This is a genomic window from Streptomyces sp. NPDC090445 (genome assembly GCF_044769385.1).
Classification (GTDB): Bacteria; Actinomycetota; Actinomycetes; order Streptomycetales; family Streptomycetaceae; genus Streptomyces.
Genome location: NZ_JBIVXV010000012.1, coordinates 56181 through 169650 on the forward strand (window position 1 = coordinate 56181; position 113470 = coordinate 169650).

General features: G+C 73.2%; 97 protein-coding genes and 1 pseudogene (1 of these 98 running past the window's edge). 68 read left to right on the forward strand and 30 right to left on the reverse strand.

Annotation, left to right across the window (positions count from 1 at the left end; genetic code table 11):
- Positions 1 to 140 precede the first annotated feature (140 nt).
- Positions 141 to 779 carry a hypothetical protein gene (locus ACIQUT_RS22815; protein WP_403565125.1) on the reverse strand — a complete coding sequence of 213 codons (639 nt, stop codon included), beginning with the start codon at positions 777 to 779 and terminating at the stop codon, positions 141 to 143.
- 365 nt (positions 780 to 1144) lie between these two features.
- On the opposite strand from ACIQUT_RS22815, the gene ACIQUT_RS22820 reads away from it, so the two are divergent.
- Positions 1145 to 2029, forward strand: coding sequence for an RICIN domain-containing protein (locus tag ACIQUT_RS22820; protein ID WP_403565127.1), 885 nt, complete (start codon positions 1145 to 1147; stop codon positions 2027 to 2029).
- 16 nt (positions 2030 to 2045) lie between these two features.
- On the opposite strand, the gene ACIQUT_RS22825 is transcribed toward ACIQUT_RS22820, so the two are convergent.
- A complete protein-coding gene (locus ACIQUT_RS22825; protein WP_403565129.1) occupies positions 2046 to 3053 on the reverse strand; it encodes a glycoside hydrolase family 43 protein in 1008 nt (335 codons plus the stop codon).
- A 558-nt stretch (positions 3054 to 3611) separates the two neighbouring features.
- Here ACIQUT_RS22825 and ACIQUT_RS22830 point away from each other — a divergent pair.
- The gene (locus tag ACIQUT_RS22830) at positions 3612 to 4385 is read left to right on the forward strand and encodes a CAP domain-containing protein (RefSeq protein ID WP_403565130.1); all 774 of its coding nucleotides are present in this window, start codon (positions 3612 to 3614) and stop codon (positions 4383 to 4385) included.
- A 93-nt stretch (positions 4386 to 4478) separates the two neighbouring features.
- Here the strand turns inward: ACIQUT_RS22830 and ACIQUT_RS22835 are convergent, their stop codons facing one another.
- Positions 4479 to 5546, reverse strand: coding sequence for a M12 family metallopeptidase (locus tag ACIQUT_RS22835; protein WP_403565132.1), 1068 nt, complete (start codon positions 5544 to 5546; stop codon positions 4479 to 4481).
- Positions 5547 to 5966: 420 nt separating this feature from the next.
- Here ACIQUT_RS22835 and ACIQUT_RS22840 point away from each other — a divergent pair, with 420 nt between their 5' ends.
- Positions 5967 to 6809, forward strand: coding sequence for an NAD(P)H-binding protein (locus ACIQUT_RS22840; protein ID WP_403565133.1), 843 nt, complete (start codon positions 5967 to 5969; stop codon positions 6807 to 6809).
- Positions 6810 to 6817: 8 nt separating this feature from the next.
- On the opposite strand, the gene ACIQUT_RS22845 is transcribed toward ACIQUT_RS22840, so the two are convergent.
- On the reverse strand, positions 6818 to 9238 hold the full coding sequence (locus ACIQUT_RS22845) for a phosphoketolase (protein ID WP_403565135.1): 2421 nt from the start codon (positions 9236 to 9238) through the stop codon (positions 6818 to 6820).
- 559 nt (positions 9239 to 9797) lie between these two features.
- Here ACIQUT_RS22845 and ACIQUT_RS22850 point away from each other — a divergent pair.
- The 12 genes from ACIQUT_RS22850 to ACIQUT_RS22905 all read left to right on the forward strand — a co-directional run bounded on the left by ACIQUT_RS22850 (position 9798) and on the right by ACIQUT_RS22905 (position 27862).
- The gene (locus tag ACIQUT_RS22850; protein ID WP_403565136.1) at positions 9798 to 10157 is read left to right on the forward strand and encodes a peptidoglycan-binding protein; all 360 of its coding nucleotides are present in this window, start codon (positions 9798 to 9800) and stop codon (positions 10155 to 10157) included.
- Positions 10158 to 10542: 385 nt separating this feature from the next.
- Positions 10543 to 11601, forward strand: coding sequence for a sugar ABC transporter substrate-binding protein (locus tag ACIQUT_RS22855; RefSeq protein WP_403565352.1), 1059 nt, complete (start codon positions 10543 to 10545; stop codon positions 11599 to 11601).
- 230 nt (positions 11602 to 11831) lie between these two features.
- Positions 11832 to 12161: a hypothetical protein gene (locus ACIQUT_RS22860; protein ID WP_403565138.1), complete on the forward strand. Its 330-nt coding sequence runs from the start codon at positions 11832 to 11834 to the stop codon at positions 12159 to 12161.
- A gap of 1394 nt (positions 12162 to 13555) precedes the next feature.
- Positions 13556 to 14476, forward strand: a complete 921-nt coding sequence (locus ACIQUT_RS22865) for an NUDIX domain-containing protein (protein ID WP_403565139.1) — start codon at positions 13556 to 13558, stop codon at positions 14474 to 14476.
- A gap of 60 nt (positions 14477 to 14536) precedes the next feature.
- Complete coding sequence (locus ACIQUT_RS22870) at positions 14537 to 15721, forward strand: phosphotransferase (protein ID WP_403565140.1); 1185 nt, start codon at positions 14537 to 14539, stop codon at positions 15719 to 15721.
- A gap of 88 nt (positions 15722 to 15809) precedes the next feature.
- Positions 15810 to 17261 carry a site-specific integrase gene (locus ACIQUT_RS22875; protein WP_403565141.1) on the forward strand — a complete coding sequence of 484 codons (1452 nt, stop codon included), beginning with the start codon at positions 15810 to 15812 and terminating at the stop codon, positions 17259 to 17261.
- Positions 17261 to 19000, forward strand: coding sequence for a hypothetical protein (locus tag ACIQUT_RS22880; RefSeq protein ID WP_403565143.1), 1740 nt, complete (start codon positions 17261 to 17263; stop codon positions 18998 to 19000). The genes ACIQUT_RS22875 and ACIQUT_RS22880 overlap by 1 nt, the downstream gene beginning before the upstream one ends.
- Positions 18997 to 21192, forward strand: a complete 2196-nt coding sequence (locus ACIQUT_RS22885) for a site-specific integrase (protein WP_403565144.1) — start codon at positions 18997 to 18999, stop codon at positions 21190 to 21192. Before ACIQUT_RS22880 ends, ACIQUT_RS22885 begins: the two co-directional genes overlap by 4 nt.
- Entirely contained in the window at positions 21192 to 21689 is a 498-nt protein-coding gene (locus tag ACIQUT_RS22890; RefSeq protein WP_403565146.1) for a hypothetical protein, read from the forward strand. Before ACIQUT_RS22885 ends, ACIQUT_RS22890 begins: the two co-directional genes overlap by 1 nt.
- Before the next feature lie 1081 nt (positions 21690 to 22770).
- Complete coding sequence (locus ACIQUT_RS22895; RefSeq protein ID WP_403565148.1) at positions 22771 to 26235, forward strand: NB-ARC domain-containing protein; 3465 nt, start codon at positions 22771 to 22773, stop codon at positions 26233 to 26235.
- 334 nt (positions 26236 to 26569) lie between these two features.
- Complete coding sequence (locus tag ACIQUT_RS22900; RefSeq protein ID WP_403565150.1) at positions 26570 to 26914, forward strand: hypothetical protein; 345 nt, start codon at positions 26570 to 26572, stop codon at positions 26912 to 26914.
- 156 nt (positions 26915 to 27070) lie between these two features.
- A complete protein-coding gene (locus ACIQUT_RS22905; protein ID WP_403565152.1) occupies positions 27071 to 27862 on the forward strand; it encodes a PIG-L deacetylase family protein in 792 nt (263 codons plus the stop codon).
- A gap of 35 nt (positions 27863 to 27897) precedes the next feature.
- On the opposite strand, the gene ACIQUT_RS22910 is transcribed toward ACIQUT_RS22905, so the two are convergent.
- Complete coding sequence (locus ACIQUT_RS22910; RefSeq protein ID WP_403565154.1) at positions 27898 to 28281, reverse strand: winged helix-turn-helix transcriptional regulator; 384 nt, start codon at positions 28279 to 28281, stop codon at positions 27898 to 27900.
- Positions 28282 to 28424: 143 nt separating this feature from the next.
- Between ACIQUT_RS22910 and ACIQUT_RS22915 the strand changes: the two genes are divergently transcribed.
- Entirely contained in the window at positions 28425 to 28832 is a 408-nt protein-coding gene (locus tag ACIQUT_RS22915) for a RidA family protein (protein WP_403565156.1), read from the forward strand.
- A gap of 137 nt (positions 28833 to 28969) precedes the next feature.
- Here ACIQUT_RS22915 and ACIQUT_RS22920 read toward each other — a convergent pair whose 3' ends face one another.
- The gene (locus ACIQUT_RS22920; RefSeq protein WP_403565158.1) at positions 28970 to 29704 is read right to left on the reverse strand and encodes an SDR family oxidoreductase; all 735 of its coding nucleotides are present in this window, start codon (positions 29702 to 29704) and stop codon (positions 28970 to 28972) included.
- 151 nt (positions 29705 to 29855) lie between these two features.
- On the opposite strand from ACIQUT_RS22920, the gene ACIQUT_RS22925 reads away from it, so the two are divergent.
- Both ACIQUT_RS22925 and ACIQUT_RS22930 read left to right on the forward strand, forming a co-directional pair.
- A complete protein-coding gene (locus ACIQUT_RS22925; protein WP_403565160.1) occupies positions 29856 to 30662 on the forward strand; it encodes a helix-turn-helix transcriptional regulator in 807 nt (268 codons plus the stop codon).
- Positions 30663 to 30840: 178 nt separating this feature from the next.
- Entirely contained in the window at positions 30841 to 31611 is a 771-nt protein-coding gene (locus ACIQUT_RS22930) for an SDR family oxidoreductase (RefSeq protein ID WP_403565162.1), read from the forward strand.
- A 90-nt stretch (positions 31612 to 31701) separates the two neighbouring features.
- Here the strand turns inward: ACIQUT_RS22930 and ACIQUT_RS22935 are convergent, their stop codons facing one another.
- On the reverse strand, positions 31702 to 32382 hold the full coding sequence (locus ACIQUT_RS22935) for an esterase/lipase family protein (protein WP_403565164.1): 681 nt from the start codon (positions 32380 to 32382) through the stop codon (positions 31702 to 31704).
- Positions 32383 to 32539: 157 nt separating this feature from the next.
- Positions 32540 to 32986: a PPOX class F420-dependent oxidoreductase gene (locus tag ACIQUT_RS22940; RefSeq protein WP_403565165.1), complete on the reverse strand. Its 447-nt coding sequence runs from the start codon at positions 32984 to 32986 to the stop codon at positions 32540 to 32542.
- A gap of 194 nt (positions 32987 to 33180) precedes the next feature.
- On the opposite strand from ACIQUT_RS22940, the gene ACIQUT_RS22945 reads away from it, so the two are divergent.
- The 7 genes from ACIQUT_RS22945 to ACIQUT_RS22975 all read left to right on the forward strand — a co-directional run bounded on the left by ACIQUT_RS22945 (position 33181) and on the right by ACIQUT_RS22975 (position 39975).
- The gene (locus ACIQUT_RS22945) at positions 33181 to 33381 is read left to right on the forward strand and encodes a hypothetical protein (RefSeq protein WP_179176650.1); all 201 of its coding nucleotides are present in this window, start codon (positions 33181 to 33183) and stop codon (positions 33379 to 33381) included.
- Positions 33382 to 33533: 152 nt separating this feature from the next.
- The gene (locus tag ACIQUT_RS22950) at positions 33534 to 34061 is read left to right on the forward strand and encodes a (2Fe-2S)-binding protein (RefSeq protein ID WP_403565167.1); all 528 of its coding nucleotides are present in this window, start codon (positions 33534 to 33536) and stop codon (positions 34059 to 34061) included.
- Positions 34058 to 35050 (forward strand): FAD binding domain-containing protein, encoded by a 993-nt coding sequence (locus ACIQUT_RS22955; RefSeq protein WP_403565169.1) that lies wholly within the window; start codon positions 34058 to 34060, stop codon positions 35048 to 35050. Before ACIQUT_RS22950 ends, ACIQUT_RS22955 begins: the two co-directional genes overlap by 4 nt.
- A 78-nt stretch (positions 35051 to 35128) precedes the next feature.
- On the forward strand, positions 35129 to 37234 hold the full coding sequence (locus ACIQUT_RS22960; RefSeq protein ID WP_403565171.1) for a xanthine dehydrogenase family protein molybdopterin-binding subunit: 2106 nt from the start codon (positions 35129 to 35131) through the stop codon (positions 37232 to 37234).
- A gap of 104 nt (positions 37235 to 37338) precedes the next feature.
- A complete protein-coding gene (locus tag ACIQUT_RS22965; protein WP_403565173.1) occupies positions 37339 to 37881 on the forward strand; it encodes an EF-hand domain-containing protein in 543 nt (180 codons plus the stop codon).
- A 158-nt stretch (positions 37882 to 38039) separates the two neighbouring features.
- Entirely contained in the window at positions 38040 to 38957 is a 918-nt protein-coding gene (gene bla / locus ACIQUT_RS22970) for a class A beta-lactamase (RefSeq protein ID WP_403565175.1), read from the forward strand.
- A gap of 94 nt (positions 38958 to 39051) precedes the next feature.
- A complete protein-coding gene (locus ACIQUT_RS22975) occupies positions 39052 to 39975 on the forward strand; it encodes a DUF6891 domain-containing protein (protein WP_403565177.1) in 924 nt (307 codons plus the stop codon).
- A 62-nt stretch (positions 39976 to 40037) separates the two neighbouring features.
- Here ACIQUT_RS22975 and ACIQUT_RS22980 read toward each other — a convergent pair whose 3' ends face one another.
- From ACIQUT_RS22980 to ACIQUT_RS22990, 3 genes are all read right to left on the reverse strand, one after another.
- Positions 40038 to 41762: an acyl-CoA dehydrogenase family protein gene (locus ACIQUT_RS22980; RefSeq protein WP_403565179.1), complete on the reverse strand. Its 1725-nt coding sequence runs from the start codon at positions 41760 to 41762 to the stop codon at positions 40038 to 40040.
- Between the two features lie 136 nt (positions 41763 to 41898).
- Positions 41899 to 42471 (reverse strand): PadR family transcriptional regulator, encoded by a 573-nt coding sequence (locus tag ACIQUT_RS22985; protein WP_403565181.1) that lies wholly within the window; start codon positions 42469 to 42471, stop codon positions 41899 to 41901.
- Positions 42472 to 42569: 98 nt separating this feature from the next.
- Positions 42570 to 42842 (reverse strand): hypothetical protein, encoded by a 273-nt coding sequence (locus tag ACIQUT_RS22990; protein ID WP_403565183.1) that lies wholly within the window; start codon positions 42840 to 42842, stop codon positions 42570 to 42572.
- Positions 42843 to 42956: 114 nt separating this feature from the next.
- Between ACIQUT_RS22990 and ACIQUT_RS22995 the strand changes: the two genes are divergently transcribed.
- From ACIQUT_RS22995 to ACIQUT_RS23010, 4 genes are all read left to right on the forward strand, one after another.
- Positions 42957 to 43844 (forward strand): alpha/beta fold hydrolase, encoded by an 888-nt coding sequence (locus ACIQUT_RS22995; protein ID WP_403565185.1) that lies wholly within the window; start codon positions 42957 to 42959, stop codon positions 43842 to 43844.
- Between the two features lie 145 nt (positions 43845 to 43989).
- Positions 43990 to 44367 (forward strand): VOC family protein, encoded by a 378-nt coding sequence (locus ACIQUT_RS23000; RefSeq protein WP_403565187.1) that lies wholly within the window; start codon positions 43990 to 43992, stop codon positions 44365 to 44367.
- Positions 44368 to 44508: 141 nt separating this feature from the next.
- Positions 44509 to 44664: a DUF6131 family protein gene (locus ACIQUT_RS23005; RefSeq protein WP_385668517.1), complete on the forward strand. Its 156-nt coding sequence runs from the start codon at positions 44509 to 44511 to the stop codon at positions 44662 to 44664.
- A gap of 293 nt (positions 44665 to 44957) precedes the next feature.
- Positions 44958 to 45311 (forward strand): hypothetical protein, encoded by a 354-nt coding sequence (locus ACIQUT_RS23010; protein WP_403565189.1) that lies wholly within the window; start codon positions 44958 to 44960, stop codon positions 45309 to 45311.
- Between the two features lie 52 nt (positions 45312 to 45363).
- Here ACIQUT_RS23010 and ACIQUT_RS23015 read toward each other — a convergent pair whose 3' ends face one another.
- The gene (locus ACIQUT_RS23015; protein ID WP_403565191.1) at positions 45364 to 45789 is read right to left on the reverse strand and encodes a subtilase-type protease inhibitor; all 426 of its coding nucleotides are present in this window, start codon (positions 45787 to 45789) and stop codon (positions 45364 to 45366) included.
- Between the two features lie 451 nt (positions 45790 to 46240).
- Between ACIQUT_RS23015 and ACIQUT_RS23020 the strand changes: the two genes are divergently transcribed.
- From ACIQUT_RS23020 to ACIQUT_RS23040, 5 genes are all read left to right on the forward strand, one after another.
- On the forward strand, positions 46241 to 46741 hold the full coding sequence (locus ACIQUT_RS23020) for a hypothetical protein (protein ID WP_403565193.1): 501 nt from the start codon (positions 46241 to 46243) through the stop codon (positions 46739 to 46741).
- A gap of 188 nt (positions 46742 to 46929) precedes the next feature.
- Complete coding sequence (locus tag ACIQUT_RS23025) at positions 46930 to 47598, forward strand: hypothetical protein (RefSeq protein WP_403565195.1); 669 nt, start codon at positions 46930 to 46932, stop codon at positions 47596 to 47598.
- A 72-nt stretch (positions 47599 to 47670) separates the two neighbouring features.
- Positions 47671 to 47877: a ferredoxin gene (locus tag ACIQUT_RS23030; RefSeq protein ID WP_219667234.1), complete on the forward strand. Its 207-nt coding sequence runs from the start codon at positions 47671 to 47673 to the stop codon at positions 47875 to 47877.
- The gene (locus ACIQUT_RS23035; RefSeq protein WP_403565197.1) at positions 47870 to 49261 is read left to right on the forward strand and encodes an NAD(P)/FAD-dependent oxidoreductase; all 1392 of its coding nucleotides are present in this window, start codon (positions 47870 to 47872) and stop codon (positions 49259 to 49261) included. Before ACIQUT_RS23030 ends, ACIQUT_RS23035 begins: the two co-directional genes overlap by 8 nt.
- A gap of 36 nt (positions 49262 to 49297) precedes the next feature.
- Complete coding sequence (locus tag ACIQUT_RS23040; RefSeq protein WP_403565199.1) at positions 49298 to 50560, forward strand: cytochrome P450; 1263 nt, start codon at positions 49298 to 49300, stop codon at positions 50558 to 50560.
- A 69-nt stretch (positions 50561 to 50629) separates the two neighbouring features.
- On the opposite strand, the gene ACIQUT_RS23045 is transcribed toward ACIQUT_RS23040, so the two are convergent.
- Positions 50630 to 51469, reverse strand: a complete 840-nt coding sequence (locus tag ACIQUT_RS23045) for an alpha/beta fold hydrolase (RefSeq protein ID WP_403565201.1) — start codon at positions 51467 to 51469, stop codon at positions 50630 to 50632.
- Between the two features lie 286 nt (positions 51470 to 51755).
- On the opposite strand from ACIQUT_RS23045, the gene ACIQUT_RS23050 reads away from it, so the two are divergent.
- Entirely contained in the window at positions 51756 to 52214 is a 459-nt protein-coding gene (locus tag ACIQUT_RS23050) for a GNAT family N-acetyltransferase (RefSeq protein WP_403565202.1), read from the forward strand.
- Positions 52215 to 52463: 249 nt separating this feature from the next.
- Positions 52464 to 53618, forward strand: coding sequence for an MFS transporter (locus ACIQUT_RS23055; RefSeq protein ID WP_403565354.1), 1155 nt, complete (start codon positions 52464 to 52466; stop codon positions 53616 to 53618).
- A 75-nt stretch (positions 53619 to 53693) separates the two neighbouring features.
- On the opposite strand, the gene ACIQUT_RS23060 is transcribed toward ACIQUT_RS23055, so the two are convergent.
- Positions 53694 to 54227 (reverse strand): DUF2165 domain-containing protein, encoded by a 534-nt coding sequence (locus tag ACIQUT_RS23060; RefSeq protein ID WP_403565355.1) that lies wholly within the window; start codon positions 54225 to 54227, stop codon positions 53694 to 53696.
- A gap of 186 nt (positions 54228 to 54413) precedes the next feature.
- Here ACIQUT_RS23060 and ACIQUT_RS23065 point away from each other — a divergent pair, with 186 nt between their 5' ends.
- Both ACIQUT_RS23065 and ACIQUT_RS23070 read left to right on the forward strand, forming a co-directional pair.
- Entirely contained in the window at positions 54414 to 54695 is a 282-nt protein-coding gene (locus ACIQUT_RS23065) for a DUF6400 family protein (protein ID WP_403565204.1), read from the forward strand.
- A complete protein-coding gene (locus ACIQUT_RS23070; protein WP_403565206.1) occupies positions 54682 to 54924 on the forward strand; it encodes a hypothetical protein in 243 nt (80 codons plus the stop codon). The genes ACIQUT_RS23065 and ACIQUT_RS23070 overlap by 14 nt, the downstream gene beginning before the upstream one ends.
- A 45-nt stretch (positions 54925 to 54969) precedes the next feature.
- Here ACIQUT_RS23070 and hemC read toward each other — a convergent pair whose 3' ends face one another.
- Positions 54970 to 55905: a hydroxymethylbilane synthase gene (gene hemC, locus ACIQUT_RS23075; RefSeq protein WP_403565208.1), complete on the reverse strand. Its 936-nt coding sequence runs from the start codon at positions 55903 to 55905 to the stop codon at positions 54970 to 54972.
- Positions 55906 to 56051: 146 nt separating this feature from the next.
- Here hemC and ACIQUT_RS23080 point away from each other — a divergent pair, with 146 nt between their 5' ends.
- From ACIQUT_RS23080 to ACIQUT_RS23105, 6 genes are all read left to right on the forward strand, one after another.
- Complete coding sequence (locus ACIQUT_RS23080) at positions 56052 to 57536, forward strand: hypothetical protein (RefSeq protein WP_403565210.1); 1485 nt, start codon at positions 56052 to 56054, stop codon at positions 57534 to 57536.
- 124 nt (positions 57537 to 57660) lie between these two features.
- Positions 57661 to 58923 (forward strand): AAA family ATPase, encoded by a 1263-nt coding sequence (locus ACIQUT_RS23085; protein WP_403565211.1) that lies wholly within the window; start codon positions 57661 to 57663, stop codon positions 58921 to 58923.
- Positions 58920 to 60263, forward strand: coding sequence for a VWA-like domain-containing protein (locus tag ACIQUT_RS23090; protein WP_403565213.1), 1344 nt, complete (start codon positions 58920 to 58922; stop codon positions 60261 to 60263). The genes ACIQUT_RS23085 and ACIQUT_RS23090 overlap by 4 nt, the downstream gene beginning before the upstream one ends.
- A 128-nt stretch (positions 60264 to 60391) precedes the next feature.
- Positions 60392 to 60805 carry a rodlin gene (locus tag ACIQUT_RS23095; protein ID WP_403565215.1) on the forward strand — a complete coding sequence of 138 codons (414 nt, stop codon included), beginning with the start codon at positions 60392 to 60394 and terminating at the stop codon, positions 60803 to 60805.
- Between the two features lie 198 nt (positions 60806 to 61003).
- On the forward strand, positions 61004 to 62725 hold the full coding sequence (locus tag ACIQUT_RS23100) for an FAD-dependent monooxygenase (RefSeq protein WP_403565216.1): 1722 nt from the start codon (positions 61004 to 61006) through the stop codon (positions 62723 to 62725).
- An 83-nt stretch (positions 62726 to 62808) separates the two neighbouring features.
- A complete protein-coding gene (locus ACIQUT_RS23105) occupies positions 62809 to 63546 on the forward strand; it encodes a glucose 1-dehydrogenase (protein WP_403565218.1) in 738 nt (245 codons plus the stop codon).
- On the opposite strand, the gene ACIQUT_RS23110 is transcribed toward ACIQUT_RS23105, so the two are convergent.
- Entirely contained in the window at positions 63506 to 64444 is a 939-nt protein-coding gene (locus tag ACIQUT_RS23110) for an aminoglycoside phosphotransferase family protein (RefSeq protein ID WP_403565356.1), read from the reverse strand. The genes ACIQUT_RS23105 and ACIQUT_RS23110 overlap by 41 nt on opposite strands.
- 144 nt (positions 64445 to 64588) lie before the next feature.
- Entirely contained in the window at positions 64589 to 64903 is a 315-nt protein-coding gene (locus ACIQUT_RS23115; RefSeq protein WP_403565219.1) for a hypothetical protein, read from the reverse strand.
- Positions 64904 to 65117: 214 nt separating this feature from the next.
- Between ACIQUT_RS23115 and ACIQUT_RS23120 the strand changes: the two genes are divergently transcribed.
- The 9 genes from ACIQUT_RS23120 (at position 65118) to ACIQUT_RS23160 (ending at position 74940) form a co-directional block, all read left to right on the forward strand.
- Complete coding sequence (locus ACIQUT_RS23120; RefSeq protein WP_403565220.1) at positions 65118 to 65741, forward strand: acyltransferase; 624 nt, start codon at positions 65118 to 65120, stop codon at positions 65739 to 65741.
- 539 nt (positions 65742 to 66280) lie between these two features.
- On the forward strand, positions 66281 to 67453 hold the full coding sequence (locus tag ACIQUT_RS23125; protein WP_403565222.1) for a hypothetical protein: 1173 nt from the start codon (positions 66281 to 66283) through the stop codon (positions 67451 to 67453).
- Positions 67450 to 68223, forward strand: coding sequence for a WecB/TagA/CpsF family glycosyltransferase (locus ACIQUT_RS23130; protein ID WP_403565224.1), 774 nt, complete (start codon positions 67450 to 67452; stop codon positions 68221 to 68223). The genes ACIQUT_RS23125 and ACIQUT_RS23130 overlap by 4 nt, the downstream gene beginning before the upstream one ends.
- Entirely contained in the window at positions 68223 to 69479 is a 1257-nt protein-coding gene (locus ACIQUT_RS23135; RefSeq protein WP_403565226.1) for a nucleotide sugar dehydrogenase, read from the forward strand. Before ACIQUT_RS23130 ends, ACIQUT_RS23135 begins: the two co-directional genes overlap by 1 nt.
- Before the next feature lie 4 nt (positions 69480 to 69483).
- A complete protein-coding gene (gene wecB, locus ACIQUT_RS23140; RefSeq protein WP_403565228.1) occupies positions 69484 to 70620 on the forward strand; it encodes a non-hydrolyzing UDP-N-acetylglucosamine 2-epimerase in 1137 nt (378 codons plus the stop codon).
- A 124-nt stretch (positions 70621 to 70744) separates the two neighbouring features.
- Complete coding sequence (locus tag ACIQUT_RS23145) at positions 70745 to 71500, forward strand: chain length determinant protein (protein WP_403565229.1); 756 nt, start codon at positions 70745 to 70747, stop codon at positions 71498 to 71500.
- Positions 71497 to 72990, forward strand: coding sequence for an oligosaccharide flippase family protein (locus ACIQUT_RS23150; RefSeq protein ID WP_403565231.1), 1494 nt, complete (start codon positions 71497 to 71499; stop codon positions 72988 to 72990). The genes ACIQUT_RS23145 and ACIQUT_RS23150 overlap by 4 nt, the downstream gene beginning before the upstream one ends.
- Complete coding sequence (locus ACIQUT_RS23155) at positions 72987 to 74090, forward strand: hypothetical protein (protein WP_403565232.1); 1104 nt, start codon at positions 72987 to 72989, stop codon at positions 74088 to 74090. The genes ACIQUT_RS23150 and ACIQUT_RS23155 overlap by 4 nt, the downstream gene beginning before the upstream one ends.
- A 16-nt stretch (positions 74091 to 74106) precedes the next feature.
- On the forward strand, positions 74107 to 74940 hold the full coding sequence (locus ACIQUT_RS23160) for a glycosyltransferase family 2 protein (protein WP_403565234.1): 834 nt from the start codon (positions 74107 to 74109) through the stop codon (positions 74938 to 74940).
- Between the two features lie 60 nt (positions 74941 to 75000).
- Here ACIQUT_RS23160 and ACIQUT_RS23165 read toward each other — a convergent pair whose 3' ends face one another.
- Both ACIQUT_RS23165 and ACIQUT_RS23170 read right to left on the reverse strand, forming a co-directional pair.
- Positions 75001 to 75954: a glycosyltransferase gene (locus ACIQUT_RS23165; RefSeq protein ID WP_403565236.1), complete on the reverse strand. Its 954-nt coding sequence runs from the start codon at positions 75952 to 75954 to the stop codon at positions 75001 to 75003.
- Positions 75915 to 77984 carry an O-antigen ligase family protein gene (locus ACIQUT_RS23170; RefSeq protein ID WP_403565238.1) on the reverse strand — a complete coding sequence of 690 codons (2070 nt, stop codon included), beginning with the start codon at positions 77982 to 77984 and terminating at the stop codon, positions 75915 to 75917. The genes ACIQUT_RS23165 and ACIQUT_RS23170 overlap by 40 nt, the downstream gene beginning before the upstream one ends.
- Before the next feature lie 80 nt (positions 77985 to 78064).
- Here ACIQUT_RS23170 and ACIQUT_RS23175 point away from each other — a divergent pair, with 80 nt between their 5' ends.
- Positions 78065 to 78820 carry a hypothetical protein gene (locus tag ACIQUT_RS23175; RefSeq protein ID WP_403565239.1) on the forward strand — a complete coding sequence of 252 codons (756 nt, stop codon included), beginning with the start codon at positions 78065 to 78067 and terminating at the stop codon, positions 78818 to 78820.
- Positions 78821 to 78948: 128 nt separating this feature from the next.
- On the opposite strand, the gene ACIQUT_RS23180 is transcribed toward ACIQUT_RS23175, so the two are convergent.
- The 7 genes from ACIQUT_RS23180 to ACIQUT_RS23210 all read right to left on the reverse strand — a co-directional run bounded on the left by ACIQUT_RS23180 (position 78949) and on the right by ACIQUT_RS23210 (position 88607).
- The gene (locus ACIQUT_RS23180; RefSeq protein ID WP_403565240.1) at positions 78949 to 79995 is read right to left on the reverse strand and encodes a glycosyltransferase family 2 protein; all 1047 of its coding nucleotides are present in this window, start codon (positions 79993 to 79995) and stop codon (positions 78949 to 78951) included.
- The gene (locus tag ACIQUT_RS23185) at positions 79992 to 83288 is read right to left on the reverse strand and encodes a DUF4082 domain-containing protein (RefSeq protein WP_403565242.1); all 3297 of its coding nucleotides are present in this window, start codon (positions 83286 to 83288) and stop codon (positions 79992 to 79994) included. The genes ACIQUT_RS23180 and ACIQUT_RS23185 overlap by 4 nt, the downstream gene beginning before the upstream one ends.
- 19 nt (positions 83289 to 83307) lie before the next feature.
- Positions 83308 to 84423, reverse strand: coding sequence for a DegT/DnrJ/EryC1/StrS family aminotransferase (locus ACIQUT_RS23190; RefSeq protein WP_403565244.1), 1116 nt, complete (start codon positions 84421 to 84423; stop codon positions 83308 to 83310).
- Entirely contained in the window at positions 84420 to 85232 is an 813-nt protein-coding gene (locus ACIQUT_RS23195) for an acetyltransferase (RefSeq protein WP_403565246.1), read from the reverse strand. The genes ACIQUT_RS23190 and ACIQUT_RS23195 overlap by 4 nt, the downstream gene beginning before the upstream one ends.
- Entirely contained in the window at positions 85229 to 86380 is a 1152-nt protein-coding gene (locus tag ACIQUT_RS23200; RefSeq protein ID WP_403565248.1) for a DegT/DnrJ/EryC1/StrS family aminotransferase, read from the reverse strand. Before ACIQUT_RS23200 ends, ACIQUT_RS23195 begins: the two co-directional genes overlap by 4 nt.
- A complete protein-coding gene (locus tag ACIQUT_RS23205; RefSeq protein ID WP_403565250.1) occupies positions 86377 to 87411 on the reverse strand; it encodes an NAD-dependent epimerase/dehydratase family protein in 1035 nt (344 codons plus the stop codon). Before ACIQUT_RS23205 ends, ACIQUT_RS23200 begins: the two co-directional genes overlap by 4 nt.
- Positions 87412 to 87506: 95 nt before the next feature.
- Complete coding sequence (locus ACIQUT_RS23210; RefSeq protein WP_403565252.1) at positions 87507 to 88607, reverse strand: Gfo/Idh/MocA family protein; 1101 nt, start codon at positions 88605 to 88607, stop codon at positions 87507 to 87509.
- 415 nt (positions 88608 to 89022) lie between these two features.
- Here ACIQUT_RS23210 and ACIQUT_RS23215 point away from each other — a divergent pair, with 415 nt between their 5' ends.
- The 3 genes from ACIQUT_RS23215 to ACIQUT_RS23225 all read left to right on the forward strand — a co-directional run bounded on the left by ACIQUT_RS23215 (position 89023) and on the right by ACIQUT_RS23225 (position 92466).
- Entirely contained in the window at positions 89023 to 89928 is a 906-nt protein-coding gene (locus ACIQUT_RS23215) for a glycosyltransferase (RefSeq protein WP_403565253.1), read from the forward strand.
- A gap of 151 nt (positions 89929 to 90079) precedes the next feature.
- Complete coding sequence (locus ACIQUT_RS23220) at positions 90080 to 91444, forward strand: MFS transporter (protein WP_403565358.1); 1365 nt, start codon at positions 90080 to 90082, stop codon at positions 91442 to 91444.
- Positions 91445 to 91452: 8 nt separating this feature from the next.
- On the forward strand, positions 91453 to 92466 hold the full coding sequence (locus ACIQUT_RS23225; RefSeq protein ID WP_403565255.1) for a TolB family protein: 1014 nt from the start codon (positions 91453 to 91455) through the stop codon (positions 92464 to 92466).
- Between the two features lie 73 nt (positions 92467 to 92539).
- On the opposite strand, the gene ACIQUT_RS23230 is transcribed toward ACIQUT_RS23225, so the two are convergent.
- From ACIQUT_RS23230 to ACIQUT_RS23245, 4 genes are all read right to left on the reverse strand, one after another.
- Positions 92540 to 97501, reverse strand: coding sequence for a DNA-binding protein (locus tag ACIQUT_RS23230; RefSeq protein WP_403565257.1), 4962 nt, complete (start codon positions 97499 to 97501; stop codon positions 92540 to 92542).
- A 242-nt stretch (positions 97502 to 97743) separates the two neighbouring features.
- A complete protein-coding gene (locus ACIQUT_RS23235) occupies positions 97744 to 99258 on the reverse strand; it encodes a hypothetical protein (RefSeq protein WP_403565258.1) in 1515 nt (504 codons plus the stop codon).
- Between the two features lie 336 nt (positions 99259 to 99594).
- Positions 99595 to 100224 (reverse strand): HAD family hydrolase, encoded by a 630-nt coding sequence (locus ACIQUT_RS23240; RefSeq protein WP_403565260.1) that lies wholly within the window; start codon positions 100222 to 100224, stop codon positions 99595 to 99597.
- A complete protein-coding gene (locus tag ACIQUT_RS23245; protein WP_403565262.1) occupies positions 100206 to 101495 on the reverse strand; it encodes an MFS transporter in 1290 nt (429 codons plus the stop codon). Before ACIQUT_RS23245 ends, ACIQUT_RS23240 begins: the two co-directional genes overlap by 19 nt.
- Before the next feature lie 147 nt (positions 101496 to 101642).
- Between ACIQUT_RS23245 and ACIQUT_RS23250 the strand changes: the two genes are divergently transcribed.
- The 11 genes and pseudogenes from ACIQUT_RS23250 to ACIQUT_RS23300 all read left to right on the forward strand — a co-directional run.
- Positions 101643 to 102470: a DeoR/GlpR family DNA-binding transcription regulator gene (locus ACIQUT_RS23250; protein ID WP_403565264.1), complete on the forward strand. Its 828-nt coding sequence runs from the start codon at positions 101643 to 101645 to the stop codon at positions 102468 to 102470.
- Positions 102467 to 103084: a GNAT family N-acetyltransferase gene (locus ACIQUT_RS23255; RefSeq protein ID WP_403565265.1), complete on the forward strand. Its 618-nt coding sequence runs from the start codon at positions 102467 to 102469 to the stop codon at positions 103082 to 103084. Before ACIQUT_RS23250 ends, ACIQUT_RS23255 begins: the two co-directional genes overlap by 4 nt.
- A gap of 191 nt (positions 103085 to 103275) precedes the next feature.
- Positions 103276 to 103986, forward strand: a complete 711-nt coding sequence (locus ACIQUT_RS23260) for a spermidine synthase (protein ID WP_403565267.1) — start codon at positions 103276 to 103278, stop codon at positions 103984 to 103986.
- Between the two features lie 33 nt (positions 103987 to 104019).
- Positions 104020 to 104531, forward strand: a pseudogene (locus ACIQUT_RS23265) (cupin domain-containing protein).
- 53 nt (positions 104532 to 104584) lie between these two features.
- Complete coding sequence (locus ACIQUT_RS23270; protein WP_403565268.1) at positions 104585 to 105166, forward strand: putative glycolipid-binding domain-containing protein; 582 nt, start codon at positions 104585 to 104587, stop codon at positions 105164 to 105166.
- Positions 105167 to 105335: 169 nt separating this feature from the next.
- On the forward strand, positions 105336 to 105893 hold the full coding sequence (locus ACIQUT_RS23275) for a DoxX family membrane protein (RefSeq protein ID WP_403565269.1): 558 nt from the start codon (positions 105336 to 105338) through the stop codon (positions 105891 to 105893).
- A gap of 301 nt (positions 105894 to 106194) precedes the next feature.
- Positions 106195 to 107517 (forward strand): phenylacetate--CoA ligase family protein, encoded by a 1323-nt coding sequence (locus tag ACIQUT_RS23280; protein WP_403565270.1) that lies wholly within the window; start codon positions 106195 to 106197, stop codon positions 107515 to 107517.
- On the forward strand, positions 107514 to 108935 hold the full coding sequence (locus ACIQUT_RS23285) for an MFS transporter (RefSeq protein ID WP_403565272.1): 1422 nt from the start codon (positions 107514 to 107516) through the stop codon (positions 108933 to 108935). Before ACIQUT_RS23280 ends, ACIQUT_RS23285 begins: the two co-directional genes overlap by 4 nt.
- Complete coding sequence (locus tag ACIQUT_RS23290) at positions 108932 to 110137, forward strand: GNAT family N-acetyltransferase (protein WP_403565274.1); 1206 nt, start codon at positions 108932 to 108934, stop codon at positions 110135 to 110137. The genes ACIQUT_RS23285 and ACIQUT_RS23290 overlap by 4 nt, the downstream gene beginning before the upstream one ends.
- Positions 110134 to 111303 (forward strand): acyl-protein synthase, encoded by a 1170-nt coding sequence (locus ACIQUT_RS23295; RefSeq protein WP_403565276.1) that lies wholly within the window; start codon positions 110134 to 110136, stop codon positions 111301 to 111303. The genes ACIQUT_RS23290 and ACIQUT_RS23295 overlap by 4 nt, the downstream gene beginning before the upstream one ends.
- 2 nt (positions 111304 to 111305) lie before the next feature.
- Positions 111306 to 113470, forward strand: the 5' portion of a protein-coding gene (locus ACIQUT_RS23300; protein WP_403565277.1) for an acyl-CoA reductase. 445 nt of this gene lie beyond the right edge of the window; only the first 2165 of its 2610 coding nucleotides appear in the window; its start codon is at positions 111306 to 111308; the stop codon falls past the right edge of the window.

Genomic DNA, 113470 nt, shown 5'->3' on the forward strand with positions numbered 1-113470 from the left:
GGGGGGGGGGTTGGGGGGGGGGGGGGGGGGGGGGGGGGGGGGGGGTGGGGGGGGGGGGGGGGGGGTGTTGGGGGGGGGGGGGGGGGGGGGGGGGGGGGGGGGGGGGCCCCCCCGCCCCCCGCGAAGGGGAGGCAGGCGGATCAGCCGACGATGTTGACGGGCCGGTAGGCGTGGTAGCCGTCGCGGCCGCTGACCCCGTAGGAGTGCTGCTTCCAGCGGGTGCCGACCCCGCCTGCCTGCTCGTAGGACTTGTAGGCGGTGTGGGCGCTGTTGGCCCAGCCGTCGAAGATCACGACGTGGCGGCGGTCGGCGTCGTTGCTGTTGGCCTTGATGACCAGGTCGCCGGGGGCGAGGTCCTTCATCGCGATCCGGCGCGTGAACCCGTCGTTCTTCAGGGAGACGGTGTTGGGTCCGGGCTTCGGCAGGCCGAGGGCCATGGAGACGTAGCCGGAGCAGTCCTGCCGGTACCCGTCCTTCCACCGCTTGGTCTGGCTGTAGGGCACGGGGCGCCCGTTGTTGGCGGTCAGCCAGGTCTTCGCCCGGGCCAGGACCTGCGCACGGGTGATCCGGGGAGCCGCCTGGGCCGCCCGGGCCGCTTCGTCCTGACCGGCGTGAGGCGCGAGGGCGCGGCCGGCGTCGTCTGCCGTCGGCCGGGCCGCCGCGGCTGCGGAGGTCCGGGGAGCCGCGGGTGCGGACTGCGCGGTCAGCGCGAGGGTTCCGGCGCACAGCATCGCCGTCAACGTCGCGGTGACCCAACGGCGGGTGGTCTTCTTGGACATGCGGATTCTCCTGCTTCTCGTGTTGTACCTGTTGCTTGTGTTGCTCGCGTTGCTTGTGTGACTGGTGTTGCCTGTTTGCTCGCGTGCGCCGTTCACGGCGGACGGAGGGAGGTGCGACGGTCCGCGCGATCAGGGCGCGGCCGTCGAGGGACCGGCCCCGTACGGGCCGGTGACGGTTGCTCGGCACCGGCTGCGGGGCGGGACGAGAAGGAGTCTGCGGGGGTCGGGACGGCCGCTGCAACGCTGTCCCGTTTGCTTCGGCGATGTCGGGATCCCTAAGGTGCTGACCTGCTGGGACACGACCATCCCGGGACACGGGGCGGCCTTCCGGGGCATCGGTGTGCGGCCGCCGGAAGGGGGCGGGCATGACGGGCCAGGGTGGGCAGCAGCCCCATGCGGGGCAGCAGTTGGGGAATGCGCTGCGGGCTCTGCAGCGGCGGTCCGGCCGTACGCTGCGCTCGCTGGAATCCGAGGTGATGATCAGCGACTCGTCGCTCTCCCGCTATCTGCGGGGCAGCACGGTCCCGCCGTGGACGACCGTCCGCGACCTGTGCCGGGCCCTGGGAGCCGATCCTGCGGAGTACAGGGCGCTGTGGGAGGCGGCGGACCGCTGCCAGCCGAAGCCGCCCGCGGAGCCGGTCGGCCCGGTCCCGGGGGCGGACACCCGGTGGCGCAGGTGGCGGCGTACGGCCGGGGCCTGGGCGCAGCGCCGCTGGGCGTGGGCCGTGGCCGGCGCGTGCGCCGGGCTGCTGTGCGGCGGTGCGCTGGCGTCGCTCGTCCTGTGGCCGTCGGGGCCGGCCCCCGCGCGCGGGGCAGCCGCTCCCCGGGAGCCGGAACCGGCGCGGGAGGCGGCCGCGGCCGCTGCCGGGCCGGGCGGATCAGGGCTCGCCGACCACAACCGCATCTTCGTCAACCGCGTCACGGGCGACTGTCTGGACCACAGTCTCGACAAAGGGCTTCGCTCGTTCGATCCCAACGGGCTGAGCTACCAGCGGTGGACGGTCCACCCGTATCCCGACGGCACCAGCGAGCTGCGCAACCACGCCACGGGCGCCTGCCTGGACAGCGGCGCCTCCGGGCTGCGGGGGGCGTCCTGCAGCAAGGCCGCCTCCCAGAAGTGGGCGGTGACGGCCTTGGCCGATGCATCGGTCGAGATCAAGAACCGGGCCGCCGGGACCTGTCTGGACGACGGCGAGCAGGGGCTGCGGGCCGTGCCCTGCGACGGCTCCGACCGCCAGAAGTGGGGCTGATGCCCGTGGCGCCCGTTCAGACGCGGGGTGTACCGTCCGCGAAGTCGAGGCCGGCCGCGTACAGCAGGCGGCGCTGGGAGCCGTCAGGGCTCCAGCCGTGGAAGAGGATCCGGTCCTTGCCGTCCGGGCCGGTCACGACGTCCTGCCCGCCGGGTCCGCGGACCGCGCCCCCGAGGGATTCGGTGGACATGAGCGGCTCCGGCGCCTTGACGTAGGGGCCCGTGAGCCGGTCGGCCACCGCGTATCCCGTCTTGTAGCGGTGGTCGGCGTAGGAGTCGGCCGAGTAGAAGAGGACGTAGCGGCCGTCGCGCCGCACCAGCGTCGGGGCCTCGACCAGCTGCCCCTCCCACGCGAGGTCCTGGCCGATCAGGGGGAGGGGGTCGCCCGTCGTCCGGGTGCCGTCCCAGGAGACGGGCTGCAGGTGGATCCGGGTGGGAAGCCCGCAGCAGTTGCCGTCGTTCTTCCACAGCAGGTACCGGCGGCCGCCCTCGGTGAAGCTCGCGGCGTCGATGGCGCCGCCCTGCTCGGCGGGACAGACCAGCGGCCCCTGGCCGGCGGGCCGGAACGGGCCGTCCGGGGAGGAGGAAAGGGCGACGCCGATGCACTGCTTCCCGCTCGCGCGGTCACGGGCGGTGTAGTGCATCGTGAATCCGCGGCCGTTCGCGAAGACCTCCGGCGCCCACACGAGCGAGCGCGCCGGCTCCGCCCAGTCCCCGAGGCGGGGCAGGGGGTCGGCGCCGGCCGGCGTCCAGTGGACCAGGTCCGTGGAGGTGGCGTGCTGGATGGTGGCGGCTCCGCTGTTGGTGGCGTAGGCGTGGTACGTACGGCCCACCTTCACGACGTCCGGGTCGGGGAAGTCCCGGTCCAGCACCAGGGCGGGCGCCGCGGCCGCCCGGGCGGGCACGGCGGCAAGGGCGGGCGCCGTGGCGAGAGCGGGCGCCGTGGCGAAGAGGCCTGCGACGAGTACGCCGGAGGCCGTGACGGCGACCGACCGCCCGAACCGGCGTACGACTGTGGGGAACACCTGTCGTCTCCTTGGGTACGAGGAGTTGTGTGCGGGGAGGCTGAGCCCTCCCTCTCGGCGGGCTAACGGCCGGGGGCGCCGGCGGGTCGCTGCCGCAGCCGGGGAGAACGGGGCGTACGGGTGCGCCGCCGGGTGTGCCGCCGCGGGCCACGCCTTCCCCTGACCGGATGCGGCCCGAGCCGGATCCGTGACATACGTCACGGCGCCCGGGTCGAAAACGGAATCTTCGGGGCCACATGAGCCCGCCGACATTTCGAGATTTGTCCGTTTTGGAATCGACATTCCCCTCTCCGGTGGAAACGGAATCCGGCGCACTCGTACCCGATCCGGTGTTTTCCCTGATCCCGGCGGCTTCTGGCCGACCATCAGGCCTTCCCCCGGCTGCCGCACTGCGGCGATGCATGATCCGCGGCCCGTTTCAAGCCGCGTTCCGGATCTCCCGTACGCATTAGTGGCCATAACTTGCCAGGCCCAAGTCGGGCTTTTAAGAATGGCGGCTCCTCCGGCGCCTTCCGGTTCGGTCGCCGGAAGATTCGCGATCACCGAATGAGGTCACGCATGCAGAAGCACCGGAAGAAGAAAAAGCACTACAGGAAAATAGCGATCTCCGTCGGCGCCCTGGCCATCGTGGGCGTGCCCACGGCCGCCATGGCCTGCCTGGGCGGGCAGGAGACCGACCGTACGCAGGCCGCCGCCCAGCGGCACGAGATGCGCCCCTGGCGCACCGCCCCCACCCTTTCGCTGAGCTCGCCCGCCCCCGAGGCGCCCGCAGCCCTTCCGACCCTCCCGGCCGAGAGCAGCCCCGCTGCCGCCGAGAGCAGCCCGGAAGCGCCCGCAAAGCCGGTCGTACAGGCCCCCCGACCCCCGCAGCAGCAGCCGACGCGCAAGCCGGTCACGAGCGTGAAGCCGCAGGTCCAGGCACCTGTGGTGCCGAAGACGTCCACCGCCCCGGCCTCCGGCGCGGTGGCCGAGGTCCTCTCGCTGGTCAACCGGGAGCGCGCCGCCGTCGGTTGTCCGGCGCTCACCCTCAACGCCAAGCTGACCGCGGCCGCCCAGAGCCACAGCCAGGACATGGCCGCGCACGCCAACATGTCCCACACGGGCTCCGACGGCTCCGACCCGGGCCAGCGCATCACCCGCGCCGGATACACCTGGAGCACGTACGGCGAGAATGTCGCGTACGGCTACAGCTCTCCCGCGGCGGTCATGGAGGGCTGGATGAACAGCCCCGGCCACAAGCGGAACATTCTCGATTGCTCCTTCAAGGAGATCGGCATCGGCTACGCGCAGCCGAACCATTACTGGACGCAGGATTTCGGCGCGGCACGCTGACCCGCCGCGACACGACAATCGGCATACAGTATGCGTGTGGGGCGGCCGGATTCCGGCCGCCCCACACGCATATGCGCAGCAGTTGACAGTGGTTCACCAGCACATGAGGGCCGCCTTGCCGGGGCCCCAGGTGGAATACAGCCGGGCGCGCACGATGTACGTACGCCCCTGGAAGAGCCTGACCTTCAGGCGGCCGTTGCGGTCCGTGCCGCTGTCGTCCGTGCCCGTGTGGTAGCGCAGTTCGCCGTTGACGTCCTCGAACAGGACGAGCACGAAGTCGTGGCTGCCGAACGCGCTGATCTCGTACGTCCGCGTCTCCGCGGGCGCGAGCGTGAAGTCGGCCTGCTCCCCCGGCGAGAGGCCCAGCTCGACCGACTGGAGCGGGTGGAGCTCCGGCGGCTTCGCGTCGATGGCCGGGTACCACCGGCGGACGTACTTCTTGTCCTGCTCGGAGATCCGGACGGGCCCGGGGATTCCGGCCCGGTACTGCTCCGGGCGGACGATCAGGCCGGCCGGGAACGGGTACTCCATGACGGAGGTCGGGTCCCACGTCGAGCCCTCGACCTCGCCGGTGGACAGCTTGCGCAGGATGTTGTGGAAGGTCTTGTCCCGCGACCAGAAGTTCGGCGGGCCGCCCAGCGAGGCGTAGACCTTGGCCTCGTCCCATTCGATGCCGGCGAACGGGTTCTGGTGCTCGTGGGCGAAGCCCAGGGTGTGCCCGATCTCGTGCCGCGCGGTCGCCTTGCCGTGCGGCGTGTCGGTCAGGCTCCAGCCGAACCTCATCGTGGGCTGCGGCGGCGGGATGCCCAGGACGTCCCGGCCGACGTACGACCACGAGCCGTCGCCCCGGCGGAGGCTGATGCGGACCTCGGCCTCGGAGAGCTGCGTCACCTCGCGGAACTCCAGCCCGATGCCCGCGTCCTTCCACTCCTGGAAGGCGCGTCGGATCTCGTCGAGCTGGGTCGCTTCGAGGGCGACGCCGGGCTCGTTGAGGAAGCAGTAGTGCAGTACGGTGCCGTTCACCCACTTCGCCCGGCCGACGAGTATGGCGCGCTGCCTGTCGGGGCTGAGGTCGGGCGGCAGAACGGGTTCGATGCGCGGTGGTTGTGAGCAGTACAGCGGGACGTCCGCCACGGACGCCTCGGCAAGGTTCTCTGCCATGACCGTTCACTCCTGAATGACTGTGGTGCGAGGTTCCGGTCGGCGGTGTCGGGGGCGCGTCAGGCGACGCCGGTGATCAGGCACCGGCCGCAGCTGGGTGCGCGGCCGTCGCTGTCGCGGGGGAACCGGGGCTCTCGGCCGAGGGCGTTGCCGTGGGTCAGCCGGTACGGGGGGGTAAGGCCGTCCACAACGGAGGGCGGACAGCAACCGACCTGGCTGCCTCAGAAATGAGGCTACTCCTCGATATCGAGGATCTCAATCAAAGGCGTTCACGGACATGTGGTTGCGCTTTCAAGGGGAAACACGTCGAACGGTTCAAGCGCACACCACCGTGCCCGGCTACTGCATCCTTGACCTGAAGTGCGGTTGGGTTTCTAGCGTTCGCTTCGGTCGATCATCTGATAACGGAAGGAGACACGCATGATTCTCGTGACGGGAGCCACCGGGACCATCGGCCGTGCCCTGGTGGAGGAGCTTCGCTCCCACGGTGCCGGGCCGGTCAGGGCGCTCACGCGTGATGCGGCCCGGGCTTCGTTCCCGGAGGGCGTCGAGACGGTCCGGGGCGACCTGGCCGACGCGGGCTCGGTGAAGCCCGCGCTGGAGGGCGTGCGCTCGCTGTTCTTCATACCGGGCCTGGGCGAGCCGGGTTCGGACGCCGAAGTCCTCGGTGCCGCCCGCGAGGCCGGTGTGGAGCACGTGGTGCTGGTGTCGTCCATCACCGTGCGGACCCATCCGCACCTGGGCCCCGCCGCTCGGCACGCGGCCGGCGAGCAGCTGCTCCAGGACAGCGGGATGGCGTGGACGGTCCTGCGCCCCACGCAGTTCGCCTCGAACGCCCTGTGGTGGGCGGCCTCCATCCGCGAGCGGAACCCGGTCCGGGTGGCGTACCCGGACGTCGGGCTGCCCACCATCCACCCCGCGGACATCGCGTCGGTGGCGCGGGCGGCGTTGACCGACACCCGCCACCGGGGCCGGACGTACGCCCTGACCGGCCCGGAGCGGGTGACGGCACGGCAGCAGGTGGCCGCCCTCTCGGCGGCGCTGGGGCGGGAGGTGGCCGTGGCCGGGATCGGCCGGGAGGAGGCCCAGCGTGAGATGGCCGCGTACCTGGGGGACGAGGTCGCGGACGCCGTCCTCGACGTGACGGGCGGGGACGTCAACGAGGAGCTGCTGAGGGTCCGCGACACCGTCGCACAGGTCACCGGCTCCCCGGCGAGGCCGTTCCACCGGTGGGCCGCCGAGAACGCAGCCGCCTTCCGCTGAGCCCGGCGTCAGCCGTCCCAGGACCAGTCGGCGACCTCGGGCAGGTCCGTGCCGTGCTCGCGGATCCAGTCGTGGTGGCGCTGCCGGGTCTCCTCCATGCGCTGGCGTACGGCCGCGGCGCGTACCGCGAGGCCTGGGACGCGGTCGACGACGTCCATGACCAGGCGGTAGCGGTCCAGGTCGTTGCGGACCACCATGTCGAACGGGGTGGTCGTCGTGCCGATCTCCTTGTAGCCGCGCACGTGCAGGTTGCGGTGGCCGGTGCGCCGGTAGGCCAGCCGGTGCACGAGCCACGGGTAGCCGTGGTAGGCGAAGATCACCGGCCGCTGCGTGGTGAAGAGCCCGTCGTACTCGGCGTCGCTCATGCCGTGCGGGTGCTCCCCGGCGGGCATGAGACGCGCGATGTCCACGACGTTGACCACCCGCACGGCCAGCTCCGGCAGGTGCCGGCGCAGCAGTTGGGCCGCGGCCATCACCTCCTGGGTGGGGACGTCCCCGGCGCAGGCGAGCACCACGTCCGGCTCCCGGGTGCCGTCCTCGGTGCCGGCCCACTCCCAGATGCCGGCGCCGCGCGCGCAGTGGAGCTTCGCCTGGTCCATCGACAGCCAGTCGAAGCAGGGCTGCTTGCCCGCGACGACGACGTTGACGTAGTCGCGGCTGCGCAGCACGTGGTCGGCCACGGACAGCAGGGTGTTGGCGTCCGGCGGCAGGTACACGCGGACCGCTTCGGGGCTCTTGTTGAGGACGTGGTCGACGAAGCCGGGGTCCTGGTGGGAGAAGCCGTTGTGGTCCTGCCGCCACACGTGCGAGGTGAGCAGGTAGTTGAGCGAGGAGATCGGGGCGCGCCACGGCAGGCGGCGGGTGGTGCGCAGCCATTTGACGTGCTGGTTGACCATCGAGTCGACGATGTGGACGAAGGCCTCGTAGCAGGAGAACAGTCCGTGCCGGCCGGTGAGCAGGTAGCCCTCCAGCCAGCCCTGGCAGGTGTGCTCGGACAGGATCTCCATCACCCGGCCGTGGCGTTCCAGGTGCTCGTCGACGTCGAGGACGTCGGCCTGCCAGGCCTTGCCGCTGGCCCCGTAGACGGCCTGGAGGCGGTTGGAGGCGGTCTCGTCGGGGCCGACGAGGCGGAAGTCGCGCCGGTCGGCGGTGGCCCGCATCACGTCCTGGAGCAGGTCGCCGAGGATCCGGGTGGGTTCGTGCTGCGTCACGCCGGGCTTGTCGACGTCCACGGCGTGGCGCTCCAGCGGCGGCAGGGGCAGCTCGCGCAGCAGGAGCCCGCCGTTGGCGTGCGGGGTCGCGCCGAGCCGGCGCGTGCCCTGCGGGATCCCGGCCAGCACCTCGGGGAACGGGGCTCCGTACGCGTCGAACAGCTCCTCGGGCCGGTAGGAGCGCATCCACTCCTCCAGCTGCCGCAGGTGCTCCGGGTTGTCCCGTACGGCGGCCAGCGGGACCTGGTGGGCGCGCCAGGTGCCCTCCACGGGCAGGCCGTCCACCACGGCGGGGCCGGTCCAGCCCTTCGGGGTGCGCAGCACGATCACGGGCCAGCGCGGCCGGTCGGTGCTGCCGCCGGTGCGGGCGGCGTCCTGCGCGGCGGCGATGCGATCCAGGGCCGTGTCCATGGCGAGGGCCATCGCGCGGTGTACGGCGGCCGGGTCGTCGCCGGACACGTGGATCGGGTCGTGGCCGTAGCCCTGCATGAGGGCGTCGAGTTCGGCGCGCGGCAGCCGGGACAGCACCGTCGGATTGGCGATCTTGTAGCCGTTGAGGTGCAGGATCGGCAGGACGGCGCCGTCGTGGACGGGGTCGAGGAACTTGTTGGAGTGCCAGGCGGCGGCCAGGGGCCCGGTTTCCGCCTCGCCGTCGCCGATCACGCAGGCGACCAGCAGGTCCGGGTTGTCGAGGGCGGCGCCGTAGGCGTGCGAGAGCGCGTAGCCGAGTTCGCCGCCCTCGTGGATGGAGCCCGGGGTCTCCGGGGCGACGTGGCTCGGCACGCCGCCGGGGAAGGAGAACTGCCTGAAGAGCCGGGCCATGCCGGCCGCGTCCCGCGTGACGTCCGGATAGACCTCGGTGTACGAGCCCTCCAGCCAGGAGTTGGCCAGGACGGCCGGACCGCCGTGGCCGGGGCCCCAGATGCACAGGGCGTTCAGGTCACGGGCCTTGATGACCCGGTTGAGGTGGGTATGGACCAGGTTGAGGCCGGGCGAGGTGCCCCAATGGCCGAGCAGGCGCGGTTTGACGTGCTCAGGGCGCAGCGGCTCGGTCAGCAGGGGGTTGGCCATGAGGTAGATCTGCCCGACGGCGAGGTAGTTCGCCGCACGCCAGTGGGCGTTCAGGGCGGCGAGCTCCTCCTCGGTGAGCTCGGCGGGCGCGGCGGACGCGGCGGATGCGGCGGATGCGGCGGGCTCCGGCTGTGTGTCGGCGGACATCACGACTCCTCACGGTGTCGGGGCGGCGGCGATGGCGGTCGGCGGTGACGGTCCCCCACCGGGGCCCCGCAGGGCCCCCGTTGCGGTCGGCGGCGGCCGTGTTCCGTCCTGTTGTGTGCACCGACTACCACCCTGTGGGGCCGGCGGCGTGCCCGACAGGGCCGTTCGGGCCACACCGCCGGGCGGAGTGGACCCGCACGGCCGTGCGTTGCACCCCCGGCCCCGTCCGCCCCACCCGCCCCCACCGGCGGCCGTGAAGAAGCGGCTGCGAACAGCAGAAGGCCCCGGCCTCCACGAGGAGGCCGGGGCCTTGATCGAGCGCTGGGCAGGCCTTGCACCTGCATCCCCCCACAGGAAGTGGGGTGCCTTTCCTTGGACCACCAACGCCGGTCCCACCACCACGTCACGTGGCGGCGAGCTCGGGATCGATCATAGCGCACCCCGGGACCTGCCCGGACAGCCCCGCAGGTCGCTCCTGCGGATCGGGCGTCCACGGCCAACAATGGACTACGCCCGGAGCCACAGCCGCCAGGGCTGGGCCCCACCGAGAGGAGCCGCTTTGAAACGCCGGATCGTCTCCGTCCTCAGCGCCGCCGCGCTCACGGCCGGGGTCCTGGGTGTCACAGCGCCGTCGGCGAGTGCGGCGCCCGGAGGGTGCACGTACACGTCGTCGTCCGCCCGGCCCTCCCTGCAGCACGGCAGCAGGGGGGCGGCGGTGAAGCAGGCGCAGTGCCTGTCGAACATCTGGGGCGGGGTCCCCAAGCTGGCCGTCGACGGCGTTTTCGGCAGCCGCACCCTGGACAAGGTCAAGTGGATCCAGGGCTGCCACGCCCTCACCAGGAACGGCATCGTCGGCCCCAGGACCTGGGCCGTCCTCTACGACCCTGTTCCGGACTGCTACGACCCGTACCCCGGGTAGGGCCGCCCCCGGGTAGGGCCGCCCCCGGGTAGGGCCGCCCCGGGTGGAGCCGCCCCGGGTGGGGCCGCCCCCCGGTACGGCCGCCTCAACCGGGGCCACTTTCGGATCATGCACTTCCGCTTTTCAGTGAAGCGCCCCCGGTCATTCACAAGTTGAACTTTCGCCACGAAGCGCCGGTCGATGAAATGCGGGGATCGGACCGAATTGCACGAATCGCCGACGATGGCAACGTTGCCATCTCGTTAATAAGTCACTCCTTGACGATGGCCGTTTACGCCCAGTTGACTGCCTCTACCTCGGCCGCAAGGAACACGGCCCTGTCATGGAGGTTTACACCGTGAACACACATCTGGGCCGTGCTGCCGCTGCCGTCGCCGTCTCCGCAATGGCCGTCTCGCTCACCGCCTGCGGCAGTGCGGAGGACGGCGACGGGAGACCGGGCTCCGGAAAGGGCGACGAGATCAAGGTCGGCCTCCTGCTGCCGGAGAACCAGACCGCGCGTTACGAGAAGTTCGACAAGCCGCTGATCGAGAAGGAGGTCGCCAAGTTCACGCGCGGCAAGGGCAAAGTGGTCTATGCCAATGCCAAGCAGGATGCGGCCACCCAGAGCTCTCAGGTCGACACCATGATCACCAATAAGGTGGATGTCCTGATCATCGACGCGGTGGATTCCAAGGCCATCGCGGGCGCCGTGAAGAGGGCCAAGGAAGCGGGCATCCCGGTCGTCGCCTACGACCGCCTCGCCGAGGGCCCGATCGACGCCTACACCTCCTTCGACAACGAGGACGTCGGCCGGATCCAGGGCAAGGCGCTCCTCGACGCCCTGGGCGACAAGGCCAGGGACGGCCAGATCGTCATGATGAACGGTTCGGTCACCGACCCGAACGCCAAGCAGTTCAAGTCCGGCGCGCACTCCGTCCTCGACGGCAAGGCGACCGTCGGCCGGGAGTACGACACCATCGAGTGGAAGCCGGAGAACGCCAACGCGAACATGGCCGCCGCCCTCACGGCGCTCGGCAAGAGCCGGATCATCGGCGTCTACTCCGCCAACGACGGGATGGCGGGCGGCATCATCACCGCCCTCAAGGCGGCCGGAGTCACCAACCTGCCCCCGGTCACCGGCCAGGACGCCGAGCTGGCCGGCGTGCAGCGGGTCGTCGCGGGCGACCAGTACATGACCGTCTACAAGCGGTACGCCCCCGAGGCCGCGGCCGCCGCGGAGATGGCCGTCGCCCTGGCCAAGGGCGAGCGGATCGACGGGATCATCAACCAGAAGGTCGACAGCCCGACCGCCAAGGGCGTGCCCTCGGTGCTCGTCCCCGGCATCGCCCTCACCAAGGAGAACGTCAAGTCCACCGTGATCGACGACGGCGTCTACACGGTGGACGAGATCTGCACGGACAGGTACAAGGCCGCCTGCGAGGCAATCGGCCTGAAGCCGTAGGCGGAGGCCTCGGGGCTCCGCCCTCGCGCAGGGTGCCGCGTCCGGTGCGGCCGGCCTCGGCGCATCACCGGCCGCCGCGCCCGGACGGACGTGACTCCGGCGCGCGCCCTGCGCATCCCGCCCGCGCCGCAACCGCAGGGGCCTGTCGGCGGCGCAGGCCCGGCTTGCAGGTGTCGCGGACATCGTCCACGGTGGAACAGCAGGGCCATGTGGGGAATACCCGACAGCAGGTGACTGCGAAGCACGGCAAGCCCGTTGGGTTTTTCCGAGGCCGCATGCCACCGGTGAAACGGATTCCCGCGGCTGTCGACAGGTCGGAAGGCGGCGGTGGGGCCGCTGCCGCGGACCGGGTCTTCGTGAGGATTGAGAAGATCGGCGCAATGGGTGCCCTGATCGGGGCCCTGGAGCAGCTCGCCGATACGTCCGGGCTGGGCAACAACGGCATATTCTCCTGGCGCGTGAACCAGACCCGATTCCGCGGCATCAACCGTTTCCCGCTGAAATATGTGTCCAGGCTCCTGGACTCCCGCAGGTCATCGCGATTCCGCAGGTACGGCTGACGGCTGCGGCCCGGATGCTGTGGGGCCGACCGGGCAGCAGGGAACGTGCACTGTTGCTTTGTGCCCTCACCGGCACCGCCGCCGGCATGCAGGTCCGCCAGTACTACGGATACGACGGGTCGGACAACATCTCCTTTACGGGGACGAACGGCTGTACCGGTCGCTGCGCCCATGACCACCCGCAGCAGCACGATCCAGGACCGGTTGATGGCCGACGCTCTGGTCACCACGGCGGCGGGAGTCATCGTCACGGAGCTGAGGAAGAGCCGCGCGCCGACGGCTGCCCCCGGTCGGGTCGTCCGGGTGGGCGGCCGTCCGCTGCACGTTCCGCACAGGCCGGGGCAGGCGCCGACGGTCGTACTGGCGCACCAGGCTGGACGGTGCCCGGTATCCGGAACATCTGCCGGAGGTCCTTCACCGAGCGGGTGCGCGGGCCCCGTTCGTGCTGGTGGGCCACGCGGTCGGCGGGCCGCTGATCAGGATCTTCGCCGAACGACACCCCGAACTGACCGCCGGCCTCGTGTTCGTGGACGTCGCCCAGGAGCGCAGGCCGGTCCACACACGGTGGGCCCCGCATCGCCGGGTGGAGAAGGGGCTGCCCGACGCAGCGAGGGAGATGGCGGCCATCAGTCGGCGGAACGCCGAAGCCCGACAGTGGAAGACCACCATCGCCTACCTGGCGCTCCTGAACATCGCCACGTTCGGAGTCCCCCACGATGCCGATGCACGGCAGACCCAGTTCGCGATCGCCAGGGCGGCGGCGTACGAGCAGGGGTCGAGCCGGAAACAGGTATCGGCGGTGACCAGGTTCGCCGACCGTGTCGTCGGTACAGGGGCGGGGACGGGGGCGGGGACGGGGGCGGGGACGGGCCCGGCCGCGGCCCCGGCCACACCCACGCTGTGCGCGGACATCGGCGACGACGTCCGGGAGGCCCAGGACATCGGCGACGACGCATGGCGACCCGGCCGAGGGCCTGTTCTCCGAGACCGCGTCGGTGGGCGAACTGCTCCGTGTGCGCAAGGCTGCACTGGCAAGGGCCCGGAACCGCTCCTGAGCGGATGCCCCCGGCGCCTCGGGCCTGGGCGGCTCCCTGCGCATCGATGAGGGAGTCCCGCTGCCCACGCGGCCGGTCGCACGCCGCATCCAGCGGGCCCAGGAAGCTGCGGCCCACGGAGGTGTCCCGGCCGGCGGCCACCGCATCGCGGCCGCCGACGCCCGAGCGGTGTGCCGCCCCGTTCGGGTGGGTTTCGGGGCGGGGTGCGCCGGGCGCTCCCCGGATCCGGACGACCGCCGGGCCCCGGATGCGGTCGGGGGCGTTCCGGGGGCTTGTCCGTGGGACGGCTGGGCAGCATGTCCCTCGCCCTCCCGGCCCCGTTGGAAGGAGTCCCGAGCGATGCGTTCTGCTGCCTCAGACGAACCGCAGGGAACCGCTGCCCTGCTGGTCGACTCGCGCGGCCGGTACCTGCTGCACCTCCGTGACGCGAACAAGCCGCACATCTGCGATCCCGGCACCTGGTCCATCCCCGGGGGCTACCGAGAGGCGGGCGAGACGTGCCGGAACGCGGTGGAGCGCGAACTGCTGGAGGAGACCGGCCTCGTGCTGCCGCTGGAGCCGTTCACGGTGGTCGACGCCCACGGCCCCGACGGGACCGAGGCCCGAGTCCAGGTCTACCTCGGGCACTGGGACGGCAACGCCGACGAACTCCCCCTCACCAAAGGGATCATGCTCCGGCACTTCGACGCCACCCGGATCCCGTACCTGACCTTGTGTCCCTGGACGCAGCAGGTCATCGACCTCCACCGGGCGGCCGAGCCGCGACCGCCGACGACGACCGGCCACCGGACCGGTGGCGGAGGCGGTGGCGGTGGGGGTGGGCGGGCACGGCCGAACATCATCGGTGTCCACCTCTACCTGGAGCGCAACGGCACGGTGCTGCTCGGGCTGCGGCACCCCGACTCCGCGTACGCGGGTGCCGCGCACCACTTCCTCGCCGGGCACTGCGAGCAGGAGTCCGCCGTGAGCTGCCTCGTCCGGGAGGCGGAGGAGGAGGCCGGTCTCGTGATCGACCCGGCGGACGTCGAACTGGCCCATGTCGTGCACGTGGTGGACCATCCGGGCGGACAGCCGCGGATGCAGCTCGTCTTCCGCGCCCGCCGCTGGCGGGGAGAGCCCGAGGTGCGCGAGCCGGACCGCTGCGTGTCCTGGGGCTGGTGGCCCGCCGACGCGCTCCCGGACCCGATCGTCCCGTATGCCCGGCTCGCGATCGAGGGGATCGGGGCCGGCCGCGCGTACAGCGAACTCGGCTGGGTCTGAAGCGCCCTCGTGAGTCCGCCCAGCGATGCCCCGTCCGCACGATCGCCGAAGGAGCCGCCCGTGCTGTCCGATCCGTCCGACCCGTACGGCGGGAGTGCCGTACCCCGCCGCGAGCGCTACGCGCTGCCCGTCGACGTCCATCTGCTCCTGCGCCGCGACGGCGAAAAGGGACCGGAGGTCCTGCTGTCCCGGCGCGCCGGGCCCGTGTACGCCTCCGGCCTGTGGCACCTCCCGTCGGGGCACCTGGACGGGCCCCACGAGGACATGGTGGAGGGGGTGATCCGTGAGGCCGCGGAGGAGACCGGTGTCGTCATCGACCGCGCGGACGTGGCGCTGGCGGTCACGGTGCACCACCGCAGCCCCCACGGCCGGGCCAGGATCGGCGTGTTCTTCGAGGTCCGGCGCTTCGCCGGCGAGCCGGCGGTCATGGAGCCCGCCGTCTGCGACGCCATGGCCTGGTACCCCCTCGACGCGCTGCCGGAGCCGATGGTGGCGTACTGCCGGGCCGGCCTCGACGCGTACCGCGACGGGCATCCCGGCGCCGTCCACTTCCAGCAGCCCGGCGACCCCGTCCCCCACCGGGAGGACGGACCGGACCGGGCCCGGACCCGGCTGCTGGCCGGCGTCGCGCCGGTGGACGGCCCGTCGCGGGCGCTGCTCGCGTTCGCGGAGCGCGCGGTGGGGGGCATCTCCGGGGCCGAGGACGTCTCGTGGGCGCGGCGGGGCAGCAACGTGTGGCGCCTCACCGGTGCCGCCGGCGGGACCTGGTACCTCAAGCGGCACGCCGGGGCCCGCTTCCACCAGCGGGAGGTGGCCGCGTACCGGCAGTGGGTTCCCGCGCTCGGCGGCCGGGCGCCGCAGCTCGTCGCCGCGGACGAGGGCCTCCGCGCGATCGTGGTCACGGCCGTGCCGGGGAGCCCGCTGCACGGTGCGCCCGGCCTCGACCGCGGTCTCTTCCGTGCGATCGGCGCGCTCGCGGCCGCGATCCACGCCGCCGCACCCCCGCGCCCGCCCGCCGGCCGGGTCTCCCCCGCCCTGGCGGAGTGGGAACACCACCTGGATGCCGCCCTCCCCCACCTGGCCCCGGGCGACGCCGGGTTCGTCCGGGCAGCCGCCGGGCGGCTCGCCGGTCTGGCACCCCTCGGGCTGGTGCCCACCCACGGGGACCTGCAGCTGCGCAACCTGCTGCGGTCCGCCGACGGCACGCTCGCGGTCGTCGACTTCGAGCGCATTGTCTTTGCTTAGTGGTCATGTCTCATAGCCGGAGCGAGTGAGGCTCTGACCTGGGTTTGTGCTTTGCAGTCTCTACTGTCCCCCGCATAGCGTCCCGGCCATGCAAATGATCTTCTTCAGCTCGAAGGGCTGGCGGTCGTGGGGGCTCAGCGACCGTCCGGTGATATCCGAGCTCATGCCGGTCCTTGTCGATGACGACCTTCTCTTCGAGGATGAGCGTGGCGTGCGCGGCACGGTGGCGATCAATACCTGGCTGCGGTGGCTGCCACTGGATGGGGTCCCAGCGCCCAACTCGTGGGAGTTCTACGGTCGTACGCTGCGGGAATGGTGCGAATTCCTTGCGACCTTGGGGATCGGCGTCTTCGATGAGCGGGGCCGTCTGAAGGACGCACTCAGTCTGTACGCGGTCGACAGGTCGTGCGGGCCGCTGCAGCGTCGGCTTGCGGCCACCACGTGGAACCAGCAGATGAGCATCCTGTCGCGCTTCTACGCGTGGGCGGACAAGGAGAGGCACGCGCCCGCGATGCCGTTCACCTACAAGGAAGCCGTCTCCATGTACGGGGACCAGGTGCGGACCCAACGAGTCAACCAGGCCCGCCGGCGCACTCCGAAGCGCCATGTCACGATCCGCTACTTCGAGGCCGACTTCGCGGAGATGTTCGTTCGTGGCCTGGCAGGGCTCCGCCCGAACGGATCGCCAGACACCTCGTACCGCGGGCGAACGCTTACTCGGAACGCCGCAGTGGGTGACCTCGTGCTCTCCTCGGGGCTGCGATCACAGGAGTTCACGTACCTGCTGGATGTGGAGGTTCCACCGCTTCCGCCGAAGCCGACCGCGCTGCCGATCTCCTTTCCCGTCCCCGAGGGCGTAACAAAGGGGCGCAAGTTCCGCACGACGTGGACCTCCTACAACAGCCTGGCTCGCGTGCACCGGTACATGACCACGGCCCGTCCTCTGGCCACGGTCGGCTCGCGCTGGCGGCCGCCGGCCCGGTGGGGGGAGCCGCTGATGGTGAGCGAGACCGACGCCCGGGGCGGCCGGGTGAACGGCACCCGGGTGAAGTGGGCGGCGCTAACGCCGTCCGAGCGGCGACGCCTGGTGGCACCCGATGGCGGCTCGATGCTGCTGGGGGTGCAGGCGGACGGGTCCCCCTTCACAGCTTGGGCCACGGTCTTCGAGCGGACCTCGACCCGGATCCGGGAGCGTTTCGAGCCCCGATTCCCTCACACCGCCCCGCATCGGCTCCGGCATACTTTTGCGATCAGGACGTTGGAGTGGCTGGTCAGCGGCCATTTCATGGAGGCGGCCCGCATGGTCCACGCGACCGACACGGATGCGGCGCTAGCTCTGTACCTGGGCAAGGCGGACCCGATGATGGTGCTGCGTGACCTCCTTGGACACACCAGCGTCGTCACCACGGAAGCGTATCTGCGCCGCCTGGACATGACTCGGATCTACCGCGAGGCGTACGAACGTGCGGGGCACGAGTTCGACTTGTTCGCCGAGGCCGAGGCGGATGAGGAGTTCGAGGACGAGGCGGTGCTCGTCTGATGGCCGCTCGGCTGATGGAGGAGCCCGCGCGGCTGGTCTGCTGGTTCACCAAGGGCACGACCGCGACGGTGGAGTTGCCCGAGGAGGAGAACCCCCAGCTGGTGCGCGACATGGCCATCGGGCTGATCGGACTGATACACCCTCACGGCCAGGTGGATGCGGAGACCACTGTCCGTGAGTTCGTGCGGGCAACTCGCCTGTTCGCCGCAGCGATGGCCAAGCGCGGGCATTCCGGCGGTGCTGCGGAGCTCACCCGTCCTGCCCTCGTTGAGCAGCTGTGGGTGACTGGCCACGTTCAAGAGTCGATGATCCGTCGGATGCTCGCGGCGTTTGACCAGGACACTGGGGCACTGCGTCCCGAGGTCCGCGAATTGGTGGGCGGTCGGGCATACAACCAGAGCCGCCGCCGACGGGACTCCAAGCCGCTGCTGCCGTACGACGAGACGGTCTGGAGCAGGCTGCAGGAGATATGCCGGACAGAGATCCAGGATGCGTGGTCTCAGTTCCGGCAGGCTCGTGCCGCGGCCGAGACGGGGCGGGATCCCTATCAGCACGGCTGGTCATACGAGAATTTGTGCTGGTGGATGGTCCGCCATGGGCCGGAAACCGCGGTCAGTCTGGGACAGAGGGCCGGGTGGACGCCGACGATGGCCTACTTCCGAATGGGCCGTGGCGCTGTCGCACAGCGTGCCTGCACTGCGCTGTTCCCCTCCTCGTCGGTGGTAGTCGCCTACCAACTGCTGTTCGGTGCGTACACCGGGATTGTCCCCGACGGCATTGCCGATCTGGGCGTCGAGGACCTGGAGTGGGCCGGGGACGCAGCGATGTTGGTGAACTACCTCAAGGGCCGCACCGCCGAGGAGAGCGTGACGCTGTCCCCGCGCGCCGTGCGACTGGTGGAACGATGGCTTGAGCATTCCGTTCTGTCACGCCGCTTCGCTGCGGAGACCGAGGCTGCGGAGCTGTGGCTGCGTCACGAGTACACCGATCTCGGGGTCTGGCGGAGTGGCAAAGCGCGTCATGAATCCATCCAACGATGGGTAGAACGGGCGGGGTTGAAGGGCACTGATGGCAAGCCCCTGCGGATCCACCGCCACAGCATCCGGACATCGTTCGAGTCCCACCGCGACCGCAAGAACTGGTTCGGCAGCGCGCGCGGGCGGATCGACCCGAACCACAGCCCACGGGTAGAAGGCGACCATTACCTGACGGCCGCGACCCCCGCGCAGAAGGATGCGCTGGAGGCAATCGTGGAGGAGGCCCAGGGCGATCTTCTGCGCAAAGCGCTCCCGCCGACCGTGCTGAGTGACGACGACCTGGCGGAACTGGCCGACAACTTGCCCGATCTCGTCTCCCAACTCGGCCTGGACGACGCCGCAATCGCCGAACTGGTCGGCGGACAGCGTGACGTATTCGTCGCGGCGTGCGCGGACCCGCTCGCAGGACTGCACGGCCCGAAGGGCAAGCCGTGCCCGGCCCGCCCGTGGGTGTGTCTGCTGTGCCCTCTCTCCCTGTTCGCGCCACGGCACGCCGCCAACTTGCTGCGGATGAAGGCGTTCTTCGCACGGCAGTGGCAGCAGATGCCGGCCGCACAGTTCATGGCAGTGTTCGGTCTGTACGCGCACCGGATCGAGCAGATCCTCACCTCCTACGAGCCGGCCGAGCTTGCGCGTCTGGCCACGGCGATCACCGACACCGACGACGAAAGCCCTCTACACCCCGAGGAACGCACCGCATGATGCCCCCGCTGAACCCCAGGCCGAGGCACGTCGTCTCACCGTTTGCTGGCGCCGAGCTGTGCCCTCTGTTCGGCTTCGCCCTGCCGCTGGGTGTGACGGGGCCCTACTTCGACGAGGACCGGTGGCCTTTCGACGCTGTAATCGGGCTGCCGGCCTATCTGCGGCCCAACCAGCGCGCCCTCGACTTCACGCCGATCGCCAACGGGGAGTGGAGGCTGACCGCGAAGGAGTACATCGCGGCGCTGATGGCGCCTCGCCACGACGCCGTTCGTGACCTCGCCCATGCCGAACGCACCGTTCAGGCACTGTCGACCTGCCACGGCAAGCTGTCGGAGCTCATACGGTGGTTCAAGTGGCTCTCGGACCAGGGCATCGCCGATCTGGACGAGGTCACCAGTTACCACTGCAACGCGTATGTGGACTTCCGTGGCGAGCGGCTCGGCGACGACGGTGAAGTGGTCGCCGACTCCCCGTCGACCAGAGCCGTCGCGATGGGCACGGTGATCGGGCTCGCGCAGTACCGGGAGCTGTTCACCGGACAGAGGTTCCGAGATGACCTGCGGCCCTTCAACGGCGCGAGTGCCGCTGGGGGCTCGGGCCGGACGGCCGAACTCGCCGGCGCGAACAAGGTGCAGCCGCTAGCGTCCGACGTTCAGCAGCCCCTGCTCGCCGCGGTGCTGTACATGATCCAAACGCTGGCCCCGCACATCCTGCGAGAAGCCGATGCGAAACGAGAGCGTCAGGCCGCGGACCGCAGCCTCACTGCCACCACCCACCCCGGACACGAGGCGTTCCTGCGCAATCTGGAGCGCCGGATTGAAAGCGGAGAACCCCTGGAACTGATGACACAGGTCGGCGCGAAGGATGCGCGTGCTCGTGGACTGCGCGGGGAGCACGACCCACTGGCTGCTGTTTCCCTCAGCGCACTCGCTCGGGAGTGCGGGACCAGGCAGTTTCGGGGTGCCTGGCTTCCAGAACTCCGCCCCGACCTGGAGCGAGCCCTTGCCCTTGTCGGAGCTTGCGCTCCATACGGCCGCCACGCGGCCGAGGTAGAGCGCGCCGACGGGCAGGGCCATGCCGCCTGGACGGAACCACTCTTCTCGGTTGAACTGAAGTTCCTGGTCGGATACCTGGCCACGGCCTGCGGCCTGGCGCTGGCCGCACTCGTCGGGATGCGGCACTGTGAGCTGGGCGAACTGGTCGTCGGTTGCCGCCAACCGCCCCAGGAAATCGCTCCTGGCCTCTTCCGCTACCGGCTCACGGGCAAGCTCATCAAGGGCCAACCGCTCGGCGGCGTCCGGGACGAATGGGTGGTGACCAGGGAAGTCTACGAAGCAATCGAGGTGGCCGAGCAGCTCCTCGGCCCAGACGCGGCGCCCGGCACCTCGCTGTTCCATCCGGTCTTCTGCGACACGACGTACCAGAACTTCAGAGCGTGGGTGAACGGGCCAGCTGGCCAGCGGCTGGGCCTGGCGTCCATCCCGGAGGCGGCGGTGACGCCACGGGCACTCCGGCGCACCCTCGCTGTGGAGATCGCATACCGTCCCGGCGGTCTCCTCGCTGCAAAACTGCAGCTCAAGCACCTGTCTGTGGTCACCACGGAAGGGTACGCGGCCCGTCCGGGCGGTGCTCAGGCGAAGTTCCTCGCCGAGATCAACGAGCTTGAGGAGGAGCGCAACATCGGCATTCTGATAGACGTCTACCGCGACTATCAGAGCGGGATCATGCCGTCCGGCCCCGGCGCCCGTGATCTGATCAGTCTCTTCACCAGCGTGGACGGACGACTCCACGAGCTCTCCGAGCTCGCGCCCCAACTCCTCGACAGCGACCTGGAGGTCGTGTCCATGCTTTCAGCCCGGGCCCGCACCCTCCATCTGGGAACGGCGAACTACTGCTGGTTCATCGATCCGGCCAAGGCATTGTGCCTACGGCTGGCCGGCACTCCGGATGCCGACCGGCCGCTTGCCGGTATGTGCGACTCCGCCCGCTGTCCCCAGGCCACGCACCATCCATGCCACCGTCCGGTGTGGGAGGAATCGCGGGAGACCGCCAAGGTGTTCATCGGCAGTCTCAGCCGCCGGCAGAAGACCGAGCGGGCCCGGCTCGAAGTCAGCGTGACCCGTGCAGAGCGGGTTCTCGCTGAGATCGACCAACTTGCCGCCGCAGGTGCAGCCGGGCAGGAGGAGAGCTGATGGGGCGGCTCAGCGACAGTGACCGCGCGCACAACGAGGAAGCCATCCGAGCGGCCATGGACCGGCTTCTGCGCGGGGAACTCCCTCCGGGCGGCAAGTGCGATCTGAAGACTCTGGCTCTTGAGTCCGGCGTCACCCGGACCGGCTTCTACCCAAAGAAAAACCGGGACGGCACTGCCCGGCCGGGGCCCTACCAGCACCTAGCAGAGGAGTTCGAGCGCCGTCTGGCCGCGCTCAGGGAGGCTGGCACCGTCCCCGACCAGCGGGCCGCCCAGGTCGAGCGTCTCAAGAATCAGGTAGCGGGTCTGCAGGGCCGGCTCGCTGTGCATCAGGGCCAGCTCGCCGAACTCAGCGAGTTTAAACAGCGAGCGCTCTCCCAGATCGCCGCCCAGCAGATGGAGATCGAACGGCTCCGGGAGGCCCTGTCCGCCCACTCGAATATCCGGGCTCTTCCGAGTGCACCGAAGGTAGCTGCCCCCTATGGACCGTGTAGCTGACCTTCCGAACTGACCATCAGATGCGTCCGGATCCAGTCCGACTGGCGATCAAAGGAGGACCGGTTGTCGGAACGGGATGAGGCGCTGCGGCGGTTGTCTCCCCCAGCTACCGCCAGGGGAGACAACCGCGGGACCTGCACTGATCAGAGTTCGCCGTTCACCATGGCCTGGCGCAACGTTCCATTCGGTGACGGGTAGTGGTCTCGTCCCGCCCGCATGGCGTGCTGCAGGGCGATGGCGGCCGTTCCAGGCGGGCTGGCTGACCTCGTGGCTCACGACGCGCCGCGCCCAGGGTGGCTGAACCATAGTCATGTTTCCCTGGGCGAGGGACGCTTGTAGAGTGTCGGGATCACGCAAGGTGCCAGATGGTCGAAGGGGTGTTGCGAGTGCTGGCAGAGGCAATGACGGCTCTGGCTGCTACTGCTGGGAGTGCGGTGGTACAAGCGGCCGGAACCGATGTCTGGACCACATTTCGCGGCCGGGTGGCTCAGCTCTTCGGACGCGGCGATAGCCGGCAAGCTCAGGTGGCCCTAGAGAGACTGGATCAGACGGCAAGCTCCTTGGGGCAGGCCGACGAAAGTCAAGCTGACAGGGCGCGAACCCGGCAAGAAGCATCTTGGCAGACTCGCTTCGAGGATTTCCTGGAGGAATTGCCCGAGCCTGAGCGCGAGGAAGCCGCGGAGCAGTTGCGAGAGCTGGTACAGCTGGCGGAACATCGACCTGGGACTAGTGTTTCAGCAGGCGACGGTGGTCTGGCAGTCAGCGGCAGTGTAAGCATCCACGCGGAGGGAGGCTCTGCAGCCGCGGGCGTCATCAACGGGGGCGTGCACCTGGGAACCCCTCCCCAGCCGGGCTCAGTCCAGGGCTGACCGCGCCCGGCACCTCTACCACCGGCCCACGCATCAGCGCGCATACGGTGGCGTTCGCCCAGAGCGGTGCAGTCGCGGTCGGCCACGCCGATCGTGTGGTGCACTACGCCCCTCCTCGGGCAGCGGTGTCATGGCCGTACCGTGTCGGCCTTATTCCTGGCCAAGCGGACTGCTTCCAACACCGCGATGCCGTTGACACCCTGGACGCGGCTATGGCCAGTAGGGACTCAGCCGTCCTGTGCCAGGTACTCTCCGGCACAGGAGGGGTGGGCAAGACACAGCTTGCAGCTCACTACGCCCGCCGTCGGTGGGACGCCGGCACGCTCGACCTGCTCGTTTGGGTTACCGCAAACAGCCGAGATTCGATTGTGTCGGCATATGCCCATGCGGGGATCCAGGTAGCGGGCGCTGAGGCTCATGACCCTGAAACAGCCGCGCAACAGTTTCTGACCTGGATGGAGACCACCGACCGAACGTGGCTGGTGATCTTGGACGACGTTGACGACCCAGGAAGCGTGCGAGGACTTTGGCCCCCGCGACACCCCACCGGCCGAGTGGTCGTCACGACGCGGCGTCGGGATGCTTCCCTGATGCACAGTGGACGGCGCCTTGTCCCGGTCGGCCTATTCACACTGGAAGAAAGTGTGGCGTACCTAACCGCCACGCTTGCCGCGCGTGGTAGACACGATGACCCTGATCAGATCCAGGGTCTAGCAAAGGACTTGGGGTGTTTACCGTTGGCTTTGGCGCAAGCCATTGCCTACCTGATTGACCGTGGCCTGGACTGTTCTGCCTACAGAAAACGTTTCGCAGACCGTCGCCGCAGGCTCGCCGAGGTCCTGCCCGAAGAAGGGGCACTGCCTGACGAGCAACGCGCAACCGTGGCCACCACCTGGTCCCTGTCTATCGAGTTGGCTGACGACCTAGCTCCCCGTGGACTGGCCCGTCCCATGTTGCAGGTTGCGAGCATGCTCGATGCGAACGGCATCCCAACCGCAGTCCTAACCACCGAATCCACGCTATCTTTTCTGTCCCTGCGCCGTGACGGCGTTGCCAGCACCGCTCGCGATCCGGGAATGTGTGCCGAGGACGTTCTGGTAAGCGAGGAGGATGCGCGCGACGCATTGCACTCCCTTCACCGACTCAATCTCGCAGATATCACCCCAGACGCGCCTGAGCGAGGCGTCCGTATCCACGGGCTGATCCAACGGGCAACTCGCGACCAACTCGACGCTGCCGAGTTCGGCGACGCGGTGCAGGTAGCCGCGCAGGCACTGCTTGAAGTTTGGTCCAAGAGGGGGGTTGCGAATCACGAGGTCCTACGCAGAAACACCCAGGCTCTCCGGGTGTTCGCCGGCCCTCGACTGTGGGACATCGATGCACATCCTGTGCTATTCCGAGTTGGGATGAGCCTCAGAAAGGAGGGGCTCGTTGTCTCGTCGGGTGCTTATTGGCGGGATCTCCATACAGCCGCCAGTCAGCATCTAGGTCCAGACCATTCAACCACCCTGCGTATCCGCCGTCTGATCGCCAAGTGGCAGGAAGACGCCGGCGACCTGACCGGGGCGGTTACCACGACGGAAGATCTGCTCACTGTTCAATTGCGCGTGTTGGGCGCCGATCACGCGGACACTCTTTCCACTCGCCGTCAGCTTGTGCGACAACAGGAGCGAACGGGAAACCTACTGGGGGCGGTAGACACATCAAAGGTGGTGCTCTCTGAGCAACTCCGGGTCTTGGGATCGGATCACCCCGATACCTTGGCCGCCCGTCGACATCTCGCCCTGAGGCAGGCGGAAGCAGGGAATCTAGCAGGGGCAGTCGCTGCCGCTCAAGAGTTGCTCGTCGAGCAGATGCGGTTGCTGGGTCCGAACCACCGGGACACTCTGGCCAACGGCCGCCGCATCATCCAATGGCGCAAGCGGCTAGGCGCCCAGGCTGGAGCCCTCACACACGCTGAAGAGCTGATCGTCGATCGATTGCGTGAGTCTGATCCAGACCACGTCGACAGTACGGGGACCTCCCGCCGCCGTCGACGCCGTCACCGACGACAATCTGTGCCGATTGAAATGTTGAGCGAGCGGTCGCGGGCTCTAGCTGAAACTCAAGAGTTCCTCGCAAAGCAGTTGCATGCACTGGGCCCAGACCACCCAGAGATTCTGAAAATTCGTGGCCGCCTCGCTGAGCAGCGGGCTCAGTCCGGCGATCGGGTGGGGGCGGTGGCCACAACGGAGGAATTGCTAGCGGAACAGCTGCGCCTGTTAGGCCCGGATCACGTTGACACTCTGGCCACCCGCGACCGGATCGCGCGCCTACGGAAAACGGCAGGCGATCTGCCAGGTGCGGTTACTGCTACGGAGGTATTGCTGACCGAGCAGTTGCGCGTGTTGGGTCCAGATCATCCAAGCACCCTGGCTACGCGTGGCTTCCTCGCCGATCGAAAGGGAGATACAGGGGATCGGCTGGGGGCGGTTGCTGCGACGGAGGAATTGCTAACCGAACAGTTGCGCGCGTTGGGCCCGGATCACGTTGACACCCTGGCTACCCGCGACCGCATCACGCGCTGGAGAGAGGCGGCTGGCGATCTGGCCGGTGCTGTTGCTGCGACGGAGGAATTGCTAGCGGAACAGCTGCGCGTGTTCGGCCCAGACCATGGCAACACTCTTGCCACGCGGCGCCATCTCTTGCGGCGACGAGGCAAGGCTGGGGACCGACTGGGTGCCCAGGCTGAACTTCAGCGACTGTTTGTCGAGCAGTTGCGGGCTTTGGGTCCAGACCACCATGACACCGTGGCAACCGGACGTCGTCTCGCCCGGAGACAGGAACATGCCGAATCTGCTTCACCAGCAGTTATCGAGACAGAAAAACTGCTTGTGGAGCGATTGCGCGTGTTGGGCCCTGACCACCGTGACACTCTCGCAACTCGTCGCCGTCTCGCCGAATGGCAGGGTGAGGCGGGGGATCCCAGCGGTGCTCTCGCCTCCCTTAAATTGATACTTTCGGAGCAGCTACGCGCACTCGGTTCTGACCACTACGACACTCTCAAAACCCGCGCCCGCGTCGCTCACTGGCAAGCTGCAGCCGGGGATCGGGTAGGTGCTCTCGCCACGCTCGAAGCGTTACTCTCGGAGCAATCGCGCGTACTAGGTTCTGGCCATTCCGATACATTCGCCACCCGTATGACTCTTGCCCATAGCCGCAAGAGCCTGGGAGATTCGTCGGGCGCTCTTGCAACACTGAAAGAGCTACTTACAGAGCAGCTGCGCGTGCTGGGGCCTGACCATCGTGACACCCTTGCAACCCGAGTTCGCATCGCCCAATGGCAAGCGGAATCAGGGGATCACGCGGGGGCTCTTACAACACTCGAAATACTGCTTTCGGAGCAACTGCGCGTACTAGGTCCGGATCACGTTGACACGCAAGCGACCCGCAGTCGCATTTCCCACTGGCGGGAGTCAATTGGGGCCAGCGCGACTCACCTCGATCGCAGCCCTGCTGCGGAGCCACCGAACACCACGGAACGAGAGGGCCGGTTCCTTCTGCGATGGCGCGCAGTGGACGGCAGCACACAATCCTTGGGTCCCTTCCCATATGCCAGCACTGCACAAACAGCCGGGCTGTGGGCGCAGCGCGGTGGCGGCACTGGCATCGAGGTAATCGAGGAAGGGAGCGCTTGAGCAGAGCAGTCTATTTGGGAATGCCGTCGAGCGGCGACTGCATCATGTAGTCGCGGGCGGTGATCTCGTGGGCCAAATCCCCACGAGGAGGCGGGGCATGCGGGGCGCGAGCGCCGCATGGCATGGCATCGACACGTACGCGTTGCGCAACATCTGCGTCCCTCGCTTCACCACTGGGCCCGCTTCGGCTTCGTTGCGCTGGTGAAGAACGGCCCACCTCACAGGCCCGTTCGCTTCCGATCCAGCATGGTCGGAGGCTCGACCATCAACGAGGCCGGTAGTGTGCGTTTCCTCACACACTGAGACAGGGATGGCAACACGATGCCCTACTGCGATGCGACACCGACTTCGTCGCCGGCCACCGTGTAAAGCAACACGACCTGCGGGGGACACGGTCTCTGCGGAAACAAAGCGGTGCGCGTACGCGCCCGCCGTCCGGGACTGGCTGCGCTTCTCGGACGCCTGGGCCCACCGGCCCGACCTGCGCGACGGATTCCGGGAGGGATACGGGCGGCCGCTCACCGGGCTGGAGGAGGAGCACCTGGCGGCCGAGGCCGTACTCGACGCCGTCTCCGGGATCGCCTACGGAACGGCCCAGGCCGACCCGGAGGTCGCGGAACGCGGCCGGCGCACGCTGCAGCGGCTGCGCACCGCGCAGCGGGATGCCCCTCCGGCCTGACGCCCGCCGGCCACGAGCCCCGCAAGCAAACACGACCACGGGAACGGAGTGCACCGTCATGAAGTCCAGCCCGACCGCACAGGACCGGGACGACCGCTACGACTCCGGTAACAGGTCCGGGTCCCCCCGCGCGGGCGGACGCGGGGAGGCCGGGCAGTGAGCGCAGCCGTCACGCCGTTCCCCAGCCTGCTCGGGGTCTTCGCACACCCCGACGACGAGTCGCTGGTCGCCGGCGGTGTCCTCGCCCAGCACGCCGCGGCCGGAGCCCGGACCGGCGTGGTCACCGCCACGTGGGCGCCGGACAGCCACCGGGCCGCCGAGCTCGGGGAGGCGCTGCGGGTCCTCGGCGCGGGCCGGCCCCGAATGCTCGGGTACGCCGACGCCCGCATCCCGGAGTCGGCACCCGGCGGGCCGCGGTTCCTCGACGTACCCCTGGACGAGGCCGTGGGCCGCCTGGTCGGGCACCTCAGGGACTTCCGGCCGGACATCGTCGTCACGCACGACGCGTACGGCCAGCTGACGGGGCACCCCGACCACGTCCACACGCACCGCGCGACCCTGCTGGCCGTACACGCCGCCGGACTTGAGCACCACTACCCGGAGGCGGGCGGACCGTGGCAGCCGCGAGCCCTCTACCTGGCCACCCATCCCCGTTCCGGTGTCGGGGAGCTGGGCCCGCTCCTGGCCGGGGTGGGGAAACGGGTGCGTTCCGTGCCGGACGACCACGTCACGGCGGTCGTTGACGTCCGGCCGTGGCTGGAGCGGAAGTGGGCGGCCGTCCTCGCCCACCGGAGCGAGGTGGAACGCGCCCGCTCGTTGCCCGGGATCCTCTCCCGCCTTCCCGCTGCGACGCGCCAACGGATCATGGCCGCCGAGTACTTCACCCGCCTGGACACCCGTCCCGGCGGCGGGCCCGGACGGCGACGACTGGCGCGGCTGGAGGCCTGACCGGAGCCGGAGCCCGGGCCGGCGGCGCCCGGCGGTCAGGTGTCGAAGCGGCGGCGGGAGTCCTCGATGTGGCCGAAGTACTCGTGGGTCCAGGCACACAGGCCGGCGACGGTGTCGCGCAGGGCGGTGCCGGCCCCGGTGAGGGTGTACTCGACCCGCGGCGGCACCGTCGGGTACACGGTCCGCCCGACCAGGCCGTTGCGCTCCAGCATGCGCAGGTTCTGCGTCAGCATCTTGTGGCTGATGCCGTCGACCTCGCTGCGCAACTCGCTGAAGCGCAGAGTGCGTTCACCGAGGGATTCGATGATCAGGAGTGCCCACTTGTTGGCGATGTCCGAGAAGATCTCCCGTGCCAGCGAGTCCGCGCGCGAGAGGTCTGCGTCGTCGGGCGTGCCGTCCTTGAGCTGCTTGGTCACCATGGGGTTCCTCAGTCACCGGAAAGTGCGTTCTTCCACGTCAGCGGCCACTCTCCTACGGTTTCCGAGTAACCACAAGAGAGCACGGGCGGCCGTGGCCGGGAATACGGGCCCGCACGCCCGTGATGCAGCAGGCAGGGAGCAGCATGGCCATCACCTTGATCAACCCCGACGGACTGCCGCACGTCGACGCCTACCGGCACGTGGCCGTCGCGTCCGGCTCGCGGCTGGTCTTCATCGCGGGACAGGTCGCCTGGGACGGCGACGGGGCCACGGTCGGCGAGGGCGACCTCGCCGCCCAGGTCGAGCAGTGCTACCTCAACGTCGGCACCGCACTGGCGGGGGCCGGCGGCTCCTTCGACGACGTGGCGAAACTGACCGTGTACGTCGTCGACTGGACCCCCGACAAGATGCCTCGGCTCCTGGACGGCATCGCGCGGGCGGCCGCGAGGCTGGGTGTGGCCGCGGCCCCGCCCGCCAGCCTGCTGGGTGTCGCCGCGCTGGACACGCCCGAGCACCTGGTCGAGGTCGAAGCCACGGCGGTCCTCGACTGAGCACCCGCTGCCAGGGGACGCCGCCCTCGCCCCGCAGCGGTCGCGGACGCGGCGGGGCGGGGCGGGCCCGGGCAGCCCCGCCCCCCGCCGGCTCATCAGGACCGCGCAGCCGGCACTCCTGCGAGCGAGGAGGAGGGCTACCGGGTGCCGGCGGCGGGCCGGACGACGATCTCGTTGACGTCCACCTCCGCCGGCTGCGCCACGGCGTACGCGATGGCCTCCGCTATGGCCGATGCGGGCAGGGCCACGGCGCGGTAGGCCTTCATGGCCTCCCTCGCCACGGGGTCGGAGATGCCGTCGGCCAGTTCGGACTCGGTCACGCCCGGGGAGACGAGGGTGACCCGGACGGTGCCGGCGGACTCCTGGCGGAGTCCCTCGGAGATCGCGCGGACGGCGAACTTGGTGGCGCAGTAGACGGCGGCGGTGGGCGAGACCTCGTACGCGCCGACGGAGGCGATGTTCACGAAGTGCCCGCCTCCCTGGGCGCGCATCGCGGGGAGGGCGGCGGCGATCCCGTGGAGGACTCCCCGCACGTTCACGTCGATCATGCGGTCCCACTCCTCGGTCTGCAGCGCCTCCAGCGGCGAGAGCGGCATCACCCCGGCGTTGTTGACCACCACGTCCACCCGGCCGTACCGCTCCCGGGCGGCGGCGACGAAGGCCCGGACGTCGGCGGCGTCCGTGACGTCCAGCCGCCGGAACTCCGCTGTGCCCCCGGCAGCGGTGATGTCCTTGGCCAGGGCCTCCAGGCGGTCGGTGCGCCGTGCCCCGAGGAGCAGGCGGTGGCCGTCGGCGGCGAGCCGTCGCGCGGCCGCTTCCCCGATCCCGCTGCTCGCTCCGGTGATCGCCACGACCTTCGCTGTGTCCGTCATCGGGGAATCCCTCCATCGTGTCCGTGGGGCCGGTTCCGTCCGCCCCGCCCGACCGAGTCTGGACAGGCCGGCGAGCCCCGGCCAGGGCGTGTGCTGCCGGGGTGTACCGCACCCAGGCGGGCCGCCGCACCGACGGCCTAGCCTGGGGGACATGACCGACAACCAGCTGGGAGAGTTCCTCCGCGCCCGCCGGGCGGACGTACGGCCGCAGGACGTCGGCATGGCGAGTCACGGCGTGCGCCGGGTCGCGGGGTTGCGCCGTGAGGAGGTCGCCGTCCTGGCCGGGGTGAACGCCGACTACTACGCCCGCCTGGAGCAGGGGCGCGAACGCCACCCCTCGGCCCAGGTCCTCGACGCCCTGGGCCGCGCCCTGCGCCTCGGGCCGGATGCCCGCGCGCACCTGCACCGGCTGGCCGGGACGGTCCCGACCGGCGGGTTCGCCCACACCACGGACCGGGTCGGGGCGACGCTGCGCCGGCTGATGGACGGCCACGCGGGCGCGCCGGCGCTCGTCGTGAACCGGGCCCTGGACGTGCTGGCGGCCAACGCCCTGGCCGAGGCCCTGTACTCGCCCTTCGAGCAGGCGGACAACCTGGCCCGCATGACGTTCCTCGACCCGGCGGGCCGGCAGTTCCACACCTGCTGGGGTGACGCGGCCCTGGCCACGGTGGGCCACCTGCGCCAGGCGTGGGGCCTCGACCCGGACAACCCCCGGCTCCGCGAGGTCACCCGCTCCCTCGCGGAGCACAGCACGGACTTCGCCCGCCTGTGGAACTCCCACACCGTGCGGGGCAAGACCCAGGAGGCCAAGCACCTCCTCCACCCGGACGTCGGTCCCCTGACCCTCACCTACCAGGCCTTCGACGTATGCGCGGCGCCGGGCCAGCAACTCGTCGTCTACCAGGCCGAACCCGGCAGCCCCAGCGCCCGCGCCCTCGGCCTGCTCGGCTCCCCCTGACGGTTCGCCGGGTCACCGCGTCGCGCGGAGCGTGATCCCCGGCGAGCGGGATCCGCTTGCGCGGCAGGTCGTACGCCGGTCGGGTGGCCTGGTCCGGGGTGCGGCAGGGTTTCGGGTGCCACCGGTAACACCTCTTGTGGTCCGCGAAGTCCAGATCCCCGGGAACGGAGCGCAGGACATGGCAGCAGACGAGTTCGCCGGGAAGGCGGCGGTGGTCACCGGTGCGCGGGGCGGGATCGGTTCGGTCGTCGTCAGGCGGCTGGCCGATCTGGGGGCCTCGGTCGTCGCCGTCGACCGCACGCCGGGGCCGAAGGCCGGGACGGCGCAGGGCAACGGGACCGTGGTGGAGCTGGTCGCGGACGTGACGCGGCCGGACGAGGTGCGGGGCCTCGTGAGGCGGGCCGAGGAGGCGGCCGGTCCGCTGGACTTCCTGGTCAACGCGGCGGGCGTCCTGCACAGCGGGCCCGTGAGCGACTGCACGGTCGAGGAGTGGCAGGAGACGTTCGCGGTCAATGCGCTGGGCGTGTTCATGATGTCGCAGGCCGCCGCCGCCGGCATGGTGGAGCGGGGCCGGGGCGCGATCGTGACGGTGGCGTCGAACGCGGCCCGGATCGCCCGTACGGGGATGGCGGCGTACGCGGCGTCGAAGGCGGCGGCGACGGCGTTCACCCGGTGTCTCGGGCTGGAGCTGGCCCCGCACGGGGTGCGCTGCAACGTCGTCGCCCCGGGGTCGACCGACACGCCGATGCTGACGGGGCTGTGGGAGGACGCGGAGGAGGCGCGGCGGCTTTCGGTGCAGGGCCTGGCGTCGGGCTACCGGCCGGGCATCCCCACGGGTCGGGTGGCCGAGGCCGAGGACGTCGCGGACGCCGTGGTGTTCCTGCTGTCCGACCGCGCCCGGCAGATCACGTTGCAGACGCTCGTGGTGGACGGGGGCGCCTCCCTCTGAGCCGGGGCCCGCCCGCCGCCCCGAGGGGGATCATGTCCGGCACTGCGCGGAAGCGCCTTTCCCGCATCGCCGGCGAGTCCTGACCGGACATCAGCGGATGTGGACCTTGACCTGCTCGTAGACGGCTTTGTCGGCGGGGAACGCGGAGTGCTGCAGGCACGCGGTCACCGTGTTCACCGCGCCGGTGAGGGCGACGCTGCTGCCGGGGCTGACGACGAGGTCGCACGGCGACCGCCAGGTGGCGTAGCGGGTGGGGCCGGGTGTTTCGTCGCCGGTGTTCAGCGCGGTGAGGAACGGGGAGCCCGGCCGCATGTCGGCGCAGGCGGCGCTGCCGCACAGGTAGGCGGCGTTCGTCCCGTGGTTGGGTCCGGCGAGGGACACCCAGGCGTCGACCTTTCCGTCGGCTGCCGGGTTCTTGAGGTAGTGGCGGGAGGAGAGGGATCCCATGGAGTGGGTGACGAGGTCGACCTTGGCGGCTCCGGTCGCCGCCAGGACGCGGTCGATCTCGGCGGCGAGCCGGGTGGCGGTGGTGGCGTTCGGCTGACTGGTCGGATAGGTCCAGCGGTACAGGCGGCCGGCGGGCCAGCCGTCGGCGCGGAACCGTTCGGCCATGGTGGCCCAGACCGAGCCGTCGCTGTTCCAGCCGTGTACGAAGACGACGGGATCGGGCACTGCGGCGGCCGCCGCGGGCGGGCCCGGGCAGGCCGTGAGGGCCGTGGCGAGGACGGCGGCGGCGAGGGTGGCGGTGGCGCGGGGCGTGCTCGGCTTCACGGGAAGCGTTGTAGCGAGCCCCGCCGCGGCAGCGACACGGGTCGGGCGGGCCCGTCACCCGTCCGGCCGACACGAATTCACCCCGGAAACGTTTCTGCTCCCTCGACCGACCGAGCCGTCCCGTGCCGGCGGACGGGCGGCCGAGGGGTCGCCAGGGTCAGCCGAGGACCGCGCCGTAGAGGTGGTCGACCGTCATGGTCAGGAGGACGCGCCGGTCGGACACCATCACGGACCGGTACTCCTCCCAGTCCGGGTGCTCGCCCGCGGCCCGCCGGTAGTAGTCCACCAGCGCCTCGACCTCGGGACCGTACGGGTCGGTGCCCGGGCCGGTGAGGGTCGCCACGCCCTCGGCGGTGGCCCAGGACCGGCCGTCCGGGCCGGTCACCTCCAGGGTGGCGCGCGGGTCCCGGCGCAGGTTCGCGGTCTTGGCGCGCCCCTCGGTCGTCGAGACGTAGAGGGTGTTGGTCTCGCGGTCGTAGCTGGGCATGACCGGGGAGAGCTGCGGGCGGCCGTCGGACTTGATGGTGGCCAGGATGCCGAGCCGGCTCGCGGCGAGCAGGGCGCGCAAGGTGGGCAGGCTGGGCTGCGTGTCGTCCGTGGTCACGGTGAGGCCTCCGGCGGCGTGCGGAACTGCTGGACCAGGGCACGGTAGCCGCTCCCGCCGGACGGTGCGGGCCCGCCGGAGCGGCGACTCGTCCATTCGGCTGGGACTCGCCTTTGCCCGGACAGCCGTCGCGACAGCGGCTGTTCGCACCCCTACCTTCTGGGTTGTCCCTCTTCCTCCCGAAAGGTGCACTCATGCGTTCTCTTCGTTCCGCCTTTGCCGCTGTTGCCGCCGCCGCCATCGTCTTCGGGGCGGCCGGCACCGCGAGCGCCGACGTGAACGTGACCATCACGCAGCCGGCCGTGTACAACATCGTCTTCGGCGACTGGCTCCAGATCGCCGGCGACGACGTGTTCAACGCCGGCTTCAGCAACGTCGTGGGCTCGAACAACTGACGCCCGCCGGGGCCGGGTCAGCGGCCCGACCCGGCCCCGCCCCCGGCCACGAGCGCCGGCGTACCCGCTTGCCCTACGCGCGAGGTGTGAAATCCGCGCCGACCGGTTATGCGAAGTGGGGTACATCGACATTCAGGGACAAAGGGGCCTCTGTGGTACATCCCACCCAGGAGACGCGCTCCCGCGTCGCGCTGCACGTGAACGGCGAGCGGTACGAGCTCGACGTGGACCACCGGGTCACCCTCGTCGACCTGCTGCGGGAGCACCTCGGCCTGACCGGCGCCAAGAAGGGCTGCGACCACGGCCAGTGCGGTGCCTGCACCGTCCTGCTCGACGGGCGGCGCGCCAACGCCTGCCTGCTGCTCGCCGTCGCCCACGACGGCGCGGAGGTCACCACCGTGGAAGGACTGGGCGACGACGGGCGGGGGCCGCACCCCTTGCAGGAGGCCTTCCTGGCACGGGACGCCTTCCAGTGCGGCTACTGCACGCCCGGGCAGCTCTGCTCCGCCGTCGGCCTGCTCGACGAGGCCGCCGCCGACCCCGACGGCGCGGACCTCAGCCGCGCCGGGATCGCCGAGGCCATGAGCGGCAACCTGTGCCGGTGCGGCGCGTACCCCCGCATCGTGGACGCCGTCCGGGACGTCGTGGCGGCCCGCGACGGCGGGCGGGTGGTCGCGTGAAGCCGTTCGCGTACGTGCGCGCCACCGGCATCCCCGAGGCCATCGCCGCCCACGGCGCCAGGCCCGGCTCCCGCTACCTCGGCGGCGGCACCAACCTCGTCGACCTCATGAAGCTCGGTGTCGAAGCCCCCGACACCCTCGTCGACCTCACCGGGCTGCCGCTCGGTTCCGTCGAGGAGACCGCGGACGGCGGCCTGCGGATCGGCTCCGGAGTCCGCAACAGCGACCTCGCCGTCCACCCCCTCGTCCGCACCCGCTACCCCGCCCTGTCGCAGGCCCTGCTGGCCGGCGCGTCGGCCCAGCTGCGCAACGTCGCCACCACCGGCGGCAACCTGCTCCAGCGCACCCGCTGCCCCTACTTCCAGGACGTGTCCAAGCCCTGCAACAAACGGGATCCGGGCACCGGCTGCGGCGCCCGGGACGGAGTCCACCGCGACCACGCCGTCCTCGGCCACTCCGCGCAGTGCATCGCCACCCACCCTTCCGACATGGCCGTGGCGCTCTCCGCGCTCGACGCGGCCGTCGAGCTCCAGGGCCCGGACGGCGTCCGGACCGTCCCCGCGGCCGCGTTCCACCGGCTGCCGGGCGAGCGCCCCGAGGCGGACACCGTCGTGGAGCCCGGCGAGATCGTCACCGCGGTCACGCTCCCGCCTGGGCGCGCCGGCCTTCCCTCGCGCTACCGCAAGGCCCGCGACCGCGCCTCGTACGCCTTCGCGCTCGCCTCCGTCGCCGCGGTGCTCGACGTCGCCGAAGGACGCGTGCGCCATGTCGCGCTCGCCTTCGGCGGGCTCGCCCACCGGCCCTGGCGCGCCGAGGCCGCGGAGGAGCGGCTGCGGGGCGCCGCCCCCACCGAGAGCGCTGTACGGGAGGCCGTCGAGGCCGAGCTCGACCGGGCGGAGCCGCTGCGCGACAACGCCTTCAAGGTCCCCCTCGCCCGCAACCTCGCCTGCGACGTGCTGAACTCCCTCGCCCGCGGCACCCGCTCCTGAACCCCCTGTACACCTGCACCCCCGCACACCTGCACTCCTTCGCCCCTTCGCCCCCTCCCCGGATCGCGAGGACCCGCCATGGATCCCAGCCCCGCCGCCCAGGCACCCGCCCTCGGCAGCCCCGCCACTCGCCGCGAGGGCAGGGAGAAGGTCACCGGAACGGCCCGCTACGCGGCCGAGTACGCCCCGCCGGACCGGGCCTACGGATGGCCGGTCCCGGCCACCGTGGCCCTCGGACGCGTCACCGCCGTCGACACCGCCGCCGCGCTCGCCCTGCCCGGCGTCCTCGCCGTCCTCACCCCCTTCGACGCGCCCCGGCTGGGCCCCGCCGACGATCCCACGCTCCGCGTGCTCCAGGACCCCGAGGTGCCCCACCGCGGCTGGTACGTGGCCCTGGCCGTGGCCGAGACGCCGGAGGCAGCCCGGGAGGCGGCCGCAGCCGTCCGCGTCACCTACGACACCGCGCCCCACGACACCGTCCTGCACGCCGACCACCCGGCCGCCTACACCCCCGAACAGGTCAACGGCGGCTATCCCGGCCACCGCGAGAAGGGCGACGCGGCCGCCGCGTTCGCCGCCGCGCCCGTCCGGGTCGACTGCGCGTACGCCGTGCCGCCGCTGCACAACCACCCCATGGAGCCGCACGCCGCCACCGCCCACTGGGAGCCCGGCTCCGAATCCCTTACTGTCTACGACTCCAGCCAGGGATCCGGACTCGTACGCACCACACTGGCCTCCCTCTTCCAACTGCCCGAAGACCGCGTCACGGTGGTCTGCGAACACATCGGCGGCGGCTTCGGCTGCAAGGGCACCCCGCGCCCGCACGTCGTCCTCGCCTCGATGGCCGCACGGCACACCGGCCGCCCCGTCACCCTCGCCCTGCCCCGACGCCACCTCGCAGCCGTCGTCGGCCACCGCCCGCCCACCCTGCACCGCGTACGCCTGGGCGCCCGCACGGACGGTACGCTCACCGCGCTCGCCCACGAGGTCACCACCCACACCTCACGCATCCGGGAGTTCGTCGAACAGGCCGCCGTCCCCGCCCGCGTCATGTACGCCGCGCCCGCCCTCCTCACCACCCACCGCGTCGTCCCCCTCGACGTGCCCACGCCCTCCTGGATGCGGGCGCCCGGCGAGTGCCCCGGCATGTACGCCCTGGAATCGGCGCTGGACGAGCTGGCCTCAGCCCTCGGCATCGACCCCGTCGAGCTGCGCATCCGCAACGAGCCCGACGCCGAACCCGACACCGGCCGCCCCTTCAGCAGCCGCCATCTGGTCGCATGCCTGCGCGAAGGGGCCGCCCGGTTCGACTGGGCCGCGCACCGCACGCCCCGCCGGGACGGCCCGCTGCTGATCGGCACCGGCGTCGCCGCCGCCACCTACCCGGTGTACATCGCCCCGTCCTCGGCGCGGGCCCACGCCCTCCCCGACGGCACGTACCTCGTCCAGACCAACGCCACCGACCTCGGGACCGGCGCACGCACCGTCCTGGGGCAGATCGCCGCCGACGCGCTGAGCGTCCCCCCGGACCGGGTCACGGTGGAGATCGGGCACTCCGCGCTGCCACACGGCTCACTGGCCGCAGGCTCGTCGGGCACCGCATCCTGGGGGTGGGCGGTCCACGACGCCTGTACCGGCCTCGTCGCCCTCCTCGCCCGCCGCAGCGGCCCGCTCCCCGAGGCAGGGGTGTCCGTCCCCGCCGATACGACGGCCTCCGTCAAGCAGAAGTCCCCGTACGCCCGGCACGCGTTCGGCGCCCACTTCGCGGAGGTGCAGGCCGACACCGTCACCGGTGAGGTACGGGTCCGGCGGCTCCTCGGCGTCTTCGCCGCGGGCCGCATCCTCAACCCGCTCACCGCCCGCTCCCAGCTCGTCGGAGGCATGGTCATGGGACTGGGCATGGCCCTCACCGAACACAGCACCATGGACCCCGCCTTCGGGGACTTCACCGAGAACGACCTCGCCGCCTACCACGTACCCGCCCACGCCGACGTGCCCGACATCGAGGTGCACTGGCTCGACGAGCACGACAAGCACCTCAACCCGATGGGCAGCAAAGGCATCGGCGAGATCGGCATCGTCGGCACGGCGGCGGCCATCGGCAACGCCTTCCACCACGCGAGCGGCCGCCGGATCCGCGAACTCCCCCTCACCCCGGACCGCGTCCTGGCGGCCCTCGCCTGAGCGGCCGGCGGCCCGGCCCCGGCCCCGGCGACGCCCCTGCCGGGACACGCCCCCGAGTGCGTCAATCGGAAGGTCTGCGCACCGGCGCCGCCTACGCTCCCGGCATGAGCGTCAAGAAGGCGGCGGTGGCCGACGAGATCTTCGACCGGTTGGACACGAACGGGGACGGGGTGCTGTCCGCGGAGGACTACCGGGCCAGCGCCGAACAGTTGCTGCAGTCGTACGGCATGGGGCCCCACTCCCCGAAGGGGCGCGCCCTGATCGAGGCGAACGAGGCGCTGTGGGAGCGGCAGGCCGAGCTCGTCGACCGTGACCGCGACGGGAGGATCGACCGGCAGGAGTACCGGGAGTGGTTCGACTCCCTGCCCGCCTCGGAGGCGGCCTCGGGCGCACCCTCCGGCTCGGCGGAGGTGATGGCGGTCCTGCACGCACAGTTCACCGTGGCCGACCGGGACGGGGACGGGCTGATGGACCTGCACGACTTCACGGTGTGGCGGGAGGTCAAGGGGGTGCCCGGACGGGACGCGACCGCCGCGTTCGAGCTGATCGACTCGGACGGCGACGGCTCGATCGGCTGGCAGGACTTCACCCGGTCGGCGGCCGCGCACGGGCTGGAGGCGCTGCTGTACGGGCCGGGGCGGCGGTAGGCCCCCGCGGCGGCGCGGCCCGTTCCCCGGGCGGGCCCCAGGCTCCGGGGTGGGCCCCGGGTGGGCTCCGGGCGGCCCCCGGGAACCGAAATGATCTTGTTTGGCGTCTTTCCTGTCACGTGACCGACCACCACGAGCAAGACAGAGGAGAGGCTGACGTGAAGACACCGGGAGCAACACCGTCCCGTCGTGCGCTGCTGACCGCGGGGGCGGGGGCGGCGCTGGCCGTGGCCCTGCCGGCGGGCACCGCCCGCGCCGCCTCGCCGTCCCGCGCCGACGGCGTCGTGGCACAGCTGCGCGAGCTGGAGCGCGAACGCGGGGTACGGCTGGGGGTGTACGCACGGGACACCGCCACCGGCCGGACCGTCCTGCACCGCGCCGACGAGCTCTTCCCCATGTGCTCGGTGTTCAAGACCGTCGCCGTGGCGGCGGTGCTGCGGGACCTCGACCACGACGGCACCCACCTCGCCAAGCGCATCCACTACACGCTGCAGGACGTCACGGACGCCGGCGGCGGTGAGATCACGAAGGTCAAGGAGAACATCGCCAACGGCCTGACCGTGGCCGAGCTGTGCTCCGCCGCCATCGCCCAGAGCGACAACGCGGCCGCGAACCTGCTGCTCCGCGAGCTGGGCGGCCCCACCGCGGTCACCCGTTTCTGCCGTTCCCTCGGGGACCGCACGACCCGGCTCGACCGGTGGGAGCCCGCGCTGAACTCGGCCGAGCCCGACCGGGTGACCGACACCACCAGCCCCCGCGCGATCGGGCTCACGTACACGCGGCTCGCGCTGGGCAACGCGCTGTCCCCGCGGCACCGGGAGCAGCTGAACCGGTGGCTGCTGGCCAACACCACGAGCAGCGAGCGGATGCGCAAGGGCGTGCCGGCGGAGTGGGCGCTCGGGGACAAGACCGGTGCCGGGTCGTACGGGACCAACAACGACGTGGGCATCGCCTGGCCGCCGGGACGGCCGCCGGTGGTGATGGCCATCCTCACCACCAAGCCGGAGGCGACCGCTCCGCGGGACAACGACGTGATCGTCAAGGCCACGCAGCTGCTGACGAGGACGCTGGTCTGACGGAGTCGCCCGGATGCCGGGCGCCGGGTCCGGCACCCGGCATCCGGGACCGGGGCAGGTCCTGTTGTCGGTGGGGCCTGGCACAGTGGCCGCCATGCTCGACATCACGATCCTGACCGAACCCGGCCCGCGGCACGTCCGGCCCGCCGAGGGGGAACTCGCGGCGCTCGTCCACCGGATCGGCGGCGACGGCGACCACTTCCTGGTCGTCCAGGCGATTCCGGACCTGCCGGACCTCTTCATCCAGGTGTGGCACCGCACCGGCGAGGACTACACGCTGGAGCACCGTGCCGACAGCCCGGACCGGCACTTCCAGACCTCGGTCGGCAGCCCGGAGGCGGTCGTGTCCGCCATCACGGCCTGGGCGGGCGGGCGCCGGGACGGCTGGGACTCCGGGCTCGTCTGGGAGCAGCTGGAGTTCCCGAAGGCCAAGCCGGTGCCGCCGATCGAGATCGCCGACGAGCAGCGGCGGCAGCTGGAGGACCGGGTCCGCGAGGTGCTCGTGGGCGGCTACGCGACCCGGGCCGAGCTCGCCGAGCTGGCCGAGGACCACCTCGTGTCGGGGAGGCGCCGCCGGCCCGTCTCCCGGGCCCAGGCCGAGGCGCTGGCCGACCGGATGTGGCGGGAGCGGGTCGAGGAGCAGGCCGGCTGGGAGGGCGAGACCGACCCGGAACGGCTGTCCCGGGCCTTCGCCGAGCTGGACGCGGCGGGGATCACGGCCCGCGAGCATTTCACCTGCTGCCGGACCTGCGGCAACGGCGAGATAGGCGCGGCGGGGAGTCCGGATGCCCGCGGTTTCGTCTACTTCCACACGCAGTGCACGGACGCCGCGGCGGCCGGCCACGGCCTGACCCTGCTGTACGGCGGCTTCGACGGCTCGCCCGAGACCACCGCCGCGGTCGGCCGGGAGGTCGTCGCCGCCCTCACCCGGGCGGGCCTGCCCACCTCGTGGGACGGCGACCCGGGCCGGGCCGTCACGGTCACCCCGCTGGCCTGGAAGCGGCGGCTGATCGGCTGAGCCGGGGGACGGCCGCGGGCGGCCTCCGCATCGCGTGGGGAGGCCGCCCGTTTCCCGTGCTGTTACGGGGCCATCTCGTAGGCCCCGGACAGGGCCTCGACGCGGGCCCAGACGCGGGCCGCGCGCTCCTCGTCGACGACGGGGCGGCGGACCGCGCCCAGCGCCCAGGCCTGCTGCTCGGCCGTGGCGGAGTCCTTGCCGTACAGCTCGACGGCGTGGCCGGAGAAGTCGCGGACGAGGACGGAGAACAGCTCGTCCAGGACGTCCTGGTCCAGGCCGGTCAGGCGGGCCTGCTCCAGGATCAGCTGGCCGTGCACGACCAGCGCGAACAGCTGGCCGACGGAGAGCAGGAAGTCGAGGTCGCGGCTCTGCTCCTCGTCGGGGGCCGTGGTGGCGACGAACTCGCACAGGGCGTCGGCCTGCTCGCGGAACCGGGCCACGTTCGGCACCTCGGCGTACGCGTCGAAGGCGGGCCGCCAGTCGTGGAAGCGTACGGAGCCGAGGCCGCGGGCCGGGCCCTGCCGGAACAGGAAGTCGTCGTCGGCCGCGTCGAGGCGGGTCGGGACGGCCGGGTACTCGACCGGCTCCAGCAGGTGGTTGCGCATGAACTTGAGGATCAGCGCGAGGTTGACGTGGACCGTGCCCTCCAGCTTGGGCAGGCCGCGGATCTCGACGGCCGCCTGGGCGAAGTAGTTGTCCTTCTCGAAGCCCTTCGCGGCGATGACGTCCCACATGAGGTCGATGACCTTCTCGCCCTCCGTGGTCACCTTCATCTTCGTCATCGGGTTGAAGAGCAGGTAGCGGCGGTCGTCGGGGCCGGCCGTGCGGAAGTAGTCGACGGCGCGGTCGCTGAACAGCTTCATGCCGACGAGGCGGACGTAGGCGTCGGCCAGCTCGCGGCGCACGTGCGGGAAGGCGGTGACGGGCCGCCCGTAGAGGATGCGGTTGTGGGCGTGGGTGACGGCCTCGTACATCGCGTGCTCGCAGATGCCGATCGAGGCGGTGCAGAGGTTGAACTTGCCGACGTTGACGGTGTTGAGGGCGGCGTCGAAGGCGGCTCGGCCGGTGTGCAGGACGTCCTCCGCCGCGACCGGGTAGTCGTCGAGGCGGAACTCGCTGACGTACTTGGAGGAGTCCACGACGTTCTTGACGAGGTGGTAGTTCGGGTGGCGGCTGTCGGCCGCGAAGAAGACGTACGCGTCCGGGCCCTCCATGTCGGTGCGGCGGCCGAAGACGGAGACGAGTCCGGCGGCGTTGCCGTTGCCGATGTAGTACTTGGAGCCGGTGGCCCGGAAGCCGCCGGCACCGTCGCCGGCCGGCTCCAGCAGCATGTCGGTGGAGTAGATGTCGGCGCCGTGGGACTTCTCGGAGAGGCCGAAGGCGAACACCTCGCCCTGGGAGAGGAGTTCCGCGGCGCGGGCCCGCGCGGCGGCGTTGTCGCTCTGCCAGACCGGGCCGAGGCCGAGGATGGTCACCTGCCAGGCGTACCAGTAGTCGAGGCCGTAGAAGCCGAATATCTCGTTGAGGGCGGCGATCCGGGCGGTGTCCCAGCGCTGGTCGTCCTGCCGGGCGGCGGAGGCCGGGGTGAGGAAGGTGGCGAACAGGCCCTCCTTCGCGGCGAACGCGAGGAAGTCCGCCAGCCAGGCCCGGTCGCGGTAGTCCTCGATCAGCTTGCGCTTGCCCCGCGCCTCGAACCAGTCGACGGTGGCGCGCAGCAGCCTGCGGGTCTCGGGGTCGAAGTGCGCCGGGTCGTACGTGTGCGGGTTGAACAGCAGCGGATCGGTCATGGAGGTTCGCCTTCCGAGGGGTTGGGAGTCGAGGGGTTGCGCGGGAGCGCCGGAGCGCGGCTGCGCGGGAGCGCGGGTGCGCAACCGTGCGGTGGGAGGTGCGCCGCGTGGGGGGGGCGGTGCGGTGCGGTGCGGTTCAGTCGGTCGCGGCCGGCGGTGCCGCGCCGAGTCTGTGGAGGGTGCCGAGGACGTCGTCGAGCCAGGCGATCGTCATCCGCTCGTAGGCGATGCCGCCGCGCAGCACGACGTGCTGGAGTTCCCGGCCCGCGTCGAGCGGTGCGGGGGCCTCGGGGACGGTGAAGTCGCGGACTTCCCCGGCGAGGTAGTGGGCGAGGCGGTCGCTGTGCACCCGGCGGTGCCGTTCGACCTCGCCGATCAGTGCGGCGGGGTCGTCGAAGGCCGCGCCGCGGATCTTCACGGCGAGGTCGTGGCGGAGGCTCTCGGGTTCGATCGGGTCGTGCAGCCACCGCGAGAGGGCGGTGCGGCCGGGGCCGGCGACGGAGTACTCCTTCTTGTCCGGTCGGCCCTGCTGCGGGACCTCGCGGACGGCGAGCATGCCGTCGGCTTCCATGCGCTTGAGGACGCGGTAGATCTGCTGGTGGGTGGCGGTCCAGAAGTAGCCGATGGACCGGTCGAACCGGCGGGCCAGCTCATAGCCGGAGCCCGGCTTCTCCAGCAGGGAGACGAGGATCGCGTGGTCGAGCGCCATACGGAGATCCTGCTATGCAACTCGTTGCATAGACAAGCGGGCGGTGTCAGGTGAGACGCGGCTCACCCGCCATCGGGAGCGGGGCGACGCGGGGGCGGTCAGGAGGACGCGCGGAAAGCGGTGGCCCGTACGACGGTGCCGCACAGCGCGAAGTCCCCGCCGTCCTCCGGTGCCAGCTGGAGCCGTCCGCCCGCGACGCCCACGACCATCGAGGGCGCGACGGCCGCCTCGTCGCCGGATGCGCAGTACCCGCCGGCCTCGCCGAGGACCGGGGTGAACGAGATGCGGGTCTCGGCCGTGCCGCCGACGGGCTCCGCAAGGTGACGGGAGTGCTGTGGGAGCTCCTTCCCCAGCCTGACACCGTCCGGCACGGCCTGCCCGCCGGCGGAAATCCGCCCGACCCGAAAAAACTTCTGCGGAGAGCGATGAGTTCGGGCGGCCGGCCCGGTCTGTATGTCTGACAGCACCGACCTGGAGGAACCACCATGACCGAGACCGCAACCCGCACCCTGGAATCGACGGGCGCCACGGTCGCGTACGACGTGCGACCCGGCGCGGACGGGGAAGCCGGGCAGGCCGGCCGGTCGCCGGCCCTGTTCCTCATCGGCTCGCCGATGGACGCCACCGGCTTCGCCACTTTGGCGTCGCACTTCACCGACCGGACCGTCATCACGTACGACCCCCGGGGCGCCGGCCGGAGCGTCCGCACCGACGGCGCGGCGGAGACCCTGCCCGAGGAGCACGCCGAGGACCTGCGGCGGGTGATCGAGGCCGCCGGGGTGGGCCCGGTCGACGTGTTCGCGAGCAGCGGCGGCGCCGTCAACGGCCTGGCCCTGGTGGCGCGTCACCCGGAGCTGGTGCGGACCCTCGTCGCGCACGAGCCGCCGACGGCGCAGGTCCTGCCGGACCGGGAGGCGGCGCTGGCGGTCTGCGCGGACATCCACAGCACGTACCTGCGCGACGGGATGGGGCCGGCGATGGCCAAGTTCCTCGCGGCGACCATGCGGACGGGCCCCTTCCAGGAGAACCGGCGGGACGAGCCCGTCCCGAACCCGGCCGACTTCGGGCTGCCGGCCGAGGACGACGGCTCGCGCGGGGACCCGCTGCTGGGGCAGAACATGCGCGGCTGCACCTCGTACCGGCCGGACTTCCCTGCGCTGCGCGCGGCCGGCACGCGGATCGTCGTCGTGGCGGGCAAGGAGTCGGAGGGCCAGTTCCCGGCGCGGGCCGCGGCGGGGGTCGCCGACGGGCTGGGCATCGGGCTGACGCTGTTCCCGAGCCACCACGGGGGCTTCCTCGGCGGCGAGTACGGCCAGCACGGTGACCCGGAGGCGTTCGCCGAGGCCCTCCACGACGTGCTCGACGGCGCCTGACGGCACCGCCGGGACGGCTCGCCCTCACCCGGACGGTCGAGGCGACCGGCGCGGGGGCCGTGCACCCGCCCCGGTCCGGAGGGACGATGGACGACGAGGGCCGCACCTCTGTGGCCGAACCCGACCCCGAACGAAGGGATGCGCCATGCTGGCGGACAGCAGGGCCTTCAGCGGTTTCTCGGTACAGCGGATCGAGGACGTCAGGGATTTCTACGGATCGACGCTCGGGCTGCGGGTCTCGGAGGACGGCGGGATGCTCGTCCTCCACCTGGCCGGCGGCAACGACGTCCTGCTGTACCCGAAGGACAACCACGAGCCCGCCACGTTCACCGTGCTGAACTTCCCCGTGCCGGACATCGATGCGGCGGTCGACGGCCTGGCGGCGCGGGGCGTGGTGTTCGAACGGTACGAGGGCTTCGGCCAGGACGAGAAGGGCATCGCCCGCGAGAACGACGGCGGCCCCGAGATCGCCTGGTTCAAGGACCCCGCGGGCAACATCCTCTCGGTGCTCAAGGAGCAGTGAGGCCCGGCCTCCTCCCCTCGTCGACCCGCCTCCGCTCCCCCTCCGTTCCCCTCCGATCGGGATTCCCCCGGTCCGCAGGCATGCCGCGCCACATCAGTGGTAGACGCAGGGAGTCCCGTTCAGGGGGGCGAGGAGGTTCTCGTGATTGTGCTCGGAGTGATTCTGCTGATCATCGGCCTGGTGTTCGGGATCTCGATCCTGTGGACGCTCGGCCTGATCCTCGTTCTGATTGGCGTGGTGCTGTGGGTGCTCGGTGCGGCCGGGCACGCCGTGGCGGGCCGCAGACACTACTGGTGAGGAGCGGGTCCGCACGGCGCTCCGGCTCCTCGGTGACGCACCCCGGTGATCTGCGCCGGTGAGGGCGGGGATGGACTCGGGAGGCCGGTGGCGGCGGGTGACGGCGTTCGACAGCCGGTCGCCCTGCCGCCATCGGCCGTTTGCGTCTCCGGCGCAGGCGGCGGTCCTCCGTGCGGGTGGGTCCGGGCGTGTCCCGGGCCGGACCGCGGCCGTGCCGCCGATAGTCGAGGCAGGCGGGCTCCGCAGCCGGCGCCCGCGGGTCCGGTGTCGACGTGCGGGCAGGAGACGAGCTGATGGTGAAGAACGCGGCAGCGGTGTCTGCGCTGGTGGCGGGTGCGGTGCTGGGGGCGGGCGGCTGGACTGCCGCGGGCCACGCGGGCGCCTCGGCGGCGCCGGAACGAACAGCTGCGAGGGCCGCCCATCCGCAGGGGATCGTGGTCTCCCGGGTCGACCTGAAGGTCCGCAGCAACCCGACGGTGTACTCGGCCGCGGTCGCGTTGCTGCGCCCGCAGCAACGCGTGCTCCTCAACTGCGAGAAGCGGGGCGGCTGGGTGGCGGGCAACCCGCAGTGGTACCGGCTCCAGGGCGTCAACGGCTGGGTCTCGGCGCGGTACGTCCACAACCTCCAGCCGGTGCGCGCCTGCTGAACCGTACGCGTGGGGGGCCGGCCCGTGGCGGTCGGGCCGGGAGCGGGGAAGGTCAGAACACGAAGACGGGGCTGCCGTTCAGGGTCGCGTTCATGACGCAGGTGTTGGAGAAGGTGTTCTTCCAGGAGACGTGGCTGCCCTCCCACACGCCGTCGACGGTCACGGTGACGGGGTCGTAGTGCATCGGACACGCCCGGTCCGGGTTCGGGGCGGACAGCAGGCGGTCGAGGTTGCCGTCGGTGGACTTCAGCGCCGCGCAGGCCGCCTTGGCGTCGGGGTGCGTTCCCTGGGCGCTCGGCGCGCAGCTCAGGGTGGAGGCCCGGAGGAAGGTTGCGGTGGCGGGGTCGTCGCCCTTGGCGACGGCGAAGACCATGGCGGACGGGGCGTACAGGCTTGCGGGCTTGGCCTCCGCCAGGCCCGTGGCGCCGGCCACGCAGAGGAGGGCGGCGGCGGAGACGGCAGCGAAGCGGTAACGCACGACAGGACCAACTTTCGATTCAAAGGTTGAGCGCGATACTTTCTTGCGATATCGCGTTTCGACGTGGCCGAGTCTGCCGGACCCGAAGGCGGGTCGCATACCCACGTGCGATTTACGGACACCACGTTCGGATATCGGAGACCGACCGGACGTTCGGGCAGCTCACACGGGGTGCGACCCCTGCGTAGCCGGCCGTCGACGCGCCGTGACGGTGGCGCCTGTGTGCCGTAGGGAGCCTCCTGACCTGCTGCAGGCCGCTCGCGGTTCATCGAACGGCCATTCAGCTTGACCGAATCGGTGCGGTCCGAGGCCCGCGAGGCCGGACGAAAGCGGACAGACCGGAGCCCGCGCCGACGGTCTGCGGGTGCGGGCCGGGCTCCGATGCGGGAAGCTGGCGGTGGCCGCGGCACAGCCGTCGCCGCGGCGGCACGCGAGGGCAAGGAGGGGTCTCGTGGACACAGCGGGCACCCGTCGACGCACCGGCACCATCGCCTCCCGGGCACGGACCGCGGCACTCCTGTGCGCGGCAGCCGCACTGGCCGTCGCATCCGTACCGGTCGCCAACGCAGCCGGACCCGGAGCCGGTTCGGCCCCGGCCCCCGCGCCCGCGCCCGCGCCGGTCGTGGTCGTCGACTGCTTCGAGGAGCCGCAGGTGCGGCCGGAGGAGTACCTCCTCGCCTGCGGCGACGGCAACAACCGCCTCGTCGGGCTGCGCTGGCACACGTGGGGCCCGGCCACCGCGACGGCCACCGGCACCGACATGGTCAACGACTGCCGCCCGTACTGCGCGGCCGGCCGGTTCCGCCCGTACCCGGTGCACGTCACCCTCAGCCACCCCAGGGCGTGGCCCGACCGGCCCGGTACGCACCGCTTCACCGTGATCCGCCTGGTCTACCCCGAGGCCGCTCCGGAGCCGGTGCCGCACGATGTGACGTACAAGCTCGTCTACTGAGCCGCGGCCGCCTCCGCCAGGGCCTTCCCGAGGGCGGGCATCCGGCCGGCGGCGGTGACGCGGCCCGTCGGCACGCCCGGCGCCCCAACGGCCAACAGGTGTTGACCCTTCGTCAAGGCGGATACGCCGGGTCACCCGGGCGGGTGGTCCCGCTGGCAGCCGGGCCTCCGGGGCGGCTTGCTGGTGGGATGAGACAACACCTGCCGGGCGCGTCCCGGGAAGCCGGCCTGAGCACACCGCGAGCAGCGGGCTTCGCCGGGGTGGCCTTCGCCGTGCTGCTGGGCGCGGCGATCGTCCTCGTCCGCACGGCGCTGCCGTCGGGAGCGGGCGGGGACGAGATCACCGTCGACGAGGGCACGCGGTCCGCCGTCAGCGCGGCGGTGCACATGGTGCCGTTCGCCGGCATCGCCTTCCTGTGGTTCATGGGCGCCCTGCGGGAGCACACCGGCGAGGCCGAGGACCGCTTCCTCGCGACCGTGTTCCTGGGCAGCGGGCTGGTGTTCGTCGCCGCGCTGTTCGGGGCCACCGCCGCGGCGGGCACCGTGCTCGCCGCGGACCAGCCGGAGGCCTTCGGCCGGCATTTCGCGTACACGCTGCTCACCACGTACGCGATGCGGATGGCCGCCGTCTTCGCCTTCGCCACCTCGGCCATCGGGCGCCGGCTCGGCGTCCTCCCGCGTCCGCTCAGCGCGTTCGGGTTCCTCGTCGGGCTGGTCCTGCTGGTGGTGGGCGCGTCCGTGCCGTGGTCGGAGATGGTGTTCCCGGTGTGGGCCCTCGTCCTCAGCCTGTACGTGCTGCGCGTCGCCCGGCGCGGCCCGCAGCCGCAGCCGCCGCGTCACTCGAACGGCCTTGTCTGACGGGCTGTTCCCGGCCGTGTCCCGCACGCTGGGCCGGGAAGCCGAGGGGGCCACCGAAAGGACCGTACCTTGCTGAGGCTTGTCGTCGACCTGAACCGGTGCCAGGGGTACGCGCAGTGCGCCTTCCTGGCGCCCGACGTCTTCGCGATGCACGGGGACGAGGGACTTCTCTACGACCCGCAGGCGGAGGCCGCCCAGCGCGAGCGCGTGGCCCAGGCGGCCGCGGCCTGTCCCGTCCAGGCGATCCTCGTCGAGGATCTGGAGGCCTCCGATGCCTGACACGGCGCTGGAGCAGCTCAAGAGCAGCGGCCGGATCGTCGTCGTGGGTGCCTCCCTGGCCGGCTTGCGGGCCGCCGAAACCCTCCGCGAGAAGGGCTTCAAGGGCTCGCTCACCCTGATCGGTGACGAGCCGTACGAGCCGTACGACCGCCCGCCGCTGTCCAAGCAGGTGCTGCTGGGCAAGACGACCGCCGAGCGCACCGCGCTCCCCCGCCGCCGCGGGATCGACGCCGAGTGGCGGCTCGGTGTGGCGGCGAGCGGCCTGGACATGGCGGGGAAGCGGATCAGGCTGGCCGACGGCGACGAGGTGCCGTACGACCGGCTCATGATCGCCACCGGGGTGCGGGCCCGGCCCTGGCCGAACCAGACGGAGGCCGAACTCGACGGCGTCTTCGTCCTGCGCACCCGCGACGACGGGGCGGCGCTCGCCCGGCGGCTCGACGCGGGACCGCGCCGGGTCCTGGTCATCGGCGCCGGCTTCACCGGGTCCGAGATCGCCTCGGCCTGCCGGGAGCGCGGGATCGAGGTCACCGTCGCCGAACGCGGCGCCGCCCCGCTGGTGGGCGCGCTCGGCGGGGTCATCGGCCAGGTGGCCGGCGAACTCCACCGGGAACACGGCGTGGACCTGCGCACCGGCGTGATGGTGACCGGGCTGGAGGGCGACTCGACCGGGCGGGTCCGGGCCGCGCACCTGTCCGACGGCGCCGCGGTGGAGTGCGACGTGGTCGTCGTCTGCCTGGGCGCGCAGCGCAACACCGAGTGGCTGACGGGCTCCGGGCTGGGCGCGGGTCCGCGCGGCATCGCCTGCGACGCGGGCTGCCGGGCCTTCGACATCATGGGCATCGTCACCGACGACATCTACGTGGCCGGGGACGTCGCCCGTTCCCCGCACCCGCTGTTCGGATACCAGTTCCTGTCGCTTGAACACTGGGGCAATGCCGTCTGCCAGGCGGAGACCGCGGCCCACAACATGCTCAGCGAGAGCGCGGACCGGCGTCCGCACATCTGGGTTCCGGCGTTCTGGTCCTCCCAGTTCGGCGTGAACATCAAGTCCGTCGGCGTGCCGTCCATGGGCACCGAGATCATGATCACCCAGGGCTCGCGCGCCGAGCGCCGGTTCACCGGGGTGTACGGGTACCAGGGCCGGGTGATCGGCGCGGTCACCTTCGACAACGCGCGCTGGCTGGAGTTCTACGAGAAGCAGATCGAGCTGACCGCGCCGTTCCCGCCGCCGTTCCCGACCGTGGACCGGCGCTCCGAGGGGAGCAGGCCGATGGACGCCGACTTCCCCGACCCGTCGGTTCCCACGCACGGACCGACGGTCACCCTCAGCGGATATTCGCCGGCCGACCGGCGGATGACGTTCACCCCCGCCGGGCACTGACCGACCCGCGCGCCCTCCGGAGGACCTGGAACCGTCATGAAACAAGGCATCCTGACCGACATCCTGGACTACGCCCACCGCTCCAACCCGTATCCGCTGTACGAGGAGCTGCGCAAGACGCCGGTCCACCACGACGGCGAGGGGCCGTACGTGGTCAGCACGTACTACGAGATCCGCGGCCTGCTGCACGACCCGCGGCTCAGCTCCGACACGCGCAACCGGACGGCGGGCGGCGCGGACCCGCTGGGCGAGGAGGACGAGGGCGGCGAGGGCGGGGCCCTGCCGCCGAGCTTCCTGAAGCTGGACCCGCCCGAGCACGACCGGCTGCGCCGGCTGACCAACCGCCCGTTCGGGCCGCCGCACGCGCCGCACCGGATCGAGGACATGCGCGGGGACCTGGAGGACACCGTCAAGGGGCTGATCGACGACATCGCGGACGGGACGTCCGGCAGCGGCGAGGGCACCGAACGCATCGACATCGTCGACCAGTTCTCGTACCCGTTCCCGGTGACGATGATCTGCCGGCTGCTCGGCGTGCCGCATGAGGACGAGGCCCGGTTCCACGTGTGGGCCGACACCCTCGCGGCGAGCCTGGACCCGGATCCGGACGCGAACGCGGAGGAGCGGGAGAAGGTCACCCACGACGCCCGGATGGAACTGGGCATGTACCTGGCCGGGCTGATCGAGGAGCGGCGGAAGAACCCGCAGGACGACATGCTGTCCCAGCTGGCCACCGGCCACGGCGACCTGGCCATGTCCACCATGGAGCTGCTCAGCACGGCCGCGCTGCTGCTGATCGCCGGCCACGAGACCACCGTCAACCTGATCACCAACGGCATGCTGACGCTGCTGCGCAACCCGGACGTCCTGCAGCGGCTGCGTGCCGAACCGGGGCTGGCGGTGCCGATGGTGGAGGAGCTGCTGCGGTTCGAGCCGCCGGTGCAGATGCTGCCGCAGCGCACCCCGCTGGTCGACATCGAGGTGCGCGGGGTGACCATCCCCAAGGGGTCCCCGATGTGGCTGATGCTGGCCGCCGGCAACAGGGACCCGCAGCGGTTCGAGAACCCGGACCGCTTCGACCCGGACCGCAAGGACGTCCAGCACCTGGGGCTGGGCAGCGGCATCCACAGCTGCTTCGGGGCCCCGCTGGCCCGGCTGGAGGCGCAGAAGGCGCTGAGCGAGCTGGCCCGGCGGCTGGAGAACCCGCGCCTGCTGGAGGATCCGCCGCCCTACCGGCAGAACGCGGTGCTGCGCGGGCCGCGCCACCTGTGGGTCGCCTGCGACGGCATCCGGCCCTGACCCGCCGGACCGGAGGGCGACAGGCCCGCGCCGGACCGATCCACCCGCGGCCCTGACCGGGTGCCCCCCTCAGCCTGCCCCGGCGGTGTGTTCCAGGATCAGCTCGGCGAGCCGCGGTACGGCCGACTCCGGCAGGGCGTGGCCGAGGCCGGGGACGGTGGCCACCCGGGCGCGGCCGAGGAGGCCGGCCAGGTGCCGTGCGTGGGCGGTCCCGGCGACGGGGTCCCGGGGCGGGTCGATCACCAGGGCCGGGACGGTGACGGCTGCCAGCTCCGGGGCCCGGTCGAGGCCTTCCGTACCGACCCGGGCGTGGGCGGTGGGGGAATCGTGGCGCCCGGAGTGCTCGATGATCCGCTCCTCCGACCTGCGGAACTCCTCGGGATCGAAGGGGATTTCGCCGCCGTTCAGGACGCGCCAGTGCTCCACCCGCCAGTCGAGCTCGGCCGCGCGGTCGCGCGGGTCGGCCATGGTGTTCCACACGGCCGCGAGCTCGGGGTCGATCTCGCTCCCGGCGGGGCCGCCGTCCAGGGCCATGGTCCCGATGAAGGTGGCGGAGCGGATCCGGTCCGGGTGGTCGAGCAGCAGCAGCTGGGTGAGCATGCCGCCCATGGACATGCCGACGACGTGGGCCGCGTCGGCGCCGAGGGCGTCGAGTACGGCGATCGCGTCGTCGGCGAGGTCGGTGATCCCGTACGGGTGCTCGTCGAAGGACCAGGTGGAGGCGCCGGTGTCGCGGTGGTCGTAGCGGATGACGCGGTGGCGGCGGGCGAGGGCGGCCACGAGGGAGTCCGGCCAGGCCAGGCCCGAGGCGTTCGCGCCCATGACGAGCAGCAGGGGCGGGGCGGCCGGATCGCCGTGTTCCTCGGCCCAGAGGGTGATTCCGGGCGCAACTGTGATCTTGTGCTCCATCGCGCAACCATCCCTGACACGGCAGGCGGTGTCCATCGAAAAACCCCGGCCATGGCCGGTTCCGTTCCGGATCCGCCGCAGCCCGCGGGCGAGCGAGCGCGGGCACGGTGAGCGGCTCCGGCGCATTGTCCGGCGCGGCACATCGGGGCAGCGCTTTTCGACACCCCGGAGGCAGCCCGGGCGGAGCGCCTCCCGGATGATCGTCTTCTGGCACCCGGCACCGGCACCCGCACCGCGCAAGGCCGTGCGGGTGCGTCCGTCGTCCGGAATCGGGGAGTGTGAGGCCATGTCGGCCGGAATCAAGGTGCGTGCGGTCCGCGCGGAGGACTTCGACGGGTGGCGCGCCCTCTACCGCGGCTACGCCGACTTCTACCGGGTCGAGCAGACCGAGGAGATGGCCGGACGGGTGTGGTCCTGGGTGAACGGCCCCGGCCACGAGGTGCAGGCCCTCGTCGCCGAGGACGCCGAGGGCCGACTGGTGGGCCTGGCCCACTACCGGCCGTTCGCCCGGCCCCTGTCGGCCACGGTCGGCTGCTTCCTCGACGACCTGTTCGTCGACCCCGCCGGCCGCGGCTCGGGGGCGGCGGACCTGCTGCTCGGCCGGCTGCGCGAGATCGCGGCCGAGCGCGGCTGGAGCGTGGTGCGCTGGATCACCGCCGACGGCAACTACCGGGCGCGCGGCAAGTACGACCAGGTGGCCGCCCGGACGACGTGGGTCACGTACGACATGGCACCCGGAAGCTGATCCCGGGCCCCCATTCGGGTGATCATGGCCGTGGTGGCTCCCGGGCGGACCGGCGGCTGCGAAGAATTCCCGGACGGAGGCATTCCCCCTTCCCGCCTCCGGAAGGAGCCAGCGATGCCGGGCTTCGCGGACCCCGTGCCGGTACGGAAAGGCTGACCCGTTCCCCCGGCCGCCCCCTCCGCCGACCTGCCCACCCTCGGCACGGTCCTCAGGACGCCGCACGTCGCGAGGCTGCTCACCGGCGCCCTGCTGGGGCGGCTGCCCTCGGGGATGGCGCCCCTCGCCCTGGTGCTGTGGGCCGCGGAGGCGGAGGGATCGGTCGCGTTCGGCGGCCTGCTCAGCGCCGTGTACGTGCTGGCTTCGGCCCTCCTCCAGCCGGTCAAGGGGCGGCTGCTGGACCGGTACGGGTGCGTCCGGACCATCGGCCCCCTGGCCGCCGTCCACGCCGGCTGCCTGCTGCTGCCGGTGTACGGGCCCGGGGCGGGCCGCCCCTCCGCCGCGACGGCCGTGGCCGTCGCCGGAGCCGTGGCCGTCGCGGGGGCCTGCACCCCACCGCTGGAGACGAGCCTGCGGGCCCTCTGGCCGGCCCTGCTCCCCAGCCCGGAGCAGCAGCGGACGGCCCTGGGCATCGACATCGGCTCCCAGGGGCTGCTCTACGTCGCCGGGCCGCTGCTGACCGGCGCGCTCGCCGCGGCCCACGGCCCGGCGGCCGCCCTCGCGGCGACCGGCCTGGCGAGCCTGGCCGGCACCTTCCTCGTCCTCACCTCGCCCTTCCACCGCAGCCGGCCCGCGACCGAAACCGTCCCGCGCGGGCGGACGGCCGCGCCCCTGCCGACCCGCGACATGGTCACGCTGTACCTGGCGCTCACCGGCACCGGGTCGGCGATCGGCTCGATGAACGTGTGGGCCGTCTCCGCGGCCGAAAGCCTGCACTGGCCCGCCCTGTCGGGGCTGATCCCGGCCGCCTTCTCCGCGTCCGCGTTCCTCGGCGGCCTGGCGTACGGCCGGGGCGCCCGGCGCGGGGTGCCGCTGCGGACGCTGCGGGTGTCCGCGGCCGCGTTCTGCGCGGGATGGATCCCCCTGGCCTGCCTCGACGGCCCGCATCCGGGCGTCGGTGCCGTGGCCGCGGTCACCATGCCCGGGCTGTTCCTCACGCCGGTGGTGGGCTCCGCCTTCCTGGCCCTGGGCCGCCGTACCCCCGCGTGCCGCGCCAACGAGGTCAACGCGTGGCTCGTCCAGTCGATGGGGGTGGGCAGCGCGCTCGGCAGCCTCGCCGCCGGGAGCCTCGCCGGGCAGCCGGCCGCCGGGGCGGTCGTGCCCGCCGCCGGGGCCGCAGCCACCGTGGTCTGCCTCCTGTTGGGGGCGGGGTCCAGGCCGGCGGCACCGCCCGGCGCACCCCGCTGAGCCGCGCCCTTCTCTCCTGGCTGCCGTCTGCCCGCGGCCCCGCGCTCCCATCCCCACGCGCGGCCGGCGTCGCCCTCAGCGGGGGCCGACCGGGCGGACGTACAGGGTCAGGAGTGCCGAGACGGCCAGCATCAGGTTCCGGTGCGCTGCGTCCAGCCCGTTCCAGTCCTCGGACTGCCACATCATGAACCACTCCCCTCCGACGGCCACGAACCCGAGCCCGAAGAGGAGCACGACCATGACCAGGCCGACGGCGCTCAGGGCCCGCGCCCGCGCGCAGTCCCGGCGGCGCAGCCCCCGCGCCCAGTGGAGCACGGCCAGGAGGAGCACGGCCGCCGCGGCGCACTCCCACCCGATGATCAGGACGTACACGGTGGTGTGCACGGTCGGCGAGTCGATGGCGCGCCACATCAGGTCCGGGTCCCGGAACGTGGTGTCCATCGCCAGGACGTGCCGCACGAACTCCCGGTTCGTCCCGAAGTCCGTCAGGTTCCCGACGGCCGCGAGGGCCATGACCGCGGCCACGGTCAGCGTCAGTGCCGCCGCCGCGAGCTCCGGCCCCGTACGGCCGAGCCGGCGCCACCGCGCCGCGGTGTTCCCGTCCCCCACCACCGCACTCTCCTCCCCACGACACGGCCCGTGCACCCCGCCGGCGCCGGGCTGCCCGCATATGCCCCGGCTCGTCCCTACCCTGTTCCGGGGGCCGGCAGGCGCCGTCCGCCCTTCGAGCCAGGGCTGTGACTCCGCACACCCTCCCTTGACCCGGGAAAGAAGGCTTACCTAAGTTCCTGAGGTATGGCCCCCCACGACCTGCCCCACGACCCCGCCGGCATACCCGACGGCCCGGGGACGACCGGCTTCGACATCGACTTCGCCGCGCACGAGCTGCTGCGGCGCGCCCAGATCCTCGACGCGCTCGGGCCCGAATGGGACCCGGTCGAGGTCATGCGCGGCGAGGAGGAGGCGTACGACCTGCTGTACTCCGGCCTCGACGCCGAGCAGCAGCGGGTGTACGAGGACCTCGTCGCGGCCGGCGTGCTGCCCCGGCGCGAAGGCGGCGGCCGTGCTTCCGCTTGACCCGCAGGCCGACCCCGGCCGCCGGGCCTGGGTGGCCTGCCCGAACTGCAACGACGCCCGCGGCTGTGAGCCGTGCGAGACGCGGCGGACGTGCGCGCGGCACTGGCGGTACCTGCTGACGAACACCGGAAGCCTGCTGCACCTGCAGTGCCCGGGCTGCACCCACGTCTGGGTGCACGAGAGCGGCTTCGGCGCGACCCGTTCCGTGTGGAACGGGCTCACCGGCTGACCGCTTCCCCTGCGGCCGGTACCCCGGCCGCGGCGCGGTCCGGGGTCAGTGGGGGATCCCGTCGATCAGTTCGCGTGCGCCCTGGCGGAGCAGGGCGACGGCGACGGACGTGCCCAGCGTGGCCGGATCGAGCGGTCCGGCCCATTCGTGCGCCCGCAGGACCTGCTTGCCGTCCGGGGTGAACACCTTCGCGTACAGCGCGAGCTCGCCGCCGCGCTCGGTGGACGCGTATCCGGCGATCGGCGCGTTGCAGTGGCCCTGGAGCACGTGCAGCAGCATGCGCTCGGCGGTGGCCTCGCGGTGCGTGGCCGGGTCTCCGAGGCCGCTCACCGCCTCGATGAGCGCGGTGTCGTCCTCGCGGCACTGGAGGGCGAGGATGCCGGCGCCGATCGGCGGGCACATCCGCTGCGGTGACAGGACCTCGCTGACGGCGTCCCGGCGGCCGATCCGCTCCAGGCCCGAGACGGCGAGGAGGAGCGCGTCGGCGTCGCCCGCCGCAAGCTTGTCGAGCCGGCGGTTGGCGTTGCCGCGGATCGGTACGCAGGTCAGGTGCGGGTGGCTCACGGCCAGTTGGGCGGTCCGGCGGACGGAGGACGTGCCGATGCGCGCACCGGCCGGAAGCCCGTCGAGGGTCAGCCCGGCGGGATGGACGAGGGCGTCGCGGATGTCGTCGCGCTTCAGGAACGCGGCGAAGACGGTGCCGGCGGGCAGGGGGCGGTCCGCGGGGATGTCCTTGACGCAGTGGACGGCCAGATCGGCGTCCCCGGCCAGCAGCGCGGCGTCCACCTCCTTGGTGAAGGCGCCCTTGCCCTCGACGGCGGCGAGGTCCCCCATCCACGTGTCCCCGGTCGTCTTGACGGCGACGACCTCGGTGGCGGTGTGCGGGTGGAGCACGGCCAGTTCCCTGCGGACGCGCTCCACCTGGGCGAGGGCCATGGGCGAGTCGCGGGACACGATGCGGATCAGCTCGGGGGCGGACATGGCGGCCACCCTAGCCCCCGGAACGCGCCCGCGACGCCGGGCCGGGAAATTGCCCGGCAACAGCCGGGCGGAGGCGTTACGCTGGCCGCGATGACCACTCACTCTGTTGACAGATTGGGGGTCCCGTCCACGTCTGGTGAGTGCTGATGGCCACTCACACCGTGAACGGGGACTCCCGTACTTCCTTCTGGCTGCGCGTGCGCGAATACGCCGTGCCGCCCTCCATGATCGAGACCGCGACCGCCCGCCGGCATGCCGGCGACTGGGCGGGGGCCTGTGCCGCCGCGGGTGTCGATGTCGATCTCCAGTTGCGTGCCGTGGCACGTGCCCGGGGACAGGAGCTCGCCTCCCTGATCCGGGCCGATCTGCGCCATCTGGCTCCCGACCTGCTGCGCTGGCACCTGCCGCGAATCGCCCCCGACGGGCTGCTGCGGCCGGGCCTGACCGTGCCCCTGGCCCGCTACGGGGCCGGCAGGCGGGACGGCGAGCGGCCCCTGTACCTCGTGGTGCGGACCCCGCCCGCCTGGGCGGATGCCGGGCAGCGGATCAGCCTCGCGCTGTGGGACGGCTCCGGCTCCGCCCTGGAGGCCGGTGCCGGCCCCCACCCGCATCCCCGGCCCAGCCGGCGGTTCCGCCTCGACCTGCACCGGCACCTGTGGGACGCGCGGCGCACCGGCGAACTGCGGGCCCGGTCCGGGGCCGACCGGCCTCCCCCCGACGGCAGTTCCGCGGCGGATCCCGCCGCGGGCCCCGTCCCGCCGGGGACGGGGCCGGAAGGGCGGCGCTGCGCCGTCGACCGGTGGGCCGCCGAGGCGCGGATCCTGCTCCGCGCCGAGGGGCGGGCCGGCGGCGCCGTCGCCGTACGCCTCGGAGGCCGACAGCGGCTCGTCCTCGAAGTGGATCCGGATCCCGGGCCGGCCACGGCCGGGGCTGCGGCCTCCGCGGTGGCCGGGGCTGTCGCCGCGACCACCGGGGCCGGGCCGCCCGCGCTGCGCGTGTCCGCTGCGGTCCCGGACCGCGGCGGGCCCGCGCTGCCGGTCCTGCCCGACGCGGCGACCTGGACGCTCCCCGACCTGGAACTGCTCCGGGCCGGTGCGATCGGGGCCGAACGGCTCCACCCGCTCGTCGCCCCGGCGCTCGAACCGGGCACTGCGCCGGCGCCGGCCGGGCCGTCCAGGGCGGCGACCGACCCGGCGGGACGGTCGCGCCTCGTCGAGTGCCGGGGCGTCCGGCACCGGATCGGCCTCGTCGACGGGGTCCTGGCCCCCCTGGACCACGAGCCGGACCAGATCCGGCGCGAGGAGCTGCTCGTCGCGCTGGGCGGCCCCCCGCTGCCCTGCCTGCAGGCCATCGACGAGGCCCACCGCCGCCCGGACTGCCTCACCGGTGTCCGCGAACGCCTGGACCACGGCGACACCGCCGGAGCGCTGGCCGTCGTCGAAGCACTGCTGGGCCCCGACGCCGTCCTGCGCAGCGGCCCGCTGCGCGACGCCCTGGAGGCGGCCGCGCAACAACGCATCACGTACGGGCTGTTCCGGGCCGGACTGGCCGGCCCCGGACCCGACCGCATCCGCCCGGGGCTCTCCCGCCCCCGCAACCACCGGCCGCGCCCGCGGCACGCCTCCGCCTGACCCGAAACCCTCCCGTACCGCTGCGCCCCTCCGGCTCCCCGCGGCCCGACGCGGCCCAACGCGCCCGAACGCGGCCGCCGGAGCCGGACCCCGCACGCGTACCCGACCCACAGGTGACCCGAACATGACCTCACACCACTCCCCCGCCGTACCCGGCACCCACCGCGCCTCCCGGCTCGACGTCGCCGGCGAACTGCTGGCCCTGCTGCGCGACACCACCACCGAGCCCCGCCCCGACCCCCAACTGGAGGCCCTGACCCTGGCCGTGGCCGCCGACCTGCCGGTCCTGCTGTGGGGCGAGCCGGGCATCGGCAAGACCGCGGCCCTCACCCAGCTCGCCGAGTCCCTGGACCTGCCGCTGACCACGGTGATCGCCAGCGTGCACGAGCCCTCCGACTTCTCCGGGCTGCCCGTCATCGGGGACGATCCCGCGCGGGACGGCGTCCCGATGGCCCCGCCGGACTGGGCGGTCCGGCTCGTACGGGCCGGTCGCGGGCTGCTGTTCCTGGACGAGCTGTCCACCGCACCGCCGGCCGTGCAGGCCGCCCTGCTCCGCCTCGTGCTCGAACGGCGCGTCGGCGCCCTCCGGCTGCCGCCCGGGGTCCGGATCGTGGCCGCCGCCAACCCGCGGGCCTCGGCCGCCGACGGCTGGGAGCTGAGCCCGCCGCTGGCCAACCGGTTCGTCCACCTCCAGTGGGTCCACGACCAGGACGTCGTCGTACGCGGACTCGGCGGGACCTGGCCGCGCGCCACCCTGCCCCGGCTCGACCCGGCAAGGCTCCCGGAGGCTGTGGACGTCGCCCGTCGCGCGGTGTGCGGGCTCCTCGCCGCCCGCCCCACGCTCGTCCACCGGCTGCCGGGCGGCGAGACCCGGCGGGGCGGCGCCTGGCCGTCACCCCGCAGCTGGGAGATGACCCTGCACCTGATCGCGTTCGCGACCGCGGCCGGCTCCTCCCGGGAGGTGCTCTCCCTGCTGGTCAGGGGTGCCGTCGGGGACGGCCCGGGGCTGGAGCTGCTGGCCGTCCTGGACCGGATGGACCTCCCCGACCCCGAGACGCTGCTCGCCGACCCGGCCGGTGCCGTCCTGCCGGAACGGGGGGACCAGCGGCAGGCCGTGCTCGACGGGGTGGTGGAGGCGGTCCGCAAGCGCCCGGAGAAGTCCCGCTGGGACGCGGCGTGGGCGCTGCTCGTCCGGGCGATGGAGACCGGGGCCCCGGACCTGGTCGTCGTCCCCGCGACCGGCCTCGCCGCGCTGCGCCGCTCGGACTGGGACGTGCCGGAGGCGATCGAGCGGCTCGCCGGGGCCGTGTCCCTGTCCCGGCGGGCCGACCGCGCGGCGGCCCGGGTCGCGGCGGTCGCCGGGGCCGGAGCCGGGAACGGCCGATGACCGGGACGAGAAGGGCGCCGAGCGTGCCGGAGCCACCACCGACACCGCACACGCCGCACACACCGGACACTCCGGGCGGGCCGGGCGGGCCGGGCGGGCCGGGCGGGCTGGACCGCGACAAGCTCTTCGCCGCCCGGCTGCAGGCCGCCCGCGCCCGTCCCTACCTGGCGACGGCCCTGTTCCCCCTGCACACCGTGGAGTCGCGGCGGGTGCCGACGATGGCCGTCGACCGGCACTGGCGGTGCTACGTCTCGCCGGCGTTCGTGGACCGTACGCCGGTGGAGGAGCTGGCCGGCGTATGGGTGCACGAGGTGTCGCACCTGCTGCGCGACCACCACGGGCGCGGCGACCGGGTCGCCCGGGAGCGCGGGCTGACCGGCCCCGGAGACCGGCTGCGCATGAACATCGCCGCGGACTTCGAGATCAACGACGACATCTACGGCGACGGGCTGGCCCGGCCCGCGGGCGCGATCGACCCGAAGTCCCTGGAGCTGGGCGAAGGCCATCTCATGGAGGACTACCTGCGCTGGTTCCGGCTGGGGCCCCGCACACAGGACCTGGCCTGGCTGGACTGCGGCAGCGGCGCCGACGGCCTGGAACGCGAGTGGGACCTGGGCCCGGGCGGCGCGGACGGCCTCGGCCCGCACGAACAGGACGCGGTGCGCTTCCGGGTGGCCCAGGGCATCACCGGCCGCCCGGGGAGCGCCCCGCAGGGGTGGCAGCGCTGGGCGGAGGAGGTGTTCCACCCGCCGCAGCCGTGGCGGGAGCTGCTGGGAGCGGCCGTCCGCTCGGCGGCCTCCGCGGCCGGGGCGGGGGACGACTACACGTACGGGCGGCCGGCGCGGCGCTCGGCGGCGCTGCCCGGCGCCGTCCTGCCGAGCCTGCGGCGCAGACCGCCCCGGGTCAGCGTGGTCATCGACACCTCCGGGTCGGTCAGCGACGCCGAGCTGGGCAGTGCCCTGCTGGAGGTCGCCGCCATCTCCCGCGCCGTGGGGGGCCGCCGCGACCTGATCACGGTGGTGCCGTGCGATGCGGCGGCCCGGATCGCGCACCCGCTGTGCCTGGCCGAGGGAATCCCGCTCGTCGGCGGCGGGGGCACGGACCTGCGGACGGGCTTCGCCAGGGCGCTGCGGGCGCGGCCCCGGCCGGACGTGGTCGTGGTCCTGACGGACGGGCAGACGCCGTGGCCGGACGACCGGCCGCCGTGCCGGACGGTGGTGGGCCTGTTCCCCCGCGTGCCGGAGGCATGGAGCGTGGAGGAGGACCCCGACTACGAACCGGACACGCCGCCCGCCTGGGCGCAGGTGGTGGAGATCGGCTCCTCCCCCGGCGGCCGGTGACCCGTCCCGCGGACGGGCACGGGGTCCGGATCACTCCTGCGGGTGGTGGAGCGGAACTTCTGGCTGCGGGCGCGGTTCCTGTCCACGTACGAGCAACACCGCTCCCCCTACGACGAACAGGGAACACCATGTTCAAGAAGGCCGCGAACACGGTCGCCGTCGCCGCCACGATCCTCGGCGCCGGCGCCGCCCTGGCCTCCCCTGCCATGGCCATCGGCAACGACAACGGCGTCAACACCGTCAACGGCAACGACTCGGCCCAGATCTACGGCAACCAGAAGACCGAGGGCGCCCTGAGCCCGCAGGCCTCCCTCGTCCAGGGCTCCGCCAACAAGCCGTGCATCGCCCTGCCGGTCAAGGTGAACGCCCAGTCGCTGCTCGCGCTCCTCGCCAACGTCGGCGTCCAGGACATCAACGTCGCGTCCAACCCGATGAACCAGCAGTGCGCCGAGAACTCCACCCAGGCCAAGGGCGACGAGACCCTCTCGCACGTCCTCAGCAACATCCCGGTCCTCTCCGGCAACCTCTCCGCCGGCAGCTGACCCGCTCGACGCCACCCGGCACACAGCACGGGCGCCCCGGCAACCGCCGCCGGGGCGCCCGTGGCCGTTCCCCGGGCCTTTCCGTTTCCCGGCCTTCCGGTCCGCCGGCCTTCCGGTCGCCGGCCGGGGGAGGGTGGCCGACCATGGAGGAACAGTGCAGGGCAGTGCAGTCCCGGGGGCTCTCGGCGGGAGCGGCCAATGGCGGACACCGACGTGCTGATCGTGGGCGCCGGCCCGGTCGGACTGACCGCGGCGGCGGAGCTGCGCCGCCAGGGTGTGGAGTGCCGCGTCGTCGACCGGCTGCCGGAGCGCCTGCCGTACGCCAAGGCGGTGGGGATCCAGCCGCGGACCCTGGAGATCTGGGACCGGATGGGCATGGTCCGCGCCGCCCTGGAGACCGCCGTCCCGATGCGGGGGCAGTTGGTCTACGCGGACGGTGTCGAGCAGGGCCGCTTCGAGCTCCGGCTCCCGCCCGAGGTGCCGTACGGGTTCGCCGCGCTGCCCCAGTACGAGACCGAGCGCATCCTGGAGGAGCACCTGGCCCGCTTCGGGACCGGGATCGAGCGCGGCGTCGAGCTGGTGTCGTTCACGCAGGACGCGGACGGGGTCCGGAGCCGGATCCGCACGGCCGACGGCGGCGGCGAGAAGGCGGCGGAGGAGGAGGTCCGGTCGCGGTTCCTCGTCGGCTGCGACGGCGCACACAGCACCGTCCGCAGGACGCTCGGCCTCGGCTTCGAGGGAGGCGCGTTCCCGGAGGAGTACATGCTCGGGGACGTGGAGGTGGACTGGGGCCTGCCGGCGGGATACGGGGTGCGCGCGATGCACCACGGCGCCGACTGGTCCGTCGACGACATCCTGGTCTGCATCCCGCTGCCCGGAGTCCGCCGCTACCGCATGTCGATGCGGGTCCCGCCCGAGCTGTCCGCCGACGGCGGCGACGGTGGCAGCAGCGGCGGCGGGCGCGGTACGGGGGACGGGATCGCCCATGGGCTGGAGGGCGGGCGGCGGCCCGGGCTGGAGCACATCCAGGCGGTCCTCGACCGGCTCTCGCCCGAGCCGGCGACGGCGTCCGCCCTGCGCTGGTCGTCGGTCTTCCGCATCAGCCACCGCCTGGTGGACCGGTACTCCGACGGCCGGGTCTTCGTCGCCGGCGACGCCGCCCACATCCATCCGCCGACGGGCGCCCAGGGGATGAACACCGGTATCCAGGACGCCTACAACCTGGCCTGGAAGCTGGCGCTCGTGCTGCGGGGCAGCGCACACCCCGGGCTGCTGGACAGCTACCACGCCGAACGGCACCCGGTCGGCCGGGAGGTCGTCGGCCGCACGGTCCGGCACGCCGCCGAGGGCGTCCAGGCCGATCCGGAGGACGCCGCCACCCTCATGCTCCGCGAGGCACAGCTGCTGGTCGCGTACCCCGGCAGTCCCGTCGTCGGCCCGGGCGGCGCGGCCGGGCACGGCCCGCGGCCCGGGGACCGGGCCCCGGACTGCGGCGGGCTGATGAGCGGGATCGCGACCGTGCCGCTGCGCCTGTACGACGTGCTGCGCGACCGGGGGCACGTGCTGGTCCTCTACGCCGACTCCGCCGAGGCGCTGGGGGCCTGCGCCGAACTCGCCGCCACGGCCCGCCGGTCGGCCGGCGGAACGGAGGCGGACGCGGACGCCCCGGCCGCGGACGCACCGGCCGCCGTTGTCGTCCTCGCCCCGTCCGGCCACGACACGGACGGCGCCGCGGACGGCGTGCCCCTGCCGGTCTACCTCGACGGCCGCGGCGAGTTCCGCCGGATGTACGGGACCACCGGCTCGGCGGCCTTCCTCGTACGCCCGGACGGCTACCTGGGCACCCGCGTCGCCCCGGTCACGGCACCGCAGGCGGCCGCGGATCTCACGGCCCACCTGGCGCGCGTCTACCGTGGGTGACCCGATGCCCACTAGGGTCACGTGGGCCGTGTGCGTGCGGTGGTGACGGATCCGCACCCGGGACGCGTAGCTTCGGAGGGGCCGTGCTCAAGGGCAGGAACGCAGTCGTCACCGGCGGGTCGCGGGGCATCGGCCGGGCCGTCGTCGAACGCCTGTGCCGGGACGGGGCGCACGTGGTGTTCACCTACTCCACCCGCGAGGACGCCGCGGCCGAGGTCGTACGGGCCGTGGAGGCGGACGGCGGCCGCGCCCGGGCCCTGCGCGTGGACCTGTCGGAGCCGGAGGGTCCGGAGCAGCTGATGGAGGCCGCCGAGGCGCACCTCGGCGGCCTGGACATCCTGGTGAACAACGCCGCGCTGGCCCTCGCTCCGACCCCGCTCGCCGAGACGGACGTAGCGGTCTTCGACAAGGTGATGGCGGTCAACGCCCGTTCGGTCTTCCTGACCACCCGCTACGCGGCCCGGCGGATGCGCGACGGCGGCAGGATCGTGAACGTCTCCTCCCTGAACACCGTGCGGCCCGCCCCGGGCATCGGGCCGTACGCCGCCAGCAAGGGCGCGGTCGAACAGCTGACGGCCGTGGCCGCCCTGGAGCTCGGACCACGCGGCATCACCGTCAACACCCTCTCCCCCGGCGCGACGGACACCGAGATGCTGCGCGGGACGAACCCGCCGCAGGCACTCGACGCCGTCGCCGGGATGACCCCGCTCGGCCGGCTGGGGCAGCCGTCCGACGTGGCCGACGTCATCGCGTTCCTCGTCGGCCCCGACGGCCGGTGGATCACCGGCCAGAACCTCCGGGCAACGGGCGGACTGGCGTAGGCCGTGACCGCTGCCCGGGGTCGGCCAGGACCTCCCGGACGACGCGGCGGGCGGTGGCCGTCATCGACGGGTTCGTGTCGCGGTAGTAGTTCAGTTCGAGGAGCGCGACCGACAGGGCCCAGCCGCGGCCCCGCTCCCAGGCCGCGTCGTCGACGGCCGCGGCGGCCCGGAAGGCGTCCCGGGCTCCGGCAGGGAGGACGTACCACGCCGGGAGCAGGTCGACGGCGGGATCGCCCAGGCCCATGCAGCCGAAGTCGATGACGGCGCCGAGCCGGTCCCCGGACAGGAGCAGGTTTCCCGGTTGCAGGTCCGCGTGGATCCAGACGGGCGGACCGGGCCACTCGGGGGCCCGCAGCGCGGCCTCCCAGGCGGCGGTCACCGCGGCCGGGTCGGCGTCGGTGTCGGCGGGGGTCCGCAGGCCCGCGATCGCGGTACGGGTGACGGCGTCCCGCGCGGCCAGGGTCTCGCTGCGGTAGGAGGCGGGCCCGCCCGCAGGGTCGATCCGGCGCAGCGCGGTGACGAAGCCGCCCAGGTCGCGGGCGAGGCGCCCGGGGTCGGGGATCCGGCCGACGGCCGGGACCTCGCCGTCGAGCCAGCTGTACACCGCCCACGGGAAGGGGTAGCCCCCGGCCGGCTCGCCCCGCCCCAGCGGCACGGGAACGGGGACCGGGAGCGACGGCGCGAGCCGCGGCAGCCAGGTGCGCTCCCGCTCGATGTCCTCGGCCGCCCCCGCGGTCCGGGGCAGGCGTACGACCATCCGCTCGCCGAGCCGGTACATCACGTGCGAGGTGCCGTGCGAGTCGACCGGCTTCACGGGCAGACCCGCCCAGCGCGGGAACTGCGCCGCGATCAGGCGGTGGACGAGCGAGGGGTCGGTGTCCGGCTCGTCGGTGTGCATCTTGGCTGCGGGCACGGGTCCCTTTCCGGCAGGGGGAGTTGCGTGTGTACCGGGCCATGTGAACGCGCCCGCGGCCCGCCCGTCAACGCATTTCCCGCCGGGCCGGAGCCGACTGCCCGTCAGCCGGTCAGCCGGTCAGCCGCGTCAGCCCGCGTCCTTGGCGGCCGAGTCCCGGACGAGGTGTGCGGCGCGGACCACCCGGGTGTGCCAGCCGCCCATGCGGCCGGTGCAGCGCACCAGGTAGGAGCCGTCGAGCTGACGGTAGACGAGCCGGCGGCGCTCCTGGAGGAAGGTGCCCACGGCCATGGTGCACGCGGCCTGCTCCAGGGCCCGTTCGGCCTCCTCCCGGGTGCCCTCGAACTCGCTGAGGGTCTCCACCTGCCCGCCGTCGTCCCCGTGGTACTCCGCGAGCTTCTCGGCGGTGATGATCCAGCGGTGGCGCTGTATGCCGTCGTCCATGTGCTCCCCCGGTTCCCCGCTGCTGCTGTCGACGCCGTTGGCGCGCAGGGTACCCGCTGCCGGTTGCCGGTTGCCGGTTGCCGGTTGCGCCAAGTCCGCTGCGTGAACAGTCGGTTGATGTGCCGGGCGGGGTGGGGCGCGGGTGCATATGCTCCCTCCGTGCGCCGGTTGCGGCGCGTGTCCGAATGCCTCGCGAGCGTAAGGGGACCGCCCCGTGAGTGTCCGAATTCAGCCCTCCTCCCAGGTCGACGGGACCGCCGAGCTCGGGGACGGGACCACCGTCTGGGATCTGGCGCAAGTGCGGGAGGAGGCACGGCTCGGCCGCGACTGCATCGTGGGGCGCGGGGCGTACGTCGGCCCCGGCGTGCGGATCGGGGACCGGGTGAAGCTGCAGAACTACGCACTCGTCTACGAGCCCGCCGAACTCGGCGACGGGGTGTTCATCGGGCCGGCCGCCGTGCTCACCAACGACTTCTACCCCCGGTCGGTCGACCCCGACGGCCGGCTCAAGCGCGGCGACGACTGGGAGGCCGCCGGGGTGGTGGTGGCCGAGGGCGCCTCCCTGGGAGCCCGTTCGGTGTGCGTGGCGGGGGTGCGCGTCGGGCGGTGGGCGCTGGTCGCGGCCGGGGCGGTGGTGTCCCGGGACGTACCCGACTTCGCCCTCGTCGCGGGGGTGCCGGCCCGCCGGATCGGCTGGGTGGGCCGGGCCGGGGTCCGCCTGGTGGAACGCGGGGGCGAGCCGGGGGTGTGGGAGTGCCCGCGCACCGGCGCGCTGTACGAGGAGGCGGACGGGGTGCTGGCCGAGCGGGACCGGGAGGAGCGGCCGGAGAAGGGCTGAATTCCGGCCCCTGCCCGCCCGCGCAGCCCCTGGCGTCCCGGCCGTCCCGGCCGCGGGCCGGGCGCGGAGCCGGGGAGGAAACCTGGGCGGATGGCGGGCCGCGGCGTCCGGCTGACGGGCCGTCGGAATTTGGGCCACCGGCATTTCCTCAAAACCGCAATCAACGAACAACCTTGGGCATACCTTGTCCCTGTACACGGGTTCTGAGCAGGCAACAGGCTTTGTTCAGTGGGGGGTTGTACACGACGGGGGCATCGCGGTCGGAGTGACGGCAGGCGCGCTGACGCGCCTGCACGGCGCTGCCGTCCGCGCGTGCTCCGGTCCGGGGCATCGCTGGGGGGATCCAGTGGGCGGCCCCGGACGGCCGCGTCCCGGGGGCGATCAGACCGTCACCGCCGACGCGCGCGCCGTCATGCGCGCTCCCCTTCCCGGAACGGCTATTCAGAGGGGGTAGGTGTGTTGGAGCCGTACAGCCCGGCCCTGCAACAGGGGTCCGGCCGCGGGGCGCGGGGCACCCGGGAAGCCGGGGTGGGGACCCGGTGACCGCCGCACGATTAGGAGCACTGGCAGAGGCGGACCCGTCGCTGCACGCGCTCGCCGAGCGCCTGCTCGCGCTCGCCGAGGCGGGCCTGCCGCAGATGTACCTGCAGGGCCCGGAGACCTTCGTCTTCACACGGGTGGGGACGGTCGCGTCCGACGGCACCCGCCGGGTGGAGAAGCGCGGGACCAGCACCCGGTACGCGGCCATCACCGCCCTCGGCGCGCAGTACCTGCCCGAGGACCGGCAGCAGGCCGTGTTCGGCGGCCACACCGCCGCCGCGTTCACGAACCTGCTGGTGGAACGGCTGCCCGGGGTCGACAACCTGGGCGACGCGGCGCTCATCGCCTGGGCCGCCGCCGAGACCGGCCACCCCAAGCTGGCGGACGCCCTCGACCGGGTGGCCGCACTGGACGACCCCGGCCGGCCGCAGTACACCGTCGAGGCGGCCTGGGTGCTGTCCGCCCTCGTCGCCGCCCGGACGGCCGTGGACGTGGAGGACCGCCTCGCCGCCGCCCGGGACCGCCTGCTGGGATCCAGGGCGACGCCCGACAGCCCGCTGTTCCCGCACGCCACCGCCCCCGGGCTGGTGCCCGGCTACCGCTCGCACGTGGCCTGCTTCGCCGACCAGACCTACCCGGTCCAGGCGCTGGCCCGGCTGCACGCGAGCGGCGCGGACCCGGAGGCCCTCCGGGCCGCGAACATGTGCGCCGCCCGGATCTGCACCCTGCAGGGGGACGGCGGGCAGTGGTGGTGGCACTACGACGCCCGCACCGGCGGCACGGTGGAGGGCTACCCCGTCTACAGCGTGCACCAGCACGCCATGGCCCCGACCGCCCTGTTCGACCTGGCGGACGCCGGCGGCACCGACTTCGCCCTGGCGATCCGCCGGGGCCTCGGCTGGATGACGGCCGTACCCGAGATCAGCCGGCCCGACGGCACCCCGCGCGAGCCCATGATCCGGGAGGACTACGGGGTCACCTGGCGCAAGGTCTACCGCGGCGACCCCGCCAAGGCCGTCCGGGCCGCCCGCGGGCTCACCACCCGGCTGGCCCCGCAGGCGCGGCTGGCCCCGCTCGACCGGCTGTTCCGCCCGCTCTCGGTGGACCGCGAGTGCAGGCCGTACGAGTTCGGCTGGCTGCTGCACGCCTGGCTGGGGGGAGTCCAGAGATGAGCCGACGGCAGTCCCTCTTCGGGATCGCACTCGACGCCCTGACCATGGACGAGACCGTGCAGCGCTGCCTCGACGCGGTACGCCGCGGCGAGCAGATCGAGATCGGCATGGTGAACGCCGCCAAGCTGGTCGCGATGCGGCGCGACCCCCGCCTCGCCGCGGCGGTCTCGGGCTGCGACCTCGTCCTGGCCGACGGTCAGGCGGTGGTGTGGGCGGGCCGGATCCTCGGCGTGCGCCTGCCCGAACGGGTCGCGGGCATCGACCTGTTCATGCGGCTGCTGGCCGCCGCCGAGACCGCGGAGATCCCGGTCTACCTGCTCGGCGCCCGGCAGGACGTCCTGGAGCTGATGCTCGGCCGGATCGCCGAGCGGTTCCCGAAGCTCCGCGTGGCCGGCAGCCGCAACGGCTACTTCGACGACCCGGAGCAGCCCGACATCGCCGACGCCGTCGCGGACAGCGGTGCACAGCTGCTGTTCCTCGGCATGACCTCGCCCAAGAAGGAGATGTTCACCGCCGGCTACGGCAAGCGCACCGGCGCCCACGTGGTGCACGGCGTCGGCGGCTCCTTCGACATCCTGGCCGGCATCACCAAGCGGGCCCCGCTGGTCTGGCAGCGCATGGGGCTCGAATGGTTCTACCGCACCCTCCAGGAGCCGCGGCGCCTGGGCAAGCGCTACCTCACCACCAATGCCGCCTTCCTGGCCATGACCGCCAGGGAGCTCATCCGCCGCACACCGTCTGCTGCCGGTTCCGCGAACAGGAGTTGCTGATGCGCGTAGTCGTCGTGGGACAGGGATACGTCGGCCTTCCGCTGGCCATCAGGGCCGCCGAGGTCGGGCACCAGGTGATCGGGTACGACGTGGACGCGCGGCGGGTCAAGAGCCTCGCCGCCGGCGAGTCCTACGTGGAGGACGTGTCCTCCGAGCGGATCAGCCGGGCGCTGGAGCAGGGCACCTACCGGCCCAGCGACCTGGCGCGCGACTGCGGCGGCTTCGACGTCGCCGTCGTCACCGTCCCGACCCCGTTACACGAAGGCGCCCCCGACCTGAGCTACATCGAGGAGTCGGCGCACACCCTGGCCCGCTTCCTGCGGCCCGGCGCGACCGTCGTCCTGGAGTCCACCACCTACCCGGGTACCACCGAGGAGCTGTTCGGCCCCATCCTGGAGAACGGCTCGGGCCTCACCGCCGGCGCCGACTTCCACCTCGGCTACAGCCCGGAGCGCATCGACCCCGGCAACGCCGTCTGGGGCTTCCAGCAGACCCCCAAGGTCGTCTCCGGCGTGGACGCCGCCTCCCTCAAGGCGGTGGAGGCGTTCTACGGGGGCCTCGTCGACAAGACGGTGCCGGTGCGCTCCCCCAAGGAGGCCGAGCTGGCGAAGCTGCTGGAGAACACCTTCCGGCACGTGAACATCGCCCTCGTCAACGAGATCGCCATGTTCGCCCGCCACCTCGACATCGACGTGTGGCAGGCCATCGAGGCGGCGTCCAGCAAGCCGTTCGGCTTCATGAAGTTCACCCCCGGCCCCGGGGTCGGCGGCCACTGCCTGCCGATCGACCCGTCGTACCTGTCCTGGCGGGTGCAGCGCGAGCTGGGCCAGAGCTTCCGCTTCGTCGAACTCGCCAACGACATCAACAACCACATGCCCGAGTACGTCACGCGCCGCGTCATCGACGCCCTCAACGCCCGGCGCCGCTCGGTCAACGGCTCCCGGATCCTGCTCCTGGGGCTCGCGTACAAGAAGAACACCGGCGACGCCCGGGAGTCGCCGGCCGTGCGCATCTCCCAGCTGCTCCTCGACATGGGCGCGAGGGTCCGCGCCGCCGACCCGCACGTGGTGGAGAGCATCAAGGTCGACGCCCGGCTCGTCCGGGTGGAGCCGACCCGCCGGGAGCTGGCCGCCGCCGACGTGGTCGTCCTGCTCACCGACCACGACTCCTTCGACTACGCGATGGTCACCGAGCACGCGTCCTTCGTCCTCGACTGCCGCAACCGGCTGTCCGGGCCCACGGTGGAGGTGCTCTGACGCCATGCCGGTGAACAGGATCGTCTGCGTGGCCGGAGCACGGCCCAACTACATGAAGATCAAACCGGTGATGGACGCGCTGGAGCGGCACGGCGCGGAAGTGGTCCTCGTCCACACCGGCCAGCACTACGACGAGTCCATGAACGACGTCTTCTTCCGCGACCTCGGCATCCGTCCCCCCGACCGGTACCTCGGCGCCGGGTCCGGGACCCACGCCCAGCAGACCGGCCGGGTGATGGCGGCCTTCGAGCCGCTGCTGGACGAGCTGTCCCCGGACGCGGTCGTGGTCGTCGGCGACATCAACTCCACCCTGGCCTGCGCCCTGGTCACCGCGAAGGCGGGCCCGCTGCTCGCCCACGTGGAGGCCGGCCTGCGCAGCCGGGACTGGAGCATGCCGGAGGAGGTCAACCGGGTCGCCACCGACCGGGTCAGCGACCACCTGCTGGCCCCGTCGCCCGACGCGGCCGCGAACCTGCGGGCGGAGGGATACCGCGAGGACCAGATCCACGTCGTCGGCAACGTCATGATCGACACCCTGCTGGCCAACCTGGAACGGGCCCGGGCCTCGGACGTCCTCGACCGGTACGGGCTCACCCGCGGCGGGTACGGCCTGGTCACCCTGCACCGGCCCGCCAACGTGGACGACCCCGACGCCCTGCGCGGCCTGCTGAAGGCCCTCGGCGAGATCGCCGGCCGCTGCCCGCTGCTGCTGCCCGTGCACCCGCGGGCCGCGGAACGGCTGGCCGCGATCGGCGTCCCGGGCGGCATCCGGCCGGTCCCGGCCGCCGGATACCTGGACTTCATCGCGCTCCAGGACGGGGCGCGGGTCGTGCTCACGGACTCCGGGGGCGTCCAGGAGGAGACCACCGCCCTGGGCGTGCCCTGTGTGACCCTGCGGGAGAACACCGAGCGGCCCGTCACCGTCGAGGAGGGCACGAACGTCCTCGCGGGCACCGACCCGGACCGCATCACGGCCATCGTGAACCGGGTGCTCGACGACCCGCCCGCACCCCGCTGCCCCGCGCTGTGGGACGGGCGGGCCAGCGAACGCATCGCCCGGATCCTGCTGGAGGGCGGGCCCGCGCAGACCAGGCTGCGGCCCACCGACCTCGCCCCGGGCCGGACGGCCGGGACGGCGTAGCACCACGCACCACGGCATCACGGCACGACAGCAAGAAGCAAGAAGCAAGAAGCAAGAACCGTACACATCGCACAGACAGGGCGGCGGCGCGTGCACACACGGCGCCGCCGCGAGGGGGAAGAGCATGGATCTCGCGGAGATCTGGCGGGTCATGCGCAGGCGCTGGTACGTCCTGCTGCCCGGACTGCTGATCACGGCCGCGCTCACGACAGGCGTGTACCTGCTGGTCCCGGTGGAGTACCGGTCCCAGAGCACGGTGACCCTGCTGAACTCCAAGAAGGCCACGGTGGCCTTCGACGGCAACCCCTTCCTGAGCACGCAGGCCTCGCTCACCGGGATGGCCGACGGCCTGGCCCGCAACCTCAACTCCGACGACTCCAAGGCCGGCCTCAAGAAGCAGGGGCTCACCGGCGCGTACGAGGCGAAGATCGCCGACAACGCGCAGGGGCCGTTCATGTGGCTGATCGTCACCGGCACCGATCCGGCGGCGGTCCTGAAGTCGGACCAGGTCCTGACCGCGTACGCCGAGAAGCGGCTGCAGGAGTTCCAGGCCCAGCAGCAGGTGGCCCCGGACGCCATGATCCGCATGGCGACGATCGTCCCGCCGCAGAAGCCGGAGGCGCAGACCAAGACCCGGCTCCAGTACCTCGTGATGGCGGGGGCGCTGGGCTTCGTGCTCAGCCTGGTGGCGACCTTCTTCGTGGAGGCCCGCCGCCGTAAGCCCGCCAAGCCGGGCCGGCACCGGCCCGCCGCGCCCGAACCCGGGTCCGAAGCCGGATCCGAGGCCATGCCCGAGGCCGTGCCCGGGGCCCGGTCCGAGGCCGAAGCCGAGTCGTCCGGCGCGCCCGAGGCCGTGGCCGGCAGTGCGGGGCCGTCGTGACCGGGCCCGCGACCGGGACCCAGGCCCCGCCCGAAGCGCCGCCGCTGGGCCGCAAGGTGGGCTCCGCCGCCCGGTGGAGCCTGGTCAACACGGTCGTCATGCGCCTCGGCAACTTCGCCACCGGCATCATCCTGGCCCGGTTCTTCCTCGGGCCCGAGGCCTGGGGCGTCTACGGGATCGCCCAGACGGTCCTGCTGGTGCTGCTCTCCGCCAACGAGCTCGGCGTCTCGCTGGCCATCGTGCGCTGGGAGGGCGACCCCCGCCGGTTCGCCCCGACCGTCCTCACCCTGAGCGCCGTCTCCAGCTGCCTGCTGTACGCCGCGCTGTTCGCGGCCGCCCCCGCGGTGGCCCGCGTGCTCGGCTCGCCCGAGGCGACCGGGGTGCTGCGCGTCATGTGCGTGTGCGTGGTCCTCGACGGGCTGTCGCAGGTGCCCGCCGGCTTCCTCACCCGGGAGTTCGCGCAGGGCCGGCGGATGGCCGTCGACTCCGTCAACTTCGTCCTCAGCACCGCGGTGACCCTGCTGCTCGCCGTCGAGGGCTGGGGCGCGATGAGCTTCGCCTGGGGCTCCGTCGCCGGGAACGCGGCCGCGCTCGTCGGCTGCTGCCTCGCCGCCCCCGGCACCCTGCGGTTCGGCTGGGACGCCGCCCAGGCCCGGGCCCTGCTGGGCTTCGGACTCCCGCTCGCCGGGGCCAGCATGCTCGCCCTCGGCGTCGTCAACGTCGACACGATGGTCGTCGGCTCCTCCCTGGACCAGCTGGCCCTGGGCTTCTACGTGCTCGCCTTCAACATCTCCGGCTGGCCGGTCCGGATCATCTCCGAGGCGGCCCGCCGCGTGTCCTTCGCCGGATTCTCCCGGCTGGCCGACACCCCGGGGGCACTGGCGAGCGGGTTCGGCCGCGCCCTCGGCGTCGTGGTGACCGGCACCGTCCCGCTCTGCGTCCTGCTCGCCGCGCTCGCCGCGCCGATCGTCGGACTCGTCTACGGCGAGCGCTGGCTGCCCGCGGCCGCCGCACTGCCCTGGCTGATGGCGCTGGGCCTGGTCCGGATCGCCTGCGAACTGGCCTACGACTGCCTGGTCGCCGTCGGACGGCGCCGCTCCCTCATCGGGGTCCAGGCCCTGTGGCTGGTCGTCCTCCTTCCCGTCCTGGTGTTCGGCGCCCGCTCGAACGGGATCGTGGGCGTGGCCCAGGGGCACGTCCTGGTCGCCGGCGCCGTCGTCGTGCCGGTGTTCCTCGTCACCCTGCACCGTGCCGGGATCCGCCTGGGCACCGTGGCACGGGCCTGCGCCTGGCCCCTCCTCGGCGGCGCCGTCATGGCGGCCGTGGTCCTGGGCCTGGAACGGCTCCTCGGCGACGGCATCCCGGCACTCCTCGCGACGGGGGCCGCCGGCACCCTGGCCTACGTCCTGTGCGTGCTGCCCAGCCTGGGCTTCCTCCGCGGCGCCACACCCGCCGACACGACCGCGACGGCGAAGGGACAGCGCCCGTGACACACGACAGGAAACGCCTCTCGGCCTGGCTGCTGGCCGGGCTCGTCCTGGTCACCGTCATCACCCTGTACCAGACGCAGCGGACCGGGATGGGCCAGCCCGTGGCCGACCCGTGTGCGCAGAGCGCCCCCGGCTGCCCCGGACCCGGCACCAGCCCCCCGCCGACGCCCGCGCCGTCCCCGGACCCGAGTGCCGGCGAGACGGCGAGCTCGACCTCGGCCCCGCCCTCCGCCACTCCCCCGCCCGGCAGCAGCGGACCGCCCGCCCCGTCCCCCGCCGCCTGCTCCTCCCCCGGCGCCTGCGGCTTCCCCGACGCGTCCACCACCGGGCCGCGGATCGAGCTGGAGCGGCACGACACCGGCAACATGTCCGTGAAGACCGACGGCACGGTCATCAAGGGCTGGGACATCCACGGCTCCCTGGACATCTACGCCAACGACGTCACCGTCATCGACAGCAGGATCACCTCGACCAACTGGTGGGGCATCAACCTGCGTCCCGGCTTCAGCGGCCTGAAGGTCCTGTACACCACCATCACCGCGATCCCCGGCAAGGGCCCCGACAACGGCGGCGTCAACTACGCGGTGTCCAACATGGGCGGCAGCTCGATCGAGGTCGGCTGGTGCGACATCTCGGTGTTCGGCAACGCCCTGTCCATGGGCCAGGGCGACCTGCACGACAACTACGTGCACGACATCGTCGCCTTCCGCAACAAGACCGGCGAGTGGCAGCACACCGACGCCGTCATCAGCGGCGGCGGCAACAAGGGCCGCCTGACCGTCCGCCACAACACGCTGCTGAACCCGGTCCGCGTGGACCAGGGCGCCACCGCCGCCGTGGGCCTGTTCGCCGACACCGGCGTCGTCTCCTCCGTCGCCGTCGAGCGCAACTGGCTGGCGGGCGGGGCCTACAGCCTCTACGGGGGCGGGCCCGGAGCCACCGGCATCAAGGTCACCGACAACGTGTTCTCCGCCGAGTACCACCCCGCCGCCGGGGTGTACGGCACGGCCACCGCCTGGAACGCGGGCGGCGCCGGGAACGTGTGGAGCGGCAACCGCATGGCCGACGGGAAGCCCGTCCCGCCCCCGGCCTCCCCCTGACGACCGAGAGGAAATGATGCGGCGCATCGCCCGGGCCCCCTGGGAGCTGCTGAAGCGGGCCTTCGGCTGGCTGGTGCTCTTCGAGGCCAGGAACAAGGTGCTGCTGGCCCCGTCCGCCGTGCGGCTGCGCCGCTTCGAGGACGCCGAGACCCGCCGGCTCGCCGCCCGGCTGGGCCGGCCCCCGGCCGCCCTGGTCGCCACCGTGATCGCCACCCACCGGCGCCCGGAGGCGCTGCGCGCCGCGGTCCGCTCGGCCCTCGGGCAGACGGTGGCCGACCAGGTGGTGATCGTCGTCGACGACGGCGCGGGCCTGCCCGAACTTCCGCCGGACCCGCGGCTGTTCGCGGTGTCCCTGGCCCGCAACACGGGCACGGCCGGAGTGGTGCGCAACGTGGGGATCCGGCTGACCCGCTCGCGGTACGTGGCCTTCCTCGACGACGACAACCTGTGGGAGCCCGACCACCTGGAGCAGGCGCTGGCGGTGCTGGAGCCGCCCGGCGGGCCGGACGCCGTGTACACCGCCCTGCGCCGGGTGCTCCCCGACGGCTCCGAGCGGGACGTGCTGTCGGTGCCGTTCGACCGGCGCCGGGCCGCCCGCGAGGCGTTCCTCGACACCAACGCGTTCGTGGCCCGCCGCACCCGCTCCCTGTACTTCAGCCGCCTGCGGCGCACCCCGGAGGTCCTGCCGCGGGAGGACTGGGAACTCGTACGCCGCTACGGACGCCGCCACGAGGTCCGGCACCTGCCCCGCCCCACCGTCCGCTACCTGGTCAACCCGGCAAGCTTCTACACCGCCTGGAACGGCCAGGCACCCCCCGGGTCCGGCACCGGGGCGATCCCACCGGTCTGACGGAGCCGGTCACCGGACGCCGGCGGGGCGCGTGGCAGCGGCCCGGAGGGTTGCGCTCGGTCAGGGTCCGGGGGTGGTTCGCAGGGCGGACGGGGTGGCCAGGGCGCGGGCCGCGGCGAGGCTTGCGGGGCGGCCGAGGGCCGCGCGCGAGGTCTCCCGCAGCAGGACGGCCGCGCGGAACGCGGCGGTCGCGGCCGGGCCGTGGCGGCGCCCGTAGAGGCGTACGCGGTTGAGGGTCAGCAGCGTCCACAGGCGCGGCGAGACCTGGGAGTCCCCGCCGAGGTGGACGGCGGAGGCGGCGGGTTCCAGGCGGGTGGCGAAGCCGTGGTCGCGGGCCCGCAGGCAGTACTCGGTCTCCTCCGAATAGAGGAAGAACGACTCGTCCCAGGGGCCGCAGGCGTCCAGGCAGGGGCGGGAGAGGGCCATCAGTGCGCCGGTCGCCCAGTCGGCGACGGTGGCCCGCCGGTACGCGGCCGGGTCGGTGACCAGTTCGCTGAGCAGCGGGTACCGGCCGGCGCGGCGGTTGCCGATCACGGCCTCGCCCAGGGCGCGGGTCACGCGCGACTCCCGGCGCAGCGAGTGGTGGAGGGTGCCGTCCTCCTCGTACAGCAGCGGGACGCTGATCCCGACCCGGCGGCCCCCGGACAGGGGCGCGTCGAGGGCGTCGACGAGGCGGGCGGCGCAGCCGGGCCGCATCCGCACGTCCGGATTGCAGACGAGGGCGGCGCGGAAGCCGCCCTCCCATCCGGCGGCGGCCGCCAGGGCGACGTTCACCCCGGCCGCGTAGCCGGCGTTGCGGCCGGTCTGCACGACGGTGGCGTCGGGGGCGAGGGAGCGGACCAGGTCCGCGGTGCCGTCGGCGGAGTCGTTGTCGGCGACGACGAGGCGCCAGTCGAGCCCGGCCATGCCCTCGGGGAGGGAGGCGAGGAACGCGGGCAGCACCCGGGCGCTGTTCCAGGTGACGACGAGGACGGCTACGGGACCGGTACCCGGGTCGGGGTGACGGGAGGGCATGGGGACTCCGCGGTTCGGGGCTTCGGCGCCGAGCGCCGGATGAAGCCGAGGTAACTGCCTCCGGCGGCGATCGTCAGGAAGAACATCCCGGCGAACATCGGGAAGCTGAGGCTGTCGAAGGTGGCGCTGATGACCAGGGAGACCACGGCCGAGGCGAAGAACGCCTGCCCGAGCTCCCGGTCGGATTCGGTACGGGCCAGGCGGCGGATGGCGCCGCCCTGGTGGATGCCGGTGAGGAACAGCAGCAGCAGGACGGCGAGCCCCACCAGGCCCATTTCCGCGAGGGTGAGCATGTACTGGTTGTCGGTGAAGAAGTACAGGTTCGGGGTGAACGTGCCGAAGCCGCGGCCGAACAGCGGGCGTTGTTCCAGGTAGGGGACGATGGCGCCGTATTTGACGGTGCGGGCCTGGGTGCTGCTGTCGCCGTTGGAGAGGAACGAGGCGAACAGGGCGGTGATGGTGCCGATCAGGCCGGGGATGATGACCTTGAACGCGGCGACGGCCCCGCACAGCAGCCCGATCGCCGCCCACCGCCGCCCGGGCTTCCAGCGCGGCAGCATCACCAGCACCACCAGCAGGGCCCCGATGATGGAGGTCCGGGACACGGTGAGCGGCAGGGCGCCGCCCATCAGCGCCACGGGTGCCCAGCGCCGCCAGCGGGCCAGGTTCCGGCGGACCGGGTCGAAGGCCTGCTGGACGGCGAAGGGGAGCAGGATGGCGAGCATTCCGCCGAATTCCAGCGGCTGGGCGGTGGTGGAGCGGGGCCGGGTGAACGAGCCGCGGTCCAGGGTGGCGATCTGCGGGACGCTGGACTGCAGGCCCGGGATGCTGATCTTGTCGGCGATGTTCGTCGCGGTGAAGAAGTCGTAGAAGCCGATCGCGGCCACCACCGCCCCCATCACCACCATCCGGCGCATCAGCACGTCCAGCCGGGACCGGTCGTGGATGCCGGCGGTCACCAGCACCACCAGGGACACCCACACCAGGAGCCCGATCAGGCCCCGGTCGGCGCCGAGGACCTCCTTGTGCGAGCTGCCGCGGGTCGCGTTGGCGAGGTACGAGCCGAGCACGGCGAGCGCGAGGACGAGCATCGCGATCCGGGGCAGCCGGGTCCCGGGTACCGGCCGGATCCGGCCGGTCAGCCAGGTCGCCAGGTACCAGAGCAGGCAGAGCAGGGCGTAGGCGTTGGCCGGGGTGCCGACCCCGCCGAGGCCGGGCAGGGTCAGGTTCGACGGGATGAAGAAGGCCAGCGCCAGGTAGCCGGTGAGCAGGGCGGCGGCGTCCAGGCTGCGGCCCCGGCGGCGCCCGGTGAGCCGGTCGCGGGCCGCGTCGCGCAGGGCGGCCCGCCGGGTCCTGCGGGGGGCGGGGGTGCCGGCGGCCCCGGCGGCGGCCCGGGCGGCCTCGGCGGCGGCGCGCCTGCGGCGCCGGGCGGCGAGCGCGCCGTCCGCGACGAAGGACAGGGTGAACCCGGCCGTGGTGCCGAGGATCACGACGCCGAGCACCTGCTGGTAGCGGCTCTTGAGCAGCGGCACCGGGGTCTGCGGCAGCACCACCGGGGCGGTCTGCACGAAGTAGGCGGGCTGGACGCCGGCGGCCGTCTGGAGGGCGTTGAGCTGCTCCCCGGCGAAGGAGGTCAGGATGTTGGTCTCCTGGAGCACCTTCGCCCGGTCGGTGCCGGTGACCGACAGCGTGAGCATCGGCCCGGAGGCGTTGGCGGCGAAGCCGACCGCGTACGGGTCGGTGACGCCGAGGCCGTGGAGGGCGCGGGCGGCGTCCGCCCCCGACAGGGTGCGGATCAGCACGTCCGCGGTCACCACCAGCGAACCGCCCGCGTTCGAGATCGGGTTGCCGAAGGTCGGGGCGAGTTCGGCGACCGCGGTGGAGTCCAGCAGGGCCACCGAGCTCTCCGACCGGTACTCCACCGGCACCGAGCGGTACAGGTGCAGTCCGGCGAGCAGGCCGAGCAGGGTCAGCGAGGCCATCACGTACCAGCGGCGGCGCAGGACGGCGCCCATGTCGCGGATGCTCATGCGCGCCCCCGCGAGCTGCCGGATTCGATGGCGGGCCGCCGGATGTCCTGGAAGGATCGTGCAGGACGGAAGGAATCCCCGTGTCGCCTGGTGAGTTGGTCCGTGCGCTGCGTCGGCGCTGGTACGTCCTGGTGGTGGCCGCGGTGCTCGCCGCGGCCGGAGCGGTGCCGGTGCTCCGCCCCACCCCGGTCCATGTGAGTGCGGCGATCGTCGTGCTCAAGCCCCCGGTCACCGGAAGGTATCCGAACCAGCTGGTCAACCTGCAGCCGCCGCTGGCCGCCGTCTCGTACGCCGTGGTGCAGCAGCTGGAGTCGCCCGAGGGCCGGGCCGAGCTGCGGGCGATGGGGGTGACGGCCGACTACCGGCTGCTGCCGCGGAACAGCGGCACCAGTGTCACCCCGCGCTATCTGATCCCCTCGCTCCAGGTGCAGGCGGAGCACACCGACCCGGAGGCCGCGAACGCCGCGGTCCGCGCGGTGATCGAGGCGTACACGCGGCGTGTGACGGCGCTGCAGGAGGCGGAGGGCATCCCCGCCGCGTCGCGGATGAGCGTGGACCGGCTGGTGCCGCCGACCGCGGTCGCGCAGCACGGCACCAAGAACCGGGCGCTGGCCGGCATCGCCCTGCTGGCGGCGGTCGCCGGGGTGCCGGCGGCCCTGTGGACCGACCGGCTGCTGGTACGCCGGAACCGGCGCCGGCGCGAGGGCGCCGACGCCGGAACCGGGAGCGGTGGAGGGGCCCCCGCCCGGACCCCCGCCGGGACCCCCGCCGGTGCCGGAACGGGCGGCCGGCGGCGGGGCGGGGAGCGGGTGCCGAGCGCCGTGGCGGCCGGCTGAGCCTTCGGGGTAGCGCGGGCGGGACCGCCGCGAGAGGCGGCGGTCCCGGTCGTGCGGAGGGTGCGGATCGTTCGGGTGGTGCGGGTGATACAGGTGGCGCAGGTGGCGCGGGTCGTGCCGGTGGTCCATCAGATCCCTCGCCGCTTCCACGACTGCCACCACAGCCACTCGCGCCCCCGGTCGGCGACCGCCGACAGCACCAGCGGCTGGAGGTAGGGCATGGTGCGCGCCCCGATCCGCCGCCGCCGGGCCAGCGCCCGGTACTCGGCCAGGGCCGTGTAGCGGGGCACGCATTCCGCGGCGAAGGCCTCCAGCTCGTCCACCGGGACCACGCCGGTCCGGCCCCGGTCGTACGCCCGGTAGGCGCGCCGCAGCGCGTACCGGGCGAGCCGGGTGCGGGCGGCCCGGGACAGCATGACCCTGTCCGGCAGCAGGTCCCCGCACTTGTCGAGCACCGAGTCGAAGGCGACGAGGCGCTGGCGGAGGTCGTCGAGCTGGCCGCCGAAGTCGGTAGTGGACATGTTGTTGCCGTGGACCCGGTAGAAGGCCTGGTCGGCGCCGCGGATGTAGCCCACGTCGGCGTGCGCCGCGAGCCGCATCCACATCTCGATGTCGCCGGCGTGCGGCAGCTTGGGGTCGTAGCCGCCGACCTTGCGCTGGAGGGCGGTGCGGACGACCACCTCGGGCGAGGTGATGCAGCCGGTGCCCTCCCGGAAGCGGCGCTCCAGCCACCGGTGGCCGGGGTAGACCACCGACCCGGTGGACCGGGTGCGGGCCTGCGGGAGGGGTCCGCCGTGCCGGAAGCGCAGCGGCCGCCCGTACGCGAACCCGGCCTCGGGGTGGGCGTCGAGCAGGGCCGCCGCCCGTACGAGGGCTCCGGGGACGAGCCGGTCGTCCGCCGAGAGCAGGGCGACGTAGTCGCCGTCGGCCCACTCCAGCAGGCCCTCGTTGTAGGTGGCGATGTGGCCGCGGTTCTGCTCGTGCACGCGGACCTCGATCCGCGGGTCGCCGGCCGCCAGGGCCCGGGCGACTTCTCCGGAGCCGTCGGGCGAGGCGTCGTCGATGATCAGTACCCGGACGTCGACCCCCTGCTGCTCGTCCAGGACGCTGCGGACGCAGTCGGCCAGGAAGTGGCCGTAGTTGTAGCAGGGGATCACGACGCTGACCGTGCTCACAGGGTGCTCACCTCCGAGGACAGCCCGGCCTGCGCGGCGGGCGGCGGGGTCGTGGTGAAGACCGGGCCGACCCAGTAGTTCACCGAGCCGAAGGTGTTCGCCGGGAAGACCGCGGAGGCACCGTACTTGTAGAGGCCGTTGGCGCCGCCGGTCCCGTCGGCCGGGGCGACCAGCGGGTACGAGCGGTGTGCGGCGGCGAAGTAGCCGCCGTCGACGGAGTAGTTGCCGTTCGGTGCGTGGTAGGAGGCCACGTACGTGGTGCCGGCCGTGACGGGGACGGGGGCGGCGAAGTTCAGCTGCTGCCAGCCGGACAGGGTCTCGCTTCCGAAGGTGCCGGTGGCGATCAGCTGGCCGGAGGCGGACCACAGGCTGCCGGTGTGGGTGCCGGTGTTCTTCGGCCCCTTGTAGAAGGTGATGCCGGTGACGTAGCCGTCGACGGCGGACTGGAACCGGGTGCCCAGCTCCACGGAGTTGACGTCGCCGACCACGTTGGCGGTGCTCGGGGTGGCGGCACTGTTCCACAGGGTGCAGGGGCAGTTGACCTGGGGTGGGGTGGGGCTGGTCGTGAAGGTCCAGGTGACCGGTTGGGGCATGGTGTTGCCCCACAGGTCGGAGGCCTTCACGGAGGCCGTGTAGGTGGTGTTGAGGGCCAGTTCGCCGGCCGGGGTGAAGGTGACGCTGTTGGAGGCGCCGAAGACCTTGCTGCCCGGTACGGCCGTCCCGTTCGCGTCCTTGACGGTGAACTGGAGTTCCTCGGAGTCCACTGCGGTGCTGAAGGTGGCGGTGACGCCGGCGGTGATCGCCGTGCCGGTGGCCGCGGACTGCGGGGAGATGGTGCTGACGGAGGGCGGGGCGGTGCTGGCCGTGGAGGTGTCCAGGACGGCGTCGACCCAGTAGTTGCTGCCGTTGGCCGCGGTGGACGGGAAGCCGCCGGTCGCGCTGTAGCGGTAGACGCCGTTGCCGCCGTCGGTGCCGCTGCGCAGTGCGGTCAGCGGGGCCAGGCCGGCTTCGGCGCCGGCGAAGGTGTTGTCGAAGGCGTAGCCGCCCTTCGGGGCGAAGTAGGAGGCGATGTAGGTGGTGTTGGGTTTGATCGGTACCGGGGTGGCGAAGTTGAGCTGCTGCCAGCCGGAGGCCGTCTCGTTGGTGAAGGTGCCGGTGGCCAGGCGCTGCCCGGAGGCGGTCCACAGGCTGCCGGTGTGGGTGCCGATGTTGGCCGGGGACTTGTAGAAGCGGATGCCGGTGATGGAGCCGGGCACGGAGGAGCGGATCTTCACGCCGAGTTCGACGGCGCTGCCGTCCCCGGCGTTGACGGTGCCGGGCACGGCTGCGGCCGGCCAGACGGTGCAGGGGCACTGCTGGGGCCCCACGGTCAGCGGCACGGTGGTGGTGGCGCCGGTGTTGACGCTGTCGTCCACGGCGCGGACCTTGATCTGCGCCGATCCGGGGGCGGTCGGGGTCCAGGTGTAGCTCCAGGACCCGATGCCGCTGGTCGCCTTCCAGGTGGTTCCGCCGTCGGTGGAGACCTCCACGCGGGCCACCACGCCGCCGCTGTCGGCGGCGGTGCCGGTGAGGGTCACGGGGCGCAGTGCGGGCACGGTGGCGCCGGCCGCGGGGCTGGTCACCGTGACGGTCGGGCCGGTGGTGTCCGTGGACGCGGTGGCCGCGACCAGGTCGGACTGGAGGCTCTTGGGCTGGACGCCCATGTCGGCGAACACGTTCACCGTGGCCTGCTGCATCCGCTTGTCCTCGGTGACCACGACGGCGTCCGGGTTGGACGTCGGCATGTTGGTCAGGCCCCAGGACCACTGGACGGTGCCCGCGCCGAAGACGAGCGCGCGGGAGGCCGGGTCGCGGAAGGCGAGCAGGCTGTGGGTGGCGGTGCCGTTGCCGTAGGTGTTGCCGTAGTCGAGGCGGAGCTTGCCGTCCTCGATGTCGACGGTGGTGGAGGACAGCTGGATCTGGCCGGGCGGTCGGGCCGCGTCCTCCACGTCGCTGTCCCACTCGTAGCCGAGGGTGCCGGCCGGGAAGGTGGCGGTCTGGGAGGGGGTCAGGTTCGCGACGGTGGTGCCCCGCCACAGCCGCATCTTGGCGAAGCGGCCCGGCACGGTGATGGCGTCGCTGCGGTAGCCGTTGACGCTGAACAGCGAGCCGGTCAGCTGGTTCTGCGGCTGGTAGGGCCGCCCGTTGGCGGCGCTGGCCGGGTCCATGAAGGTGCCCGTCCAGATCCCGCTCGGGTCGGGGATGCCGTTCGGCTGCGGGAAGGAGAGCTTGGTCTCCTTGTAGCAGACGAGGGTCCGGTCGGCGGTGTCGGTGCCGTCGATGCTCGGGGCGAGCCGGGTCTTCCAGAAGATCTCGTTGCCGCTGAAGTACGTCTGGTGCTGGCCCGCCTTCCGGGCATTGAGGGCGTTGGTGAACTGGTCCTGGGTCCAGTATTCGTCGTGTCCGGAGGACATGAAGACCTTGTGGTTGCCGAGCAGGGTCGCGCCGCGCTTCGACATGTCGATGCCGGACATGTAGCTGACGTCGTAGCCGTTGCGCTCCAGCCACGAGATCATCTGGAACTCGGATCCGTAGACCCCGTTCTCCCCGCCGATGTCCATGGGCCGGTTGTAGCTGACCTCGTAGGCGCGGCCGTCGGGCGCGGGGCCCGTGCCGTCGTACAGGTCCTGGCCGCCGTAGTTGTTGTACGCCTGCCAGGTCTGGTCGCTGGTCTGGACGATGATGTCGGAGTGGCTCGCGTCGTTGCGGACGACGAACGGGTAGGGCATGACGCCGTTGCCGTCCGCCTGGTCGAAGTTGGCGATGTACACGCCGGAGACCGCGTCCGCGGGCACCGTCCACGTGGCCGTGGTGGGCCAGTTGCCGCAGTCGACCAGGCCGGTGGCGGCCTTGGTGGTGCAGCTCTGCGGCTGGCCGCCCGCGGCGAAGTTAGCCGGATGGGTCTGGGCTGCCTGGGCCGCGGTGGACATCAGGCGGGCCCCGTTGCCGCCGTAGTGGCCCAGCCGGTAGACCGAGATCCGGTACGGGGTCGGCGACTGGACCTTGAACTGCACCGTGTCGCCCGCCTGGACGCTCATCTGGGCGCTGAAGCCCTTGATCTCGCCGTAGGCGCTGGGCGAGAACCAGTCGGACATCGGTGTGCCCGGCTTGGAGTTCTCGCACACGATCGCGTTCGTGCCGGGACCGCAGGGGTCCACCGCCCCCGCCGACGCGGACGGAGGCAATACCGTGGCCATCAGGGCCGCGACCACGGTGAAGAGGCCGTACCTGGCCCACCGTGTCCGTCTGTTCATCTGTACCTCTTTTTTTGCGTCAGCGCAGGGCGTTCGTGAACGTGTCCACGACCCGCTGCTGCTGGGCGGCGGTGATCTGCGGGAAGAGCGGGAGCGAGAGCATCAGGTCCGCGGCCTGTTCGGCGTGCGGGAAGTCCCCGCGCCCGTGGCCGAGGTGGGCGAAGGCCGGGGTGAGGTGGACGGGGGCCGGGTAGTGCACGCCGGCGCCGATGCCCTCCGCGTTGAGCTTGCCGACGACCTCGTCCCGGTCGGCTCCGCTGATGCGGACGACGTACAGGTGCCAGACGTGGACGTTGCCCTCGTCGGTGGCGGGGAGGGTCACGCGGCCGGCGGCGGCCAGGCCGCCCAGCAGCTCGTCGTAGCGGGCGGCGGCGGCGCGGCGGGCGGCGTTGCCGTCGGCCAGCCGGGCCAGCTTGGCGCGCAGCACCACGGCCTGGAGGCCGTCGAGGCGGCTGTTGAACCCGGCGACGTCGTGCCGGTACTTGGCGGTGCCGCCGTGGTTGGCCAGGGCCCGGACCAGGTCGGCCGCGTCCTCGTCGTCGGTGACGACCGCGCCTGCGTCGCCGTAGGCGCCGAGGTTCTTGCCCGGGTAGAAGCTGGTCGCGGCGATCGTTCCGCTGCCGGCCGGGCGGCCGTCGCGGGTGGCGCCCTGGCTCTGGGCGGCGTCCTCGACGATGCGGGCCTGCCCGGGCAGCCGGGCGGCGAGTTCCGCGGCGGGGGCGCACTGTCCGTAGAGGTGGACGGGGACGACGGCGCGGGTTCTCGGGCCGACCGCGTCGAGTGCGGCCTGGGGGTCGATCAGCAGGGTGTCGGGGAGGCAGTCCACGAGGACGGGGCGGGCGCCGATCCGGTGGACGGCGCCGGCGGTGGCGATGAACGTGTTGGCGGGCAGCACCACCTCGTCGCCGACGCCCACGCCGACGGCCCGCAGGGCCAGTTCGAGGGCGTCGGTGCCGTTGGCGACGCCGACGCAGTGGGCGACCCCGGCGAAGTCGGCGTACTCGCGTTCGAAGGCGCGGACCTCCTCGCCTCCGATGAAGGCGGTGCCGGCGAGCACGCGGTCGAACCCGGCGCGTAACTCCTCCGCGATCTCGGCGTGGGCGGCCTTGAGGTCGACGAGCGGTATCTGGTTCATCCGGCGGTGCTCCCCATCCGTGTCTCCGGCCGGTGGCCGGTCTCCTTGCTTTCGGCCCGTGCCTCGTCGGCCCGTGCCTCGTCGGCCCGCGCCTCGTCGGCCCGCAGTTCGTCGAGGGCCGGGGCGCCCGCCTCGCGCAGCCTGCGGGCCGGGCTGCCGGCCCAGACCTCGCCGGGCGGCACGTCGGCGAGGACCGTGCTCCCCATGCCGGTCAGCGACCAGGCGCCGACCGTGGTGTACTCCCGGACCAGGGCGCCCGCGCCGACGTAGGCCCCCCGTCCCAGCCACACGCCGCCGCCGAGGCGGACCCCGGAGGCGAGGGTGGCGAAGTCCCCGACCGTGTCGTCGTGGGTGAGGACCGTGTGCGGCATGACCGCCACGTGCGCGCCCACGCGTACGGCTGCGGTCAGCACGCAGTGCGCGAGCAGCACCGTGCCGGGGCCCAGCTCCGAGGAGGCCGAGACCGCGGCCGTGGGGTGGACCACGGTCGCGTAGCGGCTCTCGGGCAGGGCCAGGCGGCGCACCAGGCGGGCCCGGACCCCGTAGTCGCGGGGGCTGCCCGCGCAGACCACGACCCGGGCGGTGGCCGGCAGCCGGTGCACCAGGTCGCAGTCGCCCAGGACGGGCACGCCGTCGACGTCCCGCCCGTGCAGGGCCGGGTTGTCGTCGAGGTGCCCGGCCAGCCGCCAGCGGGGGGCGCGGCCGCACGCCAGGTCGGCGGCGGCCGCGTCCCGTACGGCCTGGGCGGTCTCGCGGGCGAAGCCGCCCGCGCCGACGATCAGCAGGTCCTCCGTGGCCTGCCCGCTCATCCGTCGGCCTGCCCGCGCAGCACGGCCACGACCCGGTCCTGCTGCCGCTGCGTCATCGTGTGGAACAGCGGCAGGATCAGCGAGTCCCGGGTGATCCGCTCGGTCACCGGAAGCGGCGCCGCCCCGTGTCCGGCGTACGCCGGCTCCAGGTGTGCGGCCATGATCCCGCGCCGGGCCGAGATCCCGGACTCGGCGAGCACGGTGAGCAGCCGGTCCCGGCCGACGGGGAAGTCCTCGCCGAGCAGCACCCAGTAGGACTGGAAGTTGCCCTCGCCGTACGCGGGGTCGCGGACCGGGGTCAGGCCGGGGATGCCGGCGAGGAGGTCCGCGTACCGGGCGGCGAGGGCCCGCCGGCGGGCCACGATCGCATCGAGCCTGCCCAGTTGCACCAGGCCGACCGCGGCCTGGATGTCGGTCATCCGGTAGTTGTAGCCGACCTCCAGGTAGCTTTCGGCGATCGGTTTGCTGCTGGCGTGCCGCTGGGCGGCGGACACGTTCATGCCGTGCTCGCGCAGCCGCCGCAGCCGCTCGGCCCATTCGGCGTCGTCCGTGGTGACCATGCCGCCCTCGCCGGTGGTGATCACCTTGCGGGGGTGGAAGGACCAGGCGGCGATGAGGGCGCCCTGGCCGACGGACTTGCCGCCGACGGTCGCGCCGATGCCGCAGGCGGCGTCCTCCAGGAGGGCGACGCCCCAGTCGGCGCAGGCGGCGCGCAGGGCGTGCACGTCGGCGGGTACGCCGCCCTGGTGGACGGCGAGGACGGCCCGGGTCCGCGGGGTGCGGACGGCGTCGACGGTGGCCGGGGTGAGGTTCCCGGTGGCCTCGTCGACGTCGGCGAACACCGGGTGCGCCCCGGTGTAGCGGACGGCGTTGGCGGTGGCGATGAACGACAGGGAGGGGACGACGACCTCGTCGCCGGGGCCGAGGTCGAGCGCGATCAGGGCGAGGTGGAGGGCGGTGGTGCAGGAGCTGACGGCGATGCCGTGCTCGGCGCCGACGCGCTCGGCGAAGGCCCGCTCGAACTCGGCGACGCGGGGGCCCTGGGCGACCCAGCCGGAGAGCACCGCGTCGGCGGCGGCCCGTGCCTCCTCCTCGCCGAGCCAGGGGACCATGACGGGGATGCGGTCCGGGGTGTTCGGGGCGCTCATCGGGCCGCCTCCCCGGCGGCTCCGGCGGATCCGGCATCGGTGCCGGTGGCCGTGGCGGCGGTGTCGGCGGCGCGTTCGGCCCGCCACCAGTCGACGAGGTCCCGCAGTCCGGTGGCCAGGTCGATGCGGGCGGTGAAGCCGAGGCGCTCGGCGGCCTGCGCGGTGTCGGCGAGCCGGCGGGTGACGCCGTTGACGGCGCGGGCCGGCCCGTGCTCGGGCGCGAGCCCTTGGGCGTCCATGGCCTCCAGCAGGCCGAGGGCCAGCTCGCGCAGGCTGGTCTCGGTGCCGCTCGCCACGTTGAACACCTCGTCGGTCAGGTCCGATTCGGCGGCGAGGAGGTTGGCCCGGGCGATGTCCCGGACGTGGACGAAGTCCATGGTCTGGGTGCCGTCGCCGAGGATCAGCGGCGGTTCGCCCGCGGCGATCCGCTCCATCCACCGGATGAGGACCTCGGTGTACAGGCCGTGGATGTCCATCCGGGGCCCGTACACGTTGAAGTAGCGCAGGGCCACGTAGTCCAGGCCGTACATGGCGTGGAAGCTGCGCAGCATGCCCTCGTTGAAGGCCTTCGCCGCCCCGTAGAAGGTGTCGTTGTTGTACGGGTGGTGGCGTTCGGTGGTGGGGAAGGACTCGGCCAGCCCGTACACCGAGGCCGAGGAGGAGGCGATCACCTTGCCCGCTCCGGCGGCGACGGCCGCCTCCAGCACGTTGAACGTGCCGTCGACCATGACCTCGTTGGCCAGCCGCGGCTCTTCCGCGCACTGGGTGATGCGGATGGCGGCCAGGTGGAACACCAGGTCGGCGCCCTCGGTCGCCTTGCGCACGGCGGCCGTGTCGCGGATGTCCCCTTCGACGACGTCCACCACGCCGCTGGACAGGGAGCGGGCCAGGTTGGCCCGGCGTCCCCGTACGAAGTTGTCGAGGACAACGACCTCGCGGGCCCCGCCCTCCACCAGCAGGTCGACGACGTGCGAGCCGATGGTGCCCGCTCCGCCGGTGACCAGGATCCTCTTGTCTCGAACCGTGCTCAACGCCTTGCCCCCACTGAGTCTGTCGTGTTGCTGCGTGCCGGGCCCGCCGCGGTGTGCGTCGCGGCGGGCCCTTGGCGTGACGTGTGGCCGAACGGTCAGTGTCCGGTGCGCAGTCCGACGACCGCGCCGCGGAATTCCAGGCTCCGGGAGGCTGCCTCCAGGATGTCGAGCAGCTGGAGGCCGGACCGGCCGTCGGTGAGCGGCCGGCGGCCCGTGCGGACGGCGGAGGCGAATTCCTCGACCATGCTGCGCAGGGCCTCCTTCTCGCCGATCGCGGGCGCGACCATGTCGCCGCTGCGGTAGGAGACGAGCATGTCGCGGCGCTCTGCCTCGCCGATCTCCTGCGGGGTGGTCAGCTCCACTCCGCGGTCGTAGACGGCGATGCGCTGGGCGGGGTTGAGGTCGTCCCAGACCAGGGTGCGCTTGGAGCCGCCGACCATGGTGGTGCGGACCTTCACCGGGGACAGCCAGTTGACGTGGACGTGGGCTATGGCGCCGGTGTTGAGCTGGAGGGTCAGGTAGGACACGCAGGACTGGCCGGCGCCGATCGGGTCGGCGCCGTGCGCGGCGACGGCGACGGGCCGAACCTTGTCGGGGAGGATGAAGTCGAGGACGGAGAGGTCGTGCGGGGCGAGGTCCCAGAGGACGTCCACGTCCTTCTGGACCAGTCCCAGGTTGATCCTGACCGAGTCGAAGAACTGGATCTCGCCGAGTTCGCCGGAGCGGACCATCTCGCGGATGCGGACCGCCGCCGGGGTGTAGCAGTAGGTGTGGTCGCACATGAGGGTGAGGTTGCGCTTCTCGGCCTCGGTCACCAGCCGCAGGCCGTCCTCGTAGGTGGCGGCGAGGGGCTTCTCCACGAGGACGTGCTTCCCGGCGCGCAGGGCGGCCAGGGCGACGTCGAGGTGGGTGCCGGCCGGGGTGGCCACGGCGACCGCGTCGACGGCCGGGTCGGCGAGGACCGCCCGGAGGTCCGAGGTGGCCTGGACCGTGGAGTACCGGCCGAGGACCTGGCGGGCCCGGTCGACGTTCAGATCACACAGCCAGCGGAGCCGGAACTCCGGGCTGGACTGGAAGTTGCGGACGAGGTTGGGGCCCCAGTAGCCCGCGCCGACGACGGCGACACCTAACGGCTTCGCCGGCCCCGCGCCCGCCGCTGCGGTGTCCTGTCCCGCGTCCTTCGCGGTGTCTTTCACAGTGTTCCCCTTCTCCGTTCCGCGCACGCCCGCGGGCGTGACGACAACCCATGGCGGGGACGCGTGCGAAGGAAGGGGGTGCCGTCGGCGGCGGGCCGGGCGCCTGCGCGACCCGAGCATGACCCGCCCCACGGTGATGGCCCCCCACGACCGATGCCCTACGTGTTCCACGTACTACCGCCCCCCGGCCGGCCCCGGCACCCCACGCGCCGTTCCGGCCTGCGGACGGGCAGCCAGATTCCCCCCGGCCGCCGCACCCGCCATTTCCCCAACTACCCTGCTCCGGCGGGACGTCAGCGCTGCCGAAGCACGCCTGACCCGGTCGGCTCCGTTCAATCTAGACCACCGGCCCTACGGTCGGGGCGAGTTGGGCGAAACAGCCGGACGCGGGGTCCGGCGCGTGCATACTTCCCGGGTGACCAGCATCGTGATACCGGCCCACAACGAGGGCCGGGTCATCGGCCGCCTGCTCGACGCGCTCCTGGCCGAGGGCGCGGAACCGGGCCGCCCGGAGCCCGACATCGTCGTGGTGTGCAACGGCTGTACGGACGACACCGCCGCGGTGGCGGGCGCACGGGGCGGCCGCGTCCGGGTCGTGGAGATCCCGACTCCCTCCAAACACACGGCGCTCCGGGTCGGCGACGAGCACGCGCGGGGCTTCCCCCGGCTGTACGTGGACGCCGACGTCGTCCTCGGCGCGGCCGGGGCGCGGGCCCTGGCCGATGCCTTCGCCGCCGGCCCGGAGCTGCTGGCCGCGGCCCCCGGCCGGGACATCCCGCTGTCCGGCTGCGCCTGGCCGGTCCGCGCGTACTACCGGGTCTGGCAGCGGCTTCCGGCCGTCCGCGAGGGGTTGTTCGGCCGCGGGGTGATCGCGGTGTCGGAGCAGGGGCACGCCCGGCTCGCCGCCCTGCCGCCGCTGATGGCCGACGACCTGGCCGCCTCGCTGGCCTTCGGGCCCGGGGAGCGTCGGGTGGTGGAGGAGGTGCGGGTCGTGGTGCGGCCGCCGCGGACCTGGGCCGACCTGATCCGGCGGAAGGTGCGGGCGTCGACCTCGTCGGCCGAACTGGAGCGGTTCCAGGCACAGCCCGGGGCCGGTTCCGGGGCCGTGGCCGGTTCCGGGCCGGGCGCGGGGGCGCCGGCGCCGTCAGCCCGCACGGGCGGCGGCGACCTGCGGGCCCTGGCGCTGGCCCAACCGCGGCTGCTCCCCGGCATCGCGGTCTTCGTCGTGGCGGCCCTCGCCGCCCGCCGGGGGTCCCGCAAGGCCATCCGGACCGGGGACTTCTCCACCTGGCTGCGCGACGAGAGCAGCCGGCAGGACTGACGCCCGCCGGGCGGGTCACGGCCGAATCCCGCCGTACGCCGCCCGGTTGGCCCGTACACCCACTAGGGTTCCCTCGCGTGGGCGAACGTACGTACCCATGCACGGCCGCGTCCGCGCGGCCCGGACCGTCGGCATCGGGAGCTGCAAGCGCATGTACCTGGCGGACCGCTCCGCGCCCGGCGGCACCAAGGGCGTACCGGGCGGCGGGCCCGCCGCCCGGTCCCGCGCCGTCGCCCCGGCCGTCCTCGCGCTGGGCACGGTCAGCCTGATCACCGATGTCTCCTCCGAGATGGTCAGCGCGGTCCTGCCGCTGTACCTGGTCGCCGGGCTGGGACTCAGCCCGCTCGGCTTCGGCGCGCTGGACGGCCTGTACAACGGGGTCAGCGCGCTGGTGCAGCTGACCGGCGGCCACCTCGCCGACCGGGTCCGCAACCACAAGCTGATCGCGGGCATCGGCTACGGCCTGTCCGCCCTGTGCAAGCCCCTGCTGTTACTCGCCCACAGCCTCGGCCCGGTGAGCGTCGTCCTCGCCCTGGAACGCACCGGCAAGGGGCTGCGCACCGCCCCGCGCGACGCGCTGATCTCCCTGTCCACCCCGCCCGAGGCGCAGGGCCGGGCCTTCGGCGTACACCGCGCCATGGACACCGCCGGGGCCCTGTTCGGCCCCCTCGCGGCCTTCCTCATCCTGGGCGCGGCGGTCGACGGGTACGACGCCGTCTTCGGGGTCAGCGGCTGCGTGGCCGCCCTCGGGGTGGTGGTGCTCGTGCTGTTCGTCCCGTCCGGCGGCGGACCCGGCGGCGGGTCCGGCACCGGACGGGCGAAGTCCGGATCCGCGGCCGCAACCCCGGCCGCAGCCCTGCCCGCAGCCCCGGCCGCCGATGCGGCCGCGGGGCCGGAGGCGGTCAGCCTGCGGGAGGCGCTGACCCTGCTGCGCCTGCCCCGGCTGCGCGCCCTGACGGCCTGCGCCGCCCTGCTGGGCCTGACCACCGTCAGCGACGCCTTCCTGTACCTGCTGCTGCAGGACCGCACCGGGATCGGCGATCGCTGGTTCCCTCTGCTCCCCCTCGGCACCGCCGCGGTCTTCCTGCTGCTGGCCGTTCCCGCCGGCGTCCTCGCCGACCGGATCGGGCGCCGCGCGGTGTTCCTGACCGGGCACGCCCTCCTGCTCGCCGGGTACGGGCTGCTGCTGTGGGCGCCCGACCGGCCGGCCCTGCCGTTCCTGGTCCTCGCCCTGCACGGCATGTTCTACGCCGCCACCGACGGGGTGCTGCCCGCCGCCGTCGGCGCGGCCGTGCCCGCCCGGCTGCGGGCCACCGGGCTCGCCGTCGTCGGCACCGGCCAGGCACTGGCCCGGTTCGGCTGCTCGCTCGCCTTCGGCGGCGCGTGGACGCTGTGGGGGCCCGGCCCCGCGCTCGCCGCCGCCGCGGCCGGCCTGTGCTGCTGCGCGGCCGTCGCCGGCCTCGTACTCCGCCCGACGGGACCGGACGGCGCTCCCGCCGCGGCCCGACGCCCCTGAGGAACCCGATGACGCGCTCCCGCCGCCTGCTCGTACTCGCCCTGGCCGTGCTGCTCCTCGGCGGGCTCGCCGTCGTGCTGGTGGTGCGCGCCGCCGCCCGCACCGAGCAGACCCGGGACGGCGACCCCGCGGTCGCCGAGGGCCGGGTCACCCTGGACCGGCCGGACGGGCTGGCCTTCCTCAACGGCGCGCAGGGCCCGCACCGCGGGTCCCTCGTCTCGGTCCCGGCGCGCGAACCCCAGGGCGAGCGCACCGCCTCGGGCCTGAACTGCAAGCGCTTCCACGCGGCCGCCGGCACCGGGGTGTGCCTGGTCTCCACGCCGGGCGCGCTCGCCCAGGACAACCGGGCCGTGATCGTCGACCCGGAGCTGCGCACGGTGCGCAGCTTCCCGCTCGCGGGCACGCCCTCCCGGGCCCGGGTCTCCCCGAGCGGCCGGTTCGCCGCGTGGACCGTCTTCGTGTCCGGGGAGTCGTACGGCTCGGCGTTCTTCTCCACCCGTACGGCGATCGCGGACACCCGGACCGGGGCCCTGGAAGGGGACCTGGAGAAGTTCTCCGTCGTGCTCGACGGCAAGCCCTACACCGCGGCGGACGTGAACTTCTGGGGCGTCACCTTCGCCAAGGACGACGACACCTTCTACGCCACGCTCGCCACGGCCGGCCAGACGTACCTGGTGAAGGGCTCGATCGCGCAGCGGAGCGTCACTGCGCTGGCCCGGAACGTGGAGTGCCCGTCGCTGTCCCCCGACGAGACGCGGATCGCGTACAAGAAGCGGGTGCAGGGCGGCGCGCAGCTGTGGCGCGAGCACGTCATGGACCTGCGGACGCTGCGCGAGCACCCGCTCGCGGAGAAGCACAGCGTGGACGACCAGGCCCTGTGGCTCGACGACCGCACCGTGGCGTACGCCCTGCCCGCCGAGGGCGCGGCGGACACCTCGGACGTGTGGACGGTCCCGGCGGACGGCACGGGCGCCCCCCGCCTCCTGGCCCCGTCCGCCTCCTCACCGACCCGCCTCGGCTGACGGCCCTTCCGCGCCGACGGGGCCGCCGCCCGGGGTGCCGCATCCGGCCGCCGCAGTGCGCGGCGGCCGGGGCTCAGCGGCGTCGGCCGCGCCGTACCTTCAGCTCCGCGAACCGGGGCGCGTCGCCTTCGCGGACCCGCTGCCAGGCCCTGCGGTAGAGGTCCGCGGCCGGTTCGGCCGGGACCAGCACGCCGAGGAGCGGCACCCGACCGGCGAGCAGCCCGTACATCGGCGCCTTCCACTCCTCCAGCGGCAGCCAGGGCGAGGCCGGCTCCACCCAGCCGCCGGGGAGGAACAGGGTGCGCCCGGCCCGGGTGCGGTTGGCCGTGACGACCAGGTCGGTGGCGGCCAGTTCGGCGCGGGCCGCCTTCAGGCGGGCCGGCTTCCAGCCCGTCCACCGGGCCGTGTTCCGGTCGGTGGGGTCGGGCATCGCCAGCAGCATCAGGTACAGCACCGCCGCGTCCGCGCCCACGCCGTGCGCCGCCTGCACCTCGGCCGCCAGCTCCGGCACCGACCGGCCCGGGTCCTGCGGCCACCACGTCCCCTCCTTGTCCACCCCGCCCGCGGCCGGGGCGCCCGGGTCGGCGAGGAGCGCCGCGTACTGCGGGTCCCGGGCGCAGCGCAGGGCGGTCTCCACGGGGTACGGCTGCTGGTCGGCGCGGCGCAGCAGCGGCAGGTACGGGTCGCCGCCGGTGGAGTCGAGCAGGGTCGGGCGCAGCGCCGGCCGGGCCGCGCCCTCGGTGTGGGGCAGGACCACTGCCCCGTACTCCTCGAAGCCCTCCGCCGTACGGGTCGGAGCGCCGGCCGTGGCGCGGAACTCGGCCGCGTTCGTGTACGCGCCGAGCTCCAGCAGCAGCTGCGGGGCGGCGAGCCGCTGCCGTACGGCGGTGAGCGCCGACGGCAGGAGGGCCCGGAGCGGGTCGCCGGCCGGCAACCGGTGGGCCAGCCAGGCGGCCATGCCCACCGCGCCGCTCAGCACGTTCGGGGAGAACACCTCGGCGTCCGCGGCCCGGTGCACCGCCCGGCCGTCCCTGACCTCCCAGGGCGTGTCGGTGCTCAGCGGCGGGGAGGCGGCCGGGGCGAGGACGGCGGGCAGGGAGCGCACGGCGGGCCAGCGGGTGGCGACCCCGCGGTGGGCCTCGGTGGTCAGCCATTCGGGGACCGGGACGCGGCGGCCGACCCGCCGGTTCCACAGCGCGGCGGCCGCGGCCACGTCCGGGCCGTCGGTCCACAGCCGGGCCGGATCGGCGGGCAGCAGGGCCGCGACCAGGGAGCGGCGCAGGTCGGCGCTGAGCCGCTTGAGGTCGTCCCGGGCCACGGCGGCATCGCCCGCCTTGACGCCGATCGCCTCCCGCTGCCCGGCGGTCAGGAAGCTGCGCTCGTGGTGGTCCACGGCGGGCAGGCCGGCGACCACCAGCCGGGCCAGGGTGCCGGACACGCCGGTGAGCCGGGCGAACTCCTCGGCGGCCGCGGGCAGCCAGGGTGCGGGGCCCCGCTCCGCGGCCTCGTCGAGGAAGCGGGTCAGCCAGTCGGGCTCGCGCGTGGGATCGCCGAGGAGGCTGTGGCGGCAGAGGGTGTAGGGGTCGGGCACGGTGAACCGGCCCGCCGGGTCGTGCTGGACGACCCCGAGCTCGTGGCCGTCGCCCTTCGGCTCGCAGTCCCGGCCGGTGGCGAGGACGGCCCCGCCGCCGAGGGGGAGGATGCTGCTGTGGTACGGGTGGCGAGCGGTGACGGGCTTGTTCAGGAGTTCGCGGTGGGCGAGGTGGATACGGGCCAGACGCCACCGGCCGCCGACCGCGGAGGCCAGGCCCATGCCGTCGGCCTTCCGCAACAGGGCCAGCAGGGCCTGCCGCTGCTCGTCGGTGGAGCCCACCGCGACCGCCCGGTAGGCGAGGGCGGCCGGCTGCTCCAGCAGCGGGGCCCACTGAAGTGCGGTGAAGGGCAGGCCGGGCATCTCGGTGTGGAGCCGGCCGGGCACGGCGGCCGCGCCGGTGTCCTGCGCGGCCTCGGCGAGAGTGGACAGGACGCGGAAGACGCCGTCGTGCTCGCCGCCGCCCCAGCCGTGCTGGAGGGCTCCGGTCAGGCCGGACAGCGCCTGGTCCAGGTCGTGGTCCGAGGGGCCCGGCGGGAACTTCCGGTCCGGCTCGTCCTGCGCACCGGAGGCGAGGCGCGCGGAGACGGCCTCCAGGGCGGTCCGCTGGTCGAGGGCGAAGCCGACCCAGTCGGCGACGCCCCGGACCAGCACGGGATCGGTGATCTTCGGCAGCACCTCCCGGACCGGGGCGGGCAGGCCCTCGGCCCCCTCGGCCCCCACCGCCTCCCGGGCTCCACCCGCCGCCTCCCGGGCCGCGGCGGCCGCGGCGAGCAGTGCGGCCGCAGCGTCCCGGTCGACCGCGCGCAGCGCCGCCGAACCCTCCGGGTCGCGCGGACGCAGGCAGAACCAGTGTCCTGCGGGCGGCAGTCCGTTGACGCCGGCGGCGGTGCGCGAGACGCCGTGGGGCGCCTCGGCGGTGGCCATCCCCTGCGGGTCGGTGAGCCGGAAGCGTCCCCTGTGCACGGACAGCGCGCGGGGGCGGTCGTCGCCGGGGAAGGCGACCGCCGCGAGCGGGATCTCGCCCCCGGGGAGGGTGACGGTCCGTCCGGCGGTGTCGCAGGCCCGGTGGCCCTCGCCGGGCACGTCGACGACGCGCCAGCCGAGGACGCCGTCGACGGGGGCCCCGAGCACGGAGCCCTCGACGGCGGGCGCGGGCCGCAGCCAGCTGCTGCCCGCGCACAGGGTGCTGCCGTCCGGGAGGCCGCGGAGGGGTTCGGCGAGGAAGCCGGGCAGGGAGCGCCGGCCCACGGTGTTCGCGGCCGGGTCGTACGCCGCCCAGCCGGCCGGATCGTCCGTGCCGTCCCAGACCCAGTACGCGTGCCCGTCGGACACGGTGGGGCGTTCGTCCGGCAGCGCGGTGTCGCCGCGGTGCAGGACGCCCGCACCGGTGGTGAGACCGCCGCCGCCCAGCGGCAGGGCGGTGTGCCGGAGGCTCAGCCGCCAGGGGTCCTTGCCGGTGTCCACGGTGAAGATGCGGTCGGGGGCGGTGTGCCAGTAGCCCTGCGCCTCCCTGTTGCCGTACGAGGGCCGCCAGCAGACCAGCAGCGCCCCGTCGACGTAGTGGAAGCCGAGGGATCGGTGGGCGGTGCCGGGGGTGCGCAGGTCGTGCACCAGCACGGTGGAGTGGGCGTCGATCACCCGCACCTGCTGTTCGTTGGCCACGATCAGGTGGGGCCAGGCGGCGACCACGGTCAGGTGGCGGTTGACCTGGTCGGGCACCAGCTCGTTGACGGCCTCCTCCCAGGCCGGCCAGGTCAGTTCTTCGAACAGTCCGCCGTTCAGGGTGCGGGCCAGCAGGGACTCGACGTCGGTGGCGGCCGCAGCGGCCACTTCCTCCTCGGCGAGGGCCAGTGCCTCGGCGGGCAGCCAGGTGAGGCGTCCGAGGGCCTCCGGTACCCCGGGCAGTCCGGTGTCGGCGCAGGCCAGGGCCACCTCGCGGACCCACTCGGCGAGCATCGGGCGGCCGCCGGGCGACGCGGCCAGGCGCCGGATCACGTCCCGGGCGAACTCGTTGTCCTGGTAGAGGTACAGGCCGCGCTTGAGGGCGGACCGGAACCGTTCGTCGGCGGCGATCCCCAGGAGGTCGCACGGCTTCTCCGAGGCAGCCCAGTCGTTCAGGTTGAGCGCCTCCCGGTCCCCTGGTGCGGTGACGGGGATGCCCAGGGAGAGGAGCCGGTCGAGCAGGGCGATGTCCTGGATCCCGATCTTCAGGGCCGGCTCCTCCCGGCCCGGCGCGGCCAGTTCGGTGCGCAGCCGGTCGGCCGAACGCTCCACCACGTCGAGCAGGAGCGGCAGCTCGGGCCGGGTGCCCCAGCCGGCGTGGCGGGCGGCGTGGAACCGCTCCAGCCAGCCGGTGGTGCCGTCGGCACAGCGTTCCCCGGCGGCGGGCGCCTCGGAGGCCAGTGCGGCGGTGGCGCCCGCTTCCTCCAGGACTTCCAGCCACAGGGCGGCCATCTCGCCGTTGTCGTTGCCGCACTCCGGCACGAGGGACAGCAGGGCGCCGCGCACGGCGGGCTCCCGGCGGGCGAGGGCGGTCAGCGCGGCCCTGTGGGCCTTCCACCAGGCTGCGTTCGCCCGCGGGAAGGCGGGCAGCGGCAGCAGTTCGGCGAGGAACTCCTGCTCGGCCGCGGCCGGGTCGAGCCCTGCCGCGCGGGCCAGTCGGCGCAGGGTGGCGGTCGCCTGGGCCGAGGGCGCCATTCCGCCGACGGTGCGGCGTATGCACAGGCGGCGGAAGCGCTCGTACGCCTCCGGCGCGGGCACCCGCGCCTCCAGGTCCTTGCCGTGGCCGGTGAGCACCCGTACGGGGAGGGCGCCGGCCAGTGCGAATTCGAGGAGGACGGCATCGAGGCGGTCCTCGTCGACGGCGAGGCCGTGGCTGGTCTCGCTCTTGCGGGCCCGGGCGAACAGCTGTGCCGCGAACGCGGGGTTGTCGACGGAGAGGAAGAGGCGTGCGGCCTCCTCGCAGACGAGGGGCAGGAAGTGCGGCAAGGAGCCGGCCAGCCGCTCCGCCAGGTCGTGGCAGGCTGCCAGGGCGGCCTTGGGCTTGCTCTTGGCCCGGTGGGCGATCCGCTCCAGCTCGGGTACGAGGGCCAGGGCGTGGTGGCCGTCCTGCGGATGGTGGACGAGCAGCCACTCCGGGAAGCGGAGGGTCCGGCGGCGGCCGAGGCCGACGACGGCCGGCTCGCCGTCGGGCTCCAGGCCGAGGAAGCCGACGGCGAGGTCCTCCGCCGCGCCCAGTCCGGCGGCGGCGAGCCGGACCACGACACGGCCGTCGTCGGCCAGGCCCGGGTGGCGGTAGGCGCGGGCGGTGAGCTCCACGGCCTCCGGACCGGCTTCCCCGGTCCCGTACGGGAGGACCGCGCCGGCCTTGAGCAGCAGTTCGGCCTCGCTCGCGCGGTCGGGCACGCCCGCCGTGGTGCTGATGGTGGTGCCGGTGGTCATGTGGTCCCGCCCCCTTCGGTCGTTGTGGCCGAAGTACGGTGCGGCGGCCCCCGCGTCCCGCGCATCACCCCCTGAGCTGCGGTACGGAGGGGACCTTAGCGCCACCCACTGACAGCGGAACCGCCCGGCCCGGCCATGGGTGAGGGGCGGTACGGGCGGCGGGGTGTGCCGTCCGTACCGCCCCTCTCAGGGACCGCAGGGGTGAGCTCGGGTCAGCTCGGTCAGCTCGCGGTCAGCTCGGGTCAGCTCGCGGTGCGGCCCGAGACCAGCGGCCACTCGCGGTTGAGGGATCCCAGCGGGATCTTGCGCTCGAACAGCGGGGTACCGAACAGGGACAGCTGGAGCTGGAGGTTGCCGCTCAGGTCGAAGCCGCCGTACAGGGCCCACGAGCCGCTGACGGAGGTCTTGCCGTCGGACGAGGCGGACGCCTTGGCCTCGGCCTCGCCGCGCAGGTACGGGGCGAAGTCCGCGGAGACGCCGACGGCACCGTACAGGCCGATGGACGCCTCGGCGCCGAGGGCGCCCTTGACCTTGCCGGAGGCGGTGACCTCGGCCTTCACCGGGGTGCTCTTGACGTTCGAGGTGCTGACCGGGCTCCAGCCCTTGCCGGTGGCGTAGCTGCCGCCGACCCGGAAGTCGCCCTTGACGTCCTGGGAGACCTCGAGCGTGACGCGGCCGTCGGCCTCCACCTGGACGTAGCAGGTCAGGTCGAGGTTGACGACGACGGGGACGGGGCCCACCTGGATGACGGGCGCGGCGTGCAGCTTCGCGAACGGGATCCGCTTGGGCGATCCGGTGCTCGCGGCGGCGTGCCCCTTGAGGCTCCACTGCGAGGACCAGTCACCGCTCATGCCGAGGAAGGCGGTGCGCGGGCCGACGCCGCCCGAGCCGTCGTAGGCGAACTCCACGGTCGGGGCGAGCTGGACGAATCCGTTGACCGAGGCGCCGGCCGAGACGGGGGCGCCCGGGGCGGTCTCGATCGGGGCGTTCACGTCGAGCCGCAGGTTGCCGAGGGGCAGCTTGGCGCCCTCGGGCCCGAACTTCATGCCGCCGGTCTTGGCCCAGGAGAAGTTGACGCCCTTCATCAGGGGCTCGACCGTGATCGCGGACGGGTCGACGGGGACCTTGCCGTCGGCCTTGTCGTCGTTCAGGACCGAGGCCAGCGTCGTGGGGGCCGTCTTGACCTCGGTACCGCGGTCGGTCTTCCCGACGACCTCGGTGACCTTCGCGAGAAGGCCGTTGGGGGCGCCGGGCGCGGGGGCGCTGGCGATGACGTCGCCGACGGTGACGGGCTTGTCGGCCGCCGGGGCCTGGTTCTGGTTCTGGCTCTGACTCGGCGAGGCCGACGAACCGGGCGCGTTCTGCGGGCCCTTGGAGCTCGGGGGGTTCTTCGTGGGGGCCGAGCTCTGCGGGGCCGAGCTCTGCGGGGCCGGACTCTGCGGGGCCGAGCTCTGCGGGGCCGCGCTCTTCGTGGCCGTGGCTATGACGGCCCGGCCGGTCTTCTGGTCGAAGGAGGCGACCTTCAGCGCGGACTTCTCCGGGGTGCCCTTGCCGGCGCCGACCCGGGCGATCTCCACCGGTGCGGGCGCGTCCTGCGGGGCCGCGGCCACCTCGAGCTGCTGCGTACCGTCGGCCACAGGGGTGGGGTTGGCCGGGTCGGTGGGGCCTGCGGCACCGGTGTGCGTGGCCGAAGAGCAGCCTGTGACGGTGAGCGCCAGGGTGGTTATGCCGGGCAGCAGGAAGCGTCTGGCGAGCATGCGCACGTACGTAAGACCTTCTGGTTGGGGGGAAGTTACGCTACCGACAAGTAACGTGAGACGTGATCATGCCAGGCATGTCCACCCCAACGCACCACAACAGCGATATCCGGCCACCCCGTCCGGAGCGTCACGATCGACAGCCTGTGTGCCGGACCGTCGCCGTACGTAACGGATCGCCCCGTTCCGGCCGGAGAGCGCACGGGGACCCGCACCGCGCGCCGCCCGGCCCTGCGTCCCGCCTCCGCATCGGAAGTGGCGTAATTCACTGCGTGTTGCCGCTCGCGCCGCCGCGGCCGGCCACCGGCCCACCGGGTGGACGGCCGCGGCTCCGCATCACTCCGGCCCGGCCTCCAGCCCGGCCTCCAGCGCCGCCGCGAGCGCCTCGTGGGACGTGAACACATGGCCCTGGAGGCCGAGTTCGCGTGCGGCCCGGACGTTCTCGGCACGGTCGTCGACGAACAGGATCTCCTCGGCGGGCAGCCCGAGTTCGCGAACGCACCACCGGTACGCGGCCGGTTCGGGCTTCGCGCTGCCGATGCGGCAGGACAGGCCCACGACCGCGAACCGGCCCAGCCACGGCTGGGTGGCCTCGTACCGGGCGGCGAGCTCCTCGGGGATGTTGGAGAGGAGCCCGAGGACGACCCCGCGGTCGTCCAGCGCGCCCAGCAGGTCCACGCTGCGCCGGTCGACCTCGCTCCAGCTGGCCAGGTCGGCGGCGATCAGCTCCTCGGTCAGCCGGTCGTCGAGCGGGATGTCCAGCTGCGCGCAGACGCCTTGCCAGTAGGCCGGGCCGGTCACGTCGCCCCGGTCGTAGGCGGCGCGCCGGGACCAGTACGCCTCCCAGAAGCGGTCGGGGTCGGCGCCGGCCGTGCGCTCCAGTACGGCCCGGGACCCGGGCGACTGGAGGCGTGCGATGACGCCGAACATGTCGAAGAGGACGGCTTTCACCTTTCGGGGTCCCATCTTCTCGGGGCTCCTCGCATTCCTTGCGCTCCTTGCGGTGGTTGAGGTGGCTGTGGTGGTTGCAGTGGTGCAGGGGGTTGAGGTCGTTGCGTTCCGTGCGTCGCGGGGGCGTTCGTACGCAGCCACAGGCTGAGGGCGGCGCACGCGACGGCGAGCCCGAACAGCACCAGGGGTACCGCCTCCACCTCCATCGCACCGATCACCGCGCCGAGCAGCGGCGGAAAGGCCACGCCGCCGATCATCGAGGCGGCGATCACGTACGCCCCGGCCGCCGCCACCCCGGGCACGGCCCGGTTCAGCCAGGGCAGGCAGGTCGGGAAGACGGGCGCGATCGCGAGGCCGACACCGACGTACGCGTACGGGGCGAGTGCCGGGACGGTGGCCAGCAGCAGGAATCCGGCCATGCCGGCGCAGCAGACGACCAGGATCGACGGCGCGGAGCAGCGGAGGCCGATCGGCACGACGAGGAACCGGCCCACGGTCATGGCGGCCCAGTAGGCGGAGGTGGCCGTCGCCGCGCCGACCGCTCCGTATCCGACGGCTTCGAGGTGGGTGGGCTCCCAGCCGCCGACGCCCGTCTCGATGGCGACGTGGAGCACGTAGACCCCGGTGAACGCGGCGATGACCGGCCCCACCCGGGCGCCGCCCGCCGCCACGCCCTCCGCCGCGGGCGGTTCGGGCTCCCGCGGCGCCACGCCGCCCAGGGCGGGCAGGATGAGCAGGCCGACCGCGCCCAGGCCGAGGAAGACCGCCGGGTAGCCGTCCGCTCCGAGCCGGCCGATGAGGGCCGGGCCGGCGATGGCGCCGACTCCGAAGTGCCCGTTGAGCAGGTTGAGCATGGCGGTGCTGCGGTGGCCGAAGCCGACGGCGAAGAGCCGGTTGAGGCCGTAGTCGATGCCGCCGAATCCCAGGCCGATCACGAAGGCGCCGGTCAGGGCGAGGGCCCAGTTCGGTGAGAACGCGAAGGCCGCCGTGCCCGCGGCCATGAGCACGGCGGAGCCGCCGAGCAGCGCCCGGTTGTCCAGGCGCCCCCGCAGCAGGTGGTAGCCGAGCACGCCCAGGAGCGCGCCGGCGAAGTGGGCGCTGAGGCCGAGCCCGGCCGCGCCCGGGCCGATGCCGTACTCCTCCCGCAGGGCCGGGATCGCCGGACCGTAGAGCGCCTGGAGGGCTCCGATCACGACGAACGCGACGCACGAGGCGGCGACGGCGACGGGCGTGAGCAGGGATCTTCCCGCTGCTTCCCGCAGGTCGGCCTCACTGGTGGCGGACATCGCCCTCCTTTCGCCCATGCGCGCAGCGAACACAATCGATGTTCACAACGGCGCGAACTTCACACATTTTCGAACACAGTACGCGTGATCGATGTTCGTTTCAACAGTCCTACTGTTTGAAACTCTCTCTGTGCTAAAAGCAGACACATGAACGTGATGGAGAGGCACAAGTTCGTCGTGGGGCTGCTCGTGCAGCAGAACCGCGCGACGGTGGCCGAACTGGCCCGGGCCACCGGTGCGTCCGAGATGACCATCCGCAGGGACCTGGAGGTCCTGGAGTCCCGGGGCGCGCTGCGCCGGGTGCGCGGCGGCGCCGTGAGCAACCTGCCCGGCGGGGTCGAGCCGCCGTACGCGGTCCGCGCCATGTCCGGGAGCCGGGCCAAGGAGCGGCTGGCCCGCACCGTGGTCGGACTGCTCACGGACGGCGAGACCGTGGCCCTGGACACCGGCACCACGGCCGTGGCCGTCGCCAAGGCGATGGCGGGCCGCCGGCTCACCGTCGCCCCGCTCTCCCTGCACGCCGCGTTCGCCCTCTCCGGACACCCCGGGATCCAGCTGGTCATGCCGGGAGGACAGGTGCGCGCCGAGGAGCTCTCCTTCCACGGCGACACCCCCGTCCGGACGTTGCAGGAGCTGTGCTTCGACACGTTCGTGCTGGGCTGCTGCGGCGTCGACCCGGTCCAGGGCGCCACCGCCTACGACCTCGACGACGTCCAGGTGAAGCGGGCCGCGGTCGCCGCGGCCCAGCGGGTGGTCCTCGTCGCGACCGCCGACAAGCTCGGCCGTACGGCGCTGGGCCGCATCTGCCCGATCGAGCAGGTCACCCTCGTCGTCACCGACGCCCCCGCCGACTCCCCGGTGGTCGACGCACTGCGGGACCGGGGCGTGGACGTACTGCATCCCGCACCGGAGGAGGACGGAGAGCGGCCGGAAACCGAGAGCGGCCGGGGACGGCCTGGCATGATGCCGGGATGATCGTTTCCATACCCGACGTCGTGCCCCCGGGCCGCCTGGCCGGGGCCGGGCATCCGGTCTTCTCCCTGCCCTGCGGCCTCCGACTGCGTCCGTGGACCCGCGACGACGCCCCCGTCCTCGCGGAGTCGTGCCACGACCCGGACATCCGGCACTGGAACCGGCCCGGGCACCTGACCCCGGACGCGGCCCGCGAAAGGATCGCCCGGTGGGAGGAGCGCCGGCAGGCCGAGGAGGCGGTGATCTGGGCGATCGCCGAGCCGGACGGCGGCCGCCCCGTCGGCCTCATCGGGCTGGCCGACGTCGACCTTCGCGGCGGCAGCGCGGAGTTCCTGTACTGGCTGCTCCCCGCGGGCCGCGGCCGCGGTGCCATGGTCGACGCGGTGGCCAGGGTCAGCCGCTGGGCACTGGAGGACCTGGGCCTGCACCGGCTCCGCATCACCCACTCCGTCGCCAACACCGCCTCCTGCACGGTGGCCACGCGTGCGGGCTTCGCCCTCGAGGGCACGCTGCGCAGTGCCCTGCTGCACGCGGACGGCTGGCACGACGAGCATCTGCACGCCCGCGTCCAGGGGGATCCCCCGCCCGTGGAGCAGGCCGGGCGGGAGACGAACTGACCGGCGGTCCACGAGCCTCTTCGCACCCTGCCGGCGGCCACCCGGCGCCTTGGGGTGCGCGGTGGGCGCGGGCGAGCCCAACACTGCGGCCGCGCCGCACCCATGACGGACCGTGGGGTGGGGCCGCAGTGTCACGCCACACCGGCCCGGCTGCCCGGAACACCCGTCGCCGGGCCTTCGTTGAACCCCGCATGAAGGCATCTGTCACACCGGAGACCCCCGAGACGCTGGACCGCCGGGAAGGCCCGTTCGGCGAGGTCGTGCTGCGGCGCCGGGGCGCCACGTACGAGATCATCGCGAACGGCTGCTTCCTGATGGACACCTCCGACGGCCGTTCGGAGCGGCTGCTCGTCGACGCCGCGTACCTCGCCCTCGACCCGCCGCCGGGCGCCCCCGCACCGTCCCTGCTGATCGGCGGGCTCGGCGTCGGCTTCTCCCTCGCGCGCGCCGCCGCACGGAAGGACTGGGGCCGGATCGCCGTCGTGGAGCGGGAGCCGGCGATCATCGAATGGCACCGGACGGGCCCGCTCGGCACGGTGTCCGCCGAGGCCCTCGCCGACCCGCGGACCGAGGTCCTGCACACCGACCTGGTGGCCTACCTGACGGACTCCGCCGACCGGTACGACGCGCTCTGCCTGGACATCGACAACGGACCCGACTGGACGGTGGACGAGGACAACCGGGGCCTGTACTCCCCCGCCGGACTCGCCGCGTGCCTGGACCGGCTCCACCCGGGCGGGGTCCTCGCCGTCTGGTCGGCGCAGCCCTCCCCCGCCTTCGAACAGGCCCTGCGCGACGCGGGGTTCGCCTCGGTGCGGACGCAGGAGGTCCCGGTGGCCCGCGGCGTCCCCGACGTGGTCCACCTGGCCCGCAAGCCCGCCGGCGGCGGACCGGCCCGGTAGATTCACCGCGGTCGACCGACTCAGGGGGAGCTCATGTCACTGTTCATACCCGACTTCGACGACACGGTCGTCGTGCGTGCCGCGGACGCGGAGGTCATCGGCGCGCCGGAACGTCCGTGACGAACCGTCTGCTCGCCGACAGCAGCGCCACCGGGGGCGCCCTCTCCACGATGCGGGTCACCCTCGCCGAGGGAGCCAACGGGGCCCGGCCGCACCACCACTCCAGGTCCGCCGAGATGTTCTACGTACTGGACGGCACCGCCCTCCTGCTCTCCGGCGACCAGGTGGTCACGGCGGAGCAGGGCGACCTCGTCGTCGTCCCGCCCGGCACGCAGCACGCCTTCGCGGCGGCCCCGGGGGAGACGGCCGACATGCTCGTCGTGATCACGCCGGGCATCGAGCGCTTCGAGTACTTCCGGCACCTGGAGCGCATCCGGTTCGGCAAGGTCCCGCTGGAGAGCCTCCTGGAGGTGCAGGAGCTGTACGACAACCACTTCGGCACCAGCACGGTCTGGGAGGAGGCCCTGGCCCGCGGCCGGGGCTGACCCCACCCGGAACCGGGAGCCGCGGTCGGCGCCGGGTCGGGGATGATCGGGGCATGAACGATCTCGTGCGCTTCACCCGGACCTGGCGCGTCTCGGCCTCCCGGGGATACGACACCGCGTGGGGCGGGTTCACCGGGGACGCGATGCACGCGCGGGGCCGGGCCATGGCGCTGGAGGGCGGGCCCTACTGGGTCGCGTACGAGCTCCGGACCGGGCCCGGCCACGTCACCAGGTCGCTGCACGTGCGCGTGGACGGACCCGGCGATGCGGTGCGCGAAACGGAGCTGCTGCGGGACGCGGAAGGCCGGTGGACCGTCGACGGGCGGGAACGGCCCGACCTCGACGGGGCCGCCGACTGCGACCTCGGGCTCTGCCCGCTGACCAACACCATGCCCGTACGGCGCCACGGGCTGCACCTGGCCGGTGCGGCCGGTCCCGGGCGGCGGTTCCTGATGGCCTGGGTGTCCGTGCCCGACCTGGCCGTGGTCCCCTCCGAGCAGACCTACGCGCCGCTCGGCGGGGGCCGGGTCCGCTACTCGTCCGGCAGCTTCGGCAGCGACGTGGTCTTCGACGGCGACGGGCTCGTCCTCGACTACCCGGGACTCGCCACGGGGCTGGCGGACAGCGGGACCTGACGCCCAGCCGGTCCGCTGCCCGCCCCGGCCGGCTGCGGCAGGCGCGGTCGGCCGGGGCGGCCGGTCCGCCATTCGGTGGGGCTCCGCCGGCCGCACGGTGTGGGGCCGCGGGGGCCCGGGGGAACGGACCGATCCTGCGGGGAATGCCCCTCGTCCGAAAGGCCTCCCCATGCCGCTGACCCGTCGCAAGGACCTCGGACTGCTCGCCCTGCGCCTCGGAGCGGGCGGGGTGCTGATCGCGCACGGCACGCAGAAGCTGTTCGGCTGGTTCGGCGGAGGCGGTCTCGACGGCACCGCCCGGGCCATGGAGCACATGGGCTTCATCCCCGGGCGCCCGAGCGCGATGGCGGCCGGGCTCGGCGAGGCGGGCGGCGGCGCGCTCCTCGCCCTGGGGCTCGCGACCCCGGCGGCGGGCGCCGCCGCGGCGGGTGCCATGGCCGGGGCCGTTTCGGTGCACGCGCCGGCGGGGTTCTTCGCGCAGGGCGGCGGCTTCGAGTACCCGGCGTTCCTCGGCTTCGTCGCCGCCGCGCTCGGGGTCTCGGGGCCGGGGTGCTTCTCGGCCGACCACTTGACCCGGCACAGGCTGGACCGGCCTGCGGTCCTGCTGGCGGCCTTCACGCTGAGCGCGGCCGCCGCCACGGTGGTGGTCAGGCGGCGCATCGCGGCGATGGAGGCCGCGGAGGCGTCCGCCGGCCGGCAGAACGGGCGCCCCGACAACGGCGCTTGAGTCCGGAGGCGGGCGGGGCGGCGGGGGGGCTGACCTGCGCCGGGAGTGTCGACCAAAGGCCCGCGACGCGAAATCTCACGGATTCAGGTCGCCTCGGCCGGAAATATTTGGCCAGTTTGGCAGTTACCGGAATGATGTTCCATCATCGTGACTGCACGTCAGTTACCGGCGTGCATCGAGGAGGCGGGGGCGCGGGGGTTCCCCCGCACCCACCATCGGCCGATGCGCAGGGGGGCTCGTGGCCCCGCCGCGCCCTGAGGTGGGCTCCCGCCCCTGTTCCCGTTCACCTAGGCAAAGGCCCATGTCCGCCCAGCAGCTCTCGGACCTCATACGTTTCGCCCGCCACAACTCGCCCTTCTATCGGGACCTCTACGCGTCCCTGCCGCCGGACGCCGACCGCCTCACCGACCTGCCGGTCGTGGACCAGCAGGAGTTCTGGGCGGCCAACACCCTGCACGACAACCGGGTTCTGACCGGCCCGCTCAGCGAGGCCACGGTCTACAAGACCGGCGGCACCACCGGCTCCCCCAAGTTCTCGGTCTACACCCGCGACGAATGGCGCACGTTCGTCGGCGCCTTCGGCCAGGGGCTCGTGGACACGGGCCTGCGCCCGGGGCACCGCGTCGCCGACCTCTTCTACGCCGGGGAGCTGTACGCCAGCTTCCTGTTCATCCTGGACTCCCTCGCCCACGCGCCCGTGGACAACGTCCGCCTGCCCATCGGCGGCGCCGCCCCGCTGGAGTCGACGGTCCCCACGCTGCGCGACCTCGCCGCCCAGGTGCTGGCCGGCACGCCGACCACCCTGTGCCGGCTGGCCGAGCACGTCGTCGCCGCCGGTGTCCGGCTCGACTCGGTGGAGCTGCTGCTCTTCGGCGGCGAGGCCCTGTTCGACGACCAGCGGCGGCTGCTGGCCACCGCGTTCCCCCGTGCCGAGGCCCGCTCCGTCGGATACGCGAGCGTGGACGCGGGCCTGCTCGGCCGCCCGGTGCCCGGCCCCGACGCGCGCGTGCACCGGGCCTTCACCCCGCACTCGGTCGTCGAGATCCTCGACGACACCACCGGTGAGCCCATCACCGAACCGGGGCGGCCCGGCCGGGTCGTCGTCACCAGCCTGTTCCGGCGCCTGATGCCGGTCATCCGCTATCCGGCGGGCGACCGGGCCGAGTGGACGGGCACCGGGGAGGGCCACTTCCGGATCCTCGGCCGCGCCGAGGAGGGCGTACGGGTCGGCCCCGTCTCCCTCTACACGCAGGACGCCCAGCAGGCGGTGGCCGCGGCGGACACCGCCGGGCGCGTCGTCGGCATGCAGCTCGTCGTACGCCGCTGGGAGGGCCGCGACGGGCTCGTGCTCCGGCTGGCGACCGCGCCCGGGGACGCCGGCCGCGGTGACGGCGGACCGGGCGAGCCGGGCGGGCCGGGCGGGCCAGGTGGACCGGGCGGGCTGGAGGCGCTGGCCGACGCCGTCGTCACGGAGCTGGAGACCGTGCGGCCGCTGTACCCGGACAGTGTGCGCGCCGGATTCGTGCACCCGCTGTCCGTGGAGTGGGCCCGCCACCGGGACCTCGCCGTGAACCCGCGCTCGGGCAAGCTCGTCCGCGTCCTGGACGAGAGGCCGACCGCATGACCGCCACGCACGTGACCGACACGGAGGCCGGGTCCGGCGCGCGGCGGCTGCCGCTGGTGCTGCGCAACCGCGCCTTCGGGGCCGTATGGCTGGGCCAGGTCCTGACCCAGGGGGCCGTGCGCATGTTCCAGGTCGGCGTGTCCTGGTGGCTCGTCGCCTACGCCGTCCAGGACGCCGGCGGGCTGGCCTCCGGGCTGTTCATGGCCGTCTGCACCCTGCCCGCCGTGGCCCTGGCGCCCGTCGTGGCCCGCGCCGTCGGCCGGTTCGCGCACCGCTCGGTGCTGCGGACCGCCGCCGCCGCGGCCGGAGCCGCCGCGGCCGCCCTCGCCCTGTGGGCGCAGGGCAGCGGCCTGCCGGTGGCCGCCGTGTACGCCGCCGCCCTCGCCCTGGCCACCTGCCAGGCCTTCTTCGACCCGTGCCTGACCACGTCGGTGCCCGAGCTCGTCGACGACGCCGACATCGAGACCGCCACCGGCTTCGAGCTGTCCACCCAGTCCCTGGCCGGGCTGGGCGGGGCCCTGCTCGGTGCCCTGGCCGTCGACCGGGCCGGGGTGGCCGGGCTGGCCGCCGGCTGCGCCGCCGCCTACCTGGGCGCCGCCCTGCTGGTCGCGACCGCGCGGTTCCGCACCGCCGCGGCGCACGCCGCGGACCCCGGGCCGGCGCCCGGGCCGGCACCCGCCGACGGCGGCGCCGCGACCGACGGGCCGGCCGCGGTGCCCGGGCAGCGCCGTACCCTGCGCGGCATCCTCGGCGAACTGCCCTTCGTACGAAGCATCCTGATCTGCTTCACCGCGGCGAACCTCTTCACCGCCGCCGTGTTCGTCATCATCCCCCTCTACACCCGCTCCGTCTTCCAGGGCGGCGGGGGCACCGTCGCGCTGCTGGAGGCCTCCCTCGGCACCGGCGCGCTCATCGGCGCCTTCACCGGCACCCGGGTCCCGGGCCGGCCCGCCGTCGCCGGCGCGTACTGCCTGGGCCTGATGGCGGTCGCCCTGGCCCTGCCCGGCCTGGCCCCGCTGCGTCCGGTGTTCGCGGGCTGCCTGGTCGTCGCCGGCTGGTGCGCCGGGGCCGTCAGCGTCCGCTTCGTCGCCCTGTTCCAGCGGCTGGTGCCCGCCGCCGACAAGCCCGGCTTCTTCGCCGTGATGCAGGCCGTGCTCGGCGCGTCCCTGCCGGTGGCCTCGCTGGTGTTCGGCTCGGCCGGCGACCACCTCTCGCCGCAGACGCTGTGCCTGGTGCAGGGCATCGGCCTGCTGCCCGCCGCCTGCGCCCTGGCCCTGCTCGGCCGGCGCCACCCCGAACCCGCCGGGGCGGAGGCAGAAGCGAGCGCGGAGACGGAAGCGAGCCCGGAGACGGAAGCGAGCGCGGAGGCGGATGCCGTCGGCGCCGCGGCCGCCCGGCCGGCGGGAGGCCCGCGGTGAACCCCGTCATCACCCCGGCCACCTGCGCGGACATCGCCGAACTGCGCCAGCTCTACTACGCCGTCTACGGACCCCACTACCCGGTCGCCCTCGGCACCGACCCCGCCGAGATGGCCCGGCTCATCGCCGACCCGCACTCCCTGTGGCTCGTCGGCCGCTGCCCCGGCACCGGGGCGCTGACCGCCTCGGCCGCCATCCACGGCGAGGCCGGCAGCCGCATCGGCCGCCTGGAGGGCATCGCCGTGCACCCCGAGCACCGCTCGGGCGGCCTGGCCGCCGCCCTGACCGAGGCGCTGTGCGCCGGGATGCTGGACTCGGGGCGGCTGGACTCCGTGTACGCCACCGTCCGTACGGTCAGTGCCGGCCCGCAGCGCGTCGTCGCCCGCAACGGCTTCCGCCCGCTGGGCATCCTGCCCAACGCGGTGGATCTCAGCAGCCGCGAAAGCCTCGCTCTCTACGCGCGTCACTCGGCGGGGGTGCTCGACCGCCGGATGCCCGTCGCCGAAGTGCCCGCCCCGCTGCTGCCGTTGCTGCGGACCGCCGAGAGCGTGCTGGGCATCGGCTACCCGGGGGTCCGGGCCGCCGCGGCCCCGACCGCGGCCCCGGGCACCGCGGCCCCGGGCACCGGGGCGACGGCAACCGGGGTGACGGCAACCGGGGCGGCTCCGGCGGCGGAGGCCGCCACCCGGCTGGAGGTGATCGAGGCTCCGGCGTTCGTCCGGCGCCGGTTCCGCGACCACTTCCCCGGCGCCGAGGGCTGGTTCTACCCGCTGCACACGCCGAACGTGCTGCTCACCCCTGAGGACGGCCGGTTCGAGGTGTACGCCTACCTCAACCGCGCCGGGGGCTACTGCTCCCTGCTCACCGCCCACCCCGACCCGGCCGCGGCGGCCGCCCACCTCGAACCCGTCACCCGGGCCCTGGCCCGCGCCGGCGCGGGATACGTCGAGGCCCTGGTGCCGCTCGCGCACCAGGAGGCCCTCGCGGCCTTCCTGGCCCAGGGGTTCGTCGCCGGCGCCCTCTACCCGGCGATGCGGGCGGACGGCGACGGCTTCCACGACTACGTCGTGCTGTCCCGCTCCACCGAGCGGATCGATTTCCGCGGAGTCGCCGTCGAACCGCCCCTCCAGCCCTACCTGGACTGCTACGTGTCGGCCTGGGCGTCGACCCATCTGCCCACATCACCCGAGGTTGCCCCGTGAACCCCCATCTCGCCCCGGTCGGCGTGCCCGACCCCGCCCTCCTGCCGCACGTGCAGCAGCTGTGCGACCTGACCGACCCGTACGCGTACGGGCCCGCGGAGGACGAGCTGTTCGCCGCCGCCATGGCGGAGATCAACGCCTGGCACACCGAACGGTCCCCGTTCTTCCGCTCGTTGTACGCGTCCGCGCCCGCGGCGGAGGGCGGCGAGCCGTACCGGACGCCGCTGGTCCACGCGAACTTCTTCAAGCGGCACGAGGTGCTGTCCATCCCCCGCGAGGACGTCGAGCTGCACCTGACCTCCTCCGGCACCACCGGCCAGAAGTCGCAGATGTTCTTCGACCGGTGGACGATCCGCTCCGCCCAGCGCATGGTCGCCCGCATCTTCGAGCGGAACGGCTGGATCACCCCCGAGCAGGAGGTCAACTACCTGCTGTACAGCTACGAGCCGGCCCCGTCGCTGAACCTCGGGACCGCCTTCACCGACAACTACCTCTGCGACTTCGCCCCGGCGCGCAGCGTCGAGTACGCCCTGCGCAACACGGGCGGCGGCACGGGCGGCGACCACGAGTTCGACCCCTTCGGCTGCATCGCCGCGCTGCGCCGCTTCGAGCAGGACGACGCACCGGTCCGCATCCTCGGCTTCCCCGCCTTCCTGTGGTTCACCCTGGAGCGGATGCGGGCCATGGGCGTGCCGCCGCTGCGGCTGCCCGAGGGCTCCCTCGTCGTCCTCGGCGGCGGCTGGAAGGGGCATGCCGACCGGCAGATCGGCAAGGAGGAGCTGTACGCCCGGGTCACCGAGCAGCTCGGCATACCCGGCGAGCGGATCCGGGACACCTTCGGCTCGGTCGAGCACTGCATCCCGTACATCGAGTGCGAGCGGCACCGGCTGCACGCGCCCGTCTGGTCGCGGGTGACGATCCGCTCCACCCGCACCCTGGAGCCGCTGCCGTACGGGGAGCGGGGCTACCTGCACCTGGTGTCGCCGTACATCACGTCCGTGCCCGCGCAGAGCGTGGTCATGGGCGACCTGGCCTCCCTCCGGCCGGGGGACGCCTGCGGTTGCGGGCTCCGGACCCCCTGGTTCACCGTCCACGGCCGGGCCGGGGTGAGCCGCAACCGGAGCTGCGCGGTGGCCGCCGCGGAACTGATGAAGGGAATGGCGTGACCGTGACGACGACCACCGGCGAGAACACGAGCGTGACCGAGACCGTGAACGAGACCGAGACCGTGACCGCGTACGAGAACGGCGGCGGGCCGACCCCCGCCGCACCGCACTTCTGGCAGGGCTCCTTCATCGGCGACGAGGAGGCCGGGCGCCGGCTCGCCGGGCTCCCGGCCGCGGTCGAGGCCGCGCTGGGCACCGCACTGGAGACGGGGACCGTCCTGGCCGCCTGCGACGCCCTGGCCTCGGCCCTGCTCGACCCGGAGCACCCCGTGCACGCCCGGCTGGCGGCGCACCTGCCCGAGGACGAGGACCCGGCGGCGCTCCTGGCCGAGCTCGGCCACCACCTCGGCCGCCGGGAGCTGACCCGCAAGCTGCGCCGGGAGCTGGGCAGCGCCGCGCCCGGCCGGCTGAACCGGCCCGATGCGCGCGAGGCGGTGTACGAGGCGTGGGCGCCGGTCGGCATGGTCGCGCACATCGCCCCGGGCAACGCGGCCACCGTCGCCCCGCTCAGCATCGTGGAGGGCCTGCTCGCCGGCAACGTCAACGTCCTCAAGACCAGCAGCGCCGACACCCTCTTCACCCAGGCCCTGATGGCCGAGCTGGCCGCCCTCGACCCCAGCGGGGCGCTGGCCGCGCGGATCGTCGTCCTGCGCTTCGGCTCCTCCCGGCAGGAGTGGCTGCGCCTGATGTGCGCGCCCGCGGACGCCGTCGCCGTCTGGGGCGGGGAGGCCGCCGTCGAGGGGGTGGCCGCCCATGTGCCGCCCGGCTGCCGGCTGGTGGAGTGGGGGCACCGGATCTCCTTCGCCTACCTGACCGCCGACGCCTGGTCGGACCCGGACACGCTCGGCGCGCTCGCCGAGGACGTGTGCCGGCACGAGCAGCAGGCCTGCTCCAGCCCGCAGGTCGTCTACCTGGACACCGAGGACGAGGCCGAGGTCTTCGCGTTCGCGGAGCGCTTCGCCGGCGTCCTCGCGGCCCGGTCCGCGGCAAACCCCCCGCCCGGCGTCGCGGACGCCGACCGGGACCCGGCCGAGGAGGCCGAGCTGACCACCACGGAGCTGGTGGCCCGGCTGGAGGAACACCTCGGCCTGACCCGGGTGTTCGCCGCGGCCGACGGCTCGTGGCGGGTCATGGCCGACACCCGGTCCCCGCTGGCGGCGTCCCCGCTGCACCGCAGCGTGTGGGTCAAGCCGCTGCCGCGCAAGCGGATGATCGCGACCCTGCGGCCGATGCGCCGCTACCTGCAGACCGCGGGCATCGCCGGCAGCCGGACCGACACGGCCGAGCTGTCGCGCACCGCCCTCGCCGCCGGCGTCACCCGGGTCACGCCCGTCGGCGCGATGCTGGAGAGCTACGCGGGCGAGCCGCACGACGGGGTGTACGCGCTGCAGCGCTACAGCCGGCGCGTCGCGGTGCAGGCCGACCCGGCCCGGTTCGCGACCGCCGCCTGCCTGGACGACCTGGCCCGGCCCGCCGTCCTGCCGGCGCCCGCCGGCCCGCTGCTCGGCAAGGAGGAGGTGCAGGAGCGCAACGGCCGGGTGGGCCGAGCCGACGCGGAGCTGTACTTCCACAGCGGCGGCAGCACCGGCGCCCCGGCACTGTCGCTGTTCAGCTACGACGACTACGACACGCAGATGCACGCCGCGGCCCGCGGCCTGCTCGCCGCCGGCTACGACCCGGTCGGGGACCGTACCGCCAACCTCTTCTACTGCGGCGGCATGTACGGCAGCTTCATCAGCTTCTTCTCCATCCTGGAACGGCTCGGCGGGGTCCAGCTCCCGCTGGCCGCCGGGCCCGACCACCGCGCGACGGCGCAGGCGCTGATCGACCACGGGGCGAACACCCTCTTCGGCATGCCGTCGTACCTGTGGCAGCTGCTGCACGCGGAGGCGGACGCGCTGCGCGCCTACGGGGGCCTGCGCAAGGTGTTCTACGGCGGCGAGCACTTCACGCCGGAGCAGCAGCGCACGCTGAAGGACGAGTTCGGCATCGAGGCGGTCCGCTCCCTCACCTACGGCAGCACCGACCTGGGCCCGCTGGGCTACCAGTGCACCGAGAGCTCGGGCGGCGTGCACCACCTCCACGCCGACCTGCACACGATGGAGATCCTCGACCCGGACGCGGACCGGCCGGTCGCGCCGGGCGAGACGGGCCGGCTGGTGTTCAC

Bases quoted from the DNA above. Each gene is read 5' to 3' on its own strand.
- ACIQUT_RS22815 (WP_403565125.1), bottom strand. From the start codon at position 779: ATGTCCAAGAAGACCACCCGCCGTTGGGTCACCGCGACGTTGACGGCG.
- ACIQUT_RS22820 (WP_403565127.1), top strand. From the start codon at position 1,145: ATGACGGGCCAGGGTGGGCAGCAGCCCCATGCGGGGCAGCAGTTGGGG.
- ACIQUT_RS22830 (WP_403565130.1), top strand. From the start codon at position 3,612: ATGCAGAAGCACCGGAAGAAGAAAAAGCACTACAGGAAAATAGCGATC.
- ACIQUT_RS22835 (WP_403565132.1), bottom strand. From the start codon at position 5,546: ATGGCAGAGAACCTTGCCGAGGCGTCCGTGGCGGACGTCCCGCTGTAC.
- ACIQUT_RS22840 (WP_403565133.1), top strand. From the start codon at position 5,967: ATGATTCTCGTGACGGGAGCCACCGGGACCATCGGCCGTGCCCTGGTG.
- ACIQUT_RS22845 (WP_403565135.1), bottom strand. From the start codon at position 9,238: ATGTCCGCCGACACACAGCCGGAGCCCGCCGCATCCGCCGCATCCGCC.
- ACIQUT_RS22855 (WP_403565352.1), top strand. From the start codon at position 10,543: ATGGCCGTCTCGCTCACCGCCTGCGGCAGTGCGGAGGACGGCGACGGG.
- ACIQUT_RS22865 (WP_403565139.1), top strand. From the start codon at position 13,556: ATGCGTTCTGCTGCCTCAGACGAACCGCAGGGAACCGCTGCCCTGCTG.
- ACIQUT_RS22875 (WP_403565141.1), top strand. From the start codon at position 15,810: ATGCAAATGATCTTCTTCAGCTCGAAGGGCTGGCGGTCGTGGGGGCTC.
- ACIQUT_RS22880 (WP_403565143.1), top strand. From the start codon at position 17,261: ATGGCCGCTCGGCTGATGGAGGAGCCCGCGCGGCTGGTCTGCTGGTTC.
- ACIQUT_RS22885 (WP_403565144.1), top strand. From the start codon at position 18,997: ATGATGCCCCCGCTGAACCCCAGGCCGAGGCACGTCGTCTCACCGTTT.
- ACIQUT_RS22890 (WP_403565146.1), top strand. From the start codon at position 21,192: ATGGGGCGGCTCAGCGACAGTGACCGCGCGCACAACGAGGAAGCCATC.
- ACIQUT_RS22895 (WP_403565148.1), top strand. From the start codon at position 22,771: ATGGCCAGTAGGGACTCAGCCGTCCTGTGCCAGGTACTCTCCGGCACA.
- ACIQUT_RS22900 (WP_403565150.1), top strand. From the start codon at position 26,570: ATGCGACACCGACTTCGTCGCCGGCCACCGTGTAAAGCAACACGACCT.
- ACIQUT_RS22910 (WP_403565154.1), bottom strand. From the start codon at position 28,281: ATGGTGACCAAGCAGCTCAAGGACGGCACGCCCGACGACGCAGACCTC.
- ACIQUT_RS22915 (WP_403565156.1), top strand. From the start codon at position 28,425: ATGGCCATCACCTTGATCAACCCCGACGGACTGCCGCACGTCGACGCC.
- ACIQUT_RS22920 (WP_403565158.1), bottom strand. From the start codon at position 29,704: ATGACGGACACAGCGAAGGTCGTGGCGATCACCGGAGCGAGCAGCGGG.
- ACIQUT_RS22925 (WP_403565160.1), top strand. From the start codon at position 29,856: ATGACCGACAACCAGCTGGGAGAGTTCCTCCGCGCCCGCCGGGCGGAC.
- ACIQUT_RS22930 (WP_403565162.1), top strand. From the start codon at position 30,841: ATGGCAGCAGACGAGTTCGCCGGGAAGGCGGCGGTGGTCACCGGTGCG.
- ACIQUT_RS22945 (WP_179176650.1), top strand. From the start codon at position 33,181: ATGCGTTCTCTTCGTTCCGCCTTTGCCGCTGTTGCCGCCGCCGCCATC.
- ACIQUT_RS22960 (WP_403565171.1), top strand. From the start codon at position 35,129: ATGGATCCCAGCCCCGCCGCCCAGGCACCCGCCCTCGGCAGCCCCGCC.
- ACIQUT_RS22965 (WP_403565173.1), top strand. From the start codon at position 37,339: ATGAGCGTCAAGAAGGCGGCGGTGGCCGACGAGATCTTCGACCGGTTG.
- ACIQUT_RS22975 (WP_403565177.1), top strand. From the start codon at position 39,052: ATGCTCGACATCACGATCCTGACCGAACCCGGCCCGCGGCACGTCCGG.
- ACIQUT_RS22980 (WP_403565179.1), bottom strand. From the start codon at position 41,762: ATGACCGATCCGCTGCTGTTCAACCCGCACACGTACGACCCGGCGCAC.
- ACIQUT_RS22985 (WP_403565181.1), bottom strand. From the start codon at position 42,471: ATGGCGCTCGACCACGCGATCCTCGTCTCCCTGCTGGAGAAGCCGGGC.
- ACIQUT_RS22995 (WP_403565185.1), top strand. From the start codon at position 42,957: ATGACCGAGACCGCAACCCGCACCCTGGAATCGACGGGCGCCACGGTC.
- ACIQUT_RS23000 (WP_403565187.1), top strand. From the start codon at position 43,990: ATGCTGGCGGACAGCAGGGCCTTCAGCGGTTTCTCGGTACAGCGGATC.
- ACIQUT_RS23010 (WP_403565189.1), top strand. From the start codon at position 44,958: ATGGTGAAGAACGCGGCAGCGGTGTCTGCGCTGGTGGCGGGTGCGGTG.
- ACIQUT_RS23025 (WP_403565195.1), top strand. From the start codon at position 46,930: ATGAGACAACACCTGCCGGGCGCGTCCCGGGAAGCCGGCCTGAGCACA.
- ACIQUT_RS23035 (WP_403565197.1), top strand. From the start codon at position 47,870: ATGCCTGACACGGCGCTGGAGCAGCTCAAGAGCAGCGGCCGGATCGTC.
- ACIQUT_RS23040 (WP_403565199.1), top strand. From the start codon at position 49,298: ATGAAACAAGGCATCCTGACCGACATCCTGGACTACGCCCACCGCTCC.
- ACIQUT_RS23045 (WP_403565201.1), bottom strand. From the start codon at position 51,469: ATGGAGCACAAGATCACAGTTGCGCCCGGAATCACCCTCTGGGCCGAG.
- ACIQUT_RS23050 (WP_403565202.1), top strand. From the start codon at position 51,756: ATGTCGGCCGGAATCAAGGTGCGTGCGGTCCGCGCGGAGGACTTCGAC.
- ACIQUT_RS23065 (WP_403565204.1), top strand. From the start codon at position 54,414: ATGGCCCCCCACGACCTGCCCCACGACCCCGCCGGCATACCCGACGGC.
- hemC (WP_403565208.1), bottom strand. From the start codon at position 55,905: ATGTCCGCCCCCGAGCTGATCCGCATCGTGTCCCGCGACTCGCCCATG.
- ACIQUT_RS23080 (WP_403565210.1), top strand. From the start codon at position 56,052: ATGGCCACTCACACCGTGAACGGGGACTCCCGTACTTCCTTCTGGCTG.
- ACIQUT_RS23085 (WP_403565211.1), top strand. From the start codon at position 57,661: ATGACCTCACACCACTCCCCCGCCGTACCCGGCACCCACCGCGCCTCC.
- ACIQUT_RS23090 (WP_403565213.1), top strand. From the start codon at position 58,920: ATGACCGGGACGAGAAGGGCGCCGAGCGTGCCGGAGCCACCACCGACA.
- ACIQUT_RS23095 (WP_403565215.1), top strand. From the start codon at position 60,392: ATGTTCAAGAAGGCCGCGAACACGGTCGCCGTCGCCGCCACGATCCTC.
- ACIQUT_RS23100 (WP_403565216.1), top strand. From the start codon at position 61,004: ATGGCGGACACCGACGTGCTGATCGTGGGCGCCGGCCCGGTCGGACTG.
- ACIQUT_RS23110 (WP_403565356.1), bottom strand. From the start codon at position 64,444: ATGCACACCGACGAGCCGGACACCGACCCCTCGCTCGTCCACCGCCTG.
- ACIQUT_RS23115 (WP_403565219.1), bottom strand. From the start codon at position 64,903: ATGGACGACGGCATACAGCGCCACCGCTGGATCATCACCGCCGAGAAG.
- ACIQUT_RS23130 (WP_403565224.1), top strand. From the start codon at position 67,450: ATGAGCCGACGGCAGTCCCTCTTCGGGATCGCACTCGACGCCCTGACC.
- ACIQUT_RS23135 (WP_403565226.1), top strand. From the start codon at position 68,223: ATGCGCGTAGTCGTCGTGGGACAGGGATACGTCGGCCTTCCGCTGGCC.
- wecB (WP_403565228.1), top strand. From the start codon at position 69,484: ATGCCGGTGAACAGGATCGTCTGCGTGGCCGGAGCACGGCCCAACTAC.
- ACIQUT_RS23145 (WP_403565229.1), top strand. From the start codon at position 70,745: ATGGATCTCGCGGAGATCTGGCGGGTCATGCGCAGGCGCTGGTACGTC.
- ACIQUT_RS23160 (WP_403565234.1), top strand. From the start codon at position 74,107: ATGCGGCGCATCGCCCGGGCCCCCTGGGAGCTGCTGAAGCGGGCCTTC.
- ACIQUT_RS23165 (WP_403565236.1), bottom strand. From the start codon at position 75,954: ATGCCCTCCCGTCACCCCGACCCGGGTACCGGTCCCGTAGCCGTCCTC.
- ACIQUT_RS23170 (WP_403565238.1), bottom strand. From the start codon at position 77,984: ATGAGCATCCGCGACATGGGCGCCGTCCTGCGCCGCCGCTGGTACGTG.
- ACIQUT_RS23185 (WP_403565242.1), bottom strand. From the start codon at position 83,288: ATGAACAGACGGACACGGTGGGCCAGGTACGGCCTCTTCACCGTGGTC.
- ACIQUT_RS23190 (WP_403565244.1), bottom strand. From the start codon at position 84,423: ATGAACCAGATACCGCTCGTCGACCTCAAGGCCGCCCACGCCGAGATC.
- ACIQUT_RS23195 (WP_403565246.1), bottom strand. From the start codon at position 85,232: ATGAGCGGGCAGGCCACGGAGGACCTGCTGATCGTCGGCGCGGGCGGC.
- ACIQUT_RS23200 (WP_403565248.1), bottom strand. From the start codon at position 86,380: ATGAGCGCCCCGAACACCCCGGACCGCATCCCCGTCATGGTCCCCTGG.
- ACIQUT_RS23220 (WP_403565358.1), top strand. From the start codon at position 90,080: ATGTACCTGGCGGACCGCTCCGCGCCCGGCGGCACCAAGGGCGTACCG.
- ACIQUT_RS23225 (WP_403565255.1), top strand. From the start codon at position 91,453: ATGACGCGCTCCCGCCGCCTGCTCGTACTCGCCCTGGCCGTGCTGCTC.
- ACIQUT_RS23230 (WP_403565257.1), bottom strand. From the start codon at position 97,501: ATGACCACCGGCACCACCATCAGCACCACGGCGGGCGTGCCCGACCGC.
- ACIQUT_RS23235 (WP_403565258.1), bottom strand. From the start codon at position 99,258: ATGCTCGCCAGACGCTTCCTGCTGCCCGGCATAACCACCCTGGCGCTC.
- ACIQUT_RS23240 (WP_403565260.1), bottom strand. From the start codon at position 100,224: ATGGGACCCCGAAAGGTGAAAGCCGTCCTCTTCGACATGTTCGGCGTC.
- ACIQUT_RS23245 (WP_403565262.1), bottom strand. From the start codon at position 101,495: ATGTCCGCCACCAGTGAGGCCGACCTGCGGGAAGCAGCGGGAAGATCC.
- ACIQUT_RS23250 (WP_403565264.1), top strand. From the start codon at position 101,643: ATGAACGTGATGGAGAGGCACAAGTTCGTCGTGGGGCTGCTCGTGCAG.
- ACIQUT_RS23255 (WP_403565265.1), top strand. From the start codon at position 102,467: ATGATCGTTTCCATACCCGACGTCGTGCCCCCGGGCCGCCTGGCCGGG.
- ACIQUT_RS23260 (WP_403565267.1), top strand. From the start codon at position 103,276: ATGAAGGCATCTGTCACACCGGAGACCCCCGAGACGCTGGACCGCCGG.
- ACIQUT_RS23270 (WP_403565268.1), top strand. From the start codon at position 104,585: ATGAACGATCTCGTGCGCTTCACCCGGACCTGGCGCGTCTCGGCCTCC.
- ACIQUT_RS23275 (WP_403565269.1), top strand. From the start codon at position 105,336: ATGCCGCTGACCCGTCGCAAGGACCTCGGACTGCTCGCCCTGCGCCTC.
- ACIQUT_RS23280 (WP_403565270.1), top strand. From the start codon at position 106,195: ATGTCCGCCCAGCAGCTCTCGGACCTCATACGTTTCGCCCGCCACAAC.
- ACIQUT_RS23285 (WP_403565272.1), top strand. From the start codon at position 107,514: ATGACCGCCACGCACGTGACCGACACGGAGGCCGGGTCCGGCGCGCGG.